The following is a 115,343-nucleotide window of genomic DNA, read 5'->3' as shown; positions in this document are numbered from 1 at the left end:
TCAAGATTGTTTCCGGCAGCGAAGAACTGTTCCAGAACAGACACAATATTTTCCGGCTCTTCCATCCTTCCTTTCCCTTCAAGGTGGCTGGCCAGTTCCCCTTCGGTTGCTTCGATGATCTGCACTCCGTCGCTTCTCAGTTTTTCGATATTGCGTCGGGTGGAAATATGCCTGTACATGTCAAGATCCATTGCCGGCGCCACAAAGACAGGCGCTTTCATGGAAAGATAGGTGGTGATCAGCATATTGTCCGCGACCCCGTTGGCCATCTTACCGATGGTGGCAGCCGTCGCCGGTGCCACAATCATCACGTCTGCCCACAATCCCAGATCCACATGGCTGTGCCATGTACCGTCACCGGAAGCGAAAAATTCACTAATTACCGGCCGTCCCGAAAGTGCGGAGAGCGTCACCGGCGTAATAAATTCCTTGCCGGCCGGAGTGATCACAACCTGTACTTCCGCTCCCTTTTTTATCAACAGCCGGGTGAGAATAGCCGATTTATAGGCTGCGATGCTGCCTGTAATACCTAATACAATATGTTTTCCCTGAAGTGACATAATTTATTCGAATCTGATGATTTGTTGATCTACTGATCCCGACAAGTCGGGACTACTTGTCCCGATTCATCGGGAAGTAGTGATAATTGAAAATTAATTGAATTCAATCAATTATCCATATTCAGTTGTTTTCAGTTTTATTGCCTGGTTGGCTTGATGAAAACAGTGCAAAAGTAACAAGAATCGAACTTGAAATAGCCTCATTTGCATGACATTTACCTTCTTTATTGTTAAATAAATTTAATTATGAGCAAATATTTGGTACTTTGTATTGCATAATACCTTGCTTTGGGTATCTTTGCAATACAAAATGATACAGAGATGAATATTGAAAATACGCAAAGCCAGATGCGAAAAGGAGTACTGGAATATTGTATTCTTTCCATCATCAGAAGGAGCGAGGCCTATCCCGGCGATATTATCGACGAGATGAAGAATGCCGGGTTGCAACTTTTGGAGGGAACCCTTTACCCTCTGCTTAATCGCTTGAAAAATGCGGGCATACTCACTTACCAGTGGGTAGAAAGTACTTCGGGGCCTCCACGAAAATATTTCCGTCTGACGGAAAAAGGAGACGAATTTTATGTTCTCTTGCAGGCTACATGGAATGAGTTGGCGACAGGAGTTGATACCCTCACGCAAAAGGAGGACAGGTCAGATAAAAATCAATCAGAATAGAATCCATATGAAGAAAGTAATCAACATTAATTTTCAGGGTCAGGTGATTGCCATAGAGGAAACTGCTTATGAATTGTTGAAGCAGTATATCGGCAGTCTCAAAACCTATTTTTCGCGGGAAGAGGGTGGCGACGAGATTGTGAACGATATTGAATGTCGTATCGCTGAACTGTTTGGCAATCGGTTGAAGCATGGCATCAATTGTATTACCGATGAAGATGTGAAAGCGGTTATTGACAGCATTGGCAGGCCGCAGGATTTTGATTCCGATTACGAAGAGACAGCAGGTGCCGGACAGGAATCTCAATCATCTCAATCGGAAACGGGAGCTTCGGGTGCGTCCAAAAGTGAGCCATGGCCTTCGGATAGTGAACGCCAGAGTCTGCACAGGAATTCCGGTGACCAGATTATAGGTGGTGTTTGTAGCGGATTGGCACATTATCTTAAAACCGACCCCGTGTGGATAAGGCTTCTCTTTGTGCTGTTCTTCGGGTTTCTTTTTTGGGTATATATTGTATTATGGATCGTGTTGAAGCCGAAAATGCTGGAGTCGAATGTTTCCAAGCGCCTTTACCGCAATCCCAATGACCGTTTTATCGGTGGGGTATGTGGCGGTATCGCAGCCTATTTCCGGATTGACTCCTGGATACCCCGTGTCTTGTTCCTGTTACCGCTCATGCTGAATATGATCGGGATGATCTCCGTTTTCCCGTTGAACAAGATTTTCGATCACGTGGGGTTTAACTGGAATATCAACTCGAGCATGATAGTCATTTATGTTGTCCTTTGGGCGATCATTCCGGTGGCAAAGACCGTAAAGCAGAAGTTGGAAATGATGGGTGAAGAAGACTATATCCGTTCTATCCGCGAAAAGGTGAGTGACAATGTAGCGAGTTCAAGAAGCCGCACCTCCGGTGAAGGAAATTTCCATCCTGCAGGAGAAAGAAAAGAGGCTTACTATGCTGCCGACTCGGCTGTTAAAACGGAAGAGAATGGGATAACCGGTGTGGAGGAGATGCCTCCTGTACCACCTGTTACGGAGCGTCGTACGGAAATGCCATCCCAGCCCCGGCGGTCTGGGTGCCTGAATGCGTTGGTCGTTTTGTTGAAGATCATCTTTTTCTCTTTTGTCGGTATCTTTTTATTGATATTGGTCGGTATTTTTATCGGATTGTTGGTGACCGGCACGCATCTGTTGCCGTTGAAATCATTGTTTATCGACCCCGGTTATGAGACCAATCTGCTCTTTACTTCGCTGGGTCTGATCTTCCTTGTTCCCGTCACGGCGGTTGTTGTATGGATCATACGCCGTGCTATGAAGGCCAAATCGCGACCGGCTATCGGTATTGTCGCCTCTCTGCTTTGGATTACCGGTCTTGCATTGACCGGTATACTGAGTGCACGGATAGCCGACAAGTTCAGCGTGGAAAGTTCCAGTGAAAGGACCGTTTCCATTGCACCGGTCACCTCTGGTAAGATGTATGTGGAGATGCAGCCCTATCCCGAAGATTATGCTGAACTCAGGACGTTCAGGACGTTGTATGGGGTTGATTTCGGAATCAATCACGAATTCGACGAGCTGCCCTATACCACGATCAACGAGGATTCGCTCCTTTTCGATAATATCAACCTGCAGATAGGCAAAAGTAATGATTCGCTGTTTCATGTACGGGTCATATCAGCTATATATGGTAGAGATCTTCGTTCAGCCAAGGCGGATATAGCACAGTTCTCGTATGAAATTGAGCAGAAAGACTCCCTGTTGTTGCTTCCGGAATTTTTTTCAGTGCCGGTGGAGCAGGGCTTCAGGAACCAGAGTATTACCGTAGAGATATCCGTACCCGTAGGGAAAACAGTGGAGATGAGCGAAGCATTGCGGGATTACAAAGATAACAGGCCGCCGGCAGTCGTACGCAAGAGAATCCGGAATTATTCGCGTAATACCAATTATGTACCGGTAGATGTGTCGGAAGAGGGTGGTGTTTACATGACACTTACTACAGATTCAATATAAATTTCTTTTTTTATCATACTTGACTTTTCATTGTGAATCGAAAGCCGTTCCCCCGTGGAGCGGTTTTCCTTTGTGTGCCGTGCATGATTACAAACTTGGTGGTGCAAGTCCACTACGGGGGTAGGTAGCGACCAACCGTTAGCTCAAGGCAAGGGTGTCCACTGCGAGGTGGAATCTGAAGGAAGCCGGCGGCAAAGTCCCGATCCGAGGAACACGAACATCATACAAGGCTCAAGCCACAGGACGAGTTTGCAAAGCAAAACGAAATCCAAAAGCTACCCGGATGTGGCAGAGTAAATGGTGCGGATACACGGGATGAAAGTTTGATAGTCTTACCACGGGAGGTCTCACGGACGTGTGGATGTTTTTTCGGAAGCACGGAGTAAAGCTTGCCGTGAGAAGTCAGCCGAAGCCATAGTAGTACGGATACAAGCCCGCCCCGGATTGAAGATGGTACAGCGGGAAGTCTTACGAAGTATGAAGGGCTGAACCTTATGTAAATGAGCAGTAAATGAACGTTACCCGATGAAGGGAAGAATGCAGAAAACATCAACGCAGAGTGATAACTGCCCGCTGAAGGATAGGACGGCATCCGAAAGCTATGCGGGAGTGCAGACTTTCATGGGGATAACCGAAAACAACCTCATTGAAGTACGCTTTGGCGGGGATGACCTTATGGAACGGATCGTTTCCCCCCCGAACCTTGACAGAGCCTATAAACAGGTAATGTCTAACAGGGGGAGTGGAGGAATCGACAGGATGCAGACGGGGGAACTTCTCCCTTGGCTGCACCGCCACAAGGAGTCCCTGTTGAACAGTTTATTGGAGGGGACATACCGTCCCTGCCCGGTTCGCCGTGTTGAAATACCGAAAGGGAATGGACAAACCCGTCCTCTGGGTATCCCGACGGTTGTCGACCGTCTGGTTCAACAGGCTATACCTCAAATCCTTTCACCGCTTTACGAGGCAGAGTTCAGCGAAACCAGTTACGGCTTCCGCCCCGGACGCGGTTGCCATGATGCCCTGCGGAAAGCGCAATTCCACATCAACTCGGGCTACAAGTATGCCGTTGACCTTGACCTTGAGAAATTCTTCGACACGGTCAACCACAGCCGTCTGATAGAGGTACTGTCGCACAAGATACGTGATGGCAGGGTCATTTCCCTTATCCACAAGTATCTTGTTGCAGGCGTACGTATAGGAGAGCGCTTCGAGGAGAGCCATGCCGGCGTACCGCAGGGTGGTCCGTTAAGTCCGCTGTTGGGCAACATTATGCTCGACGGTCTGGACAGGGAGCTGGAAAGGCGCGGACACCCGTTCGTACGCTATGCGGATGATTGCATGATTTTCTGCAGGAGTAGACGGGCGGCTGAAAGGACACGGGACAGCATCATCCGTTTCATAGAAGAAGAGCTTTACTTGCGGGTCAACCGTGAGAAGACGAAAGCCGGCCATATAAGGGGAATGAAGTTCCTCGGATATAGTTTCTATATCCACAGTGGCGAATACCGTCTGTCAGTCCACCCCAAAAGTCTCGACAAGTTTAAGGCTAAACTGAAAGAGCTGACGGGACGGAGCAATGGCATGGGGTACGCGCGGCGCAAGGAATCGCTGCGCCATTATATCATGGGTTGGCTTGAATACTTCAAGTTGGCTGACATGAAAAGCAAACTCCACGAAATGGACAGGTGGTTCCGCCGGCGGTTGCGGATGTGTATCTGGAAGAACTGGAAGAAGACGGTAACCCGGACTCAGGAATCTTGTTAAATGTGGAATAGAGAAGTCGAAAGCATGGGAATGGGCAAATACCCGCAAAGGATACTGGCACATATCCAAAAGCTGGATACTCTCGAGGGCGTTGAGTAATGATAACCTGAGGAAGGCAAATTATCCTTTATTAATGGACTGTTACCGCAAAGTCGTATCGTAAGTAAGGAACCGCCGCCTACGGAACCGTATGGGCTGGTGGTGTGAGAGGCCGGAAAATAAAGTAGGAGGAAACTACTTTATTTTCCTCCTACTCGATTTTGATAACGACATATAAACGGTATCACAATGAATCAAATAAATTTTTAAAATATTCGTTCAGGTATAAAAAAACTATTATCTTTGCATCCGCAATTCGGAAACAGACGGTTCATGTAGCTGGAAACATGAGCTTTCGGATAGCGACAGGCAGAGGCCTGTTTTTCTATTTAAATTAATGATAATGCCCAGATGGCGAAATTGGTAGACGCGCTAGTTTCAGGGACTAGTGTTGGTAACGACGTGCAGGTTCGAGTCCTGTTCTGGGCACTGCAAATGCGCAGGTGGTGAAATTGGTATACACGCTACTTTGAGGGGGTAGTGCCGGTTACGGCGTGTGAGTTCGAGTCTCATCCTGCGCACAACTACTTTTTATATTGTTGATTTTCAGCGACATCCAAGTTCATGTAGCTTAAAAGTGAACAAAAAGGTGAACAAAAGCGCATGAAGTATGAAAATCAATCTTTCCCATATACAATTTTTAGATAATATTTTCCTTCGGGTATATTCCGAATCCAATGGATTTTTCCAATCCTGTTACTTTTCACTCTTTATCAGCCAGTAAAGCCCTTTTACTCCGCTCCGGATATCATCGAGCCGCAAGAGCACGAGTATCTTTTCGGTATAGGCAACAATGCCCCATATAAGTGCCAGATAATAAAACCAGGTATAAAATTCGAAAACGAACAACACAAAAAAGAAAATCCCATGGATATATCCTGCCGAAACCGCTGAATAAAGATGGAGACCGGGAATTTTCCCGAAACGGATAAACGAGACCAGGTAACTGGCGAGAAAAATGGCGAGAAACAGGTATAGTATCCAGGCATGGGGTGCTATATCTGTCCATTTGAACAGGAAAAGCCCCAGTATCGCCATGGAATAGGTGCAGACATCCGCCAGGTTATCGAGTGCTGCCCCGAATTTGGTTTGTAACTTAAAGATACGGGCGATATTACCATCCAGTATATCGCTTACAAGGCTGATACATAGGAAAATGGTATACCATTTCTCCTGTCCGGTCAACGCGAAATAGAGGATGAGCGGAAATGCCAGTAGGCGGTACAGGCTGATTACATTCGGGATATTCAGTATATTTTCCCCTTTCCACAATAACTTTTTCATACTATTCTGAATTAAATTAATATTATCTTACGGGAGTATAGTTCTTCGATAAACTTTCTATAAAGTATTGCAGCATCCGGAACACGGCAGTTTCGTCCGGACCGTTATCCGGCAATGAGACTGTAAACAGGGCATCGAGATTCGTTGTGTCGAACAGGATATTGGTCTGGGAATAGGCACCGGTAAACGACATCCCGATAGACATGATCCGCTCATATACATTCATGGCGGCCGGCTCCAATGTATTGTCGGGGACAAGCCGGATGGGCAACAGCCTGTTCAGGCTTTCAATGATATGACCGTTCTGCACAGTTTTTTTGGAGACCATATTCACGATTGTTGGTAACCCGGCGGTTTCGGTCATACACATGAGATAATCTACAACGGTATTGATCGCGATCAGGTTTTGGGTGGCGTCCGGATCAATCCTGACACGTATGGTCCGGTCGGGATACCGGTGTGAGAGGTTATAAACCCGACGGGCAAAATCGAATATACCGTAACAGGTTTTGGTCACCCCCGTGCGGCTGTCCCCCACTACCTGCGACAATCGGATCACATGTCCCGGTAAATGATCCTTGCTGATATGTTTTGCGATTATATTCTCCGCAAATCTTTTCGACTGTTCGTAGTAATTCCTGAATGCTGCTATATCCTCATTATTCTCATAAAACACTTCCTTGAAGAGTTCGTTGCTTCTCCCGCAGGAATAGGCGGTGCTGACCATGAAAAAACGGGAGCCGGGGACTGCATGGCGACTGAACACCCGGATGGAGTTTTCCACTCCTGAAATATTGGTTACGAATATCTCCTCTTTTGATTTAGCGTCGTATTTCAGGCTGGCAGCAAAGTGAAAATAATCTGTCTCCACACTGAAAATCTCTTTCAACTGCTTCGGCGGGATAGAAAAATTTTCCTCTACCAACGAATAGGCATATATTCTCAGCTTTTCCGACGGACGGTAGCGCCCACCGGATATTTCTGTCAACACTGTGTTCATCCGCTCTTCAGGCGTACATTCGCCATTCCTCCTGATCAGGGCAATTACTTCGTAATTCCTCTCTAATAACTCCAGTATGAAATGGGATGCGACATAACCGTTCGGCCCATTTATAACTATTCTCTTCATTTTGCATATATATTTATAGAAAAAGGAGCAATACCAATACCACACTTAAAGGGACAGTAAGGTTATCGGCTCCCCGCCATGAGACAAGTTCGGCAAATGTACCGGCTGTTGCCACTGTCATGGCAAGCCAAAAAGTTTTCAGGTTCAGTAACTCCAGATGAAGATACAGGGCAATAAGACTGATCATGAAACTTAAAACGAAAAACGTACCCGATCCTACCCATGTTTTCTGGATAGGCTTTCCGAAGATTTTTATCTGCCCGTTCATTTTTTTTATATTTATGCCGAAGATGGCCGCCAGCGGATCACACACCGCCAGGATCAATATGGGCAGTATATAGATGAATTTGTTGCTTGTCAGATCCGATATCAGGAAGGTGAGATAGATGGAAAGGGGTAACAGGTAGCTGCCCCACGACTTCCGCTTAATTGAGTGGATGGAGCCTAATCGCCTGCTGCGCCAGGTGACAAATAAAAATAACCCGAAAATAAGTGCCAGTACGAGCACATACCAGTGGGAAGGAAAAATATAAGGAAAAGGCAGGGTTGCCAATGTTGCGGCGAGATGTGCAAACTTCCGGGTGAGCTCACCTTCCAGATCCAACCGTCGATATATTAGCTCGTTAATAATAAGAAAAATGGAAATGCCTGCCAAATAAAAAAATGCTATTGCGATTATATTTACCATATTTTTTCCTTTAAATATCTGTCAATAGGCTGTACCAGGCAACCCATGCGCCACCGGCGATCAGGCTGTCGAAACGGTCGAGAAAGCCGCCGTGACCCGGTATCAGGTTATTGAAATTCTTCACTCCATACTTCCTTTTATAATAAGAGGCAGCCACATCTCCCAGGAAAGCAAAAAGAATTATCCCTGCGGCGAGGAATAATAAACTCCCGGGAGAGCCGCCAGGCAGTTTACGCAACAGGAACGCGCTGGCCAATGCGACACATGCGCCGCCTACCAGTCCGCCCAGGGTTTTATTCGGACTAATCTCCGGCAAAATTTTCTTTTTGCCCCATAACTGGCCGGTTATCTGGCTGAAGGCGTCAAAGATGGAAAGGACGAGGAACGTAAATAATATTAAATTTTCGTTGAGTGTGGCAAAAAAGCAGAAACTCATGGCCAAGAGTGAAAAAATTGCTGCCGAGGCAGCAAAGAACCTCTTTCGGGTATACCCGGATAGCCGGAACAAACGGACCAGTTCTACCATGCCCACGATAGTGATCACCACGGCCAGATACCGGAAAGCGACAGGCTCTATCGTGATGCTGAAAAACAATCCGTTCACAATGAAAAAGTAAACAATGAACTTGGTATAGCTTTTCCGGGCGACCAGCGGATCTTTTTTACGGTTGATAAGATAAAAACCGATTCCTCCCAGTAGAAAATAAAACAGGATAATCAGGTAAATATTCCAAATCATGTTTTATCTATTTGATGATCATTAAAATACCTATGAAAATCATTACGGCGGCATAGCCATATCTTACTTTACTCTCCGAACTGCCCACATTGGATTTCGACAGTAGCCGCGGACCGGCAATTGCACCCAGTGCCGATCCGGCGGTAAGAAAGTATACCAGTGTCAGGTCGGTTTGTCCGACCAGCACGTGGGCGCCTACCGCAAACACGGTATTGACTAAAATAACCAGAAGGGATGTACCGACCACCCTCTTCAACGGGATGTCCAAGGAGAGCAGGCCGGCCAGCACAGGGGCGGTTCCGCTGGCACCAAAGACGCCGGTAACCAATCCGGCCATCAGCCCGAAAAACCAGCCTTTCGTCGTTTTTGTCCATCCCCGCCGTTGTTGCGCTGTATGATCTTTTTTCTTCCTTTTCCAGGTGTCGTAAAAAATATTACCCGAGATGAGGACAGCATAGATACCGAAAGCGGTTTTTAGTTCTTCACTACTGATCCGGCCGGCAATCGCAGCGCCGGCAAAAGTGCCCGCTACACCTGCAAGTAAAAAAACCGGTGCAATGGTATAAGCGATGTTCCTTTGCTTAACATGTCCCAGTGTACCCAATGCACATATAGGTAAAGTGGCCACCAAAGAGGTCGACACGGCAACAGAAGCAGGAACATGCAGCAGGAGCGTGAGTACCGGCAGGAAAATAAAACCGCCTCCTCCGCCCAGCATCGTTCCAAACAAACCGACTATGAAGCCGATCGCCGGTAAGACAAAATAAAGAGGTGTTATATCCGAATAAAAAAACATGACTTTTAATTTTCTGTCATAAATCCGGGACTAATTGCTGTTTGAAATTCCGGCGAATATAGATTATAATGCGTATGTAAAGTAACATTATAACGGAGTGAATCTGTAAAGGTGCCATACCTAAAGAGCCATTTTGGTTGCTGAAGTATAAAAAAACGATACTGAACTTATTCGATCTTTTCGGGAAAGCAACTATTTTTCCCCCTATTTGTTATTTTTGTATCCTAATCGTATGAATAATGAGGTTAAAGGCAATCTTAACAGTTATCTATAATAAAATACTTTCGGCAAAGACTAAATTGAGGCTGGAGAAATTCATCTTTGTGGCTGCGATGATCGGTTTCTTCCTCCATTTAGGCGTAATATGGCTGGTGCATTTGGGGGTGATCGATGCAGGAGAGTATGCCAGTGGATTCAGTAATCCGGTAAATGCCATTTATACTCCTTTTTCCATTATCCTTTATTATGAAGTGTATTGTCTGATTTATTATCTGCCCAAATCGATGACTGTCTATATTGGAAAGCAGTTTGAAGTGATTGCTCTTATCACTATCCGGGAAATATTTAAAGAGATCCCCAAACTGAAAATTTCGTCCGATTTGGATCAGATGTACAGCAATCCACAGTTTATCTATACCTTGATTACTATTCTTGTGTTGTTTTTCCTGATTTACCTCTATTATGCGCAGAATCAAAAGAGCATCCGGAGTAATAATAGTACCAAGGGAATACCTGACGGAATCCCGAAAAAGAAGAAAAAGTATATCCTGGCCAAGAAGTTTCTGGCATTGGTAATTGGTGTTATATTCGTGATGATGGTTGTGGTTAACCTGGTGGACTGGTTCAGTCACCATTCACTTATCGAATGGTTGCAAAATACCGGCTTATCGTCCAGGGATCTATTCTCCTCTTTCTTTTTGATACTGATCCTTAGCGATGTGATTATACTGCTTTTTTCATTTGCGGTTACTGATGATTTCCCCAAGGTGATGCGAAACTCAGGATTTGTTGTCTCCACGACCCTGATCAGGCTCTCTTTTTCGGTAGAGGGGTTGGCCAGCCATATCATGATCGTGATGGCGGTATTGTTTGGCACGCTGATGGTGGCTGTCTACAAGAGATATAAGAAAATTGAACTTCCGTCAGATTGATCTTTAGAAAATAAATAATAATGAAAATCCTCACATCGGAACAGATCCGCAAGGTAGATGCCGAAACGATTACGCGGGAGGGAATTTCCTCTCTTGAACTAATGAAACGTGCTGCGACTGCTTTTTATCGATTTTTTACGGAGAAATACACGGACAGAAATACATCCGTAATCATCTTTGCCGGTGTGGGAAATAACGGTGGAGATGCGTTGGTAGTGGCTCGTCTTTTGTATAAGGCGGGTTATTCGGTGAAAGCATATATGGTGGAGTTCAGCAATAGATATACCGAAGACTGTGCCCACAATATCCGCCGCGTGAAAGCTGAAAATATCCCCTATAAAAAGATTCTTAACAAAGAGGATATTCCAGATCTATCGCCATTTGATGTGGTGATCGATGGAATATTCGGTACGGGATTGTCGCGGGAGGTGAGCGGGATTGCTGCTGATGTGATTACCCGGATCAATGAGAGTGGAAAAGAGGTGGTCAGTATTGATGTGCCGAGTGGCCTGTTTCCGGACCGGAAGACGGAGTTCGCGGTGAAAGCGACAGAAACGGTGACGTTCCAGATACCTAAACTGGCGTTGTATCTTCCCGAAAATGCCGGATTTACCGGAAATGTCCGTATTGTAAATATAGGCTTAAACCAGGAAGCTATCGCTGAAGCGGAGACCGATATTTACCTGACGGAAAAGAGGGAGATATGCAATCTACTGAAACCTCTATCCAAATTTGCGCATAAAGGGACACAAGGGCATGCGCTTATCATCGGTGGAAGCCTCGGCAAATGCGGGTCCGTTTCCCTGGCATCGAAAGCGGCACTTAAAACAGGTTGTGGGCTGGTTACGGCCTATCTGCCCAAGTGCGGGGTACCTGCTATACAATCTGGTTTTCCCGAAGCGATGGCTCTTGAGGATGAGGGTGAGGAGCATATCCGTTCAATTGACTACGATCTGAAACCCGATGCGATTGGTATTGGCATGGGGATGGGATTGCATGAGGAGACGGCACAGGCGATGTGCCAGTTCCTCCAGCAGAAAAGAACCCCATTGGCGGTGGATGCCGACGGACTGAACATTCTCTCCCGGCACCCGGACTGGCTTGGACTCCTGCCGGCAGGAACCATATTGACTCCCCATCCCAAAGAGCTGCAAAGGATGATAGGTGAGTGGTGCGACGATTATGAAAAAATCGAGAAAACAAAGGCGTTAGCAAATAGATACGGAGTGATCTTAGTGGTAAAGGGTGCTTATTCAATGATTATCGATGGTGAAAAAATATATGTGAACAGCAGTGGTACGCCGGCATTGGCTACAGCCGGAAGCGGGGATGTGCTGACAGGCATGATTACCGGTTTGTTAGCTCAGGGGTACAAACCGTCAGAGGCAGCCAGAATAGGGGTTTTCCTGCATGGAATGACCGCCGACATCGCTGGTGAGTGCATTCACCCCCGCAGTTTCGTCGCTTCGGATATCATTGAAAATATAGGAAATGCATACCGGAGTTTGGAAAAAAAGAACTGATCCGTTTGGGTTTTACGATTTAATTGTGTAATTTTGCACCTCAATTTGCCAATAGGCCCGAAAAGAGGCTGCGGAGAGTGGCCCGCCTCAGGCACGTAACTTCAGGTTATTTTAATATGTACGTCATTGTAGACATTCAGGGTCAACAGTTTAAAGTTGAACAAGACCAAAAATTATTTGTCCACAGGATCAACGCCGATCAAGGTGCTGAGGTGGAATTTGAGAAAGTAATGCTCGTAGATAAGGATGGCGCCGTAACAGTAGGTGCGCCGGTCATCGATGGAGCGAAAGTGGTAGTAGAAGTCCTTTCCCATGTGAAAGGCGACAAAGTTCTTGTTTTCAAAAAGAAAAGAAGAAAAGGATACAGGAAACTGAACGGTCACCGTCAACAGTTCTCCGAAGTGAGAGTAAAAGAGATTATTGCTTAATCAGTTAAAATCAGAAGGAAATGGCACATAAAAAAGGTGTAGGTAGTTCCAAGAACGGCCGCGAATCGGAAAGTAAACGATTGGGCGTAAAAATATTCGGTGGTGAAACGGCAAAAGCCGGTAATATCCTCGTGCGCCAGCGCGGGACTGCTCACCATCCCGGAGAGAATGTGGGTATGGGTAAAGATCATACCTTGTTTGCACTGGTAGACGGCGTAGTGGTTTTCCGTAAAAGGAGAGACAACCGCTCATTCGTATCGGTGCAACCGCAAGTACAGGCAGAAGCCTAACAGCAATTGCCTTTGGTATCCCGGTAAGCGGGAGTTTGAACCATAAAATATAATTTTTTAGTTGATAAAAACAGCCTGCTTTCCAAAGTAAGGTTGTTTTTATTTTTTAGTATATGCCTATGCAACTGACCCCCGAACAAAAGCAGTTTATTCTGGCGCATGAACGCGAAGATATACGTGAAACGGCATTGCGTTTTGTGCGCGATGATATGCCTTTGTTGTTGACGCAGATTGCAGGGCGGCAAATGGCGGAAAAGAAGATTCCTTCGTGGTATGCGGAGACAGGTGTTTTTTATCCGCCACATCTTTCACTGGAACAATCTTCGTCGGAGTTGACCGCCCGCTACAAGGCTTCACTGGTTTCGGAGGAGAATGGGAGATCTTTTACAGTTGTGGTGACAAATCAGCAATCCGTTGAAGGGCGAAATGACACGTTTGCCGATTTGACTTCTTCTGTTGAGACAACAAACCCCGGTTCGGTTGAATGGAAAAACAAAACTTTCGCTGATTTGACCGGAGGAATGGGAGTCGATTTCTCGTTCCTGTCTCCATATTTCCGGAAAGCGTTCTATGTAGAACAGAATAAGGAATTATGTCGGATAGCGGAGCACAATTTCCAAGTGTTGGGACTGGGAAATACGACGATTTATTGTGCCGGAGCGGAGCATTTCCTGAAAGAGACAACACCTCTCGATTTTATCTATCTCGATCCTTCCCGGCGGGATAATTCCGGACGGAAACTGTTCCGTATTGAGGATTGTAGTCCAGATCTGTCGGAAATAAAATCATTGTTGCTCGAAAAATCGGATAGGGTTATGGTAAAATATTCACCGATGCTGGATATTTCCTTAGCGGTAAAAACCCTCCGTTGTGTAAGTGCGGTACATATCGTTTCGGTAGATAACGAGTGTAAGGAGTTGCTTTTCCTGTTATCGAAGACGGCAGTGACTGAACCGCTGTTTGTTGCCGTAAATCTCAAACAATCGGGTAGGGAAGAGCGCTTTTTATTTACCATTACACAGGAACAGGAAACGGTGGTCGGGTTTGCAAGTGATCCGGGTCGTTATTTATACGAACCCAACACGTCGATCCTAAAAGCAGGTGCTTTTAAATCTGTTGCAGAGGCATATTCTCTTCAAAAATTGCATATCAACAGCCATTTATATACATCTGACGAACTTGTCGCGGATTTTCCCGGCCGTGTCTTTGAAGTAGAGACCTCTTTTGCACCAAATAAGAAAAACATAAAAACCTTTTTACAGGATACGATAAAAGCGAATATCGCTGTTCGTAATTTTCCGATGACGGTTGCCGAAATCCGCCGGAAGATCGGGTTAGCAGACGGTGGTAATGTCTATCTGTTCGCCACCACGCTGGCTGACGGGCAAAAGGTGTGGATCATTTGCCGGAAAGGAATAGTTTGAGGTGATGCATAAGAATCTGTGGGGCGAAGTATTTTATTCAAATACTTCATATTTCGCAATTTTTTTCATTATCTTTGTTATTGCTATTTAAAGTATAATCCTTTAATAATGAATGTGTATGAGCGGGATTATATTGGATATGAACAAGGAACTTGCCCAAAAATGGGAGAATTTATCTACTGAAGAGCGGGAAAGTATTACCCGTGAAATAGAACTGTTGTTAAGGTACCGGCTTTTGGAAAACCGGCATAGTTCCGGAGACGTTGTGCAAGTGGCAGACGAACCCGCTGTTCCTTATCACATACCAATTCATGAGCAAACCTACCGGAAACGACGATATAAAAACTCTATTACACCGGATTTTATCAACGACATACTCCGTATTTCAGAGCAGAACCTGCGTGACCGGAATGCCTCTGAAGAACGTCTGCAACAAAATCGCCAATTTTTTGAGCAATGGAAAAATGAACTTGTGTCCCATACGCTGGATACAGAAAAGGATAATCGTGAATTGTTCGAAATGATGAAAAAAGCATCAGCCATAGCTGAAGCTAACGGATTAACCGAAGATATACTGGAACAACTTCTGGCAGAAGATAATGACTAATTTTTTTGTTTTAGATACCAATCTGGTGGTGAGCGCCGTGATCTGGAACAAAAGTATGGGAACCCGTGTTTTAGAGAAAGCCTTAAGAGAAGGAACTATAGTGATAAGTGAGGCTGTTGCAGCAGAATATCTAGAAGTAATTTCCCGTCCGAAAATTGATCGTTTTCTTCCTTTGGAAATTCGTCTGTCTATTATGAAGCAGATTATTCAACAGGCATTGCCTGTAAAGCTTACTGAACGCTTCACCGTTTGCCGTGACCCGAAAGACGATATGTTCTTGGATTTGGCAGTAGCAGCAACTGCTGCCTGCATTGTTACTCGTGATGCTGACTTGTTGACTCTACACCCTTTTAGAGGTATTTCAATCCTTAATGCTGCTGATTTTATTTCGTTGTTTTGATCGAATTGTACCCATTCAATGTGCTTCAAAGATAGTCTAATTTTTATGAACAGTTTTCAGGTTATGACGGTGGAAAGGAATCAGACATGTTTTCTTTTTTTATTACCGGGTTCTTTGTGGAAAAACACCAGATAAACGCCTACCAAAATAAAAGGAATACTTAACCATTGTCCCATATTTAGCATCAATCCTTTCTCAAAATCGACTTGTTCCTTTTTTAGGAATTCTAAACGGGTAGCTTACATATTTAATCCCAAAAGTAGTGAAAATAAAGTATATATAGAATCCAATATGTAAAATAATATAATATTTTTATTGATTGACACGAACGTTATCTTGTTTGGTCTGATAAAACCGGACTCTCTATTTAATATTAGACGCAAAATGTCCGGAAAAATGGCAAAACAAACAATTTTTTTAAAATGGATTACCTGTCTCCGGGATCTTTTTGTATTTTTGTCCTGTATATATTCGTGAATGTTAATTGTTGGCTATCAGGTAATATGTTAATATAGAGTGTTTTAATCAATGTGTATGCCCTTTGTTTGAAAATAAATAGTTTTAATCATATGAAAAGAAATATAAAGCAACAATCATTTTTCAACGAACTAAAGAAATGGGTAATATCGGCAATATTTATCATTCTGGCATTACTCGTTTTGTCGTCTTGTGCTGATCGGGCAAAACCTTTTAATCTTGTCCTGTTACCGGATACGCAAGTGTATTCCCGTTTATATCCTGAAATATTCCGTTCGCAAACCGAATGGATTGTTCAAAATGCTGATAGCATCGCTTTTGTCCTTCAACAGGGGGATATTACCGATCGCAACTCCGAGGAGGAATGGCAGAACGCTGTCGCAGCTTTCTCTGTAATGGACGGTAAAGTACCATATACGTTTGTGCCGGGTAACCATGATCTGGGACCGGGAGGCAGTGCCAGTAACCGGGACGCGGAACTTTTCAATAAATACTTACCCTACGACCGGTATAGTAAAATGGCACATTTCGGCGGGGCCTTTGAACCGGGAAAGATGGAAAATACCTATCATACTTTTCGTGCCGGCGGATTGGATTGGTTGATCCTTTCGCTCGAATTTGGCACACGCGATAAAATATTGCGTTGGGCGGGTGAAGTGATTGAGGCACATCCCAAACATAAGGTTATCATTAACACCCACGACTATATGTATTCGGATGATACCCGCATGAGTATCGATCGCGATCATTCCTGGATACCACAACGATACGGCGTGGGCGAAGACACAGGCGACGAGTCCGTCAATGACGGCGAAATGATGTGGGAGAAGCTGGTGAGCCGGTATCCCAATGTATTATTGGTATTCAGCGGGCATGTGCTCCATAGTGGTACGGGGCAGTTGGTGAGCACCGGAATACACGGCAATGATGTGTACCAGATGCTGGCCAATTACCAGTCGGGAGTAGAAGGTTCTGAAAATGGTGGAAACGGGTTTCTCCGGATCGTTACCATTGATCCTGAAAATAAAACAATATCCGTAAAAACCTACTCTCCGTATATAAACGAGTACAAGACTGAGCCTGACCAACAGTTTGTTTTTGAAAACGTTCAATTACATTAGTCGTTTTTTCGCTGTGGCAGAGTTCAAGCTTGCTTGACTCTGCTCATTTAGCTTAACGAAAACGTTCAATTGTGCCTCTCAACCAATATAGCTTCAATATCTTCCAGTTTCAGTTTTTTAGTCTTTAACAGGATCAGGAAGTGGTAGAGCAGGTCGGCCGCTTCGTTTTTGAACAGGTCGATATTGTCGTCTTTCGCTTCGATCACCAGTTCCACGGCTTCTTCTCCCACTTTCTGCGCCACTTTATTTACCCCGCGGCTGAACAGCTTACTGGTGTATGAACCTTCGGGATTTTCAGTGATCCGTTTCTCGATCACATTCTCCAGTTCGTACAGGAATCCTTTTGATTGTTTGTCCCCGAAACAGGAAACCGAGCCGGTATGGCAGGCCGGCCCCTGTGGATAGGCTTTGATCAAGATGGTATCATTGTCGCAATCCGTCAGGATCTCGTCCACGACCAACCAATTGCCAGAAGTTTCCCCTTTTGTCCAAAGGCGGTTCTTGCTTCTGCTGAAAAAAGTCACTTTTCCTTCTTTCCGTGTTTTTTCTAATGCTTCTTCGTTCATATAGCCTACCATTAATATCTGTAAGCTGAGTGTATCCTGGATAACGGCAGGTACTAATCCTCCCGACTTTGAAAAATCGATATTCATCGTATGGGTATGTTTTGAGTTTTTAAATAATCTTTTAGTGCAGGGATAGGAATTTCCCCGAAATGAAAAATGCTGGCAGCCAGTGCCGCACTCGCTTTTGTTTGCCTGAATACTTCAGCGAAATGCTCTACCGTTCCTGCTCCTCCCGAAGCAATCACCGGAATAGATACAGCTTCGCTGACGGCCGCTGTAATACCAATAGCAAAACCATCCTTCGTGCCGTCATTATTCATAGAAGTAAGTAGTATTTCTCCTGCACCTCGTTGTTCGCCCTCTTTTGCCCAATCTACAGTACGGAGGTTGGTTGGGGTTTTCCCCCCATGGGTATAGACGATCCATTCACTGTTTTCGAAATTAGTGTCGATGGCCAGTACCACACATTGACTACCGAATTGTCCGGCTATTTCGGTGATCAGTTCCGGCCGCTTGACCGCTGCAGAGTTCAGGCTGACTTTATCGGCTCCTGCCTGTATGATCGCACGCGCATCATCTAACGAGTGGATACCTCCTCCCACGGTAAATGGGATATTGATTTCCTGCGCCACACGTGTGACGAGTTCTGTAAGCGTCTTACGCCTTTCGATGGTGGCGGTGATATCCAGAAACACCAATTCATCGGCCCCTTCCTGTACATATCGTTTAGCAAGTTCCACGGCATCGCCTGCGTCGCGGATATCTACGAAGTTGATCCCTTTTACGGTTCTCCCGTCCCTGATATCAAGGCAGGGGATAATTCTTTTTTTCAGCATTTTTTTATTTAAAATTTTAGATTTAGCTATGCTGATTTGCAATTCAGATTCAAAATAATGAATTGCAAATCGACGTAGTCAAATCATCGATTCATTAAATTCTCCACATCCAAATATTAATTTCTTATTTCTAACTCATAACTCATAACTCATAACTCATAACTCATAACTTATAATTCTTCGACGAACTCCCGCAATTCACGAAGAGTAATCTTTCCTTCGTAGAACGCTTTCCCGATGATGGCCCCGTCGCAACCGAGTTCTTTTAAGGCGAATAGATCATCGATGGATGAGACCCCTCCACTGGCGATCAGTTTTACTCCGGTTTTTTCGATGATCTCCCGGTATAATTCGTTGGATGTGCCCTGCAGCATGCCGTCTTTCTGGATATCGGTACAGATAACATATATAATACCTTTTTTTGCATAATCTGCAATAAAATCTACTACATCCAGTTCTGATTGTTGTATCCAACCGTGAGTGGCAATTTTCCGATTGTTACTGTCTGCACCGAGAATTATTTTTTCTGTGCCATAATTGTCGAGCCATTGCTGAAAAGTAACAGGTTCTTGCACAGCTATACTCCCGCCGGTTATTTGTACTGCACCATTCTCGAAGGCAATACGAATATCTTCGTCCGATTTGATACCGCCACCAAAATCTACTTTCAGTGAGGTTTTAGTGGTAATATTGTATAAAATCTTATGATTGACAATATGCTTTGAACGGGCGCCGTCGAGATCCACCACGTGAAGGTGTTGTATGCCATTGGCTTCAAATTCCTTAGCTACTTCGAGCGGATTATCGTTATATATTTTCTGTGTATTATAATCGCCTTTGGCCAGGCGCACGCATTTCCCCTCTATTATATCTATTGCCGGAATAATTCTCATTCTTCTTAATTATTAAATCAATAAATCATCACACCTTCCCATTTTCCCGCTTTTCCTGAACTACAGTTCCAAAAAGTTCTTCAATATGTTTTCACCCACATCTCCTGATTTCTCAGGATGAAATTGTGTGGCATAAAAATTATTTTTCTGTATAGCAGCACTGAATGGCAGAATATAATTGCAGCGGGCAATTGTATCGGAACATATTTCGGCATAATAGCTGTGCACGAAATAAACGGTATCATCCTTTCCGAAACCGCTGAAAAGAGGGGTTTCCTGTATATCCAGATTGTTCCATCCCATATGAGGGACAATATCTGTTACCGGGAATTTTTTCACAGCAGCATCAAAGATACCCAAACATTCTGTATCGCCTTCTTCCGAGTATCGACACATAAGTTGTAAGCCGAGGCAGATACCCAAGGTCGGTTGGGTCAAAGATTGAATGACTTTATCCAACCCTTTATTCTTTAAATAGATCATTGCTGAGCCTGCTTCTCCTACACCGGGAAAAATCACCTTTTCAGCAGATAGAATTTCATCAATATCATCGGTCACCTTACACTCATAACCCAGCCGTTCGACCGCATTTTTGACCGATGTGATATTGCCAGCGTTGTATTTAATAATTGCTATCATCTTCATCATTACATCAACAAATTACCACATCAATTACAGCGTTCCTTTCGTACTGGGTATACCTTCTGTTCCATCTCGCTTTACTGCCATCTTTATTGCCCGGGCAAAGGCTTTAAAGATAGATTCGATCTTGTGATGCTCATTGTCGCCTTCCGCTTTAATATTGAGATTGCAGCGGGCGTTGTCACTGAACGATTTGAAGAAGTGCATGAACATTTCCGTGGGAAGATCGCCCACAAATTCACGATTGAATTCTGCTTCCCATACCAACCACGGACGTCCGCCGAAGTCGATGGCCACTTGTGCCAGACAATCATCCATTGGAAGCAGGAAGCCATACCGTTCTACACCTTTTTTCTTACCCAGCGCCTGTATAAAGGCCTCTCCCAGAGCAATACCAGTATCCTCTACAGTATGATGTTCATCCACCTGCAGGTCACCTTCCACACGGATGGTAAGGTCGATATTGCCATGTCGGGAGATCTGATGAAGCATATGGTCGAAAAATCCCAGCCCGGTAGAGATATCGCTTTTCCCTTTACCGTCAAGGTTCACTTCGACGAAGATATCGGTCTCGGAAGTCTTTCTGTGTACTTTCCCCCGGCGTGGCTCCTCTTTCAGAAACTGGTAGATCTCTCCCCAATCTGTAGTACATAATGTGACTCCCGGATATGAATTATTATTCAGTAAAATAGATTTACAATTCATATTTTCAGCAAGTTGTACATCTGTTATGCGGTCTCCTATTACAAAAGAATGCTCCAGATCGTATCCTCCTCTCATATAATGGGTGAGCATACCGGTACCGGGCTTTCGGGTAGGTAGGTTTTCGTGGGGAAAAGATCGGTCGATCAGTACTTCACTGAAATGTACTCCCTCATTTTCAAAAGCCTTGATGACTTTGTTCTGTACCGGCCAGAAAGTCTCTTCGGGAAATGAGGAAGTACCCAGCCCGTCCTGGTTGGTAACCATCACCAATTCGTATTCCAATTCACCGGCGATACGGGAGAGGTTCCGGAATACCTTCGGGTAAAATTCCAGTTTTTCCAGGCTGTCGATCTGTTCATCCTCAGGTTCTATAATCAACGTCCCGTCACGGTCGATAAATAATACTTTTTTCATATTTTTTTGCACTAAGAAGTTTAGAAGTTAGAAATCACAAGTTTAAGAAGAGGAGAAGTCCAAGAAGTGGAGAAATTTAGAAGTCCACAGTAACGAAAACAACAATTAGTAATTAGTAATTGATAATTCTCCATTCTCCATTATAATTTTTCAATTCGTTTATCAGCATCCGGTTTTCTTCCGGTGTGCCGACTGTGATACGGAGGCAATTCCGGACAACGCTGTTACGGTTCCTGATAATCACCTTTTTATTGACCAGATGTTGGTATATCTTATTGGCATCTGTTACTTCCACCAGCAGAAAATTTGCATCTGACGGATAGACATGATGTACCAGTGACAATTCTTTCAACTCTTTTTCCAACAGAGTACGTTGTTCTAATATGATGGAGAGCTGCCGTTCAAACTCGAGAGGGTTTGAGAGCGCTTTTAACGCTTCTTCCTGATTCAGCGCACTCACATTATAGGGAGGTTTTGTTTTGTCCATCAATGTGATGATGTCAGCGCTTGCATAGGCTACGCCTACACGTGCGCCAGCCAATCCCCATGCTTTACTGAAAGTCTGCATCACAATCAGATTGGGATAATCGGGTAATTTTTCGAGAAAGCTGTTGTCGGCACTGAAGTCGATATAGGCCTCATCGACTACTACGATCCCGCGGAACTTCTGAAGCAATCGTTCTACATTTTGAAGACTGTTCCCTGTTGGATTATTTGGAGAGCAGACGAAGATACATTGTGCCTGAAGGGATAGTATTTTATCGATGTCCAATTCGAATTGATCGGTCAGCGGCACCCGGAGCACCTCCACGTTGTTGATATTGGCCGATACCTCATACATACCGTAAGTAGGGGGACAGATGATTACCCGATCCTGTTGCGGTTCGCAGAAGATGCGGTAGATCAGGTCGATAGCCTCATCGCTTCCGTTTCCGATAAAGATGTTCTCCACTGGGATATGTTTTCTTACAGAGAGGGCTTTTTTTAGCAGGCGCTGATGAGGATCAGGATAACGATTCTTTTGTCCGAATGGATTTTCGTTAGCATCGAGGAAGATACCTTCATCACCCGTGAATTCATCTCGTGCACTGGAGTAGGGGTGTAATGCCCGGATATTGGGGCGTATCAGCGGTTCCAGATCAAAATTCTCCATTTTCGTCATCTTGTTGTTCTGTTTGAGGTAACTCATCTGCATCGTGCCGCTCTGTTTGTGATGATGCTTGAGATTCCCCTTGTTGTATTTGTTGTTCTTGTTCCTGATTTTGTACCTGCTCCTGCGTGTAACCTGTCATCGCTATTTGCCTTGCCTTTACCGCTCCCAGACGGAGCGTCATGGCATTCTTGTGTGCGATAAGTTGTTCCTCTTCGGCCATGATCTCCACTGCATTACCGATACTGATCACTCCCTCCTCGGTAAGTTGTTGGAAGGTGATCTTTTTGACGAAACTGTCGAGTGATACACCACTATAGGCCGCAGCATGTCCACTTGTAGGGAGGGTATGGTTGGTGCCGCTGGCGTAATCGCCCGCACTTTCACAACTATAATGTCCGAGGAAAATGGAACCGGCAGTAGTGACTCTCCGGCTCAACAGTACCGGGTTTTCGGTAGCCAGGATAAGATGTTCCGGAGCGTAGAAATTGCTGAAATCGACGCATTCCTCCAGATCATCGAAAAGAATCGCCTTGCTGTTTTTGAGCGCCTGCGCCGCGATCTCTTTCCGGGGTAGACCTTCCAGTTGGAGGTCCAGTTCTTTATTGACCGCTTTGATCACCTTTTTATTGTCGGAAAGCAGAATTACCTGGCTGTCGGGTCCATGTTCGGCTTGTGACAACAGGTCAGCCGCTACGAATACCGGATTGGAAGTGTCATCAGCAATCACCAGAAGCTCGCTTGGCCCTGCCGGCATGTCGATAGCGGTACCGTAATATTGCGCGGAGCGTTTGGCGGCCATCACATACTGGTTACCCGGGCCGAATATTTTATCAACCTTTGGAATACTTTCCGTACCGAAAGCCATTGCCCCGATGGCCTGGATCCCTCCTACAGCGAATATTTTCGTCACCCCTGTCAGTGCAGCGGCATAGAGGATGGCAGGGTGGATTTTCCCTTCCTCGTTGGGGGGTGTACATAATACAATCTCGCTACATCCGGCAATTTTTGCAGGTACTGCGAGCATCAGTACCGTGGAAAAGAGTGGGGCGGTACCGCCGGGTATGTAGATACCTATCCGTGTGATAGGGCGCGACTCGCGCCAGCAGACTACACCGGGAGCGGTCTCCACTTTACGTATCTCTTCCTGTTGAGAACGATGGAAGGATTCTATATTTTTTCGTGCCAGTTCAATGGCCTGTTTTAACCTTTCGGATACCAATCCTGCTGCCTTTTCAATTGTCTCACGGTCTACTTCCAGCCTCTCCTGTGCCGGCCAGTCGAACTGACGGCTGTAAGTAAGTACCGCTTTATCGCCTTTACGGTGGATGTTATAGAATATTCTTTCCACCGTGGTCATCAGCTTCCGCTGCCTGATCATAGGGCGTTCGGCCAGCTTTTTTTGTTTGCTTTGCGAAGGGTTTGAAATCGTTTTCATATAACTGATATAACTGATTTGTTGATTTAACGATTGAACTTGGAAGAGAAGAAGTCCTGATTCCTGAAATCTTGAATCTTGAATCTTGAATCTGAAATCTTGAATCTGAAATTATTACAGGATCATCTTCTCGATGGGGACTACGAGGATTCCTTCGGCGCCTAAGCGTTTCAATTCGTCGATGATTTCCCAGAAATCGTCGTCATGAATTACTGAGTGAACACTGCTCCATCCTTTGTCGGCCAGCGGAAGGATACTGGGGGAACGCATACCGGGTAATAATCTCACAATGTCGGGGATAATCTCGTTGGGTGCGTTGAGCAATACATATTTTTTTCCCTGTCCGTTTTTATAAGCCTTTATACGGAATAACAATCGCTCCAGCAGTTCGGTTTTGGCTGTCGATAGGTTTTTGTTGCCGATCAGCACTGCCTGGCTTTTGATGATGGCTTCCGCTTCCTTCAATCCGTTCATGATGAGAGTACTTCCGGTACTTACTATATCGAAGATTGCATCAGCCAGACCGATCCCCGTCGCAATTTCCACGCTTCCTCCCAATTCCTCTATCTTCACGTCCCTTCCTTTCTCCCTGAAAAACTTTTTCAGGATTTTTGGATAGCTGGTCGCTATGCGTTTTCCGTTAAAGTAATCCAGTCCCGTGTATATCTCATCTTTCGGAATCGCAAGTGAAAGACGGCAGTTCCCAAACCCCAGTTTTTCTATCTCTACTACATCCTTTTCCTTTTCCCATACCTCGTTTTGCCCCAGGATACCGATGTCGGCCACTCCCTGTTCAACATATTGCGGGATATCATCGTCGCGCAGGAAGAGTATCTCCATGGGAAAGTTATGTGCATCGGTTTTCAGTTTGCGGTTGCCGTTGGAGACATTGATACCGCATTCCGTGAGCAGGTCAAGGGATTTCTCGCTTAGTCGTCCGCTTTTTTGAATAGCGATTTTAATTTTTTCCATTTTTTATCCACTTTATTCAATCGTACCGGATATTCCGGGGATGATATTAAACAAAAAACCCGCCTGAGTTTCTTCAGACGGGTTTGTGCATATATGTTTTCTTCTGTTCGTACATACCAACCTCAACTCGCCTGATTGCAAGTGTGAAAATGATGATGGTGGAACAGGTTTGCTTTCATTTTTGTTATTTTGATGCCGCAAAGATAATGAAATTATTTAAAACAACTCATAAAAGAGATATTTTTTCGGATTCTATTCCCGCCATTGATTTCAGCCTCTTATCAGAGAATGCAAGGTAACAATAATAGCCAGCAGTATTCATATTTTCAGAGGTAGAAATAATTTTCCACTTTTAAAAATTCTCAAAAATGAGAGAAAAGCCGTGCTGGTTATCTGTGTATGGCGATTTTTATGTAGATTTGCATCCGATGAAAGAAAAGCTGTTCATATCTCTTTTGGCATGTGTCCTTTGTGTGGGGACTGCATATCCGCAGGCGCGTATTATCCTGCCCGATTCATCGCAGATCACCACCAATCCCGATTCATTGGATTTACTTCCCAGGCAGATACCCCAGGATATTGAACCCGACAATGATTCTGTATCAGCCGGGAGTAGATCGCATATTGATCACCTGTTGAATGACCATGGTGCGGAAGCCGATTCACTTCGCCGACTGGCACGAATGACCATCTGGAAGTTAGATGCACGTACCGGTAACCGCTTGCCTGCCGTTTCAGATACATTACTCCACAATTATCAACAGACTATCCTTCCCGACGGACAATCGGTCGCGATGGGATTTCTGGCAACACTGGGATCTCCGGCATTCTCTAAAATATTTGTCGACAGGCCGGAGACCGAGCACTTTGTATTCAACAATGCTTATTATCTCTACCTGAAAGATCCGGAAGAGGTATTGTTCGTCAATACACGTGTACCTTATTCCAGGTTAAGTTATAACCGTGCCGTTCCTAAACAGACCAGAGAAGAACGGTTTGAAGCACGATTGACCTCTAATTTCGGGAAAAGCCTGAATGTGGGACTGGACGCCGATTTGATCAATACACGAGGTTATTATAACTCACAAGCTGTAAAACATAATAACTTTTCCCTCTTTGGAAATTACCTTTCCGACAGGATTGAAGCGCATGCTTTCATGAATCTTGGTTCTCTGAAGAATGCAGAGAACGGAGGAATAACAGATGAGCGTTTCATAACCCATCCGGATTCTATCCAACAGAGTTTCACCTCGAGGGATATTCCGGTTAAATTTACTAACACCTGGAATTCATTACGTAATAATCGTTTTTTCTTATCGGGCAGGTATAACCTGGGTTATATGGATGCACCGGGCGATTCGTTGCACAAGGGACAGGGACAGTTTGTCCCTGTGGCAAGCATAGGTTTTGCATCGCAATATACCCAGCAACACCGGCGTTTCCTTTCATATGATACCGCCTATGTGAATGTGGATGGTGTGGACATGCACCGTATAGACCAGTTCTACCCCAACCGGTTCTATGAAGGAGCAGTGGATGACAGTATCCGGTTCATATCAATAAAAAACAGTGTGTCACTCAGTTTGAGGGAAGGATTCAAAGAATGGGTTAAGTTTGGACTGACAGCCTTCTTGGAGCATGAGCTGCGCAACTATTCCTTAAGGGACAGTCTGCGTCCCGGCATGATGCAGCACCGCGAAAGTGCTGTTACCCTGGGAGGTGTATTGAATAAACAGCAGGGAGATAATCTCTTGTTTAATATCCGGGCCGATCTCGGAGTATTTGGAGCAAATCTGGGTGAATTCAGGGCAATCGGTGATGTGGAGACAGGTTTTGATATTGCCGGAAAGCGGACAACCCTTTCGGCGCATGCATACATCAAAAATTTGAAGCCTAAATATCTGGAAGAAAACTATTACTCAAAATATTTCCGATGGGATCATGATTTTGGTGATATCCGCAGGGTCTATGCCGGAGGAAAACTGCATATACCGTTTACAAATACTACGGTGAGCGCAGGAGTGGAGAACCTGCAGAACTTCATTTATTACAACAGTGAGAGACAAATAGCCCAGGAGAGCGGCAACATACAATTATTGACCGTACGTGTAGACCAGAACCTGCGCTTTGGCATATTTAACTGGGATAACCAGGTGGTCTACCAGACTTCGAGCAATCAGGAAGTGATCCCTGTACCTAAGCTCAGTGTTTACTCCAATATGTATCTTAAAACGAAGATTGTGAACGAACTCACCTTACAACTGGGAGTGGATGCACACTATCATACAAACTATTATGTCCCTGGTTATGAGCCGGCTTTGTTGCAGTTTTACAATCAGCGTAAAAAAGAGATCGGAAATTATCCTATCGCTACTGTCTATGCCAATATGCATTTGAAGCAGACCCGTTTTTACGTGATGTACTATAATGTGGCCTCACAATTCATGAACCCGAAAGAATATTTTTCATTGCCGGGTTATCCGGTCAATCCTGCTATCATCAGACTTGGAGTTTCAGTGAATTTACATAATTAAATCTTTCCAGCTTGCAGAACAGAAAACGTTTATATCTCTATCTCCTTTTGCTGATAGTCGCTATAGTGGCAATGATACTGCTCAGGACCAGTATGAAAGGTTCCCGCAACACTTTTATGGCCCCGCGCGATTATAATGAGATAATCTCTTCGGGAGAATTGAACGTAGTGACCGATTACAATAGTATCGGCCTCTATGCTTCGGGTGATTCGCTGCAGGGTTTTCAACGGGAGATGATCCTCGCGCTTGAGAAAGAGTGGGGGATCAAGGTGAATCTCTTTCTTGAGAACAGCCTCGATGAAAACCTGGAGGGTTTGCTGACGATACGATATGATCTGGTTGCCCGTAATATCCCGGTCAATATACAATTGAAAGATACTTTTGCCTTCACCAATCCTATTACGCTGAACAAGCAGGTGCTGGTACAACGGAAGCAAGAATATAACGACAGTGTGGAGCCTATACGGCAGCATCTCGACCTGGCGGGAAAAACCATTCGCGTGGCAAATGATTCCCCTGTGATCCTACGCCTGAACAATCTTTCCCATGAGATAGGGGATACGATTTTTATTGTAGAAGATCCCACCTATGAAACGGAGCAGTTGGTGATGATGGTAGCTTCGGGTGATATAGACTTCACGGTGTGCGATGAGAAAATGGCCATACAACTGGCAAAGGTGTTGCCGGAGATAGATATTGAGACCGATATCAGTTTTACGCAACTGGAATCGTGGTCAGTAAGAAAAGACTCTCCCGTACTGCTGGACAGCCTGAATAGCTGGCTTGACCGGTTTAAGACAACATCGGCATTTAAGCGGATTTACCGGAAATATTACTGATATAGAAAAGCCGCCCCCGTTTTGAGAGGCGGCTTGTCAGTTTTACCCGTAGTTTATTAATTCAAATTTCTAAAAGTCCCGTCTTTAGTTGGAATTACTATTTATTCAACGCGGACTGCGCCTCCCGGCACGATTTGAGCTACGCATCTCTTTTTGGCGGTCGGCCCGATATTGCTTCCACTGTTCCATTTTTTCTTTTCCGATAATTGCTTCCAGTTCGGCATCGTTTTCGGCCACCTCTTTTTCACGTAATGCCTGCATCTCTTCGCGGCGTTTGGCGCGATCCTGCATCTGCTCATCTCTCTTGGCCCTCTGTTCGGCAACCTGCTCAGCCCGTTTGGCATCCTGTTGTTCAAATAAAGCCTGCACTTTCGCTTTCTCGTCAGCAGTCAGTCCCAATTGCTTTTCCATGTTGTCGGCACGTTCTTTTGCACTCCATCGCATTCCGGTGCGGACATCCTGCCTGTTATCCCTTCTACCTCTTGTGTCATCTTGAGCTTCAAGGGTAAAGCTCAAGGTAAATATGGCAAGCAATGCCATGAATACAATCTTCTTCATAATACATACATTTTAAAAAGTGAATAAAAACATGATCTGCACTTATGACCACCGAAGGTAAGCAAAAGTTTAAAGGAAAAATATCTTTTTGTTCTATTTAAATGTCATATATTCAGTGGCGTATAGATGTTCTTGTGGAGTTTGTCCTTATAAAAACCGATTTCGTCGATAAAAAAGTCTTATTAATCTATTCTCCTGTTTTTTTCATTTATTAACCCATTTTTCAGAAATAAGTGTATTTTTGTAGAATATATTTGTAAAGTATTGGGCGCAGAAGCAAACCAATCTATTTTGGATTAGTATCAATTTAACTCAAGGGTTGTGGAAAAAAAATATAAAGCAGACAACGGGCTGGGAAATTTTTTCTGGGGCATTGTTTCGCTCTTCCTGTTAGGTGTAGTCGTTTACCGATTCAGGAATGGCGAGAGGATCTGGATGGATGCTATCTACTTTACTTTTGCCATTGTTTTTATCCTGTCGACCACCATAAAGGAGTATGTCGTTACTGACTTGAATTTTCTGGAAATCCGTTTTGGATTGAAATTGTTCTCGAAGAACAGAAGAATAGCTATAGGTGATATCGTTGGTTTGCAAAAGATAAAGAAAAACCAGCTTCGTATTGATAAGGTACGAGGTTTTGAAGTGCTGAGGGTAAATAAAGCGGATATAGATGTCCTGATGGCAGAATTGAAAGACCGGAACCCAAGGATCAGGATCGCCGGGGAGGAGTAAAACTTGTCTAAAACATTTCTTCCCGCGGATATTTCTCTTCCACTTTACTGAAAAGCCAGGAGGCGATGGTACCTGCTATGAAAAGCAACAAGCTCATAAGCAGCGCTCCCCAAAAAGTTAACCCGGCCGTGGCAAGTTGATCGGCAGAGAATGCGGGAAAGACTACGGTAGGGAAAATAGCCAATGAAGAACCGACTACCATTCCCAGAATGAAATGGTACATGCCGGAGTAATATTTCTTGAAAAGCCAGGCAGCCAGTTTGGCAAAAAGCAGCACGCAGATAATAAACCCGATGATCAGCGGAATAATGACGCCGAAATCGAAATCCTTGATGCCAATAGCCATCTTGTCGTAAAGCCCGAAATAGATCAGGAAGTTGGATGGGCTCATTCCCGGCACGATCAGCCCCAATCCCATCAACAGCCCTGATCCGAGCCATACCATAAGGTTGGGAGTTACTTCGGTAAGTTGTTGCCCGCCGACTAGCATCAGCGCGAAGATGGCGATGGTGGTAACAATAAGAATGCCTATATCCGATGATTTTCTTCCTTCTTTCCCGGCTGTTTTGTAAAGAGAAGGAAAAGTGCCGGCTACAAATCCCACAAAGAGAGAGACAAACAGTGCAGCATATTTACCAAATGCTTTTTCTACTACCACAGCAAAGAGGACAATGCCGATGGCGGCACCGATCGCCACAGGAAGGAAGTAAAGTGCATTTTTCAGGAAATTCCGCCTTATGTTGGCAAGAAAACGGATTAACTGGTCATAGATGCCGAAGATAACAGCCAATACTCCTCCCGATAAGCCCGGAAGAATAAATCCGATCCCGACCAGGGCACCTTTTAAAATGCGGATGATCCAGTCTGTGACGGGGTTGATTTGTTTCTGCTCTTTTGCTGTTCCTCTTTCTTGTTCCTTCATTTCTTGTTGTACTATTGTTTTACTTGCAATGCCTGCATTATTTTGCAGCTGCAAAGATATAATATTTATACGTTTTGAGTAGCGTAAACCACTGTTTTATCCGCTATCGGGGAATATGGTAACAGGCTGGATGTATGCTTATACTGCAAAATAAGATTCCAGTTCTTTCAAGGTGTTTTCACTTGTCGGGATATCTCTCACCACATTCCCTTTCTCAAGTACCACAATACGTTCGCATACCTCGGTCACATGATTGAGATCGTGACTTGAGATCAGCATTGTCATTTTTCTATTGGTTCTCAGCTCATTGAGCATCCGTTTTAACCGGATCTGGGAAGTGGGGTCGAGGGCTGTAAACGGTTCATCGAGGATCAGGACTTGTGGATCGCTGATCAGTGCTGCGGCAATACCCGTTTTCTTCTGATTGCCTTTTGAGAGATCCCTGATCAGTTTTCCGGAACCCAGTATCTCTCCGTTAAAGAACTCTTTCATCGAATCCAGGAACAGGGTTATATCGCCTTCCGATTTGTTATATACTTTAGCTGTGAAGGTGAAATATTCTTCGGGGGTAAGGAAATCTATGAGGAAACTCTCGTCGAGAAAAGACCCCACCTTGGATTTCCATTCGTCGCGACGGGCTACTTTCTCACCATCGACTATCACTTCACCTGAGGAAGCCTCGATCAGGTCGAGGATCAACCGGAAAAAGGTGGTCTTTCCTGCACCGTTGTTACCCACCAGTCCGAAACTTTCTCCGTTACCAATCCTGATAAAAGGGATGTCCAACACCGTAATGCCCTGGTATATCTTCTTCAGGTTTGTGGCTGTGATAATTTCTTTAGTCTCATTTACCGATTGCGGTATGGGAGGAGGCGTGTCGGAGAGCTCCATTGAACTGTTTTCGTGATCTTGCATATATTTTATTGCTTATCGTTTTCTTTTATTATTTGTTGATCCCTTGGAATGGTAGAAAATGGAACAGCTTACTCCTTCTTCCTGAATCCTGCACAAAGCGCATACTTCCTTCTTAGGAATTGATTTTCTATAATCTTCAGGAGTGGTTCGCGGAAAAGGATGCCTGCCAAACCCATCAGGGAGATAATGATCAATGCTATATGTGCTGCCGAGAAGAGATCGAACAGCATAACCAGTGTGATAGGGATTACGAGTAGTGGAATCATCACCAGAAAATTTTTGTAACTAACTCCCTGCATATTCATGGAATTACCCCGGGAGAGTTCCAATCGTTTGGTATTGAAGGTGGCTCCAAAAAGATATACATATATATTGACGCCCACATTATAGATCAGTGCCACCAAATGATAGATAATAATCTTGGTGCCAAAGAAGAGGTAGGGTGTAGTTGCGATAAATGAAGCGATACATAGTGAGAGCATCAGGAAATAATTGGCCCTGATATAGGTTTGAGTGTCTATATCCCTTGTCATCAGAAAATCGAAATGGACCCCATCCCAGTTGATGATCCACTGCCCAAATATCAGCATTCCTGTTCCGGTCACAAAAATGGCCACAAAAAGTAACCATCCGGGGTTGTTACTATATATGGGATTGGGATAAAACAGCAGTCCGTACAGCAGGAAAAAGAGTGCTGTATAGAGTGTTCTCTTTGTCCGCTTATGGCGGAGCACCAATCTTATCTCCAGGGAGATGATTTCTCCTATCTTCCCGAAACGTTCCATGAAAGTGAATTTTCCGGAATCGCTTTCTGTCCTCTTTACTTTTTTGTCGAAATTCTCGGGATAATAATTTTTTGCAAAATAGTGTTTATTGAGTAGAAAAGCCAATAGAACGGGAAGAAGCAGAGAAATCCATACAAGAGGGGTTTTACTCACCAAATCGAAAAGTTGTTGAGACAGTTGGGACAGGGAAAAAATGTTGAAATACTCCAGTCCTGCCAGTACTCCACCAATAGCCAAAAATACGATTGTACCTGACAAGATATTGCTGAATTTGCGTTTCAGGAAAGGAGCGAGTAAAGTATCGAACCAAATCAGGAAAATAACGACGAAGATAAACCTGAAGGCTCCGGCTACCTCGTAAACCGGATATACTCCGGTGATGGCGAAGGGGATAGCAAAACACAGTACTATATAATTCAGCGGGTTGAATAGCGGTTTCAGCAGGAGATAGTTGACCAGTGTTTCCCTTTTGATAGGCAATACCTGGTAATTCTCTATGTTCAGCGTGCTCAACGGTTGCATCAGATAACGGATCATAAGTAAGGCTATTACACCATAGATAATGATGCTGTTGAATGTTGCTGCAGCATCTTGCTGAGGAGCAATCTCTTCCAGTAGCCTGGGAAGCATGAAGCCCATCATCACCAGGATCACTATAAAGTAAAGCGCGGTTAACCCTACAAAAATGTTGACTATCAGATTTTTGTAATATCCGGGTGAACGAAATGTCTTTAACAGGTAATGTTTGAATAGTATTTTATACATAGATGTGGGATAGGGAATTTATTTCTTTCCGAAAAGCGCTCCGAAAATACTGCGGGTGATAGTTCTTCCCAATTCGTTACTGATTTGCCGCTGAGTGCTTTTCCCTACCTGGGTGAGGATATCTCCCAGGAAACCCTGGTCGGCTTTCCGTTGCCGTGCTGCGGCTCGCTTCGCCCTCTCTGCTTCGAGTGCTGCCTTCTGGGCTTCTTTCTGCTGGCGGATACGCTCTTTCTCTTCAGCAGCGAGACGACGTTCTTCTTCGAGCAACTCCTCTTTTTTAGACAATATTTCAAAAGCTGACTCCCGGTCGATCAGTTTTTCGTATACGCCGTAAATCAGCGAACTACGGATCATCTGATCCCGTTCGCCAACCGTTATCGGCCCTATCTGTCCCTGTGGAGGGAGGATATTGGCACGCTCTACCATTTGCGGAGCCCCTTTTTCGTCGAGGAACGAGACGAGTGCCTCCCCGGTATTGAGTTGGGTTATGGCTTCACCGGTATCGAATGCGGGGTTGGCACGGAAAGTGTTGGCTGCTACCCGTACAGCTTTCTGGTCATTCGGCGTGTAGGCCCGTAACGCATGCTGTACACGGTTTCCGAGCTGGCCAAGGATAGTTTGGGGGATATCTGCCGGATTTTGGGTACAGAAATAAATACCCACGCCTTTGGAACGGATCAGGCGGACGATCTGCTCTACTTTTTCGAGTAGTGATGCAGGCATATCATTGAATAGCAGGTGTGCTTCATCGAAGAAAAAGACCAGTTTGGGCTTTTCCAGGTCACCTACCTCGGGAAGTGTTTCGTAGAGGTCGTCGAGTAACCATAGCAGAAAAGTGGTATATACCCGTGGCGACCGCATCAGCTTATCGGCAGCGAGGATATTGATTACCCCTTTGCCCTGCTCTGTCTGGATGAAATCGGTGATCTCCAGGTCGGGTTCACCAAAAAACTTATCGGCTCCTTCGTTCTCGAGCCGGATCAATCCCCGTTGAATAGCACCTATACTTGCCGGAGAGATATTCCCATACTTGGTGGTGAACTGTGTCCGGTTGTCGCCGATATATTGCAATATCTTTTGCAAGTCTTTGAGATCGATCAACAGCAGGCCATTGTCGTCGGCGATACGAAAAGCCATAGTGAGGATAGCTCCCTGAATCTCGTTCAGATCCAGCAAACGCTCCAACAGCAGCGGTCCCATAGAGGTAACGGTAGTCCGTACCGGATGCCCCTGTTCGCCGAATACGTCCCAAAAACGTACCGGAAACGGCTTGTATTCGAATCCTTTTTCGGGCAGGTTATATTGGTCTACGCGCTTTGCGACGCTCTCCTTGTTACCTCCTGTTTTTGCCACACCGGATAGGTCTCCCTTCATATCTGCAGCAAACACGGGCACTCCCATCTCACTGAAGGTCTCAGACAATGTTTGCAGGGTAACTGTCTTTCCGGTACCGGTTGCACCGGTGATAAGGCCGTGACGGTTTGCCATCTTGGGGACAAGACATACTTCCGCATTGTCGTTAATAGCTATAAAGGCGCGTTTGCTGTTATCGAACATATTAAACAATTATTAAATTTGTAATTCAGGCAAAGTTAACGAAATAATTGAGACGAAAAATGAAATTATGATATTGAGTTAAATTTTTTGTGATACAAAAAATATCATATACCTTTATGATATCAATAACACATTAAATGTATTATGCGTATGAACTATAAATCTATCTTGCTTATTTCCCTAATATCGGTCTGTTTTTTGGCAAGTGCACAGATGCGTATAAAAGAGATATACCATTATATATTGCCTGAATTCACAAAGGGGACTGTATTGATGAAAGATGGTACCAGAAATCCGGCTTTGCTCAACTATAACGCTGCTACCGAAGAGATGATCTTTGATCAGAACGGACAGAAATTAGCTTTTGCGGAGATCACATTGAATAACCTGGATACCGTTTTTGTACAAGATCGAAAGTTTGTATTACTTGACAATAAAAAATTTGCAGAGGTCATCAATCAAGAGGGATATAAACTACTTGTCCAGTATAAATGCCGGATAATTCCTCCGGGTAAACCGGCTCCTTTTGGTGGGACTTCGCAAACATCATCCGCCACAACCTATTCGAGTTGGATAGGGGATGGTCAAATTTATCAATTGGAATTGCCCGACGATTTCAAAGTGAATAGTTCTGTGGTTTATTGGTTTGATAATGGAGAAGGATTGAAGAGTTTTTCATCGATGGGGCAATTAAAAAAAATTTACAACAAACAGAAGCCGCTTTATAACAAATATACCAAGGAGAATAAAGTCGATTTTAAAGATATTGAATCGATTGTCGGCCTCATCCACTACATGGAAACAAGCGGGCAATAATTGTGGAAGCCTTTTCGCATTATACTATTCCCCGCATTAGAGATTGATACATACTGTAAACAACAGTGCAAGCAGAAATCCTGATAATGATGTGAATTTCAGATAAGGATCTAACGCCTCTCCTTCTTTCCGACGTACGTCGTCCAGTATCCTGAACAGGAAAAGAAAAACAAGCAGGTAAAGGTGCCGGAACCAGGGAGAGGGTTCATATATGCTGTTATACCCGAAAAAACAAAGGAGTGAGGCGAAGGTCAAACCGGCGTGATACATTTTTGCCCTGCGGATACCGAGTTTAACGGCAAGGGTGATCTTACCCGAAGCCCTGTCGTTCTCTATATCCCTCATGTTGTTAATATTTAATATCATGGCGCTGACCAAACCAATCCCTAAGGCAGGCATGACGGGTTTAAAACTGAGTATGTGCGTATGAAGGAAGTAGGTACCTATCACCGGTACCGGGCCAAAGAATATAAAAGCCAAAAGGTCGCCCCAACCCTTATAGCCGTAGGCATGCTTTCCCAACGTATAAAATAGTGCTGCAAGGATGCTGGCACCACCGATGCCGATCAATATGGCAACAGAAGCATGGGGGATAAATGCTATAATATTGAATATTAAAGAGAGACCGGTAATGACACAGATAGCGGAGAAGACAACGATAGCGCTTTTCATTGCCCGGGGAGAGATCTTGCCACTCTGAAGGGTACGTGCAGGCCCTTGCCTGCGACCGGTAGTATCTGTCCCTTTCTGGAAATCACCCAGGTCGTTTGCCAGGTTGGCCAATATCTGAATGGAGACGGCCAACAGGAGAGTGAGTACAAAAATTATTATACTGAAATTCCCCTCATGCAAGGCCAGTCCACTTCCCAAGACAACAGTCGCCACAGCCAGAAAAAGCGTTCGTAGACGAAAGGCAGAGATCCAGTCTTTTACTGTTGCCATAGAAAGGAAGTGAAAAATTAATAGTTAAAAACTAAGGACTAAAAGGTGCTAATATTCTCTTATTGAGTAAAATAGTTTCAGATTTTAGTACGCCCGTGCAAAGAGTACCCGTTGTGCCGACGGCTTGCCGGTCACCATGCACTTACCGGGTGTCTTATCTCCATCGAGAGGGATACAGCGGATAGTAGCCTTGGTCTCCTCTTTGACGCGTTCTTCCGTTTCGGGTGTACCATCCCAGTGGCAGAGCAGGAATCCGCCTTTCTCGATCTCCACTTTGAATTCTTCATATGAATTCACTTTGCGGATTTGGGAAGCACGGAAATCGGCTGCCTTCTTATAGATATTTTCCTGCATTTCATCCAGCAGAGACTTGATGTGGGTTTCAATATTGTCACACGACAACGTCTCTTTGGTGAGGGTATCGCGGCGGGCTACCTCGATGGTGTTGTTCTCCAGGTCACGCCCACCCATGGCAAGACGCACCGGTACCCCTTTTAGTTCATACTCCGAGAATTTCCATCCCGGTTTCTTGTTATCCGAATTATCATATTTCACGCTGATACCGAAAGCCTTCAATCGTTGTACGATACCTGCCACCTTTTCATCGATCTGTTGCAGTTGCTCACTGTTCTTGTAGATAGGGACGATCACCACCTGATAAGGTGCCAGCTTGGGAGGAAGTACCAATCCGTTATCATCGGAGTGTGACATGATCAGGGCACCCATAAGACGGGTGGAAACACCCCATGAAGTGGCCCATACATAGTCCCGTTTTCCGTTCTGGTCGGTGAATTGTACGTCGAACGCCTTGGCGAAATTCTGTCCCAGGAAGTGGGAAGTCCCTGACTGCAGCGCTTTCCCGTCCTGCATTAATGCTTCGATGGTGTAGGTGTCGATGGCGCCGGCGAACCGTTCGGACTCCGATTTCAACCCTTTCACTACCGGCATGGCCATATATTTCTCTGCAAACTCGGCATAGACATTGATCATCTGCTTTGCCTCTTCTATTGCTTCCTGCTTAGTGGCGTGAGCGGTGTGACCTTCCTGCCAGAGGAATTCGGCCGTACGGAGGAAGAGGCGCGTACGCATCTCCCAGCGCACCACATTGGCCCACTGGTTGATAAGGATAGGCAGGTCGCGATAGGACTGAATCCAGTTCTTGTAGGTGCTCCAGATAATGGTTTCAGAAGTGGGTCGTACTATCAGTTCCTCTTCGAGCTTTGCCTCGGGATCGACCACCACACCGCTGCCGTCGGGAGCATTTTTCAGGCGGTAGTGAGTCACTACGGCGCACTCCTTGGCAAATCCTTCCACATGGTCGGCTTCACGGCTAAGAAATGACTTGGGAATGAACAGCGGGAAGTAGGCATTCACATGTCCTGTTTCCTTGAACATATCGTCCAGTTGACGTTGCATCTTTTCCCATATCGCATAACCATAGGGTTTGATTACCATGCAACCGCGCACGGCGGAGTTCTCTGCCAGCTCAGCCTTGATCACTAAATCGAGGTACCACTGAGAGTAATCTTTACTGCGGGGCGTAAGCTCCTTCAATTCTTTAGCCATCTTGTTACAATTCAATTTTGTTAATCGTTTTGAGTTGCCTTTGTCGTCTTCCTTCGCACCTCACCAAAATCCAAACAAGTTTGTTCTTTGGTTTCGGTTTGTTGTCAGTTGTTCTGCTCTTGTTTAACGAAAATGTTCCATTATTTTGTTTGCGGATGCAAAGATAATAATAATGTAGTAAGGTAGAAAGCAGCAAAGTGGAAACTCGAAAAAATTGTATCTTTGGCGACAGTTTAATTTTGTTGTATCCATCATTTATAAAAAATTAAAAGAATTTGTTACTGAAGAAATGAAAAAGGATTATTATAAAAAGAAAATAGAAGAGAACGCTATAGAGCTGGGTAAAGTAAAATCGCGTTTAAGGATATTTCCTTTCCTGAAACTTTTGTTTTTTCTTGCGGCTGTTTTCCTTGTGATCGCTGCCTTTCAATGGGGTTGGGACAGGTCATTCTGTTTTACATCCGCAGCTTTCTCTCTGATAGTTTTCTCTTTGCTTTACAGGTGGGATGAATATTATCTGCGGAGAAGGGCTTATTATATGGCCTTGCATAGTGTCTATGCCAACGAGATCAGCTTTCTGGAGGGCAGTTATACTCCTTTCGATAACGGGAAGCACTTCATCAATAAAAAACATCCCTATTCTTATGATTTGGATATTTTCGGCGAGAACTCCATTTACCACATGATCAACAGGACGGTGACGCATGAGGCCGGTTCTATTCTGGCTGAAAAACTGAGCTCAATTCCGGACAATGAAGAGGTTATCACAGCAAGGCAGCAATCGCTTTCGGAGCTGGTGGGGAAAGTTGATTTCAGACACCAGTTTATGGCTGTCTGTAAAGGATTTGACGAAGAGAAGAATAACTACAGACTGATCAGTGAACACAAGGGTAACAGTGCACGGTTGACTTCCAGAACAGGATTGGTACTCATTTATGTCTCTATAGCCATCACGTTGGGATCAATGCTGTTGGCCTGGTTGGGAGTCCTGCCCTGGTCGGTATTTATCACCTTGTTTATGATACAGCTTTTTGTCCCGATGACCTTTAACAAGGCGCTGAACAAAGTGGGTGCCGATATCGGCTTTCTGCACAAAAATACCAGGATCCATGCGGACTTGTTGGATATCTTGCATAAGGAAACTTTCGATGCAGCAGAAAACAGGGATTTAAAAGAGGAACTGTTCGGCACCCACAACTCCCGTGAAGCATTGAAAGAGCTTTCTTCCTTACTGAAAAAATTTGACCAGCGTAATAATGCCTATATCCTTGTGTTGCTTAATGGTTTTTTCCTGCGTGATCTGTTTTTGTTGCGGCAGTTCTATCGGTGGAAAGATAATTATCTGGATCATATCCAATTATGGATCAGTGCTTTGTCTGAGATGGAGGCGAGGGTGTCACAGTCTACTTATATGTTCAATCTGCCAGAATTCGTACAACCTGAAATCATGCAGGATGTGGATTTGCTTGTCGATGCTTCCGGATTGGGGCATCCGTTCATACCCAAAGAGAAACGGGTAGACAATGATATCCTGATCAGTAAAAAACAGTTTCTGATCATCACCGGTGCCAATATGGCTGGAAAAAGTACGTTCCTGCGTACACTGGGAGCCAATTATATCCTGGCGGTCAACGGCATGAATGTGTGTGCTGTGAAATTCAGTTTTACCCTTTTCCATCTGTTCAGCAGTATGCGCAATACGGATGACCTTTCATCGGGCACCTCTTATTTCAAAGCTGAACTGGAGAGGATGAGGGAGTTGATCAGATATTGCCGGACACATCGGCACACATTGATCATACTGGATGAGTTGTTAAAGGGAACCAACTCAAAAGATAAACTCGACGGTTCAATATTGTTTCTGAAAAAAATGGCGGAATTGTCGGTAACGGGGATTATTGCTACCCACGATCTGGAACTGGCGAAACTGGAGGATGGGTCGCCCGGTTCATTTCAAAATTATTGTTTCGAGATATCTCTTTCCGAAGAGGAACAGTACAGCTATAAAATACAACGCGGTGTTTCCCGAAACCTTAATGCTACCTATCTTTTACAAAAAATATTATCGGAAGAGTTGTAATAAGTTCCTCAATGGGGTCTTACAAAATATCTATAGGCCTTCGCCTTAGGTGTATACATTTCAAATTTATATGTGAAAGTTGGGCCTCTTATTCTTTTCTTTTCAAATTTCCCCGATTGAATGAGAAGTAGATACCCGGTAAGCCAATCAGGGTGAAAATAATAAATCCCCATCGCATGGCCTGCAGGAAAACAGGATTGGGTACTTCCTCAATAGAACGGCTGCCGAAGAGCAGGGAGAAGATCAGGGTGACAATACTCATGCTGATGATTTGTCCGAATACCCGCATGGAGGAAGCGAGCCCGGAGGCTTGCCCGTATTGCCGTCTCTCTACCGAACTCATAATGGTGTTCATATTGGGAGAGGAGAAGAGGGCAAAGCCGAGCCCCACCCATATCAGGATAGTGACGATGATCCAGATGGCTGTTGCGGGGCCAAGGAAGGCCAGCATACCTAATCCGGTAGTACACATGGCCATACCTGTAGTAGCAAAGTAGCGCGGTTGTATCTTATCGGACAATCTCCCCACGATAGGAGAGAAGAGGGCCATCATAGCCGGTTGCGCTACGATCACCGCTCCCGCATCACGTGGCGAGAGTCCCTGTACCTTTTGCAGGTATAGGCTGAGAAAGAAGACGATGGCAAAGGTAGAGGTATAATTGATGAGAGCCGAGAGGCTGGAATATGTAAAGAGACGATTATGGGAAAAGAGTTTCGTATCAAGCATCGGAGATGTAATCCGGCTTTCATATCTCCAGAAGAGGAGGAGCAGTATCACTGCCCCGCTCATTAAGCCCCAGCCCACAGCGGAGGGGATCAACGAGGAGCCATAGACCAATGCTGCAAGTCCCGTCATAAAAAGGAGGGTTCCTATTTTGTCTCTCCCTTTTGCCGGGACAGATTTATGCTTTTCACTCTTCAAGAAAAGATATGAGATAAGGATAGTGAGCAGACCGAAGAGGGCAGCGATCAGGAAGAGGGAGCGCCAGCCGATATGGAGAGTGATGAATCCTCCGATCAGCGGACCCAAAGCCAATCCGCCATAGACCGAAGCGACAGAGATACCGAGTACCTGCCCCCGTCGTTCCGCAGGGAATGATGATACCAGAATGGCTTGTCCTGTGGTACCGGTAAAAGCAGCGCCTATACCTTGTAAAAAGCGGGCGGCAACTAACCAGTGACCGTCGGGAGCCACATAGCAGATACCTGAAGAGATGGTGAACAGTATCAACCCCAGTTTGAACAACCGGCGGTTGTCACTCCGATCACCCCAACTCCCTGACGGCAACATGAAAAGAGCCATAGCCAGGATAAAAGCAGTGATGATCCAACTCAACTCAATGGCATTGAGGGCCAGATCCTTTTCAATGGTGGGTAGCGCGATATTGACTGCCGACACCAGAAAGGTACCCATAAAGGAGGTTACCGCCACTACCAATAATATTGAAAGATCTTCTCTTTTTCCCATTACGTTTGCTTTCGTATTCAAGATTTAAAATCGTTAAATTATCACATCAATTAATACGTTTCCCTTATATGCTTTACTGTAACAGGTGTTTTATTAGCAGCTTTTAGCTCAGGAGATGTGATGGTGATTGTTCTCTTTTCTCCCGGCAAGAGGTCGATGAAGTTATCGCTGAAGCGGGCACCCTGGATAGGTATCTCCACAAAGACGTCTTTCGCCAGTTTTTTGCTTGAAAGAGTCACCCTGTATTCTCCGTCGCGATATTGTACATTGGTTGTCACTTCTGTTTCCGGTAATTCCAGTTTGTTGGGCCAGTAGAAGAAATGATCTTTGGAAGAGATCACATTCCCTTTACTGTCGCTCAGGAAAGCATGTATCATTGTATGTGTCTTTTCTGCTTCACTTGCCAGTTCGGAGATATTGAATGTTTTGACGATCCGGCTGTCGTTGGCCTTGGCATTGACACGCTCAGTAAATTCTTTCCGTTTTCCGGTTGAGAAATCGATGACCTGTACGGTCAGTTTGAGGTCGTTGTGATCCTGCAGATAATCGGACATAGTATAATAATTCAGTTTACCATCCTTAGACTCAACTCCCAGGGCAAGGGGTGCCAACACATCCCGCATACGGTAGTGTTGTGCCTTCCAGTTGTTGTAGTAGTCGATACTCGACCAGGAAACCACAGGCCAGTCGTCGTTGATTTGCCAGTAAAGTGCACCCATACAATAGGGTCTTCCACGACGCATCGCTTCTACCGACTCTTCCATTCCGTTCCCCTGCATCACCAGTCCGATATAGACGAAATCTTCAAAGTTGGCCGGTTCAGGATAATACATATCCATATATTTTTTGATAAGCGAGTTGCCGGTCGATGCTTTCTGATGTACCGTCATCACCTCACTTTCTAGGCTCCATTGATCCTCGGGAGCAAAGGAACGGATAACTTTCATTTCGGGGAACGACTGAAAGCCGAATTCACTGGCAAAACGGGGCAACCGGTCTGCCATCCCTTCAAATGGTAGGTGTCCGTACCACAATCCCCAGTCGTGTGCGTCACTGGCAGCGAATTTCTCGGGATTACCCCAGTTGGAGTTATAAGGTGATCCGTGGATATAACTGCGTGTACCGTCAAGTTCATTTACTAATCCGGGAATCAGTTCACGGAATGTTTTGTCGTATCCTTTGAACCAGGCATCCATCACTTCGGCCGGATATTCTTTTTGCCAACCCCAGTGGTTAAGACCCTCTTCGATCTCATTGTTACCGCACCAGAAGGCGAGCGAAGCGTGGTTACGGAGGCGTTTGATATTATAGATCACTTCCTTCTGCACGTTCGCCAGGAAAATATCATCGGAAGGATAGGGTACACAGCCGAAGATAAAGTCCTGCCATACTAAAATACCTCTCTCGTCGGCCTGACGGTAGAACTCTTCGTTTTCATAGATACCGCCTCCCCATACACGTACAAAATTCATATTGGCTGCGGTGATGTTGTCAAACAGCCTTTCGTAAAAACCTGTATCCTGTTGTGAAGTGAAGATTTCACCCGGAATATAGTTGGAACCCTTCGCAAAGATGGGGATACCATTTACTTCGAAATAGAAGGACTTGCCATGCTCATCCGGTTCCTGTACCAGGCGGACCGAGCGTAAACCTGTCCGGACTGTTTTTTCGGCAATTTCCCGGTTGTCAGATACAACTTTCACCGTAAAATCGTAGAGATGTTGTTCTCCCCAATACACAGGCATCCATCTTTTAGGTTGGTTGATATCTAAAGGTATGGATATCTTGTTTTTGCCGGGATGTAAAGTGGTATTTTTCGATACCGGATTGCCTGTACTTCCCTGCAAACCGTATTCGACGGTGATGACAGCTTCTATAGGTTTATTGGCAACGGAATAGATCTCTATCTGATTGTCGATTTTGGCTGATTGCTCCGTTACAGAAGTCTGTTTTACATAAAAATCGTCGATATATGCCTTATTATAGAAACTGAGTGTGACAGGTTTCCATATACCCATCTGTACGATCCTTATACCCCAGTCCCATCCGAAATGGTAGGGTGCCTTACGATTATAGATACTCAGTTTCTCTTTCCGGTGGTCGTTTCCCGCCGGATAATCGTAACCGAAGGTTTCCCTTGCCGGCATCATCAGTTGTACCGGGGAGTAAAAACGGATATAAAGATGGTTTTCCCCCTCTTTGAGTAATTGCTTCACAGGTACCTTGTAACCCATGAACATATTTTCAGAACGTAGAATGCGTGAGCCGTTCAGGAATACGTCTGCATGGGTGTCCAACCCCTCGAAAAAGAGCTGTGCATCATCGTATTTCAGCTGGTTGGCTGTTACGGTGAAAGTTTTCCTGAAATCCCAGTTTTCATCTTCTACCCACTGCACCTTCTCTTCGTTGGTGCCATAAAAAGGATCGGGCAAGACATTATGCCGGATCAGATCACGTTGTACCGATCCGGGTATTTCTGCACTATGCCATTGGTTTTTATTCATTTGTGAGAATTCCCAACCATCATTCAAAGAGAGTGTCTCAACTTGTTGTGCAGATAAAATAAAGGGCATGGCAAGAAGAAATAGAAGAGATATAAATTTACGCATAAGAACAGGGGTAATTTTATGTTAAATATTTTGTAAATATAATGAAAGCCACGGGGTAAGCCAAGCTTGCTTAAGCTTATCCGAGGCGCATCTTATTATTCTGCAAATATACATGATAAAAATGAATTATTACACAGATACATAAAAATGGAGCGGTGGTGTATATTCGTTACTTATTGACCGTCAAAAAAGAAAGTCGAGTCCTTTTTTCATATCTTGTAGCTTATTAACTCCAATAAAAAGCAATATGAAAACATATAGTGAAAGCCGAGAGAAAAACCAAGCTCGCTTAAGTTTTTCCGAGGCGCATCCTATATTCTCTAAATATAACAATTTGTTCCTGAACTTTTATTAGACACTTCTATGATATTGGAAGAAAATTGTAAATTTGTAAGAGAAAAAGCGACTAAACAGAGAAGATGAGCGAGAACACCTTTATAACCCGCAGTGAATTCTTCCGGCTTTATGCCAGACTCTATTCCTTTCTCAGACAGGAATGGGATGTCAGGAAAGTGTCCGGGTTGAAAGAGTTGTTGTTGCACTCTTTCAAAAAGGTAGAAGGGCAACCCGACAGCGAGGCGTTATATCACCTTGTGTTGGCTATGCGTACGGCTGTCATTATTATTGACGAGATAGGATTGAAGCAGCCGGCAGTATGTGCAGTCTTACTTTTTCATACTGTAGTGGAGGGAGGACATTCTCCGGATAATATTGATCATTTAATTGATATTGAGGTTGATAGTATTCTTAAGGGATTGAAGAAAGTAAATCAATTCAGTGATAAGAAGAGCGCCGTAGAGTCGGAAAACTATATTAAATTGCTACTTTCTATCGCCGAAGATATCCGGGTGGTATTTATTATGATAGCGCAACAACTGCAGCGTATGCGTGATGCAAAGGAGAGGGAACCCTCACATAGGTTAGATCTTTCAGTGGAGTCTACCTATCTTTATGCTCCCCTTGCTCACCGGCTTGGTCTCTATGCTATAAAGTCGGAACTCGAAGACCTCTCCCTGAAATATACCGACCGGGAGCAATATGACTTCATTGCGCGTAAGCTGAATGAGACGAAACGTTCGCGTGACCGGTATATCAGCGAGTTTATCGGGCCGGTAAAGGAACGCCTGGATAAGACGGGATTGAAATACGATATCAAAGGACGTACCAAATCGATCCATTCCATACAGAACAAACTCAAAAAACAGAAGATCGAATTCGAAAATATTTACGATCTGTTCGCCATCCGCGTTATCCTTGATGCTCCGCCCGAACAGGAAAAAGCCCAGTGCTGGCAGGTATATTCTATCATTACCGATATGTACCAGCCTAATCCCAAGCGGTTGAAAGATTGGCTTTCCATCCCTAAGAGCAATGGGTACGAATCGCTTCATATTACTGTGATGGGACCCGACGGAAGGTGGGTAGAAGTGCAGATCCGGTCGAAACGGATGGATGAAATCGCCGAACGCGGATTGGCAGCCCATTGGAAATATAAAGGAGTGAAGGGTGAGACGGCGCTCGATAACTGGTTGAGTTCGCTGCGGGAGTCGCTGGAAGACAGTGATGCCAACCTGAGCCAGAAGCTGACCGATTTCAAACTGGATCTGTATGACGAGGAGATATTTGTATTTACTCCGAAGGGAGATCTGTTTAAACTCCCTAAAGGGGCGACAGTCCTCGATTTTGCTTTCGCCATCCATTCTAACCTGGGTGCTGCCTGCGTATCGGGAAGGGTGAACGGGAAAAACGTACCCATCAGGCATGTCCTGAAAAGTGGCGACCAGGTAGCCGTTAACACTTCGTCGCACCAAACACCCAAGCAGGACTGGCTAAGCTTTGCAGTAACTTCGAAAGCACGGGCCAAAATACGCCAGTTACTGAAGGAAGAGGCCGGCAAGCAGGTGGATATCGCGAAGGAGACACTTTCCCGGCGGATGAGGAATCGGAAGATCGAGGTGGACGAACCGCGACTGATGCAATTGATAAAAAAACTCAGGTACAAGACCGTTACCGAGTTTTATGTGGACATTGCTTCTGAGAAGATTGATGTAAACTGGGTGATAGACCGCTATTTGGAATTGGAAAATAAAGAATCTGAAAACCGGGAAAGTCATGCAACGGTGAGCGCCGGAGAGTTCACGCTAAAGACTCCTTCGCCCGAAATAAGCGGTTCCGATGAGTTGATTATCGACCAGAATCTGACCGGTGTGGATTATAAATTGGCTAAATGTTGTAATCCTATTTTTGGAGATGATATCTTCGGGTTTGTCTCTTCGCAGGGTATCAAGATCCATCGTGTAAACTGTCCGAATGCACACGACCTCTTCTCCCGGTTCGGTTACCGCATATTGAAAGCCCGTTGGTCGGGTAAGACTAGCTCTTCCAGCTATACTATTGTATTGAGGGTGATAGGGAATGACCAGCTTAATATAGTGGCCAACCTCATGTCCATCATTTCGAAAGAGGAGGGTGTGCAGATGCGTTCTATCACCATTGATTCCAACGACGGCCTTTTTCAGGGAAATATCGCCGTGATGCTGGGAGATACTTCGATGCTCGACCAATTAATTAAAAAACTTAGGGCAGTGAAAGGGGTGAAATCCGTTTCCAGATTGAATTGAACCTACATATCCCGTAAAGATAAAAGAAATATCCCTTTTACGTTGTGGGACGGGGATTACCCCTGTGGATATGCTTAATCCTCTTCCTTTTCTGTGATTTCAGGATTTATTATGGTGTCAGGTTCGACCGTGCCTGGATTCGTAGCCTCAAGATTCGGCAGGGTAGGCAATAACTGTTGCACGTAATCCCGCTCATAGTCCTGTGGACGAAGGATACGGCCGTCATATTGAATGAGATCAATATCAATGATCATTCTACCTAAGTACTTATCTCTGGGAGTTCGTCCTACAGCCCGTTCCGTTTGTTTGATCTTGTCAATAACTTCTTCCGGTGACATCTCAGTATCGGCTTTTGCAAGGACATTCCGAAAAAGGTACGCATACTTGTCGTCTTCCGGTTCAGTCAGGATGGGCTCACTGAAAACAATATCAGGAAAAAGAAATGCAAGCATCCTTTTAGCTTTGTCGATATTGGTTTTGGCGAACGTATTTGATCCTATGCTTAGTAAAATTGTGCTCATACTGATAAATTGAAGTACAAATATAGACATTTTAAATTAAAATGAATAGTGAATCGCAAAATCTATTATCTTTGTTGTATTAAACCTTGTGAAAAATGAGAAAATTTCAAATCATATTGTTCCTGCTTCTTCTGATCCTTTCTTTTGATCTTTCGGCTCAGGATGCCAAGCCCATGATATACCGGATCAATATAAAGGAAAATATAGGCAGTAATACATGGATATATCTCCAAAACGGACTTCATGAGGCAACCGGAAAAGATGCCGCCGCAGTGCTTTTACATATGAATACTTATGGAGGGAGCGTACTGGAGGCCGATTCTATGCGTACGGCCATTCTCAATGCTCCCCTCCCTGTATATGTTTTTATTGACAATAACGCCGCTTCTGCCGGTGCGCTTATCTCTATTGCCTGTGACAGTATTTTCATGCGCAGCAGCGGCTCTATCGGCGCTGCAACAGTGGTGGAAGGAGGGAGCGGTGAAAGGGCATCCGATAAGCATCAGTCCTATATGCGGGGAATCATGCGTGCCACGGCCGAGAGTCACGGCAAGACAGTGACTGTCCATGAGGGAGATACCGTCACAAAATGGAGACGCGATCCAAAAGTTGCGGAAGCGATGGTGGATGAAAGGGTTGTAATACCCGGTTTTGCCGACTCTACACAGATACTTACCCTTACAGCCAGTCAGGCTACGGAATTAGGCTATTGCGACGGTATTGCGGAAAGTGTGCATGAAGTGATCGTGACCCATCTGGGGTACAGCGACTACACTTTAGAGACCTATAATCCCTCTTTTTATGATAAGGTCAGAGGTTTTCTTACTAACGGGATTGTACAGGCATTCCTCATCATGTTTATTATAGGAGGTATCTATTTTGAATTGCAGTCGCCCGGTGTAGGCTTCCCCACAGCTGCAGCCATTACGGCCGCAATCCTCTATTTCACGCCCCTTTATCTGACGGGGTATGCCCAGAACTGGGAAGTGTTGCTGTTTGTCCTGGGGCTAATCTTTATTGTCTTTGAAATATTTGTTGTTCCCGGTTTTGGAATAACGGGCATTCTTGGAATACTCTTTGTCTTTTCGGCATTGGTGCTGGCACTCATAGGCAATATACGGTTTAATTTTGAAGGATTACCCGCCATGGAAATGTTCAGGGCGCTGATGGTTGTCCTGGGTGGTACCGGTATGGGGCTTGTGCTTATTATCTACCTCTCCGGCCGGATCGGTAAACCCGGATTCCTGCAATTTGCGGCACTCCATGCCGATCAGGAAGGATATATATCTGTCTCTATGGAACCGGTATCCCTGGTGGGTAAAACCGGTGTGGCGGCAACCGATCTTCGTCCTTCGGGCATGGTGAATGTGGATGGGGATTTTTATGATGCCATCTCACTGAAAGGTTTCATTGATAAAGGAGATGAAGTGGTGGTGAAACGGTATGAGAATTTTCAGTTGTATGTGGTCGGGAAATAGGGGGTAAATTATCAATTTGAATAATAGCATCGTTTTTTTTCGATTAGTCCGGTAGTGTTTGGGTTATCCTTTGACGAAAAATAGTAAATAAATTAATTTTTTTGATTTTTACGGGTTGTATTTCCTCCTGTACTCTTTGGGTGTCAAACGGGTCTCTTTCTTGAATGCTTTGGAAAAATGGAAAGGATCATAGTACCCGAGCCGGAAAGCTATTTCTTTGATCTTTAAGTCTGAAAACTGTAAGTAAGAGCATGCACGCTGTATCTTCAGTTGATTATAATATCCCATAGGTGAATAGGACGTTTTCTTCTGGAATAAATTTCCGAAATGGGAAGGCGAATAACCTATGTGTTGGGCAATATCTTCGAGATCGATGTTTTGTTCCAGGTTGTTTTTCATGAAAATGATACTTTTTTGAATGACATCCATCTCTTTTGCATTCTTGATTTCCCTGAATTGTGTCAAATACTTAATGGATGCGAGGAAGTAAGAGAGGCAATAACTGGCATATTCCAGGTTTTCCGGATTATATCCCATTTCCAGGTTTTGATATATTTCCTCAAAAAGGGCAAGCCTGTCTTCTATACGGCCACTATGTGATTCGCCGGTATCGGTTTTTTTGCCGATAAGTGAAGAAAACCGGTCCGTATCTTCCCCTTTGAAATGAATCCAGTAAATACTCCATGGATCATGTGCATCCGCTCCGTATGCATGCGCTTCGTTCTCGGGTAAGATGAATACCTGATTCCTGTCTAAATATATTTTTTCGCCCTTATATATTATCCATCCTTTACCGCTTTCACAGTAAATGAGTATATTTTGGCCCGCACCGTTTTTTCTTTCCCTGAAATGGTATTTTGCCTCAGGATAGTACCCGATATGTGTCACGTGCAAATGCCTGGTGACATGATTGATCTTCAGGTAATCACGGACATTATAAGGAAGTATGATCGCTTTCTCATTTTTGAATCCGTCTGCTATTTTTTCTGTCATGATATTTTACATTTATATATTGATATTTTACATGATTGATGCTATCTGCTTGATATGTTGTTAAATTATCATCAAAAATAGTGATTTCTTACATTTAATGCAAAAAATAATACATTTTAATCATTTTTTATCCAATTAATTTTGTAAAAATAAAAAACAGGCCATGTACAGTGAAAAAAACAATGTGAATAGTCGATACCTGATTCTTATTTCGTTGATTGCCGGAATGGGTGGATATCTCTTTGGTTATGATTGGGTAGTGATAGGCGGCGCTAAAGCGTTTTACGAAGTCTATTTTTCAATAGCGGACATTCCGTGGCTTCAGGGATGGGTAATGAGCAGTGCGCTTCTGGGATGCCTGATAGGGGTGGTTGTCTCCGGCGGATTATCCGACAAATACGGCAGAAAGTTCATGATGATTCTGGCCGCCGTCATCTTTGCCTTGTCGGCATTCGGTACGGGGGCTGCCCAAACGATCGACCAGTTTATCCTGTTCAGGATAATTAGTGGTGTAGGTATCGGTATTGCGTCGAATATTTCTCCGATGTACCTATCAGAAATATCACCTCCCGCGGTAAGAGGAAAGTTTGTGGCCATATATCAGTTAGCCATTGTCTTAGGAATATTATCCGCTCAAATTGTAAATTGGCTGATCGCAAGACCGGTAATACCCGGTGAGGATATCCTTAATTCGTGGAATGGGCAGGTCGGTTGGAGATGGATGTTCTGGGCTCCCGTTTTCCCGGCGATTTTATATCTCGTCCTTACCTTTATTGTTCCTGAAAGTCCCCGGTGGCTGATCGCGAAAACAAAATATGACAAAGCTACTGATATTTTCTCTAAAATAGTCAACAGGAAATATGCAGTGCAACTGGTGGAAGAAGTACAAAGAACAACGCAGGAAACCGCTGAAAAAGTAAAGTTATCAGCTCTTTTCAGGGGAAAAGCATTCCGGATCGCGATGATCGGCATTGTGATAGCTATCTTGCAGCAATGGTGCGGTATCAATGTGGTATTCAACTATGCACAGGAAATTTTTGAGGCTGCGGGATACGGTGTGTCCGACATGCTGTTCAATATTGTGGTGACAGGAGTGGTGAATGTAATCTTCACATTTGTCGGGATGTATACCGTCGACCGATTGGGAAGGCGTTCGCTGATGCTTGTGGGGACAGTCGGGTTGTCGGCAATTTATATTGTGTTGGGAGCCGGTTATTATTTCCGGCTTGAAGGGATAATGATGTTGATACTTGTCGTTTTGGGGATTGCCTGTTATGCCATGACACTTGCCCCGGTTACATGGATTGTCATTTCCGAGATTTTCCCCACACGGATAAGGGCCAAAGGGATGGCTGTCTCAACCTTTGCCCTTTGGAGCGCCAGTTTTGTCCTCACCTATACTTTTCCCCTGTTGAACAATTCATTGGGCGCCTCCGGGACATTCTGGCTATACGGATTGATTTGCGTAGCGGGATTCTTATTCATCAAGGTGAATCTTCCCGAAACAAAAGGAAAAACATTGGAAGAAATCGAGGAGATAATTACAGGAAAATGAACTAACAGAATTAAATACAAAACATGAAATAGTTTTAATTAGTTTGAATATCAATATTTTTTAATGCCAATAGGTTGAATATCAATTACGATAAGTAAGATGAATAATATACACTAAAGAGAGTTTCAACCTTGTATTTAAAACAGTAGCAATTTTTTGAAATGGAAGAAGTGACGAATTATTTGATTCAATCGACAGTCGACGACCCTCAGGTTGTAAAAGCATGGATGGAAAATATCTCTCTTCCCACTTACGAAGTGGGAGAAGAAGAAAGAAATCCGGTTTTTTTAGAAAAAAGAGTTTACCAGGGAAGTTCGGGTGTGGTATACCCCTATCCGGTAATTGAAAAAATCAGGGACAAAAAAACGAATAAAGTATATAAAGCGCTCTTTATTGAAAATATATATATTAAGGTAATGATCCTGCCTGAGTTGGGAGGGCGTATCCAGATGGCTTACGACAAGATAAGGAATGCGCATATTTTCTATTACAACCAGGTGATCAAACCGGCCTTAGTGGGCTTAACCGGCCCGTGGATATCCGGAGGTATAGAATTTAACTGGCCGCAGCATCATCGTCCCAGTACCTTTTATCCTGCCGAATTTATGATAGAGGAATATCCCGACGGAAGTAAGACGGTATGGTGCAATGAAGTGGAACGTATGTTCCGGTTAAAAGGAATGCATGGCATTACACTCTACCCCGACAAGGCATATATCGAGATTAAAGCGAAGGTGTACAACAGAACACCGTTTCCCCAGACCTTTCTTTGGTGGGCCAACCCTGCAGTGGCTGCCGATGATGCCTACAAATCGGTTTTTCCACCCGATGTAAATGCTGTCTTTGACCATGGGAAGAGGGATGTATCCTCGTTTCCTATAGCTACCGGAATGTATTATAAGCATGACTATTCGGAGGGTGTTGATATTTCGAGATATGCCAATATTCCGGTTCCGACATCTTATATGGCGATACAATCGAATTACGATTTCGTGGGCGGATATAATGAAGAATCGAATATGGGATTGCTGCATATCGCCAATCATCATATCTCCCCGGGGAAAAAACAGTGGACCTGGGGTAATGGTGATTTCGGAAAGGCATGGGAACGTAACCTGACGGATGAAGACGGGCCGTATATCGAGTTAATGACGGGTGTGTACACCGATAATCAACCTGATTTCAGCTGGTTGCAGCCTTATGAAGAGAAATCCTGGACGCAGTATTTTATGCCTTATGCGGAGGTTGGCAGCGTAAAAAATGCAACGAAAGATGTGATTGCCGGTCTTGAAGTGGATGGGAAAACAGCTTCCGTTACTGTATATGGCACGTCAAAGAAGGGAGTGACAATCTCATTGAAAAATGGAACCGGCAGCCTCTTATTGAATGAAAAAACAGAACTCTCTCCTGAAACACCCTTTAAAAAAACGGTCGGACTGAATAATGGAAACAGGGAGAATATTGTGTTGACAATTTCAACGGACAATGGAAGTGAGCTATTGAAATACACTACCGGAAAAGAAACGGATAGTTCAGTGCCTCCGGCTGCCGAAGCGGCCGATGATCCGAAAGATATACCTCTGATCGAGCAGCTTTATCTTACCGGTCTTCATCTGGAACAATACCGGCATGCCACGTTCAATCCCGTTGATTATTATGAAGAGGCGCTTTCGCGTGATCCGGGGGATGTGCGTTGTAACAACGCTCTCGGACTCCTTTTAATGAGAAGGGGACAATTCAAAAAGGCCGAATCCTATTTCGAAAAAGCAATCGAGACGCTTACCAAAAGAAATCCTAATCCATACGATGGCGAGCCTCATTACAATTTAGGGTGCTGCCTGAAATTACAATCGAAATTGGATGAAGCTTACAACGCCTTTTTTAAATCGGCGTGGAATGCGGCATGGAAAGATCCCGCTTATTTTTCAATTACACAGATAGATTGTACACGTAGAAATTGGGATGTAGCGCTGGAACATATTGAACAGAGCCTGCTCTGCAACTGGCACAATCACAAAGCACGCCAGTTGAAGGCTTCCATACTGCGTAAAAAGGGAAAATCGGATACTGCCTTACAATGGACGGAGGCATCGTTGGAGATCGACCGGTTTAATGTGGGATGCCTTTTCGAGCAATATCTCTTTACGGGAAAAGAGGAATTGAAAAGGAAAATTGTGGAGCTTTTGCAGGGTAATCCGCACAGCTATCTCGAATATGCGTTGGACTTTGCAGCAGCCGGATTATACGATGAAGCGATTGAATTGTTGGAATGGGCTATAGGGACAGATGCCGGTTCCTATCCCATGATCCGGTATGCATTGGGATTTTTCCTGTCGCACGCTGGCAAAGAAAATGAAGTAAAGGATACCTATAATAAGGCATTCGGGGTATCGCCCGATAAATGTTTTCCTAACCGGTTGGAAGAAGTTGTCATCCTTCAACATGTGCTTACAGTGAATCCGAAAGATTTCAAAGCATTGTATTATTTGGGGAATTTCTGGTATGCAAAGCGGCAATATAAGGAAGCGATCGAATGTTGGGAAAAGGCAATCGGGATCAATGACGAATTTCCTACCGTATTACGAAACCTGGCACTGGCATACTATAATAAAGCAGATAAGAAAGAACAAGCCCTGCAATTACTTGAAAAAGCATTCTTTCTGGATAATAAAGATCCCCGCATACTGATGGAGTTGGATCAGCTATATAAGAAACTGAATTATGCCCCTGCAGAACGCCTCAAAGTACTGGAAGAGCATATGGATCTGGTGGAGCAACGTGACGACCTGTTTATAGAACGGATCGCATTATACAATCAATTGGGTGAATATGAAACGGCTAAAACATTGTGTGCTGCCCGGAATTTCCATCCGTGGGAAGGAGGGGAAGGAAAAATCACCTTCCAGTATACCTATTGCCGGATCCAGTTGGCCAAACAAGCCATCGAAGAAAAAAACTACAGTCTGGCATTGGATTTATTGAAGGAAACCGATGTCTATCCGCATAATCTGGGAGAAGGGAAATTAAGTACGGTGAATGAGAACGATGTGGAATATTACAAGGGTATTTGTTATAGGGGCTTAAAAGATGAGAAAAAGGCAATTGAATGGTTTACAAAGGCAACCAAAGGCCCCGATGAACCTAAACAGGCATTCTATTACAATGATGAGAATCCCGATAAGATCTATTTTCAGGGACTGGCCTGGCGAGCGCTGGGTAATGAAGAAAAAGCACAGGAACGTTTTAAAAAATTAATTGAACATGGAGAAAAGCACATGAATGACAATTGCAAAATCGAATATTTTGCGGTATCGCTTCCCGATCTGGCGATCTGGGAAGAAGATCTGAATAAACGTAACCGCATACATTGCTATAATGTAATGGCATTGGGATGGTTAGGCTTAGGTGAAAAGGAAAAAGCCTGTCTGTCTATGGAAAAAGTGTTGGAATTGGATGTGAATTACCAGGGAACAATGAGTGTTATTTCAATCAATCAATTAAATTAATTGTATTTCACGATGAAAAAAGGAATTTTATTATTGATCTCTCTTCCGTTTTTGATTTTATCCTGTCAAAAACATAAGATTGAAAAAATTGACCTATCAGGTGAATGGCAGTTTCAGATGGATCCGGAGGATCGTGGAATAAATGAAAGATGGTTCGAAAAGAATTTACCTGAAACGATAGTTCTACCTGGTTCAATGGTTGAGAACGGCAAGGGAAACGATATAACGCTTCAAACTAAATGGACCGGAGGAATTAAGAATCCGGAGTGGTATAAAGACCCGAATTATGCTCCTTATGTTGATTCAGCGAATGTCCGGTTCCCATTCTGGCTTCAACCGGAAAAAGAATATACCGGTGCCGCATGGTACCGGAAGGAGATATCCATACCGGCTGATTGGGAGGAAAAAACTGTTTTGTTGACTTTGGAACGCCCTCATTGGGAATCTACCGTTTGGGTTAATGATATGCGAATCGGTATGCAGAACAGTCTGGCGGTACCACATATATTCGATATTTCTCCATTCTTGGAAACAGGTAGCAACATCATCACCATCCGTGTTGATAATCGGACAAAAGATATTGACGTCGGGGAAAATTCGCATAGTATATCCGATCATACCCAATCGAACTGGAATGGTATTGTAGGGGAAATATCACTGGGAACTGCAGGAAAGATATTATTTGATAATATAGAGGTCTTCCCGGATGTAGAGGATAAGACTGTGAAAGTAAAGGCAACAGTGAATAATTCCCTTTCGGAAACACACACTGTAAAGTTTTCTGTTAGTGCCCGTCTTAAGAAAAATGGTAAAAAAGTAAAGGGACAATCGTGGAAGTTTGAGATCTCTCCCGGTAAGAATGATGTGGAGATGATGTATAACATGGGAGAAGACGCCCTGCTATGGGATGAATTCAATCCGAATGTGTACAAACTCCTTCTTACGATGAATTCGGGTCATGAAACGGATATATATTCAGTTGATTTCGGGTTACGTGAATTTAAGGCAGAGGGTTCCCGTTTTGCCATTAACGGCCGGCCTGTCTTCCTGCGTGGAACGCTGGAATGTGCTATTTTCCCTCTAACGGGTTATCCGCCTACCGACATTGCATATTGGAAGAAAATATACACGGCTATACAAGCCCATGGTTTGAATCACATTCGGTTTCATTCATGGTGTCCGCCGGAAGTTGCTTTTGAAGCAGCAGACGAAATGGGTGTTTACCTTCAGATTGAATGTTCTTCCTGGGCCAACCAAAGTACACAATTGGGAAGCGGATTGCCTGTAGACCAGTATATTTGGGATGAAAGCGAGCGAATCGTCAAAAACTATGGCAACCATCCGTCCTTTGTGATGATGGCTTACGGGAATGAACCCGGGGGGCCGAAGTCCAACGAGTTTCTTGCGGAGTTTGTAAGTTACTGGAAAGAAAAGGATGATCGTCGTGTGTATACCAGTGGCGCAGGTTGGCCTGTATTAAAGGTAAATGATTACCATAATATTCCTGAGCCGCGTATACAGAGGTGGGGAGAGGGATTGAACAGTATCATTAACTCACAACCTCCACACACTGATTACGACTGGTCACAAAAAGTGCCTAAAGACGGAATTCCTGTAGTAAGCCATGAAATTGGCCAATGGTGCGTGTATCCTAATTTTAAGGAAATGGAGAAATACACCGGGGTATTGAAACCCAAGAATTTTGAAATTTTCCAGGAAAGCTTGCGGGCACATAAGATGGGGCACTTGGCCGATAGTTTTTTACTGGCTTCCGGAAAACTACAATCATTATGTTACAAGGCTGATATTGAAGCTGCACTTCGTACTCCTGGTTTTGCCGGCTTTCAGTTACTTGACCTGCATGACTTTCCGGGCCAGGGCACTGCGTTGGTGGGTGTTCTCGATCCTTTCTGGGAAGAGAAAGGTTATATTTCCCCTGAAGAATACAGCCGGTTTTGTAATACTACGGTTCCATTGGCACGACTCGAAAAACATATTTTTACCGAAGGTGAAACAATGACTGCAAAAATAGAGGTGGCACACTTCGGAGAAAAACCTTTACAATCCATCAGCCCGAAATGGCAACTTGTAGAGGATGATGAAATTATTTCAGAAGGGATGTTGGATCAGCAGGATATTCCTATAGGAAATGCCATTCAATTGGGAGAGGTGGTCTATAGCTTCCGGAATAAAAATGAATCCCGGAAATTGAGTCTCAAAATAAATATAGAAAAGTTTGAGAACTCATGGGATATTTGGGTTTATCCTGAAAACCAAAATATTGAATCAGCGGATATTAAAGTTGTTGAGGATATTGATAGATCCACTTTGGAATATTTACAGAATGGCGGAAAGATATTGCTCAGTCTGGGTAAAGGTAAGGTGTCTCCGGAAATAGGCGGAAACGTAGGGGTAGGTTTCTCGAGTATATTCTGGAATACGGCCTGGACTGGAAACCAGAAACCTCACACTCTTGGAATTCTGTGTGATCCTTCACATCCCGCTCTTAAAGATTTTCCTACCGAATACCATTCGAATTGGCAATGGTGGGATGCGATGGGGCATGCAGATGCTATAATATTAGATTCTTTGGCTATGGATTTGAAGCCAATAGTCCGTATTATTGATGACTGGGTAAGCAACAGAAGCCTGGCTTTAGTATTTGAGGCAAAAATAGGTAAAGGAAGAATAGTGGTAAGCGGGACAGATCTTGTCAATAATTTAGCATCACGGCCTGAAGCGCGTCAATTAAGAGCCAGTTTAATTCAGTATATGAACAGTGATGCTTTTGAGCCGGGTGTAGGTATAAACCCTGACGATCTGGTGAAAGTAATCAAATAGTACCGATAACGGATATAACTTATCTAAGATTTACTTCAATACCAATACTTCTTTATTTATATAATATAATTATACCATGCTGATTAATAGATTCAGTATAAAGATATGATTTCATTCATTTTGAATAGGACAAGTGAAATTCTGATAAACTGTTAACAAAAACAATTATATATGTATGAAAAAAATGATTCAACAGGTAGATAATTACCTACAAAGGGAGTCAATTAAACATTTTTTATTGACTGTGAGAATAACTTCCCTTTTATTATTTTCCATTGTTTTTTACTCAATGGCAGATAAAGGTTATGAAGATCACGTCAGCCAGCAGCAAAGGAAAGTGATAACCGGCACAGTTGTTGACGAAAAAGGAATACCTATCATAGGGGCAAATATAATTGAAATAGGAACTACAAATGGTACGGTTACCGATGTCGACGGGAACTTTTCACTTCGGGTGAATAATGATGCAAAGATTCGGGTAACTTATATAGGCTATTTCGGACAGGACATTAATACCGGAGACAAGACGACTTTTGACATCACACTACAAGAAGACACGCAGGCTTTGGATGAGGTTGTAGTGATAGGTTACGGTACACAGCGTAAGATAACGACTACCGGCGCTATCACATCTGTCTCGAACGAAGACTTGATAAAAGCGCCGGTAGCTGGGGTAAGTAATGCATTGACAGGCCTCACATCCGGTTTGCAATCCGTACAGGTATCGGGGGAGTTTGGTAATGACAGAGCGAATATCCGTATTCGAGGTATCGGTACTTTGTATACCGGAGGTGCTTCTCCGTTGATATTGGTTGATGGTGTGGAAAGGACTACCTATAACGATATTGATCCTAATGAAATTGAGACACTGAACGTATTGAAGGACGCTTCGGCAACAGCTGTTTTCGGAGTCCGAGGCGCTAACGGAGTCATTTTGATAACAACCCGTTCGGGGAAAGAAGGTAAACCGAAAGTCAGTGCCACGATGAATGCAGCGGCACTGCAACCATCGATATTGCCGGAGATGCTTCGCTCGTATGATTATGCCATATTAAGGAACGAAGCAGAGCGCAATATGGGTCGTACTCCTACTTTTTCGGAGGAAGACTTACGTATCTATCAAAGCGGGGAAGATCCGATCTTTCATCCTGATAAAAACTGGATTAAAGAGTTGATAAGACCTTTGTCGTTTCAGCAGTCATACAATATGAACTTAAGCGGTGGTAGCGAAAGTATGCGCTATTTTGCCTCTTTGGGCTATTTCAATCAGTTCGGTGGATACAACAAACCGGAACAGGATTTCGGTTTCTCGCCCGAACACAACTACGACCGTTATAATCTGCGTATGAATTTTGATTTTGACGTTACGAAAGACCTGTTGTTGTCCGTAAAGTTAGGGAATCAGGTCACCGAGAACATTTTTCCTACCGGCGGTGCATGGGCGGCATTTGACAAGGCGACAAGTACGGCGCCTATGTCGAGTCCCGGTTTTGTAGACGGTAAGGTTATTACGGAAGTATCCGGTTTTCCACAGGGAGTATTGGAGTTTAATCCATGGGTCGAGACAGGTCCTACCAGTGGAGGTAGTTACGGTTTACAGGAAAAGAACTACTCCAATACGATCAATACGAATATATCGTTGCGATACAAACTTGATAAATTTTTAAAAGGTTTGTCAGTCAGGGCTATGGGCGCATATGACTCGTATTACAACAAGTACAGCAGACGTCAGCGTTATTTCGATACATATACTGTTGTGAAAGACCCGGAGACCGGACGCCCTGTTATTTTCAGGAACGACGAAAGCGGTCCGTATTATGGTTTGAGCGAAAATATTTCCGATGCCAATAAATGGAGAAAAATGTATGGTGAAGCTGCTATTGAATATGAGGCTGCCATAGCGAAGGATCACAAGGTAGCCGGACTTCTGCTGGGTACCATGCAAAAGGCCTATTATCCCAGTATGCAATACAAACTACCGACTGCGTATCTCGGTTTAGTAGGCCGTGTTACCTACGATTACAAAAGTAGATACCTGGCAGAAATAAATGCGGGTTATAATGGTTCGGAAAATTTCCCCGAAGGGAAGCGGTTTGGATTCTTCCCCGCATTTTCACTTGGATGGATCGTTACCGAAGAATCTTTCGTTCCTGAAAACAAAGTGCTTACTTTCCTGAAGCTGCGTGGCTCGTACGGAGAAGTCGGGAATGACAAGATAGGTGGCAACAGATATCTCTATCTTCAGGGGCCCTATACATTGACCAATGACGGGAATGCGCGTACCACCTTCGGTATTCCGGGCGTTAATCAGGCCACCTATTCACAATACAAAGAGGGACTTCCGGGCAATCCGAACGTCACATGGGAGCGTGCAAGAAAATGGAATGCAGGTTTTGATATGAAATTGCTGAACGACAAAATGAGTATCACGGTTGATTACTTTGAGGAAAAACGCGATAATATCTTATGGAATTTGTCTACTATCCCGGAATTGGTAGCGATCCAACTCTCCCCTGCAAATATAGGTAAAGTCGACAATTATGGTTATGAACTGGAGGTTGGATACAGGGATAAAATTGAAGCTGTCAATTATTGGGTGAAGGGTCTTTATTCATTTGCCCGCAATACCATCGTTTTCCAGGACGAGCCAAACCGTAGATACGAATGGATGCGTCGGACGGGGCAGTCGGTAGGACAACATTTTGGATTGGTATTCGACGGATTTTACAATACGCAAGAGGAAATAGACGACCCGGAACGTCCCATCTCGCAATGGGAAGGAGCCGGTTTGAAGCCGGGTGATATGAAATATCGTGACTTGAACGGTGACAAGCGTATTACGGAAGAGGATATGCGCCCGATAGGATACAATGATTTTCCGGAAATCAATTACAGTGGTTCGTTTGGCCTTTCGTATAAGGGTTTTGACTTGACTGCATTGGTTCAAGGTGCGGCAAATGTCTCTGTCTATTTTGCAAAACATGCCGGAGCATATCCTTTCGACAGCGATTGGGGGGCGGCCTACACATGGCAGTTGGAACGATGGGAGCAGGGAAGATACGAAAGAGGTGAAAAAATATCCTATCCCCGGGTAGAGCTTTCGCCTACGCTTGGGTTGCACAACTATCAGAAGTCCAGTTTCTGGGTACAGGATGCATCATATGTGAGGCTTAAGAACGTAGAGATAGGTTACCGGCTTCCCTCCTCTTTTCTGAAGAGGATCAAATTGCAAACCCTGCGCTTTTATTTGAGTGGCAACAACCTTATCACGTGGACCGGAATCCGTTATTCCATGGATCCGGATGCAAGAGAATCATACGGACGTGTAATGCCGCCGATGCGGGTATTCAATGCCGGAGTAAATATTCAGTTTTAATATATACATTACTATGAAGAAATATATAATATTTATCAGTTGTTTGATCTTCTCGACAGTGTTTTTTTCCTGCGAAGATTTTTTGGAAAAACCTATCAGTAGCGATATTACTGTAGATAGCGTTTTCAATTCGACCATACGGACAGAGCAATTTTTGTGGAATGTGTATAGTACTGCTTCCATCTATGAATTCAATCATTTCTGGAGCAGTACCGATCCCCGTTTTTATCACTATGGGGCGAGCGGTTCCCTTGTTTCGGTAGCAACAGACGAACTTGAAGTAGAGGGAACTTATCCCGCCATACCACGCTATTTTCATACGGGGACCTGGAATGCGGCGACGATCGACCCCGGCAGTTGGGGATTGGAATTTATGTCGCATATAACCTACCAGGGTATCCGGAATGCAAATATTTTTATTGAAAATGTGGATAAATCGCCTTTTCCTGAAAGCGAAAAGAACAGTATGAAAGCGGAAGCGCGGTTTCTCAGGGCTTTAATGCACTTCGACCTTATGCAGCGTCTCGGCGGTATATCAATAGTAGACCGCGTTTTGTCGGTCAGTTCTATCAATGATGTGGAAGGCGTAAAAATACCTCGTTCGACATATGCCCAAACCGTAGATTTTATTGTTTCCGAATGTGAAGAAGCGGCCAAGTTCCTGCCCAATGTGTATGAGGATACAAAGTATCTCGGACGTATTGTCAAAGGTGCCGCACTGGCTTTGAAAGCCCGGGTATTGCTATATGCAGCGAGCCCTCTCTTCAACGATCCGGAAGGCAAAACATACGTGCCTGTAAGCGATCCTGTTCTCCGTGAATTGATAGGCTATCCGTCGTATGATCAGAACAGATGGCAACTGGCTGTGCAAGCCAATAAAGCCGTGCTTGACTGGGCTTCCGGCGAGAGTGGATGGTGCCGGCTGTACGACGGTTTTGACAATCCGGTGGATCGATATGAAGAAATATTTATCAATCATACTTGTCCTGAAGTGATATTGAGCGCCGGGTTAATGCAGAATGCGGGTGGTTATTTTTGTCTGTTCATGTTGCCGGGGCAGATAATCCCGCAGGGTCAGAACAACCCGTCAAACCATGCCATAACGTTTAATTTCACCAAATTTTATCAGAAAAAAGACGGAACGGACCAGGTATGGGATGAAGTAGAGGGGGTTGCATACCCGTACTCACAGTACCAAAAGAAACTCGGTGAACTGGAGCCGCGTTTTCAGGCTTCTGTTTTCCAGTCCGGTACCGAGTGGTCGAGAGGTTCCGGTACGGTATATCACTTTTATGAAACGAATACGCTACAATTAAAGGATATACGTGGAGTGGGTTTCATGCGTAAGTTCGTAAAAGGAGTAACTCAGAACAGCCCGGCTCCGCGGTGGATAACGTTCCGGTTGGCTGAGTTTTATCTTAATTACGCAGAGGCCCTCAATGAGATAAACGGTAGTCCGACCGAGATAGAATGGGCTGTAAACCAAGTACGGCGCAGGGTGGATATGCCTGATGTAAGATATACAAATCAAGAGGATATGAGAAAAATCATCCGTCGGGAACGAGCCGTTGAATTTGCATTTGAGCAGCACCGCTATTTCGACCTGCGCCGCTGGAAGACGGCGAGCGAGGAGGGGGTGATGAAAGGCAGGATTTATACCCTCAAATTGTATGACACCAAACCGGAGCCGACCTATAAGTTGGAACAGATCTCGAGCCGCGTCTGGGATGATAAAATGTATCTCTATCCGTTCAGGCAGCAAGAAGTCGATCTGGGATATATAACACAAAATCCCGGATGGTAAGATTTAATAATCCACTAATAATATAGTAATAATCGTATGAAAGAAAATAATATTAACCGACTGGCTGCTTTCATTATTTTTCTGATAATTAATACAGGGCTGTATGCCGAGCATCCCGACAGTACATTGCTGAACATTAGTTTCGGACAGCAGGACAGGGTACGGGCTACTTCGTCATTATCGGAAGTAAGTGGTGGAGATTTGCGCAAATCACATGTTGCGACTTTGAGTAATGCGTTTTTCGGGCGATTCAGCGGTATGACAACTATTCAGACCGATGGCGAGCCGGGTTATGACGAGGCTACGCTTTATCTGCGCGGTCCCCATTCAATGCGCAGTAATTCGTTTATTATACTTGTCGATGGATTTGAGACTGACGGCTTTAATCAACTTACCGCTGAAGAAATAGAGTCCGTAACATATCTCAAAGATGCTGCTGCTTTGGCGGTACATGGTATCAGCGGCGCTAACGGGGCTTTGCTCATTACGACCAAAAGAGGCAGTAAGACTGACAGAAAATTGAAAATATCCTTTAAGGCAAGATATGGCCTGCAAACACCCACATATCTGCCTCAATTCGAGAACTCTTACAACTATGCAAGACTTTATAATGAGGCATTGCAGAATGATGGCATGTCGCCTCTTTATACCGAGAAAGACCTGGAGGGGTACCAGAGCGGTGCCGACCCGTATTATTACCCCGATGTGAACTGGTATAATGAAGTGTTGTCTAAAACATCTGATTTGCAGGATTATACGCTATCATTTTCAGGAGGTAATAATTTTTCACGTTATTATGTCATGGCGGGATATATGGGAAGCAACGGCCTGTATGCGCATACCGACGGAAAGAATAATTCCAACATCAGCTTTCAGAGGATCAATTTCCGTGCAAACGTAGATATAGATGTATCTTCCAATCTCTCTTTTGCGCTTAACCTCGGTGGCCGCATCGAAGACCGTATGTTTCCTAACACCGGAACCGCTACTTTCTGGCAACATATGGCTACTTATGCGCCTAATCTTTATCCTGTACGTACCCCCGGCGGACAAATTACCGGAACCGCCAATTATCCCGATAACCCTATAGGTAGTTTGCTCGAAGAGGGTTATGGCTCTCGGCATTCGCGGAATGTGCAAGGAATTGTTACGGCAAAATATAAACTGCCTTTTACCGATGGATTGGGTGTTTTTGGAGGTATTGCATTGAGCAGTAATTATCAAAGCGGTTATAATAAGACCAAGAGCTATGCTTATTATGAGCCGGTAAGAACAGTTTCACAAACAGGAGAAGACTCTCTCTATTACGTCAGGAGGGGTACGGATACGGATTTGGTGGTGTCCACCGGTAACGACGGGGAAACAAACAGGATGGGAATACATGCCGGTGTTGAATACGAGAAAAATTTTGATCGTCATGACCTTAACCTGTTGGTGATGCATAAACAGGATTCTTATTCGACATTTGGCGAACAATCTGTCTATGCCAAGCAAAACCTGCTGGGACGGTTTAGCTATGCCTTCGACCGCAAGTATCTTGCCGAGTTATCATTCTCTTACAGCGGTACGGACAACTACAAGAAAGGCCATAGGTTCGGACTTTTTCCTGCTCTGTCGCTTGGATGGGTTTTATCGAACGAAGACTTTATGCCCGAAACAGACCACATCAATTTCCTTAAAATAAGGGGATCGGCAGGGCTTCTTGGTAACGATAAAGGAGCAGAACGCTTCGCCTATAACCAGTATTGGGGAACAGCCTCAAGCCAGGGTTATTACTTCGGTACAGGTGTAACTTACTATGGCGCATTGGTACAATTGGCACTTGCTGATCCGCGGTTTACATGGGAGAAAGCCATGGTGTATAACGCAGGCATCGACGCCGTTTTTCTCAATAACCGTCTCTCGCTGGCAGCTGATTTCTATCTTGAAAACAGGTATGATATTCTCGTGAATGTTACCAACACTATGCCAAGTTTTTCGGGGGTCAATTTTTCCACTATGCAAAACAAAGGTAAGACCCGTAATCAAGGCGTTGAAGTATCTGTACGATATACCGACAAAATCGGTGAAGTAGGCTATTTTGCCGGTTTGGGTGGTTCAATGTCACGTACTAAAATTATTGCAAGTTATGAGACGCCCCATAAGGAACAGGCGAGATATACGCAGGGACGCCCCCTGGGTCAGCGATTTGGCCTTGAGGCAATAGGCTTTTTCCGCGATAATACGGATATTGAAAACAGTCCGCTACAGACTTTTTCCAACGTTCGCCCCGGTGATCTCAAATACAAAGACCAGAATGACGACGGCATCATTGATATAAACGACGAAGTGGCCATAGGCCATCCGAGCGTGCCTGAGATCTCTTATTCCGCCAATCTTGGCGCTTCTTGGAAAGGTTTTGATGTGGAATTTCTGTTCGATGGTAATACAAATCGCAGTGTCTATCTCAGTGGTTATATGTTCTGGCCTTTTATCAATGATTATAATATATCTAAATGGACAACTGAGCGGCGATGGACGCCCGAAACGGCAGACCGTGCGGCTGCTCCGAGACTTGGTGTACAAGCCAATGCCAACAATTATCGCTCGTCCGATTTCTGGGTGCGTAATATTTCCCTGTTGAGACTACGAAATGCTGAAATAGGATGGACTTATGCAGGAAAAGCTTTGCAAAGGGCCAGGATAGAGAAATTCCGGGTATATCTCAGCACCCTGAACCTCTTCACATTGGATAATTTAGACGCCGACGTGGATCCTGAAACATTGAGTGTCGGATATCCTACATTGAAGACCTTTTCGCTTGGCGTAACTTTAGATTTTTAAGCAACAATCAAAATTATTATTCTATGAAGATATTACAATATTCAATACTCCTGTTTTCCCTTTGTCTGCTGGCGGGATGCAGCGATTTTATGGAAACTGCTATTGAGACAAAATACCAGGAAGAAGATGTCTTTGTCAATTATTCACGGATGAGCAATGCAGGCTATGGCGTGTATGCTACTTTGTTCAATTTCGGTTTCAACAGGATCAGTTCGGCCATGCTTGCCTCCGCATGCGATGAAGCCGACCATGCCGACGTCAATTCCTCTGTCCAGCATTTCAACGCCGGAACGTGGAGTTCCTCTTTGAACCCTGATGATTGCTGGAGTACGTTCTATACGGCCATCCGTCGCGCCAATCTTTTTCTTGAAGGATCGACCGGCTATAAGACGATTCTTTTCCGCGACACGACTATCACTGCCAATGCCGAAAATTACAGATACCAGGTCAGGGATATAGAATGGTTAAGAGCAGAAACCCGCTTTTTGAGAGCTTTGTATCATTTTGAATTGGCAAAACGCTATGGGGACATACCTATCATGAAGCAGGTGATCGACGATGAAGCGACGCTTCTCAAAATAACAAGGGATGATTTTGATGATTGTATCGATTTTATAGTTACGGAGTGCGACGAAATAATGCCTCTCCTGAGAGATACATGGGTAGATTTCGATGGTAATAAATGGCGGGGACGGGCTACCAAAGCGGCAGCACAGGCTCTTAAAGCCCAGGCGCTGCTGTATGCGGCAAGTCCTCTTCATAATCCTTCGAATGATCTGGAACGATGGAGTAGGGCCGCCGAAGCTGCGCATGCTATCATCGCATCGGGGAAGTTCTCCCTGCATAATAACTATCGCGGTCTGTTCAATCTCGGGAATGGTTCGGATAGTAATCCCGAAGTGTTGTTTGCCGTGCAACGATGGAACGAAAATACTTTCGAGAAATATAACTATCCCATAGGATACGACCAGGGTGGGCAGGCTACTACATCGCCTTCACAGAATCTCGTCGATGCCTATGAGATGCGAAGTACAGGCAAGTATATCGAACAGCCCGGTTCGGGTTATGATCCTCAAAGACCCTATGAGGGAAGGGATCCCAGACTTACCATGTCGATAATAGTCAATAACTCCTCGTTCAAAGGACGCAACGTCGAATGCTGGATCGGGGGTATCGATGGAACAGACAAATTGAAAGCTTCCACCACTGGTTATTACCTCAAGAAATATGTCAACGAAAACCTGAACCTGACGCAAAATCAGGCAAGCGTCCACTCATGGATTATTTTCAGGTATGCCGAAGTGTTGCTCAACTTTGCTGAAGCGATGAACGAAGCTTACGGACCGGAAGAGAAGCGCGGTATGTCAATGAATGCCAAGTCGGCTGTGGATGCGGTCAGACAGCGCGCCGGAGTAAATATGCCAATATTGCCTCCCGGATTGACACAAGCCGAAATGCGTGAGCGTATCCGCAACGAACGGCGTGTAGAACTCGCTTTCGAGGAACGGCGTTTCTTCGATGTACGCCGTTGGAAGATAGCAGAACAGACCGAAAATCTCCCTCTGATGGCAATGCAGATAACAAAAAGACAAGATAACACTTTTGATTATCTCGTTATAAAAAAAGAAGACCGCATCTTTAAGGCACATATGTATCTCTATCCCATTCCCGAAGCCGAGACCCTGAAAGGTTCCATTACACAGAATCCGGGATGGTGAACGTCTATTAATTAATTAGTTAAAAATTAATCTGTAATGGTTATGCAAAGAATATTATTCATATTTATAACTGTTTTTGTCCTTGGTTGGGGCGCTTGCACCGATAAGATTATTTTTGTTGCTGACGAAGCGCCGGATATCCCGGTACTTGAAAACTATTCGGCTGAATACCTGTGGATAGGGCCGGAGTACAAACTTGCAATTGATGCTGTTATCAAAGACAAAGAAGCATTGGAATCGCTGCAAATGTCTGTTAGCGAGTGGAATATTGATAAATCGGTAAACCTTTCGGGAAAAGAATTTATCCTTCAGGACACGTTTTTAGTGACCAAAGATGCAAACCGGACTAAACATGAAGTAGAGATAGTAGTCAGGAATGCGGCAAAAGGTATCTTGCGTGTGAAAATTCCTGTCACCGACCTGTCGGCAACGAATCAGATCGAAGGTTATTCTCCGGATCTCCTGCCGCCTGTTATCACTGTCCAGGCGCCGACTGTCAATCACTTCTACGGCCTTGCAGATGTACCCATACCGTTAAGTGTGGATGCATTGATAACGGAAGATGTGGAAATGGCGGATATATACTTCAAGGTATGGGGTGAAAACGTCAAAGGCCAGTATTTTGAAGTGGAAGATACCTGGAATCCCACTACTGAAGAGGAAAAATTTTCATACAATTATGCTAAAGATCTCGAAATACCGGGCGGCACGGTGGGTGAATACCAATTTATGATACGCGCTACCGATAAAGCCGGAAACCAGGCGGTTACCGGTGGTAATCTGACAGTAGGCATGATGGATAGATTGTATCTTTCGGATGCAAAAAACGACGGTGAAGTGAGCGGGCAGGGTTTTGACGCCTATGCTTCGGCTGACGCATGGGGTGTAGGTACGCTTGTGCCTATGCAGAAGATAGGAAATAACCTCTTTCAGTTGAATTACTATTATCGTAATGATAACGATGAGAACATTCGCTTCATTGCGTTCATGGGTGCCGACAGACCGTTCAATCAATCTCCGAGGGGTATCAAATATACGTTGGACGGTACGAATGTCGTGGCTCTTGCCGCAGGATCACAGGAAGACCTGACGGCCAACCTTCAGGCTGCCGAGTTCAAACTGCCTGTTTCGCAAAAAGGCTATTATACGATTACGGTGGATATGTCTGCCAAAACGGTTAAAGCAACTCCTCTGGCCGCAACGAATCCCGATTTTGCCAATCCTGCCCTGTTCCCCGGTTTCTCTGCATCCAATCCATACCCCTATCTGGCTATTATCTCCGGTGGCGCTGTCGTAGGGACTTCCGGATGGGCTGAAATAGAGAACAATACCAGCTTATATAAAGAAGCCGATCATAATTTTATCTATAGCGGCCATTTTCGTACGGCAGGGGGTGTAAATATCAATTTCCAGGCGCCCAAAGCCTCGCTGGTGGGTAATACGGGATGGTTTCGGCTACCGGCTGCGCGTGCCAATATGAGAGATACATACGGCGATCTGGTATCCATGATCAAACCGGTAGGTGCATCCAATAACGGTGCTAACTATGGTATTACGCTTACCGGTAATACCGACTGGTACGCTACCTACGATTTGATTACCTACAGGCTTAGGATTGTAAAGAAGCAATGAATTGTAGAATGATACTGTCAGGCCGGTAATACCGGTAATAATTGTAAAACAGGGGGCAAGGTTCCCACCGTTTGCTCCCTGTTTTTATGTACAGCGAAGCTGTAGGATGTAAGAAATTTATGGTAGGTTGTATAGAATAATAACAGACTGACCTTTCCCATACGCTCCCAGTGAAGTCAATCATACAATATGCGAGAGTTGAATAACAAATATTTTTTGTAGAATAGGTGTAGTTAGTACTTTATAATATGTTCTCCAGATTTTTGATTTTCTTATCAATACTTTTCTTTAAAAATCCAGCTATTTATGCCCAAAAAGATAGCAAACCCAATATTTTGTGGCTTGTGATCGAAGATACTTCTCCTCAATATATTGGTTGTTATGGGAATTCAGCGGTAAATACACCGAATATTGATCAATTGGCTTCCGGCGGAGTACGGTTTTCCAATGCATACAGTACCGGTACAGTGAGTTCGCCCAGCCGTAGCACTATTATTACCGGAGTCAAAGCTTATAAAATGGGAACAGGGAATCATCGGAGTAGTTTTCCTATTCCCGATTTTATTAAAGGGTTCCCTTATTATTTAAAACAAGCAGGATATTATACCTCCAATAATTCCAAAACCGATTATAATACTTCTGATGCAAAAAGGATTATAACCGATTCATGGAATGAAAGTTCAGCAACCGCAGGATGGTGGAACAAAAAGCCGGGTCAACCCTTTTTTTCCGTGTTCAATTTTGCGGATTCTCATCAGTCAAGAACGATGACCAATCCGTATCATATGTATGAAAAACAGGTATTGGATTTACTACCTGATTCGCTTGCAGTGGATGACAATGATTTTCAGATGCCTCCATTTTATAAGGATACGCCGGAGATGCGAAAGCAACTGGCACGCGTGTATAACGGTGTTTCTCTTGCTGACTATAAAATCGGACAAATACTGGACCGCATTCGGAAAGATGGGCTGATGGATAACACCATTATCTTCTTTTATGCCGACCATGGCGAAGGAATGCCACGGGGAAAATCAAATGGAATAGGGCAGGGATACAAAGTCCCTTTTGTCGTTTGGTTTCCGGAAACTTATAAACACTTGTCGCCATGGGGTACAGAAGGAATTGTTACCGATGAACAAATAGATTTTGCAGATCTGGCTCCTACCATATTAAGTCTGGCTGACGTTGATATTCCTGAATATTTCGACGGCAGGGCCTTTTTGGGGAGTCAACGGGAAGAAGCCAAAGAATATCTTTTCATTTCTAATGACGGATGTGAGAATTCATTCAATCTGGATCGTACGGTTATTAAAAACAATCTTTTGTACACCAGGCATTTTACACCGTATTCACCACAGCTCAGATGGATCCATTATTTCATATATGGGTCAATCAGCCAGCTTATTGTAAATGATTATAACTCAGGAAAACTATCTGATAAAGAAGCCATCGTAATGGAGCCAAGAAAGGCCGAGTACCTCTATGATTTATCAGCCGACCCGTGGGAAATGCATGATCTGAGCAATGACCCGGCTTATAGAGAAGAACTGGATCAAATGAGACGTGCCCTTGAAAAGAACATTGTTGATAGTAAGGATGTGTTATTCAATACGGAATATGAACTTAAAAAACTGGGTGACAACTTTACACCTTATGAGTACCGACTCCTTGATGACTATGATTTTAATAGTATCTGGGAAGCTGCTAAATATGCCGGGTTCAGAGATGCAAAAAGTAAAAATGAGCAGATTAGGCTTCTGAATAGTCCTGATAAGGTCGCGAGGCTTTGGGCAGCTATAGGTTTAAAAAGCCAGCCCTCTTTTGATGAAATAGAAATAATACAGATTTTACACCATCTGTTTGATCCTTACCCTCCGGTGCAGATATTTCTGGCATCAACACTATATGATATGAATAAAAGTCCGGAAGCCCGGGAGGTATTGGAAAAATATCTTTCAGGTTCCGACCCTGATTTAGTATTGATGGTCCTACATAATTTGCATTATATGCAGAGAAAAGGAGATTTTATTGAGCAACTGGTGCAACTGGAAGAAAAGATGGGAACAGAAAGCAGAAATATGGAATCGGCCAAGCATAGTTTGGAAGTATTATTATACAGGCTTATTGATCAGCCACTTAAAATGGAGTTTTTTTGGTAGAATGTAGTAAGAATAGAAAAATCAATAACTTAAGTTTCCCATGTAAGTTTGAAATGTAAGCAACTCAATGCTTTAATTGCAATCATACGGCTTACGAAACTTAAATCAATAATTTTTAATCATATGAAAATGAGGTGTATAGGTAATATTGTGGTAGGGTTGGCCGTTCCTTTTCTGGCTTGTGGATCAAAGGTGGATATCCCTTCCCCTTCTGTTCCCTCCGAAACGCGCATAATGAAAATTGATCCGGAGCAGGAGTTACAAACTATCGACGGTTTTGGCGCTTCCGATGCATGGCGCTGCCAGATGGTAGGCAAATACTGGCCCGAGGAGAAGAAAAACAGGATTGCAGATTTATTGTTCAGTAAGGAAACCGACGAGAAGGGAAACCCAAAAGGGATCGGATTGTCTATCTGGCGGTTCTATCTTGGAGCCGGAAGTATGGAACAAGGTTCCGAAAGCGATATATCTGATGAATGGCGTAGGGGCGAATGTTTCCAGTCTCCGGACGGGACCTACAATTGGAATAAACAGGAAGGACAGCGCTGGTTCTTACAGGCCGCCCGTGAGCGGGGAGTGGAAAAATACCTGGCTTTTACCATCAGTCCGCCCGTACACATGACAATTAACGGTAAAGCTTTCTCACCCCAAAAGCAGAAAATGAATATCAAAGAAGGTATGATGCCGGATTATGCTGAATTTCTGGTGGATTGTATTGAAAACCTGCAAGAGAAAGAAGGAGTGACGTTTAATTACCTGAGTCCGGTAAATGAACCGCAATGGGAATGGATGGCGGGCAATAATGGCAAATCCAGTCAGGAAGGGACGCCTGCTACTAACCGTGAATTATTTGAACTCACTTCCCTTTTATCCGAAAGGTTAAAAGAACGTGGTTTATCCACTACTATTGCATTGGGAGAAGCAGGTGCGATTAATTACCTGTATGGAATGGTAAATAATGAAATGCGCGACAATCAGATTGAAGAATTCTGGAGTCCTGCCTCTACACTGAGTATTGCGTCATTACCCAATGTTGAAAAAGTGATAACCGGTCATAGTTATTTCTCAGTATGGCCGGTTGCCAGCCAGGTGGAACATCGTCAGAAGCTGGATGCCCGGATTAAGCAATACCCGGGACTGAAATACTGGCAAACAGAATATTGTATCCTGGAACAACCCGGAGAGAGTGAGATACCGGGCGGTACGGGTAATCAGCGTGATCTGGGGATGAAAACCGCCCTGTTCGTAGCGCGTATTATTCATAATGACCTGGTGGTGGCCAATGCATCGTCCTGGCAATGGTGGACTGCCCTTACCAGAGCCAATTACAAGGATGGACTTATTTATCTGGACGACGGGGCAAGTAATGGAAGCATGTCGCCGGAATATTGTAAACAGGATGGGTTTGTCCGCGATTCCAAACTATTATGGGCTTTTGGAAATTACTCTTTCTTTATTCGTCCCGGCATGAAAAGGATCCATGTTGATGGACAAAATCCGGTACAGGCATCCAACGATGTGATGATAAGCGCCTATAAAGATACCGATACCAGGAAACTGGTTGTTGTTGCCATTAATACAAGCAATACGGAACGTACATATAAACTTGAGTTGAATGGAAAATTAAAGAACGGGAAACTTATTCCATATACTACTTCGGAGAACTCGAATCTTGAAAAAGGGGCGGAAGTTACTCCGGATGAAATTGTCATTGCTCCAAAAACAGTGGTCACATTTATAGGTGATATACAGTAAGTTACCACAGATTTTATAATTCATAAATACAAACCGAAATGTCCAGATATCTTTTACTCATACTGTTTATAACCGGTAGCTGTCTCATAAAAGCACAGCCGGTACAAAACGCAAAACGAACCGAAGCACCTATTTCCGTAGCAGGTATATGGAACTTCAAGCTCGACCCGATGAACGTCAGTATTCCTGTCAAGGGCAGTAATTTTGTGAGTAAGTTCCCCGAAACAATAGTATTGCCCGGTTCAACAGACCAGGCCGGCAAAGGTTACAAGACACAGGATATGACTTCCATCCGGCTGACCCGTCTCTTTGAATATAGCGGGGCAGCATGGTATGAAAAAGACAATATCTTTATTCCCGAGGGATGGAAAGACAAGCAAATGTTTCTCTTTCTTGAACGGGCTCATTGGGAAACACAGGTCTGGATAAACGGCCATAAGGTAGGGCGGGAGGAAAGCCTCTCTGCTCCCCATACATACGATATTACGCCTTATATAAAGGCCGGGGCAAAAAACAGCGTACGTATCCGTGTGGACAACAGTCTGATTTATGATATAGCTTATACCCATGCCATAAGCGCCGAAACCCAGACTAACTGGAACGGGATCATCGGACGTATGGAAATTCAGGCGTTCGATAAAGTGCATATTACCGACTTACAGGTTTACCCGCAACGCAAAGACAATAAACTGGATATTACAGCCGGGATATCGAACCGTACCGGCCAACCGGTGAAAGGGGAGGTACACATCATCTGCCATTCCGTCAATACACCCGTCAAACAATCGTTTCCGGAGGTTATTGTTCCGTTCGAAGGAAATGATTCGGTGATCACGCTTACCCACCGGTATGATCCCGGTGTACAATGGTACACATGGGATGAGTTCGATCCATACCTTTATAAACTGGAATATGCCGTTACAATACCCGATAAAGGCTATTATGATGAGAAAACAGTAAGGTTTGGTGTCCGCGATCTTGCTACGCAGGGAACCCAGTTTATCGTCAATGATATTCCCGCTTTTATGCGTGGGGCGGTGAATTCCTGCGAGTTTCCCCTTACCGGTTATCCTCCTATGGATTATTCCGAATGGAAACGAGTGCTTACTGTTTATAAGGAGTATGGACTTAATTGCATACGTTTTCATTCATGGTGTCCTCCGGAAGCCGCTTTCATTGCGGCCGACGAGTTAGGTCTCTACCTGCAGGTGGAAAATCCGGACTGGCGCTTTACCGTAGGAGAGGACGAAGCTACTAACCAGTTTTATTTTGCCGAAGCTCGCAGGATATTTAAAGCGTATGGGAATCATCCTTCCTTTGCTTTCTTCTGTGAGGGAAATGAACTTGTAGGCAAAGGATGCGTGCCTTTCCTTCAGGAGATGCTGAAACAATGGAAAACCGATCCGAGGCATCTTTATGTGGCGGCGTCGGGATATCCCACTGTGGAAGGAAGTGACTTTTACGAATTCTACGGGGCCCGTCCCCAACGCTGGCAGGAAGGGTTGAAAGGCCGGTTCAACGCGCAACCGTTAAATACTTTGTATGATTATTCCGATTATGTAAGCAAATTCACTATCCCGATGATCACCCATGAGATCGGGCAATGGTGCGCTTATCCGGATTTTGAGCAGGTTAGCAAATATGTAGGGGTATTAAAACCGTACAATTACGAACTCTTCCGTGAAGACCTCAGGAATAAGAATATGCTCGACCAGGCATACGATTTCCATGTCGCCTCCGGTAAATTTCAGGTAATACAGAAAAAAGAGGAGTTTGAATCTTATTTTCGTACACCCGGTTTTGGAGGTTATCACCTGTTACAGTTGAACGATTTTCCCGGACAAGGCACTTCACCGGTAGGTGTTGTGGATGTTTTCTATGACCCTAAACCATATGTGACTGCCAAGGAATTCAGCGATATCCAGAATCCTTGTTTGCTCCTTCTTCGTGTTGAAAAGCTCACATGGACCAATGCGGAAACTTTTACGGCGAAAGCTCAGGTAACCAATTTCCTGAAAAAAGACTTCAAAGATGCGACAGTCACATGGACGCTCCGGTACCCCGATGGACGGATGTATAACCAGGGAAGTTTCACCGGTATCCACATACCCATAGGCCCTGTTACCGATATAGGGGAGATATCCATCCCGTTTGCAGATATCAGGGAAGCGACTGATTTGATAGTGATAATAAAAATCGATGGTACAGATATATCCAATAAATGGAAGATATGGGTATATCCTCAGACACTTCCCGATGTAACCCCGAAAAATGTATTGGTGATCCGGCAATGGGATAAAAAAGCAAAAGCGCATCTTGACAAAGGAGGCAATGTATTGTTGCTGGCCGACACGGCAAAAGTAAATTCCAACGTGTCGCCCGGTTTCTCAGGCATATCGTGGAATGCGGTCTGGTCGGGTACCCCGCCCAATCTGCTGGGTATATTATGTGATCCGCAGCATGCCTTATTCAGGCACTTTCCTACCGAATTCCATTCCAACTGGCAATGGTTCGATCTGGTAAGGAATTCAAAGCCGGTCGTACTGGATCATACGCCTTATGCATTCAGACCGTTGGTACAAATTATTCCTGATTGGAACAATAACCGGAAAATAGGCCTTATATTTGAAGCAAAAGTGGGAAAAGGGAAACTTTTGGCAACTACCATTGCATTCAACGACATGATGGATAAAAGCCCGGTTGCGCGCCAGATGTATTACAGTATGGTTCATTATATGAATTCCGGGGAATTCTCACCTGAAGAGGTGCTGACATTTGAAATGATTGATAGACTGTTTATTCAGCCATGAAGTATTATCTCAATAAATTGTTATTATTATCGCTTTTCGCTGTTTTATCGGCATACGGCTTGTATGCCCAGCAAAAATATTGGAACGAGCATACCAAGTTAACTCCATGGAGGTTCCCTTTGGTAACGGATAAAGCAGCCATTACCTACGAAGACCTCACAGGTGATGGTACGCCGGATATTATCCGTACATTTATATTGGATAGTATTCCGGTAATGTGGATCGATGATGATGGTGACATGCGATATGGCGATACGGAGGGTGATACGGATAATGATTGTTTACTGATAGACTTGAATAGAGACGGGATTTTTGGTGGACCGGAGGATTTGTCCATTGACTGGGTGGATACTGACGATGACGGTATTGCCGATATGCAAATTGTTATTTATAACGGGAAAGAAGATATCCGTTACAGTCCCGATTATAAATCCGACTTTATTATCGTAATAGATATAGAGAAAGACGATATCAAGACCTTTATTGATTGGAACAAACTTCTTCCCCTTTGTTGGGAACGGAACGGGCATGCTAACTTTTATCAGGACTATCATGGAAATACTTTGCTGCTAAAGGGACATAACTCCAGTTTCAGAGTGGCAGACCCCCGTTTCAATTGCGAAAATCCGTTTATTTTTTATGATTATGACGGAGATAATCTGACTGAAATGGCTCTCCGGTTGATGGATGTTCCTTATGTCAGACCCCGACCGGACAAACCGGAAGATAAAAAATTCGAAGAGATCGATCCGGCACATGATATTCTGTACAGCCAACGAATCACATGGGCAAGCATTGCATGGGATATGGATAATGACAATGGACAAGGAAACGAGTTTGATCTCGATATGACGATTCATTTTGCCGGAAAGGGTTTTGAGTATGCCGACCAGGTACATGCTTTTAAAAATCTGAGAGGATTGCCCGAAGCCGATAAATATATGTATGACCCACGTTGGAGACAAATGGAAGAACTCATTTATCCGGATGAAAAGGTGGCGTATGATATGACCTTTAAAGAGGGTGAATGGGATTACTGTTGGTTTGTTTTTGATGAAGATGATGATTGTAACCGCTGGGAACGGGTGGAACTCTATTATCCTTATGACCTGTTCAAGGTGGGTGCAGCCAAAGGTGGACTCGATAGCCATAAACAGTCGGACGCCATTGGAGACAGGGGTGAATTTGATGAGGATAATTCCGGGAAAGGAAAATTATACCTGTCGCCTATAGATGGGCGTATTCACCTGTATGGCGCCGAATGGGGTGCATGGCGGATAGACCAGAATGCTTCCTATTTTCAGGGATACGGCGGGTTATACGACTCACGTCACGTGGAGCAACGTCTCTATCCCGACCCTGAATCATGGGCGACAGTCAGGTACTCAGATACTGATGATAACGGTTTCTTTGATCTTGTTGAATATGACCTTGATGGTGACGGCAAGTTCGAAGAATGCATCTCTCTCATTGAACTGGGTATTGATGACAGGGGAGTAATTTATGATACTGCAAATATGAAATACGAGGATATGCGTGCCTTATTCGATACCTGTACCGATGATATATGGCAACGTGCCCAACAGGCAATAGAAGTAGCGGGGAAATACCGGCTTAATACCTCATGGTATGCCTTCTGGAAACAACCGCGTACTCAGTTTGAAAGATACAGTTATGGATTCTGGCTCAATTTTTATATTTATAAGGATTTGAGTCATCTTGCACAACTCCGTGGAGACAATGAGATGAAAATACAACTGGATAAAGCATATTATTCGGGTAACTGGAAAAAGATGTTGAAATGAAGAATATTCTGTTATCGATTGGTTTTATAGGGTGGATGGTTTCCTGCTCACAACCGGAAACCCGGATAGACCTATCCGGCGAATGGACTGTAAGGATTGACTCGGTGCATTATAAAGTCATTCTTCCGGGCTCTCTTGCTGAAAATAACGTAGGTTATGAACCAACAGATTCTGCTACCAATATGCTGAGTGAAACATATGGTTACCAGGGAGCTGCCTGGTATGAAAAAGAAGTGATGATACCTTCATCATGGGAGAATCGTCCGGTAGAACTGTATATGGAACGCACGAAAGTATCGGAGGTGTACATTAACGGGAAACCGGTGGGTAGTCAGAATAGTGTTTCCACACCCCATGTTTACAGGATCGACTCATTATTCAGAGCGGGTAAAAATCAAATTGCCATAAAGATAGATAATACCAAAAGCCTGCTGCCGCTTGGGGGCTCACATGCCTATTCAGCACATACGCAAACCAATTGGAACGGTATCTTGGGTGATTTCTATCTGAGAGTATTGCCTGATATATCTATCCGGCAACTACGGATTGATACTTCAGTCGATGGACACAGTACGGTTCGGATCTCCCTCGTCAATCATACCAAAACTCCTTTGGAGAACGAGGAAATCAGGATCACAGTTAAAGATGAGAAGGATAAAATCGTTTCACAAAAAGAAATGTTACTCAATGTGATCCCGGGTGACTCGGAATACCCAATGGAGATAAACATTCCTGATCCTGCCTTGTGGGATGAATATACGCCCACTCTCTATACGTTTCAGATAGAGATCCGGGGAAATGATTCAAAGACCGTTCGTAGCGGGATCAGGAATTTTACAACGCGGGGAACACAATTCGTGAACAATGGCAGGACAGTTTTCCTGCGGGGTAAAAACGAATGTGGGATTTTTCCGCTTACCGGATATGCAAGTATGGAGATAGATGACTGGAGAAGATATTTTTCCACCATTCGCTCTTATGGCCTTAATCATGTGCGGTATCATTCATGGACGCCACCTAAGGCCGCTTTTATCGCCGCCGATGAAGCAGGTGTGTTCCTGCAACCGGAGTTACCCTTATGGGGGACTTACCGTGAGACGGATACCGTCCTTATATCCTATATGAAGCAGGAAGGGCGCCGCATTATAGAGGAATATGGTAACCATCCTTCCTTCGTTATGTTTAGTCTGGGAAATGAACTGGAGGGAGATACCGCGATAATGGCAAGTGTCATAAGAGAGTTAAAAGAGGCGGATCAGCGCCGTCTTTATGCGCTGGGAACAAACAATCATTACTGGAATCCTCAAACACATCCATTGGAAGATTTCTTTGTGGCCATGCGGCATGGTAAAGCCGCTCCGGATAATAGTACTGACTTGCGGGGTTCTTTCTCCTTTGCCGATTCCGACAAGGGCGGGATAATTAATTGTCTTGTCCCGAATGCATTGCGTGATTTTTCCTCTGCCAATCAAAAGTTGGGTAAGCCTGCCATCGGGCATGAAACAGGGCAATACCAGATATTTCCCAATTTTGAGGAAACCAGTAAATATACAGGCGTCCTGCGCCCTTTGAATTTCATGGTATTCAAAAACCGGTTGGAACAGACAGGAATGGGCGGACAGGCAAGCGCTTTCTTAAAAGCTTCCGGTGCACTGGCCGCCTTGTGTTACAAGGAAGAGATAGAAATGGCATTGCGTACACCCTGTTTTGGTGGTTTCCAGCTACTCGATTTACAGGATTACCCCGGTCAGGGAACTGCCCTTGTGGGTATCCTTGATGCTTTCATGGAATCCAAAGGTGTTATTTCACAGGAAAAATGGACTGAGTCCTGTACGGATGTCGTACCGTTGGCACGCTTCCCGAAATACTGCTGGAACAGGGATGAAGTATTTACTGCAGAGATACAGATCGCCCATTACGGACAGGCTGATATAACGGGTAAGACAGTTTCCTGTACCTTATCCACCGAGTCCGGTGAAGCTGTTTACAGTAAAGATATCTTCTGCCCGGTTATTTCTCAGGGACAGTTACACTCTCTGGTAACTTTGGATATTCCGTTAAACAATATCCGGGAACCGGGAAAAATGAAACTTCAGGTGGCTTTGAAAGAAACGGATTATCAGAACTTATGGGATATCTGGGTATATCCAGACTATAATGCAACGACAATAGCCGAAGCCAATTTTAATGGGGTAACTGTTACCCGTGATAAAAAACTTTTTGAAAAATTATATAAAGCGGATAGCCCGGTTTTATATATCCCTATGGAAAAAGATATCCGTGAGCGATCAGTAGGCGGTTTATTTATCAGCGATTTCTGGAATTTCAAAGTATTTAAAGGCGTAGCCGAAAGTCTGGGTATTGAACCTTCGCCCGGTACTTTAGGATTATTGGTTGAAAATCCCGGACATAGGATATTCAACTCTTTCCCTACCGATTCGCATACGAATTGGCAATGGTGGCATATCGTGAAAAATTCACGGCCAATAATACTTGACGATATGCCGGCTGATTATTTCCCTATTGTACAGGTAATTGATAATTTCGACCGTAACCATAAACTTGGACTGATTTATCAACTTCCCGGAAGCAAAGCACTGGTCTGTTCATCCGACTTATTCGCTTGCAGTAACGAACCGGAGGTGAAAGCATTATTTCATAGCTTATTGGAATACTTGAAGGAATAGAGTGGGTGGAATTGCTGTTTTGTAAACATGGCGTGACGTTATGATAATTGATATTAACTTGATTAGATGAGTAGTTATGAATAGTAAAGCAGTGTTTTCAATACTGTCGGGAGCAGCCCTGTTGCCGCTTTCATTATATGGCGTAACCGGGAAAAAACAACCAAATGTGTTAATCATTCTGGCCGATGACCTGGGATGGAAAGACTTGCACTGTACGGGAAGCGACTATTACGAAACTCCCAACATAGATGGTATTGCAGCAAAAGGAGCAGTGTTTACTAATGCTTACGCGGCTTGCCAGGTTTCAAGCCCTTCACGGGCCAGTATCCTTACTGGTAAAACTCCTGCACGACATGGGATCACCACATGGATAGGCGAAGCATCGGGCGAAGAATGGAGAAAAATGAACAGGCATACCAAAATGCTTCCGCCGGATTATAATTGGCGGCTTTCAGCGGATGAACTGACTTTACCGGAGAAATTGAAAGAAGCAAACTACACGACTTTTATGGCGGGCAAATGGCATCTGGGTGATGAACAATCGACGCCGGAGATACACGGATTTGATATCAATATTGGAGGATGGGATTCCGGCAGTCCGCATGGCGGATACTTTTCTCCATATGATAATCCTAAATTAACCGATGGGCCAGCCGGGGAGAATCTCTCTATGCGGCTGGCAAAAGAAACAAGTGATTTCATCAAGAATCATACGGAAACAGAGAGGGAAAAACCATTTTTCGCTTATCTGTCTTTTTATGCCGTGCATAGCCCCATACAGACAACAAAAGAACGATGGAGCTATTTCAGGGACAAGGCTGAAAAAAATGGTATATCGGCAGAGGGTTTTGCCATTGACCGGACTCTTCCGGTAAGGCAGCATCAGGATAATCCTGTCTATGCAGGGCTTATCCGGCAGATGGACGATGCAGTGGGGGTTGTATTGCAGCAACTCAAGGATTCAGGGATTGACGACAATACGATCATCATTTTCACCAGCGACAATGGCGGTGTGTCCTCGGGAGATAATTATTCTACCTCCAACCTGCCACTGCGGGGAGGGAAGGGCAGACAATGGGAAGGAGGCCTGCGGGTACCTTTTATCATCCGGTACTCACCGGAGATAGCCGCCGGTATTTCCTGTGATAAACCGGTAATCGGAATGGATATTTACCCTACGATCCTCGATTATGCGGGTATTAAATCCGTTCCGAAACAACATATGGATGGTATAAGTATCCGTCGGGTTATTGAAAACAATCGACCGGAAAAGGTCGAAAGGGAATTATACTGGCATTTTCCCCACTATGCAAACCAGGGAGGCGAGCCTTCATCCGTAATCAGAAAAGGAGATTGGAAACTGATTTACTATCATGAAGATGAAAGGTGTGAATTATACAATCTGCAACTGGACGAAAGCGAAAACGAGTTCCTGAACCCATATTACCCGCAGAAGGTGAAAGAATTGAAAAAGAATCTATTTCGCTGGATGAAAAAAGTGGATGCCAAACTGCCTGTAGTTGATCCTCTTTATGATCCCCGTAAAGAAACGGCATTCAGGAAACAGCAACAGGAGCAAACCCTGAAGAGACAGAGTGAGATACGGGAAAAACAATTATCCCCGGATTGGGAACCCAATGCTACATGGTGGGGAAGTATCATCGATTGATCTATAAAATATAATAATGAAACATATTCTTTTATTCATATCTGTTTTGTTTTCCTTGGGTATAACGGCGAAAACGGCACAGCCACAGGATTATCTGGAAGATATTCGACAGGAGATGCAAAAAAAATGGCCCCACAACAAAACCATAAATCTGGTATTTCACGGACACAGCGTTCCATCCGGTTATTTCAATACACCCTATGTAAGGACAATGCAGGCCTATCCGCAACAGGTACTGGAAGCGGTAAAGGAGATCTATCCCTATGCGGTGGTCAATTCAATAACCACAGCTATTGGAGGAGAGAATGCTGAACAGGGAGCAAAACGGTTCAAACAGGATGTACTTTGCCATAACCCTGATGTCTTATTTATTGATTATGCATTGAATGACAGAGGAATTGGTCTGGAAAGATCCCGCCAGGCCTGGGAAGAAATGATAAAAGAGGCGCAAAGACAAGGCATTAAAGTAATCCTGATGACTCCCACTCCGGATTTAACGGAAAATATGCTGGATGACAATTCTCCGTTGGAGCAATACAGTAAACAGATTCGTGATCTCTCGGTAAAATACGGGACGGGATTGGTAGATAGTTATGCCGCCTTCAAACAAAAGAAGAAGGATGGTGAAGAGTTGAATGCATTTATGAGCCAAAGCAACCATCCGAATGCCAAGGGACATGCTGTGGTGAAAGAACTCATCCTTGATTATTTCTTTGACAATCATCAATGGAAGGGATATAATAGCATTTCAACCCTGAAAATAATCAGGAAAGTAGCCGACTGGCAGTTAATAAATTTTGAGAGCCAGGTACAAAAGGGATCACGATGGCCCAATTCCCATGCATACTGGGCTTGGACAAACGCTACCATGTACGTGGGGCTAGCGGAGTGTGCCAAACTAACGGGTGATCAAAAGTACTGGGATTTCTTGCACACCGTAGCCAATAAAAATAGCTGGAAGGTCGGTCCTAGTCCCTATTTCGCCGATGACCTGTGCATCATACAACCCTATACCATGTTGTACGAGAAGTTCAAAGATCCCTGGATGATTAGCGAGTCGACTCGGGTATTGGCCTCTCTCATCGAGTATCCTTCGACGGCGAGCCTTGACTATTATGCCGAAGGTTCCCATTCCCGCTGGTGTTGGTGTGACGCGCTGTTTATGGCACCCACCTCTTTCGCGCGTGTTGGGAAAATAACCGGAGATAACAAGTATTTTGATTTTATGGACAAAGAATTCCGGGTTACCTATGACAGCCTTTATTCCAAGTCCGACAGGCTCTTCTTCCGGGATACCCGCTACATAAACATGCGTGAAGAGAACGGGGAGAAAGTCTTTTGGGGACGTGGAAACGGGTGGGTGACCGGAGGGTTGGCTATTATTATTGACCATCTTCCCGAAGATTATCCTTCCCGCGATTTCTATATAACTTTATTCCGGGAGATGATGGAGAAGATTGCTCTGTTACAGGACAAACAAGGATTCTGGCATCCCTCTTTATTAGATACTGTTGCCTATCCCATGCCTGAATCAAGTGCGTCGGGATTCTTTACCTATAGCCTTTTTTGGGGAATAAACCGGGGATATCTGGATAAGGAGAAATACTTGCCGATAGCGATAAAAGGATGGAAGGCTTTACAGTCCATCGTACATGAAGATGGTAAGGTAGGATTTGTACAGGCGATAGGCGCCGACCCGAAGAAGGTGGGGTTTGATGATACGGAGGTGTATGGCACGGGGGCTTTTCTATTGGCTGCCACGGAATACATGCATTATTTAAATAGTGAATTATGACGAGATGGATATGGTCCCTTATCCCGGGTATGTCGTTAAGCTTGGGGGATGCATCGGCGCTGAATAATTTTAAGCAACCGTTGCCGAACGTTATTTTTGTGATGGCCGATGATATTGGCTACGGGGATTTAGGGTGCTACGGGGCCACCCGGATTAAAACACCGGCAATCGATGAGGTGGCCAAACAGGGCGTGCGTTTTAATCAAGCCTATGCGCCCGCGGCTACCAGCAGCCCGTCGCGCTATGCGCTGCTAACCGGTACGTATGCTTGGCGCGAAGGGGTTAGCATATTGCCCGCCAACGCCCACCTCTCTATCGATGAAAATGCGTATACATTGCCTAAGATGTTTAAAGACGCGGGGTATACAACGGGATTAGTGGGCAAATGGCACTTGGGGCTGGGTAGTAAAGGCAATGAAGTGGATTTTAATGCACCCATTGAACATGGTCCATTATCCATCGGCTTCGATTATGCTTATTACTTCCCCGCGACCAACGATCGCGTACCCTGTATATATATCGAAAATAATCAGGTCGTGAACCTGCGAGCAGATCAGCCTATCCGGATATCCTACAGCCAGAATATCAGCGAGGACCCTACCGGAAAGGAGCATCCCGAATTATTGATAATGAATGAGCTGACCGGATACCATAATGGCACTATTATAAATGGAGTAAGCCGGATAGGATACATGAGTGGTGGGGAGGATGCCCGATGGGATGATGAAAAGATGGCGGAGCATCTACTTGCAAGAACAATTGATTTTATAGAGAAAAACAGAGACAACCCCTTCTTTTTATACTACGCGCCGCATAATGCCCACGAACCCCGGATACCCTCCAAACGGTTCAGGGGGAAATCAGAAGCAGGCATTTATGGTGATGTAATTGAAGAGTTCGACGATTGCATCGATCAACTGGTGAAGGCGCTTAAAGATAAAGGATTATACGAAAATACAATTTTAATAATAACCAGCGATAACGGCCCGATGGTGAAAGAGGGATACGACGACGGTGCCCTCGAAAATCTAAACGGACATGATCCGTATAATCAACTCAGGGGTGCGAAATACTCACTCTACGAAGGGGGAACAAGAGTCCCGTTTATCTGCTCCTGGCCGGCTCGTGTGAAAAAAGGATTTACGCAAGAGCAACCCTTTACTTATTTGGATATGCTTGCTACATTCGCACGGATGCTTGAAATTCATTTATCCTCTAAAAACAGGAAGGATAGTCGAGATGCATCGGAATTATTTTTCCATGAGACCGCCGGGCCATACAAAGAATATATCCTTACTCAAAACAATAATGGAGAGATTGCCATCCGGTATGGAGACTGGAAGTTTATTCCAGCTCACGAGAACAAGCAAGATGAGCTTTACAATCTCAAGCACGACCGTTCAGAGCTACACGATATGAGAACAGCCTGCCCGGGGATCGTGAAAAAAATGGAAGGAATACTCGACAAGTATGTAATCGAAATAGAATGAAACGAGCATGAGAATCATTCTCACACAAGTACATGATTAAAGCGAGTTCCATACACCATAACGTAAAAAATAATCAAATCGTATAAAAATGATAAAAAAACTCGTTGCTCTTTTATTATTTATTCCCTATGTCGTGCTGGCACAGGAAAGTAACTACTACTTCTTCTCTAAGGAAGATATCGAGAGTATCCGTTCTTCCTCTCAAACTGAATGGGGAGGGGCTATCATGGAAAAACTGAAGAAAACAGTGGATGACCGAAGGGAGCATTCTTTGCGCGTTCCACTTCTGGAGGGGGGGCATGGACATGACTATTTTTGTCCTATCCACAATCAAGTGTTTCGTTTTGATTGGGACAAGCCTCACGCCCATTATTGTAGCCTATGTGATAAATATTGGGAAGATAACAATAAATTCGACTGGGCGTGGATTAATCATGTACACCTGCAAAACCGGATATATCTCACTGCCTGCATGTATTTGTATATTGTTACGGGTGAGAAACAGTACGCGGAATACATTCGGGATATGATGCTGGACTATGCCTCCAAATACCTGACATACCTGCATCATGATACCGCAAGGAAAACAGGCCCCTGGGGCGGAAAGATGTTCGGGCAAAGCCTCGATGAGGCAGTATGGGCAAGCGATGCCTGTCCGGCTTACATAATTGCCAAGCCGATAATGACACCCGAAGAGATCAGAAAAATTGAAGAGGGATATCTTACTCCTTGTGCTGACCTGCTTTTGGGTAGACGGGGTAGCGCCAACTGGCAGGTTTGGCATAACAGCGGCCTGATAGCGCTGGGTGTAGCCTTGCAGAACGACAGTATCATCCATGTAGCCGTCCATGATCCTGAATGCGGATATTATGCACAGATGGACAGGCATGTGCTCGACGATGGTTGGTGGAGCGAAGGTTCTCCTGTTTATCACTATTATCCGTTGCATGCGATGCTGTTGTCGGCAGATGCTGTACGTTGCCGCAATATTAACCTGTATGATGAAAAATTGTATAAGATGCTTGCTGCTCCTGCCTCAGCTGTTTATGCCGATCTTTTCTTTCCTTCGCACAACGATGGATGGTATGGAGAATCCCTTGTGGCACAGGCGCATTTATATGAAATAGCCTATAAGCGGTATAAAGATCCTTTCTTTCTGGATGTATTGAGCCAGTGTTACCGTTATACCGAAAGAAATTCAGTGGAAGCCTTGCTGAACAATACTGACGTTAAAATCGCTACAGCCCCGGCTTCCTGGCCTTCGGTATATTTTGAGGATACCGGGTATGCAGTATTGCGTTCAGGCAATAAAACCGTAGTGTTGAAGTATGGTCCCCACGGTGGCGGACACGGGCATCCTGATAAGTTATCCATCTCCATACACAACGGAGATAAGGAGCTTGTATCCGATATGGGTACGTCGGCATACGGGGTACCTGCATTTACCCAATGGTACCGGAAGACTTTATCGCATAGCACCCTTACCGTCGATGGTAAAGACCAACGCGCAACTACCGGTGAACTTGTTTCTTTTGAAGCTACCAAACACGGTGGACAGGTAAAAGCCCGGGTGGCTGACGCATATCCGGGGGTGGAAATGGAAAGGCAGCTTACCCTGCACAAGGATAAATTGACAGATCAGTTCACGGCAACCTCATCCGAAGAACATTTGTATGACTATGTGCTTATATTGACAGAGAAACCTGTTTTTTCAGAAGAAGGAGAAGCCATTGTATTGGATGATTCGCCGGTTTATAGTTACATCACAAATGCGACAAAAAGAAGGGCGTCGGCATCCGTCAGATGTAAAGTGGGTAACGCTACATTGAATATTAGCCTGCCGGATGCCGGGCAATTTGAAATAATCACCGGTGAAGCACCGGGAATACCGCCGGGCAATGACAGGGTAAATGAGAAATATCCCTCACATCTTTGCTATCCGGTCATTATCCGTTTACAACATAAAGAATTGAAAGTAGAAACCGAATGGAAATTTTAATCATGAGAATCTGTAAGTTATTAACCGTTTTGGGTCTGGTTGCCCTGTTTTCAACCTCGTGCAAGCAATCCGTGAAGGAGATAAACCTTGCCGGCGAATGGGAAGTAATCCTTGACAGCCTGGACCAGGGTATTGCCGGCGAATGGTATAGCCGGACGTTTATTGATAAAATAACCCTTCCGGGGACATTGTGTGATGCAGCTTACGGTACACCTTGTATATTGGAACCTGTTATGGAAAAAGAGATATTCCTTAACCTGAAGGCTAAATACGAATATATTGGTCCGGCATGGTATAGAAAAGAGGTCACTATTCCCCGGGATTGGGAAGACAAAAATATCCTGCTTACATTGGAACGGGTAATATGGAATTCGCAGGTGTGGATTAACGGTAAAAAGGTGGAAGGCTATAATGAGAGTCTGAGTACCCCGCATTATTTCGAACTGGGTAATTATCTGGTAGCCGGTCAGAAAAACAGTATTGCCATCCGCATAGATAACAGGAAACAACATGACATATCGGTCAGAAACCTTGCCCATGCTTATACCAATGACACACAAACCATATGGAACGGTATCCTGGGCCGTATGTCATTAACCGCAAAGGACAAAATCAGTATCGAAGAATTACGTTTAACTCCGAATGTGGATAACAAGAAAGTGAACGTGGCAGTAAGGACCTCTTCTCCGATATCCGGGAAAATCGTGATGGCGGTTAATGACCCTGCGGGAAAGGTGTTACCTGATATGGAGGTGCCGATTGAAGGTAGCGAAGTGGTTTTTGATTATTTGATGGATGACCCGTTACTGTGGGATGAATTTAATCCCAATATCTATAGCGTAACGGCGACTTTACAGTCGGATGAATTTATCGATACCAAAAATGAAATTTTCGGTATGAGAAAGTTAACCAATAAAGATGCCCTCTTGCAGATAAACGATAGGAGACTATTCCTTCGCGGAACACTGGAATGTGCTATTTTCCCTTTGAAAGGATATCCCCCTACAGACAAAGCCGGATGGAAGAAAGTATTTAGCACTGCACGTGATTACGGTTTGAATCATATCCGTTTTCATTCATGGTGTCCACCGAAAGCAGCCTTTGAAGTAGCCGATGAAATGGGATTTTATTTACAGGTAGAATTGCCGTTATGGGTACTGAATGTGGGTGAAGACAAAGCCACCGTCGACTTCCTCTATGATGAAGCGGACCGGATTATGAAGGAATACGGCAATCACCCCTCATTCTGTTTCTGGAGTCTGGGGAATGAATTGCAGGGTGATTTCGGGGTGATGGATAAACTCCTCACCAGTATAAAGGAACGTGATCATCGTCATTTATATATGACAACATCGTTTACTTTTGAACAAGGGCACGGAAGCTGGCCGGAACCGAATGATGATTTCTGGGTTACCCAATGGACTAAAAACGGTTGGGTACGGGGTCAGGGTATATTTGACAGTCAGCCTGTAAGTTTTAATAATGATTATTCCTCTGCCGTAGAAGGGCTTCCGGTACCGCTTATTACCCACGAAATAGGCCAATACAGTGTTTTCCCGAACCTGAAAGAGATGGACAAATATACCGGTAATCTGATGCCGTTAAACTTCAAAGCGGTAGCCGAAGACCTTGAAAAGAAAGAACGGTTACATCTGGCGGATGATTACCTGATGGCAAGCGGAAAGTTAGCCGTTATTCTATATAAAGAAGAGATAGAGCGGGCACTTAAAACACCTGGATTCAGTGGTTTTCAATTATTGGACTTACATGACTTCCCCGGACAGGGTACGGCCTTGGTTGGGATCATCGATGCTTTCTGGGAGAGTAAAGGATTGATTACCCCGGAAGAATTTCGCAGGTTTTGCTCGCCTGTAGTCCCGTTGGCCCGGTTTGAAAAAGCAACCTATCTGAATAGTGAAACGCTCAATGTACAGTTTGAAACAGCCAATTTTAGCGATAGGATCCTGAAAGATATTCAACCTCTGTGGTCATTAAGCCGGACGGATGGAACCATCGTTGCCCAAGGCGAATTAAACAGGCAGGATATATCTGTGGGGAATGGGCTGGTCCTGGGAAATATATCTGTGCCGCTTACTCCGGTATCTGAAGCCGGTAAGTTAGTGTTAACCATCCGGTTTAAAGATACGGAGTACCGGAACTCATGGGATATATGGGTATATCCGGAAGCGATCCCTGAAATAGAGAATGATATTTTCTACACCCGGAACTTTACTGAAGCCCAAAAAGCATTGGAGCAAGGGAAAAAAGTATTGCTTAATCCGGCAAAAGAAGAAATCAACGGACTGGAAGGAAAATTTGTCCAGGTATTCTGGAGCCCGGTCCATTTCCCAAATCAGCCGGGAACCATGGGGATATTGTGCGACCCGGCACATCCGGCGCTTGCCCATTTCCCGACGGAGATGCATAGTAATTGGCAATGGTGGGATATCTGTAAAAATGCCAAAACGATCGAACTGGACAATTTAAAAGGCAATTTGCAACCAATCGTGAGAATGGTTGATAATTTCTATAAAAACAGAAACCTCGGATTGGTATTTGAAGCGAAGGTGGAAAACGGAAAGCTGTTGTTTTGCAGTTCTGACCTTGCGGATAACCTGGACTCCCGTCCCGTGGCGCGGCAATTGTATTATAGCTTGATAAAATATATGGAATCGTCCCAATTTAGTCCTTCGGAAGAGGTCTCATTTGAACGGATTAAGACAATTAGGACGAATACGGAAGTTTATAATTCATTCCAGGTTCTTGAAAGATAAACGAAAATAATGGATAAAATTGTCGATGGGTTCAATATTTGGCACATCAGTAACCTGACGGGTAAGCCAGCGTGCAGATGCACTATTTATCTTTACATAGACAATTGTTGGGATTATTCTGAAATTGCTTGAAAAAATTATTGCAGAATTATGGAAGCAGATCCATGCTACACGGAAATCTCGATGTGATTTTGATGAACTTTTAAATCAGAACTCCGCATGTTATCATTCAATATAATGATAAAGATCATGATGCCGGTCGGGCTGTTGTTTTCCTTTATCAGTTAGGCAATGAATTAAAAGGAAGTTCTGCTTATCCATACCAAAATAGATATATTAAATTGAAAGGTTTACATCCTGAGTCATCATATAGACTAAATGATGAGGATACATATATTACAAGTGTAAACTTAATAAATATTGATATCGTATATCCCTTGCCTAAGTCTTATACGAGTAAAATTTGGTTGATTGAAAACAGCCATTGGTTACTCATAAGAACTGAGTACTGTCCATCGGAATATCTTTAGGCTTACACGCATGCACATTAAACAACACACCCCGAGGTTCTTCCCCCGGGGTGTGTATTTTTTTATCGTAACCTTTATATTCTGTGGTGAAACAGATGTTTTTTTCAGTTATAAGCAGCTATTTCTTCTTCGGAATAAGCCATTCTCTTTGAAATGAAGAAGATGGCATAGGGGACTATCAACAATATAATTGCCCAGATAATATTACTCACCATACTGCCTTTTTTCATGTTATTTACATAGATATGTCCCAGTAATCCTTCAACTACCAATATCAGTCCGATGATTAAATTGGTGTTATTGGTTGCACCCGTCAAAAAGGGAATCACCAAAATAGCAACGCCAATGAGCATTACCCATACCCCGATGTTTCTCGCTAATTCTTTCATGTGTGTATAATAATTTATGTTTCTGATTTCGTAACGCAAATAAACACAAAATTCAACAAACAAGGAAATAAATTGAGATAAAAATTTTATATTCAGCGAAAAAATGAACTTCGGAGATAAAAAATTGACTTTTTATCGCTTTGCAATGCTCAAATTGTATATTTTTGTGAAAAAGTTTCCGTTGATGTTGACGAGAGACAGGGAGGTTGGTAATGATTTAGAAGAGTGATCACACTAAAACTGAATGGTGGTGAAAAATATACTTGTTTTTTTGTATCAATGGCTCATATTTGTGCCGATCTTTATTGTGCTTACCCTTATTACGGCATTGACGGTAATGGTTATGGCTCCCCTCTTCGGAAGTAAGTTCTGGGGTTATTATCCGCCCAAATGGTGGTCGAGGCTGACCTGTTGGTTCGCTCTTTGTCGTGTGAAGACCAGAGGGCATGAAAACCTGGATAGGGGACAATCATATGTGTTTGTTGCCAATCACCAGAGTGCATTTGATATTTTCCTGGTGTACGGTTTCCTGAATCAGAATATCAAATGGATGCAAAAACAGAGTTTACGGAAGATCCCGTTCGTAGGATTTGCCTCAGAAAAGGCCGGCCATGTGTTTGTGGACAACACCAATCCTAAAGCACGGGCAGCTTCTATTAAAAAGGCGAAAGAACAGATAGTGGATGGCGTCTCTATGGTGATATTTCCGGAGGGAGCACGCACTCGGAGTGGAAAAATGGGTCGTTTTAAACGGGGTGCCTATTATCTGGCCCACGATATGGACCTGCCTGTGGTGCCTCTGACTATAAACGGTGCTTATAATGTTCTGAAGAGGGATGGTTTTCGTCTCAGGCCGGGAAAAATGGAACTTGTGATCCATAGCCCAATACCCACCGCATCACTTACCGAGGCAGAGACACCTGGATTGATCGATAAAACGAGGGATACCATCTATTCCGCATTATGGGAGCAATACAAATAAAAGGAACGGATCTTTAAAACTGGCAGAATTGTTTGGGACTATATATAAAAAGAAATGGTTGTCTCACGACAACCAATCTTCATTGTTAACCTTAAATCTAATACCATGAAAAACACGTTGCAAAAATAAGGCGCTCCTTTCTTTTTTCCAAACAATAGAGTAGAAAAAATTAGTCTTTTAATTTTATTTAGTACTTTCAACTCACCTCTTCCAGACAAAGGGATATTGATTGATTTTTGTTTACATATTTTCGGGAATAGTTTGGATTTTAGTCATAGACCGAGAGGTAATGATGTGTACGTATTTGTAACCCTGCCTATTCTTTATAGTATCTTGAATCTTACCCTTAACAATACTTCTGCCGGGCGTAAGCCGTAGACCGAATAATAGCTGCTGATATCATTGTAGGAATAGGTCACGAATTGCCGGGTGTTGAAAATATTTGTCCAGTCGAGTATCCAGTCCGTGTTCTTCATCCTGTACCGTACTCCCAGGTTTCCGAACCAAGATGAACGGTCCGAAGATTCAATCATGTTATTATAGTAATGGTTGATTGAAACGGTCAGGGTAAACCCTTTTGCGGGGATCAACGATAAGGCGATGTCCTGTGTGAAATAATTTACCGGTGCCATTTCGTTGTCCCTGATTTTGGTCCGGCTATGCCGGTAGGAGGCACCGTATTTTATAATCATCCATCGCCCGATATCAGTTGTAATACGCGGTGAGAGGAAATAGCCGGTTGAACTGTAACCGGAGACTATCCCCTGGTGCAGGGTTGCCGATTGATTGCGGTCATAACCGGTACTGAATCTCACTTCGGAGTTGATCGCATCGATGCTCTTACCGATGGAGTAACCTGCACCCCAATCATGTGAGGTGTGGGGATGGAGAACGCCTACACTGCTACTCAGGATACCGTTGTATCCAACATCGTAAAGCATATTACGCCATGTGTTGTTGTAGAACAAACGCAGTGATGTAAAGAGGGTGGTGAACGGGTTCTTATAATTGAAGCTTACGTTTGCCGATGTGCGGCTGTTTTTCGACAACAGCCCGTCGCTGCGGTTCATACTGCGGTAGGTATTCAGTATGTATCCCCTGTAATCCTCATTCACCGAACCGATATGGTTGGAAAAGGAAATATTGGAAAAGATAGCCAGTCTGGTACTGAATGGATATTGGATCCACAAGTAGGGTGAAACGAGCAGATGTCCTCTCTTTTGCCTTGTCTGTCTTATCACGTCTTCCCTGTTTAGGAACAGGTAGTCCAGAGGAAAGGAAAAGTTCAATTGGAGACCTGATGGAGGCCTGTACCCGAACGACGGAGAGAAATTGAGTTTTGCTTCCGTACGGCTGGTATTGTTTTGCAAGGTATCTGCAGCAACCGGCGTATGGGTAGTGCCCGAAAGCAAACCCGACTCCATCCTGTAATGCAGGAAGGAGGCTCCGGTAGTGTACCCGAAGCTAAACCGTTGCAGGTCCTTATGTCCGGATACGCTGGCCGAGGCATTGAACCGGTCGAAAGAAATATCCTGCCGGATACGCGGGTCGGGATTCTTCAACTCTTCGAACAATACGGGTGAAACATCCAGCGAATGGTGCCGGGTGGTATATGCTACGTTTGCCCTTATCCGGTTTCGCCGGGAGTCATTCCGCCGCAGGTAGTCGAAGTCGTTTTCAATATGGAAGGAGGGGAGTTGCAGGAACTGTGCCACCGGTTCACTACCCGCAATATTGCCTGTATGGGCATTCCATGAAGAGCGGACATTGAGTTTGTTGTTCAGGAAATAGTTGTCGGTATTGCTTTCGAGGGTGACCGAACCTTCCAGTTCCCGTTTCAACAGGCGGGCATCCATATCCTCCGCTATCTGTAGGGTATCGGAAGGAGTCAGGTAGATATCCTGCCGTGAGAAGCTGCTGCTTTTCTGTTTGTCGTGCAGGAAGTTTATGTTGGTGGTGAGTATAAGGTCTTTCTTGATTCCTCTCAAATCGTTCAGCGATACCAGGTGGGCATCGTTGAAAAGATAGTGCTGTTCCCTGATGGAAGGCGGGGCAGGGGCAATTACCGATAAGAGGTTGGAGGGTCTGCTTCCGAAATGGTCGTAATAGGAAGTCAGCTCTTTGCTGATATCCCTTCCGGTATTGTCGCCCTTATATACCAGCATATTCTGTTGCGAGCGGGTGAAGCGCATGCCTACTGCTTCGTTGCTGAGCAGGATGGGCGGGAGGCCTGTTCCCAGTTGTGCCGTGGCAAAGAAAGCACCCATGGCCGACTGTTTCAGTTTCAGATTGATGGCGGCATTTTCAGGAATTTCCATCCCCTTAAGCGCCTTGATGGGCTGGTGGTTCTCGAGTATCTGCACCGAAGCCACTTTGGACGCATCTACGTTTTGGGTAGCCAGGCCGTATTTGCCCTGAAGCAAGTCGAGTCCCTCGATATAGAATTTGCTGATCTCCTTGTTCTGGTAAAGTATCTGTCCCGAGGAGAGCACCTGCACACCGGGTAGTTTTTCCAACACGTCGCCGATACTGCGGTCGGTCTCATCCATCATTCACTCAATTCCAAATCATTATATTCCACAGGGTTTCTTTTCCGCAATATAGTCATCGTGCCATTATCCATATAACTGAGCGATATGTCTTTCAGTTTCGACCTTCTGTAATCGTTAACCTGTTTCAGGGTTTTGGCTTCTTCAAAGTCTCTGTCGGACGGAAACCGGATAGGAACGTCTTTTATCTGCTCTATTCCAATCGCCTGAAAGCGAAATAATCCATCCTCCGTTTTTGCATCCAGGATCGCTCCGGGCAGACCGTATAACTTCCATGGCCCCTCGTTGACCGGTATTTCCGGTGAAAACCATGCCGTATAATCACGTCCCCGGAATGGGACTGTGGCTTTGTAACAAAGGTAACCCATTATGGAAATAGTATCTTCCGATATTTGCCAATCCATTGGAGGTATTGGTTCTTTTAATCGGAGATATATACCTTTACCCGCTCCGGTAAGTGGACCTTTGTCTATGGTAATAGTTGTGTTGTCAGATCGGTTCTTAAATATCCGTGCATCTTCACCTTTCCGGTCATTCATAATTTCGGGTTTTCGGTTCATGGCTTCAAAACGTTCAAAAATTTCATTATCGGGATCTTTCAATACATTTACCGATTTAAGTGTTTGTATTAATTTCTGATCTTTTACTTTAGCGACAGAGTCTCTCCGCTCTTTGTTCCAATCATAGTACACCGACCAGTTTTGTGCAATATCCAATGCCATCGTATCGGTTACTGAAATTTTTTCCTTCTCTTTTGTTGTCTGCTGATCGAACACATAAATAATACGGAGAAAAGCCTTATCCAATTCTTCCTGCTGCGGAGGATCAACATGATTATTTTTTGCCGGTTGCATAGCGTTAAGATTTCCGGTTGTCAAAAGAAAGAAAGATATTATACATCCGGTAACTACTGTTTTGTGTCGCATAATTTGGTCTGTTTTGAAGTTTATACCGGCAAATTAACTAAATATTTTCGTTATAAAACTAATGTTGTTAGTTAAAAGATGGTGCTTTTCTGAATCTCACGTTTCAATACCGTGTCACGGCAAACGAATTTGATCTTAATAAATTGAAAGTAAATACAATATAAACTGTTTGTATTTATTCGTTATTATTTTTGTAAAGTAAGATTTACTTACACTCTATAGCAGACAGATAAATTATTTTTTTAAATTCTATTATTTTTCTGAGATATATAATTAAGATTGAAAAAAATATTTTAGATTTGCAGCGCTTCATATGAATTATTTTTATATGATCCGACATCATGAGAAATATTCTTATTTCGAAGATACTTTCCCTTGAGGATGCGAAATAGTAACACTTTAGCAAAACGAAAGAAATACACACTTTACTTTAATTATTATCATTTTTATGAAACAAATCTATTTTATTGCATTTGCAGCCGCTGTTATGTGCATGCTGGCTGTATTGCCTGCTATTGCCCAGCAGGAAACTTCGTATGAAGTGGAATATGTATCTCCGCAGATTTACAAGGATTTCCGATTTTCGATTGGAGGTGGTTACGCTTTTCGTCTGGGAGAAGTAGAGAAAACGGGCGACCCTAAGCTTGATGACCTAAACAAGCAGTTGCAACACGGATTTACTGTTGATGCGGATGCGCAATACTTTTTTAAGGAGGGTTGGGGATTGGGACTTAATGCGAATTATTGTTCATCACCCACATCCGGGAACAATGTTACTATTCCCGATGTGGGAAATGTTAACCGTTACAAGGAGTCTCAAAATGCATTATTTGTAGGTCCGTCATTCGCAGGTCGCATTGAGTCTTCAAAGTTCCTGCTGGTATCTTCAATTGCCCTTGGCCCCTTGTTCTATATGGACAGGATGAATCTCGACGGCACAAAGATCAATGCCAGTCAGACCACTTTCGGAATTAATGCCGGGGTTGCCGGGGAGTATAAGTTGAATGCCAAAACCGGGCTTGGGTTGAAACTTTCCTATACTCTTGGAAACATCAGTTCGGTCAATATAGCAGGACAAAACGTAAAATATGATGAGCCGGTAAGTATTTCTAACATAATGATTACTGCTTTCCTGAGTTTCAGGACATGGTAAGCAGTGTCTAAATTATTGGCATGACACTTGTCGATTTGGATCTGTATTAATAAACCTTTATAACAAACAATTTATCACTTTATGAAAACAAATGAATTTATTTTTCTGGCAATTCTTCTTACCGGTATAATTCTTTTGCCGGGTTGTGGTAGTACCAAAGGGTATCAGGGAACGAAAATGGAGTCTACAGACCTTGCCCGTATACGTCAGGGCGATCATAAATTGAGGATCAAGGGGAAGAAGACTTCCGAGTCGGCCCTTCTTGTGAAAGTGGATACGGTTTCGGTAGGCAGTTATATGAAAGGCTTTCCGAAACATACCGATGTGTTACCGGGTGAGCGAACGGTGGAGATACGCCACTTCCAGCAGTGGAAAGACAAAGCTGCCATGTCGGGGGCAATGTTCGGATTAATCGGTGCATCCATTGCGGAATCGAATAATCCACATACGCATTACAAACTCGTATTCACGGCGGAAAAGGGGAAAGAGTACACTATCTTACCCATGACGGATGAGACTACCGAAAAGCCGCTGTTTTACGTAATTGATGCCACAGCCAATGACACCATCCATCCACGCGTTATCCAAATAGAGAAGAAGAAAAAGTGAAGTGGTGGATTAAGGGTATTTTGTGATTGATAATTTATCGGTCGGTGGTCAGGCTTCATTTTCGATTACCGATGGCGATTATCAAAGTAAAACGTCTTCCAGCTTTTGCTGAGTTTTGAAAAACAGGTTCTCCTCCCGTTTTAAATCAAATTATTTACCCTATTATTTTCCGTATTAGAATTTAGAAACTGTTTAAATTTTTTCATCGGTTGTTTTTAGAGATTTTGAAAGATCTATTGTCCCCATGATGATCCGTTTTATGGTTGTATAATAAATGCTGCAGCGATAATAAATTTCCGGGAGAAAGTTCAATATCTGAGCTTATAATACTCAGGTGCATTCTCATAAATTTATGAGGATGATATGGTGTTGCACCGGAGAAGGTACGGACTTGGTACCGACGATGACATAGTGAAAATTTGGAGTATCTAATTAAATCTTAGTAAGATCCCAAATTGTGCATTGCCTACACCAAAAGAATTCCATGGGGAATAATTATTGCTAAAATCGAGATTGATATCATTATCTTTTAATTCGATTTTCTTCTTTGAGAATAACCCTCCTTTTTCTTCTTTTACCCGGAATTTATACCATTCAGCATTATTCCAATGTGACTGCAGGAGCCAAATAGCAATCGAGAGACCGGCGTATGGAGGCAGGTGTTCAAGTACAGGATATTTTCAAGACTAGCAGCGTGACCTTGAAAACGAATTGGCAAAACCAGAATCTGAGGATACATGATTATGCCGATACGCCATTCTTCCGGGTTACATTCTCCTATCGTTTCGGAAACTATTCGAAAAAGGAACGAAAAGAGATTGATAAGTCAAGGTTTGATCGATGAGCGGGATTAGCAGTGATAAGAAAAATTGAAATAGCCTGTCACTGGTTGCAAGATGAAGAAAGTTATTCTTTTACTTTTAGGATGAAAGAAAGAAAATAGTGAAAAAGATAAAGAAAGATGTAACCAAACAAGAGTTAATTACGTCTAATAAGAAAGCAAAGGAAATTTTGTGTCTATAAAAAAATATATACTAAACACTATTAACAATGAAGACATTATTCACTATTATCCTTGCCACTGTGGCATTCGTCAGCGCTCCGGCGCAAAACAGAATCATAAAACAGAACCGTCAGGTAGCGTCATTTTCCGCTATCAATGCTTCGGGAGGATGGGATGTTATTGTTCGCCAGGGCGACCGCCAGTCGGTTTCTATAGAAGTAAGCGAAGAGGTATTGGACAGGGCCGTCGTGGAAGTCAAAAACGGCACGCTGCATATCTATAATAAGGGAAACAACCGTACATTCTCCCTTCGCGACTTAGGTAACACACGAAACACAATCCAAAAGGCATACGTTACTGTTACGGATTTAGGAAAGATAGAAGCATCGGGTGGTGTGGATATCAGTTTTGAAATACCCCTAAAAGCCGGCGATTTCGAGCTTGCACTGAGTGGTGGCACCGATCTGGAAAATTTAAGGCTGGACTGTAGGCAATTTAAAGGACAGTTTTCGGGCGGATGTGATGCGGAGATCAGGTTTATTTCCGCACAGGCCGTAAGAGCCGATGTGAGCGGTGGTAGTGATGTGGAACTGTATGATATATCCGCACAAACGACCCGGATTTCCGCCAGCGGCGGTTGTGACATTGAACTGACGGGGAAGACCGACGAGCTTACCCTGACCGCGAGCGGCGGATGTGATGTTTCTGCTTCTAAACTCAACGCACGTAATTGTAATGCCGATTTTTCAGGTGCTGCCGACGGGAGTATCCGTGTTACAGGCCGCCTCGATATCACTGTGTCAGGTTCAGCCGACGTAACCTGTTTCGGTAATCCGGGCGATGTAAACAAAAGAGTAAATAAGAGCAGTTCATTGAAATTCAGCTGATAATGAGATATTTGCCTGCGACCTTAATGATTGGTTGATAGGCAATATAGAAATACTGAAGCCACTTTTCAATATGTTCAACAGGAAAGTGGCTTCTGTATAATATTTCAATCGTAGATCCGGTTGGCAAAGAAGTTGAGTAACCCCCAGTTGAACCGGTACCAGCGTCTCGTGGCCCGCTGTTTACCACCAAACTGAAGCAGGAACCGTGAGCGGCCGGCATTTTTATTCAGAAAACTTACATCCATAAAATCGAAATAATGAAAATCTTTGTTTTCCGATATCTGCATCGCTTGGTAAATAGTGAAAATCGTGGGGTAGAGTAATTTGTATCGTTTCGATTTGCCCCAATAATAGAGGCAATATACCGTCTCTTTTTTCTCGAATCCCAGAATGGCACCCCCGATAATTTTACCCTGATAGCGGGCAAGCAATATTTTTCCTTTGTCTTGCCTTATTATATAGTGACAGAAGAAATTCTCGAAATATTGGTAGGGTGGGAACCGGCGTGATATCTTTTTGTTGTTTGTATTACGGATCAGCTTGTATATTTCCGGTAACTTATCTTCAGAGGTGAATTCTTCTATTACGATCCCTTTTTTTAACGCCTTGTTAACCTGATTCTTTCTCGTTTTCGAGAGCTGATCCCATATTTTTCTTTTACACTGGAGCGAATTCCGGATATTGATCCACTTTACCGAATAGAATCCATTCTCGCGAAATCCCTTATAGCCAAAAATGGCATTGCCCAGGTTTTCATAACGGATGAGAAAAACCCGGTTACGTACCTCTTTGACCAGATGGGCAATAAGGGCATCGAATATCTCTATCTGGGGTAGTTTTTTTCTGAAGAAAGCCGGTTGTTGGGAGATAAAGCATCTTTTAAATAGTTTACCTCTCAGGAAACGATTGATCCGCACAATGACAGCGAACATGGCGGCTACCGGCACCTCATTCTCGAAAACAACAAGCATTAAAGGGGTGTAGGCGGGACTGTTGGCGTACCAATCGAACGATGAAGGGCTGTGAAAAAAATTGATTTCCTCCATCGGAGGAAGATCCTCTTTACGATAATATGCTTTTACACTGTATCCCATATCTGTTTGAGTGTGCAACACGGATCAATATTAAACAAAAATACTAAAAAAAACTAATATCACAATGTGATTGTCTCTTTTCGATAATCAGAGCCTGTTTGACACTATTATGGTTTTAGATTTTATAATTTTTATGTAATTTTGCAAATTAACGGTGCGTAAACGGTATGATACCGTCTGACCGCCATGATCTAATAAATATTTCAATGAGAAAAATCCTGTTTTCTTCCTTGCTTTTACTGGCTGCTTTTTGGCTACATGCCCAGGAAGTTCCTCTCTGGCTCCGTAATAGTGTGATCTCTCCGGACGGTGCCACCGTGGCGTTTACCTACAAAGGAGATATATTTACCGTGCCGGTTTCCGGCGGAAAAGCGACACAAGTGACTTCACATGCATCTTACGATACCCGCCCGGTCTGGTCGCCAAAGGGTGATAAACTGGCGTTTGCGTCCAACCGTGAAGGAAATTTCGATGTATATGTGGTTACACTCCAAACCGGACAGACCAAACGCATCACTTCCCATTCCAATAACGAATATCCCGAAGGGTTTCAAAACGACACAACCGTACTGTTCAGCGCCTTTATCCAGCCGGCGCAGGAAAGCCAGCAATTCCCGATCGGATTGTTCAACCAGATTTATACTGTGTCATTGAATGGGGATCGGCCACAGATGATTTCTCCGACTCATATGGAGGATATTGCCCGGCACGGGGATTTATGGCTTTATACTGACAGGAAAGGTTATGAAGATGCATGGAGGAAGCACCATACCTCGTCCATCACCCGTGATGTGTGGTTGTATGACAGCAAAAAGAAAACGCACCGGAAACTGACCGGTTTTAAAGGTGAAAACCGCAATGGTGTCTGGTCGTCCGACGGGAATAGTTTCTATTACCTGAGCGAGCAGGAAGGAACGTTCAACGTATACCGTGCCGGCCTTGAAGGAGGCGCACCGGTTCAGTTGACACACTTCAAGGATCATCCCGTACGTTTTTTATCAGCCGATAAAAGTGACAATCTCTGCTTTTCTTTTAACGGGGAGTTGTACTATATGAAAAAGGGTGAAAAACCCCGTAAAATAGATGTCCGTATCGTTTCCGACAATTTTGAAAGGGACATGGTTCCCCAGACCCTTACCACCGGCGCAAGAAGTATCGCCGTCTCACCCAACGGAAAGGAGATCGCCTTTATTGCCCGGGGTGATGTGTTTGTCACTTCCATCGAGTTCAATACCACGAAACGTATTACCGATACCCCTGAACAGGAGCGTGATGTGGACTTTAGTCCCGATGGACGTTCACTCGTTTACTCAGCCGAACGTGGCAATACCTGGAATATCTATCGTACCGAATTGGTACGGAAAGAAGACAAATATTTCTGTTATGCCCGCGAACTGAAAGAGACAAAGCTGACCGACACCGACGCTCCTTCGTTCCAGCCGCTGTTCTCTCCCGACGGGAAAGAGATAGCTTATCTGGAAGACCGTTCCGCGATTTATGTGCTCAATCTGGAAAGCAAGAAGTCGCGAAAGGTAATGGATGCCAAATACAATTACTCCTACAGCGATGGTGACCAGTGGTTTCAATGGTCGCCCGACAGTAAATGGATACTCTCGGATTATATTGATACTGGTGGTTGGAATAACAAGGATGTAGCATTGATAAAAGCTGATGGAAGCGGAGAGACGACCAACCTCACGCTCAGCGGTTATACCGACGTACGAGCCAAATGGGTGCTGGAAGGTAAGGCAATTCTGTTCTTCTCCGACCGGGCCGGATATCGCAGCCACGGCAGTTGGGGAGCACATCGCGATGCCTATCTGATGTTCCTTACTCCTGATGCTTACGATGATTTCCGGATGGACAAAGAGGAGCGGGCGCTGAAAAAAGAGATGGAGAAGGAGGCGAAGGATAAAGATAAGAAATCTGAAAGCAAGGAGAAAAAAGGAGACAAGAATACAAAAGAGGAATCGAATGCAGATAAGGATTCAACCAAAACTGTGGAACCGCTCGTTTTCGATCTTGATAACCGTCGTCACAGGGTGGTACGCCTGACGCGCCACTCTTCCAATTTGTCCGATGCATACCTGAACAAGGATGGATCCAAACTCTACTATCTTGCCAGTTTTGAGAAAGGAGTCGACCTGTGGGAGCAGGATTTCCTTGAAAATACGACCAAGCTGTTAAGCAAAGATGTAGGCTATGGTTTATTGCTTCCGGACAAGGAGGAAAAGAACCTGTACCTGGTATCGCAGGGAAAGATAAAGAAGATAGAGAATGGGAAAGTGACCGAAGTATCGTTTTCCGCACCCTTTAACTACCGCGGTGCGGCGGAAAGAGCCTACATTTTCGATCATGCGTGGAAACAGGTAAAGGATAAATTCTACGATAAGGAATTACACGGTGTGGATTGGAAGATGTATGGAGAAACATACCGCAGATTTTTGCCCCATATCGATAATAATTTCGATTTTGCGGAAATGCTGTCCGAGATGCTCGGTGAACTGAATGCATCGCATACCGGTGCACGTTATTCACCTCCCCGTAGTAGCTGGCAGACAGCTACCCTGGGTGTATTCTGGGATGATACCTATAAAGGAGACGGTTTGAAGATCAAAGAGATCATGAAAGGAAGCCCTCTCATCAAGGCAAATACGAAATTGAAGACAGGTGTGATCATAGAGAAGATCGACGGGGAACCGGTGGAAGCGGGAAAGACCTGGTGGCATTTGCTTGACGGAAAGGCAGGTAAACATGTCATCATCACCGCTTATACACCCGGCGAAGGAGATCGGTTCGAAGAGATTGTGAAACCTATTACTTACGGAGAGGAGAACGAATTATTGTATAACCGCTGGGTGGAACAACGGGAAGAATTGACTGAAAAATATTCCGGTGGACGCATTGGCTATATCCATATCCGCGGGATGAACAGCAGCAGTTTCAGGGATGTTTATCAGAATCTGCTTGGAAAATACCGTAATAAGGAGGCTGTAGTGGTAGATACCCGCTTCAATGGAGGAGGGTGGCTACATGACGATCTGGCGACTCTCCTGAGCGGGAAGGAGTACCAACGATTTACACCCCGTGGAGAGTATATCGGCAGTGATCCTTTCAACAAGTGGAACAAGCCTTCCATTGTGCTGATGGGAGAGAGCAATTATTCTAACGCACACGGATTCCCCTGGGTCTATAAAGAATTGGGAATCGGAAAACTGGTGGGTGCCCCCGTGCCGGGAACCATGACCGCCGTATGGTGGGAGACGCAGATCGATCCATCGCTGGTATTCGGTATTCCGCAGGTAACTGTGGTGGATACGAAAGGCACCGTGATGGAAAACAATCAACTGGAACCTGATGTGAAGGTCTATAATTCTCCGGAATCACTGCTGAGTGACGATGACCTGCAACTGAAACGGGCAGTGGAGGAACTATTGAAAAGTGAAGAATTAATAGTTAAAAGTGAAAAATGAAAATGCCTGGGAGTCGAGATCGGAAGACTGGGAGACTGGGAGATAAGGAGATTGGGAGAATGAGGAGGTATGGAAGATCGATAATTAGTAATTAGTAATTGGTAATTTGTAATTGATAATTAGTAATTTGATAAAATATTATGGCAAAAAAAATTCTTGTAACAGGAGGAACCGGATACATCGGTTCTCATACCGTGGTCGAACTGCAACAGGCCGGGTACGAAGTGGTGATTATAGATAATCTGTCCAATTCCAATGCGGATGTATTGGAAGGTATCACCCGCATTACCGGGAAACGCCCTGTTTTCGATAAACTCGATTGTACCGACTTTGAGGCGATGAAGGCATTGTTCCGGAAATATACCTTCGACGGTATCATCCATTTTGCAGCCAGCAAGGCGGTAGGAGAATCGGTGGAAAAACCGTTGATGTACTACCGCAATAATTTAGTGTCATTGGTTAACCTGCTGGAACTGATGCCGCGGCATAACGTGAAAGGGATCGTGTTCTCTTCTTCATGCACCGTTTACGGAGAGCCTGATACGAATCCGATTGATGAGAATGCCCCTGTCAAACCGGCCACATCACCCTACGGAAATACCAAGCAGATCAACGAAGAGATCATCCGCGACTTTGTACATTCGGGCGCTCCCATCAAGAGTATCATTCTTCGTTACTTTAATCCTATCGGCGCCCACCCGTCGGCCGAGATCGGGGAATTACCTTTAGGCGTACCGCAGAACTTAGTGCCTTATATCACGCAGACAGGGATCGGCATACGCCAGCAACTAAGCGTATTCGGTGATGATTACAACACACCTGACGGTTCCTGCATCCGTGACTTTATCAACGTGGTAGACCTGGCTAAAGCGCATGTGATTGCCATTGAACGGATGCTCGAAGACAAGTCGGATGAGAAGGTGGAGATATTTAACCTGGGGACCGGAACCGGCCTTTCCGTACTGGAATTGATCAAGGTGTTCGAAAAAGTATCCGGGAAGCCTTTGAACTATAAGATTGTAGGACGGAGGGAAGGTGATATTGAACAGATCTGGGCACAACCCGATAAAGCCAATAACGTGCTGGGTTGGAAAGCCGTGGAAACCATCGAAGATACCATGGCTTCCGCCTGGAAATGGCAAATGCGTCTCCGGGAAAAAGGGATGATGTGATAGTTTGGGATCATCCCTTTGTTCTTATTCGAAGAAGTGAAATAGTTTAAAGAGAATGGAACAGGATCAGGTAGAGATAAACGGCCGGGACAGTCACCAGGAGACTGTCGATCCGGTCGAGTATTCCGCCGTGTCCGGGAATGAGGTTTCCGGCATCTTTTACGTTGCATGTCCGCTTGATAAGTGATTCGAACAAATCACCTAGTGTACCGAACAGGGCGACCACCACGGCCAATCCCATCCAGAAAGCGGTAGAGAAATCGGGATGGAACCGGTTGAAGATCAGGGAGGCGAGCACAGTGAACAGGATGCCGGCAATAAAGCCTTCTATTGATTTTTTGGGAGAGATATGCTCTATCAGCTTGTGCCTGCCGATCAGAGATCCTATGAAATAGGCAGCCGTATCATTCACCCAAAGGAACACAAAGAGTGCCAGTACCGGAACCCAATTGTATTCGCTGCCTGCCATATCGGGCGAATAGGAGATAAACATGAGCAGGCTCAACGGCATGGTAATATAGACCTGCCCGAACACCGAATAGATGATACCATGAAGGATATCATGCCTGCGCAGGAAAATGGCTGAGGCAATCAGTATTAAGAGATAAGTGAGTATAAAGACAGGTAGGAGATAGGTATAGATACCTTCCAGATAGAGAAAGACCGATATAAAGATGATAACTCCCATCAGGATATTGAATATCTTGCTGATGGCATGGGAGGTGTCTTTCTCAACCATACGGTAAAATTCAAACAGCCCGGAACCCAATATGGCTCCAAAAACTGCAAGGAATGAAAACCGGCCTCCCAGCAGACCTAAAAGGATGACCAGGATGTAAATGATGCCGGCTCCCGCACGGGTAATGATATCTTTTATGTTCATTATAAGATAAGGAATAGTGGAAAATTATTCTTTCCCTTCCCCGGTTTCAGGTTCGTCAGAAGGATTTACCCCTGTTTTGTCCGCTTCTTTCAGGTCGATATTGTGCTCTGTCAAAATATTATACCAGGAAATTAATTTTTTTACATCACCCGCATAGACGCTGTCCCGGCTGTAATCGGGCAATACCTCCGCCAGATAGGCAAATAATTCTTTGCCGGACGCTTTGGATCCCAGGGATACCTGTTTGCCTCCCTCTTTTTCTTTTATTTTTTTAAATACCTCCCGCAACGGAGTATCCCCACTTTGGGTATATATGGATACGTCACTCAGGGCTACCACCTTTTCCTGTGCGTATATGGGAACACGTTTTCCATCGGCAAGCGATTCAACTATATTCATATTTTTATTGGTGGAGATGAGTTTATATAAGCCTGGACGGCCGGTGATGGATAATATTTCGGACAACATAATTAATTTCTGTTTAGCAACCGGGTTTAATTTTTAACGGTGCAAAAATACGGAGTCCGCGCCACATTCGCAAACTTTTTCCCAAAAAGAGAATTTGTTTCGGAAAAATAAGTTACTTTCGTGAAATGCGCTTCGAGCGTAGTGTGCTTTGCACGATAGTGCCTTAGGCGATAGTACTTGCTTTACTTGTGATAACGTCTTCAATAATAATAGTGTGCTTCGTGCGATGATATATGTTTTTGACCGATAAATGTAAGAAAGATGATTAAAAAAATAGTAATGGCAGTAATGACAGCAGCTTTGTTAGTTTCATGCACAGGAAACCGTTCCGGAAAAACAGGCGACAGGAATGCATCGGAGGAGACGCTTCCGGCGATAGAGACTATGGGTGGAGACCTCTTTTTATTGGCAGGAACCTACACTTCCAAAGAGGGCAGCAAAGGGATATATTTATACCGTTTCAATATAGATACCGGGAATTCCGACTCGATCAGCATGGTGGAAGTCGATAACCCATCATACCTGACCTTGAGTCCGGACGAGCGGTTTATTTACACGGTAAGTGAAAATAACGAGTCAGGTAGTGCCGTACACGCTTTTTCGCTCGATAAACGGAGCGGGAAGATGGAACTGCTGAACTCCCACCCTGTGAACAGTAGCGGCCCCTGTTATATCACTATCGACAGTAAAGGGCGGAATGTGCATACCGCAAATTATGGAGGGGGAACCATTACTTCGTTTCAGGTAAAAGAGGATGGCACACTTACTCCAGCCGTCTCGATGATTGCTTTCAAAGGATCCGGTCCTGATCCCATTCGACAGGAGAGGCCTCATTTGCACAGTGTAAGATATTCTCCCGACGGGCAATACTTGTTTGCTGCCGATCTGGGTAGTGATAGACTCTACCGGCTCTCTGTGAACGATACTCCCTTTGAAGGACAACCCGGTTTATTGGAGAATAGCCTGAAAGAATTTGTAACACCTGCAGGTACCGGACCCCGTCATTTCGATTTCCATCCCGACGGAGGCAGATATTTTTACCTGTTAGGTGAGTTATCGGGAGAAGTGATTGTTTTTGATTATGCTTTCGGTGAGTTGACCCAAAAACAGATAATTGCAGCTGATTCGACGGGTGCCAGAGGTAGTGCCGATATCCATGTCTCACCCGACGGGCGTTTTCTATATGCCTCGAACCGGTTGCAGGCCGATGGGATCGCCATCTTTTCCATTGATCCGGACGAGGGGACACTCACTAAAACGGGTTATCAATTGACAGCAAAGCATCCACGTAATTTTGTGATCACTCCTAATGGGAAGTTCCTCCTGGTAGCCGGCAGGGATGATAATAAGATACAGGTGTTCCGCATCGATACCGAGACAGGACTACTGACCAATACCCATCAGGATATCCCCGTCAGTAAGCCGGTCTGCCTGAAGTTTGCAGGAACAGCCCGGAACGACTGACTTTTTCGCCTTCATAATTTTTTCAATTCACATTGAGGTTCAATATCGTTTCAGTATTGGTTTTTCACATTTCAAGCCTCTGATTTTTCGGTTGGATACTTTTTTTGTATCTGGCATGATACTCGTGTACTACTTTTGTATCGTCAGGCTTGAAAAAGATGAACAGCCAAAATTTGTCTAAAATTAAATATTGAAACAATGAAGAAAAAAACAATTTTAGTAAGTTTAGTTGCCCTTATAACCATAGGGATAACAAGTGTAAATGCACAAACACCCATCTACTGGGGCGTGAAAGGTGAAATGAATCTGTCGAACTTTTTACTAAGCGACTTCGATCTGCTTTCGAGTAAAATGAAGGCGGGCCCTAATTTAGGCGGGTTCATGAGAGTCGAATTGCACGAGAATTTCGCACTTCAACCGGAACTGTCGTTTTTCTATAGAAATGCTAAAATGGAAGCTCTCTCGGAAGATGACACATTCAAGCAGTGGGGGATGCAGCTCCCGGTATATGCTTTAGGTCAATACAGAACCTATAATGGATTATTCTATGGAGGTATTGGACCGTTCGTAGGATTGGGTTTTGATGCAAGCCTCGATGATCTTGACATAGACCTGTATAAAGAAGTAGCGGGGAAAACGCCTATGAACCGTTGGGATTTTGGTCTCGGGCTCTTGCTGGGATATGAGTTCAACAGTGGGTTGCAAGTGAACGCGGGGTATCAGGTCGGACTGGTTAATCAGGCGGACGAGTTGACCGCTTTGAAAAATGTGATCAGCGGTTCTGATGATGCTAAAATGCGGACACAAACTGTGAACGTAGGCATAGGATATCGTTTCTGACAAAAGCAGAACGCTGAACCCAAAGAGATTGTCTCAAGATCCGGCCATAGAGGCCGGAAATGGAACCTCATTCGATGCCCAACATGAAGAAAAGTGTGTGACGACATGGAGATGGGCCGGGTTTTGATACGGGTGTCTAATTGAGACAATCTCCTCGAACAGACACTTTTTTTGATCCCGATGAACATTTGCCTGACAACGGATGTTTATCGGGTCTTTTCTCTCTTGTTTTCCGTACATTTGTGAGTCTGTTATAATAGAAATGGCAATTGAAAAAATGAAATTACGAAAAGAACGATTTTTTATTCTCAGTTACAATAGAAAGACGGCGCTTATCGCGTCGGTCATCATCAGTTTTATCCTGGCGTTTGTCATGCTCTCGTCGTCGATGTATTACTCCATATCGTTAGATAAAAACAGCGGGGTACGGCTGGTTGATATTATTACTCCGGAGTCTGTTGTGACGCTGTTAGCCAATACGTTGTTTTTCTATTTTGTTTTTCAGCTGCAATTTTGGGCGGTAACGCACTTCCTGAACCGGCCGTATAAAATGTGGCTGTTCTTATTGGGGTTGTTCGTGGTGATCATCTTGTTGAGCCCCCTTTTTTCACAGATGCAGTGGTGGTGGTTTCGTGATGAAGTATCGCCCGGAGCCTATTCCACACTGCACTATGTGAAAGACCTGATCATCTTTATTATCTCTTTTCTCTTTACGATATTGATCTATTTTATCAATCAGAATCAAAAGAGGGTGATCGAAAACCAACACCTTGTTTTCGAGAGTCTGCAAAATCGGTATAATGCACTCAAGAACCAGACCGATCCGCATTTTCTGTTCAATTCGCTGAATACGTTGAACGGATTGATCGGATATGATGATCAACGTGCCAAAAATTATGTGGAACAACTTTCCCATGTGTTCCGTTATACGATGCAGAGTAGGGAGGTGGCCAGATTGGTTGATGAGTTGGAGTTCGCAGAGTCATATATCTATCTGATGAAGATCCGGTATAACGACGGGTTGGATGTGCAAATACGTATCGACGATGAAAAAAAGGGATATTATATGATCCCGTCAGGACTGCAAATACTCATTGAGAACGCCATCAAGCATAATGTCGTCAGTCGGAAAAAACCTCTTCGTATCGTGATCGAAACCCTGCCGGATGACAAAGTGCGTGTGGAGAATAACCTGCAGATAAAAACCGGGGAGAGGGAGAGTAGCGGGTTGGGGCTGTCGAATCTGAACGAACAATACAGATTGATGTTCGGAAAAGAGATCATTGTCTGTTCTGCCCACGGGCTATTTTCCGTTGAGATCCCGCTCATAAAAGATATGGATATTTATAAGGGTAAGTAAAGGCACCTTCGATGAAACCGGCATGGTTAAAATAATCGTTGAACATGCAAAGGAACTATTTCGTTAAGCGAATACAGAGGCAAAACTTGTTTTGACTATGTTGAGCGTATAAATAGTCTAATGTAATTGAATGATTATTTTAATCATCAATGGTTCCATCTGGCGATAGTGTGAAAAAATAAGAAATAAAAACAAACAGATGAAAATAGTAATTGTAGAAGATGAATTTGTTGCCGCACAAAACCTGGAGCGGATGATACAAGAAGTGGATGGAAGTACGGAAATTCTGGCCGTGCTGCAAAGTGTGGAAGAGTCTGTAGAGTGGTTTTCGATAAACGCTTCCCCCGATGTGGTTTTTATGGATATTCATTTGGCCGATGGTGATGTTTTCTCGGTTTTCGAGGAAGTTGAAATCCTTAGTCCCATTATCTTTACTACCGCCTACGATGAATATGCGTTAAAAGCATTCGAGGTAAACAGCATCGACTATCTGCTGAAACCGATCATCAGGCAGGATCTTGAGAGGGCGATGAACAAGCTCACTTCATTAACCTCCCAACAAAATAACAGAGAGCTTGTCTCGCAAATCATGCAATCGATGCATGAATCGAAGATACCCTATAAGAGGCATTTCCTCATTCCGAATAAAGACAAGCTTACCCCGCTGCCGGTGGATGAAATTGCCTATATCTATACCGAATTTAAAATAGCAAAAATTATCTGTTTCAATCAAAAGACATTCTCTCTGGACAATTCCCTCGATGAGTTAATGAGCCAGTTGAATCCGGCCCAATTCTTTCGTGCCAACCGGCAATATATTGTATCACATCGCGCCATAGAGGATATGTCAATTTGGTTCGGAGGTAAGCTGGCGGTAAATCTTTCGATGGAAACGCCCGAACGAATCATTGTAAGCCGGGCGCGCAATCGTGACTTTAAAAACTGGTACATGGATAATATCCTATAGACTTTCTCTCACCTCCTTATCTTTCTTGTTGTAAATACCGCTCGATTCCTCTTGCCGGAAGGGCTTGCTATTCCCTTTGGTTATTCCCGACCGGAAATGTTGATTATTCCCCCCCCTGTCACGCTACCCTGTAATCGCTTTAAAGTACGTTATCGTCGTTTAAAGATTCAATTTTTCCAACTCGGTATTTTTTTCAAAACAGGGTCAGCTGTTGTTTCATAATTTTGCAGCCGTAAATGTAGAATGAAAACAGATGAAAATGAGAATTATGAATCCAGACAAACAGCAATTTACCTGTTTATTGACACTGATCACACTCTTTGTTTTCCCTCTCTCTGCCCAGCAAAAACTCACGCTCGATGTGTGCCGTACGTTGGCGCTTGAACAGAACAGGGAAATTCGTATCGCGCAAAATGAGATGCAGGCAGCCACCCATGCCAGAAAATCCGCGCAAACACAATATCTTCCCAAAGTAAGTTTCGGAGGGGCATGGTTACGTACAGGCAAGGCTATTCAACCGCTGGAGAATGACCTGTTCCTTCCGGTAGTGCCGTTCAACACCATTGATCCCGCAACGGGGAGGTTTAATCCGGAAGCGTTGAAAGATCCCGAGACGGCTGTGAACACGCTTGTCTTCAATCCTGAAACAGGGGCGCCCATGGTCGATCAGGCGGGGAATCCCATCTTTAAGAACTACGCGATGCTGCCGGCCGATAAACTTGTTTTTGACCATAAGAACAGTTATTATGCCCGTTTTACCGTTACCCAACCGATCTTTACGGGTTTTAAAATCACGGAAGCCAACCACATTGCCAGGCGAGCTGAAAATATTGCCAAAGAGAAGGAGGTGCTGACCCGGGCGGAGGTCGTGGCCAAGACCGACGAAGCTTTTTGGCGTGTGGTGTCGCTACAGGAAAAATTGAAGCTGGCAAATGCTTATGAAGCGTTGCTCGACAGGCTGGTCACCGACCTCGAGAATATGTATGCCGAGGGTATCATTACGCGGAATGATGTGTTGAAAGCCCAGGTAAAACAAAACGAAGCAAAACTGAAAACATTGCAGGCCGAAAACGGATGCGCGCTCTCAAAAATGGCGCTGGCACAGATTATCGGGATGGAAGAGAGCGAGATAGAGGTCGATACGGATACTATGGAAAAGCCTCCGCTTTCCATGCCGGCTTCTTTCTACCAGGAAATCTCTCCCGATAACCGGGCAGAGATAACCATGTTGAAGGAGAAGGCAGCCATCATGGAGTCGAAAAGAAATATCGAACGTTCCAGATTTATGCCCGATGTGGCGCTTACCGGGGGGTATGGATGGATGAATCCTAATCCCTACAATGGATTGAGAAGTGAGTTCGGGGGAAATTGGAGTGTGGGAGTAATGGTCTCGATACCTATTTTTACTTGGGGTGAACGCCGACATGATCTCCATGCCGCGAAGCTGAAGACGAAGAATGTACAGCTTGAACTCAACGAAGCCCGCGAAATGATTGACCTGCAAATTCGCCAGAATCGCTATCGATACAGTGAGGCATTGAAAAAAGCGGAGATGACCGGGCTTTCCAGAAAGCAGGCTGAAGAAAATATGCGCATGGCAAAAGAGAACCTGATGGAAGGCCGGAGCCGCCTGACTGAATTGCTTGAAGCCCAACTGCAATGGGAGAATGCCTCCTCGGAACATATCGACGCGCTGGTGGAGATGAGGACAACACTTCTGGAACTGGATAAATCGACAGGCGAGATTTACAATCACCTTTATTGAGGCTTACTTACATTTTAAACAAAAAATATACATTACAACACAATGATGCAACTGACAAATAAAATAGCTTACACAACCTGTTTGCTCGCCATTTTTGCGGGCGGATGCAGTACAAAAACGACAGAGAACAGCGGTCATTCCGCAACAAGTCCGGCAACTGCGACAAAAGTCACTGTGCAGGTTGCGAAAGAGATGGCGTATATTCCCGTGTTGAATTTTACAGGTACGGCCGAAGCAAACAGGGAAGCTGCTCTCGGAGCTTCTATCCCGGGACGGGTGGAGAAGATTCACTTCTCCAAGGGCAGTTATGTCCCGGAAGGAGCCGTGATAGCCGAGATGTCGGACGAAATGCTGATTCAGGCACAAATTGAATTGGAAACGATTCGCAAGGATTTTGAACGGATAAGCCGCCTGAAAGAAAAAGAGAGCGTGAGCGTGATGGACTACGACCATATGAAGGCCAAGTTCGACGCGTCGCAAACCAAAGTAAATATGCTGAAGAAGAATACCTCTATTACCGCTCCTTTCGGGGGAGTATTAACCGATATAACGGTGCAGGAGGGAGAGAATTATACGTTTGTCCCTTCGGTAAGCTCCGACCTGAAAATGCAGAGCGGTATACTTACCATACGCCAGCTCAATCCGCTGAAAATAACTGTAGAAGTGAACGAAAAAGAGATTAACTCCATCAGCCGGGGACAACATGCGGATGTGGTGTTTGATGCTTATCCGGATGAACCCGTTTCAGGGAAAGTGAGCTATATTTCACCTGTCCTGTCGTCGGTGACCCGTACCGCCACGGTAGAGGTTACCATTCCCAACAGGGAAATGAAATTGAAACCGGGTATGTTCGGCAGGGTTTCGATCTCGATGCCGCAGACAACCGGCGTGTTTGTTCCCGTAAATGCCCTGTACAGGCAACAGGGAACGGGCGAAGACTACCTCTTTATGGTCGTCGACCAGAACCGGGTCACCCGTCGGAAAGTCACGCGTGGCGAATCAAAAGGGAACCTTGTCCGGATCCCCGAAATCCGTGCCGATGAGTATGTGGTTGTCGATGGGAAAAATAAATTGGACGACGGTTCGCTTATTGAAATGGTGAATAAATAACAGGGAGTTTATCCTGCTTTTGATCATCTTATAAACAATATACAAATGAAATTACCCGAAATAGGTGTGAAAAGACCTGTGGCAACCGCCATGCTGTTCATAGCAATTATCCTGCTGGGAATCGTATCGCTCAAGATGTTGCCGCTTGACCTGATGCCGGAAATGGAGTTCCCTTCCGTGACGGTGATCACCGTATATCCCGGAGCCTCGGCCAACGAGGTGGAAGAACAGGTCACCAAGCCATTGGAAACCGTGCTCTCTGCCGCAGAGCGTTTGACGGAAATCAAATCGACATCGAAAGAGAACGTCTCATTCATTCAACTCAGTTATGAATGGGGAGGTGATGTGACCTCCGCGGCAAACAATGCGCGCGACCTGATCGAGTTGGGAAAGAATCGACTGCCGGCAGCAGCACAACAACCCATTATCTACAAGATCAACTCCTCGATGATGCCGGTTCTGGCGTATGCCATCAATGCCGATGCCCATTACAACGGTATCGAGCATATTGTGGAGGAAGATATCGCCTCTGCCCTGCGCAAGGTGGAAGGGGTGGGGACAGTGCTCTATTTGGGACAACCCGAACGTGAGATAAAAGTAAATATCAATCCGCAACAGATGAAGGCATACGGACTGTCAACGTCGCAGATATCCACGATGCTTAAAGCCAATAACATCAATATCCCCGCGGGAAACATCAATCTGGGTGTGTACGATTTCTCTGTGCGTGTGCCCGGGAAATTCGAATCGGTGGATGAAATAGGTAATACGGTGTTGAAAGCGTTCAACGGTCAGGTTGTACGGTTGAGAGATGTGGCCGACATCGAGGATACGTTCAAGGAAAAAGAATCGTTTGCCCGTAATCACATCGGCGAAGGAGTGGCTTTGATGGTACAGAAACAGTCGGGAGCCAATACCGTGGAGGTGGTGGATGCCGTCCGTGCGAAGATGGCAGAGCTTGAGCAACAACTACCTGCAGATATCCGGGTGAACGAGGTGCTCAGCTCGGAAGAGATCATTACCGGTTCCATCAGGAACCTCACCTCTTCTATATGGTACGCCCTTGTCTTTGTAACGTTGGTTGTCCTTATGTTCCTGCGTGAGTGGAAATCGAGCTTCATTGTCTTCATCACCATGCCGGTATCTCTTATTTCCGCATTCATAGCGATGTATATCATGGACTATACCATCAACATATTTTCGTTGATGTCGCTCGTGATTGCCATAGGAATGGTGGTGGATAATGCGATCGTGGTGCTCGAAAATATCACGCAGCATATCGAAAAGGGAGCCGATCCCAAACAGGCGGCTATCTTTGGAACTTCGGAGATGGGCATGGCTATTATTGCATCAACGGCGACAACATTGGTGGTATTTCTCCCGCTCCTTTTTATGGGGGGGATTGTAGGAATCATGTTTAAACAGCTTGCCATTCTTACGGTCGTCTGCATGACCATGTCGCTCTTCGCGGCGCTTACACTCACTCCTATGCTTTCGTCGAAGCTGCTGAAGAGGACTCCTCGCGATAAGGAAGAACAGCGCCGTTCTAAACTCTATACTGCCAGTGAAAAGATATTCAACCGGATCGAAGACGGGTACAAACGGGTACTGGGATGGGCGGTTTTTCATAAAGGCGTGACGTTGGTCGTGGCACTGCTTGTTTTTGTGTTAACGATGTGGTTAGGCAAACGAATAGGTACCGACTATATTCCCGATTTTGACGCGGGAACGGTATCCGTAGTGTTCGAAACCGAAGTAGGAACGGCGGCAAATCAAACAGACAGCGTCGGGCAGCAGATATTAAAAATTATGCTCGACGAAATACCTGAAATAGCCGACGGCGCCATCGCGTCGATCTCGGGGCAGACACGTGACGGGGCGCTTACAACCGTAGGTTTCAAAGAGGGGAAAAACGTAGGGACGGTACTTTGTCACCTTGTGCCGGTTGAGCAACGGAGTCGCTCTGCCGCCGAAGTGGCCGAATCTATCCGTCAGCGGGTGGAAGCGATCCCGCAAATAGAGG

Annotated in this window: 81 protein-coding genes, 2 tRNA genes and 2 pseudogenes (2 of these 85 only partly in view); 53 read left to right on the top strand and 32 right to left on the bottom strand. The window is 44.4% G+C overall.

Annotated elements, in window-relative coordinates; translation table 11 throughout:
* Positions 1 to 560 carry the start of a bifunctional phosphopantothenoylcysteine decarboxylase/phosphopantothenate--cysteine ligase CoaBC gene (coaBC, locus tag PSM36_RS10445; protein ID WP_076930848.1) on the bottom strand. It extends 655 nt beyond the left edge of the window, so the window shows 560 of its 1,215 coding nt (coding positions 1-560); it begins with the start codon at positions 558 to 560; its stop codon lies off the left edge, out of view.
* Positions 561 to 881: 321 nt separating this feature from the next.
* Here coaBC and PSM36_RS10440 point away from each other — a divergent pair, with 321 nt between their 5' ends.
* The 5 genes and pseudogenes from PSM36_RS10440 (at position 882) to PSM36_RS10420 (ending at position 5,639) form a co-directional block, all read left to right on the top strand.
* Complete coding sequence (locus PSM36_RS10440; RefSeq protein WP_076932190.1) at positions 882 to 1,238, top strand: PadR family transcriptional regulator; 357 nt, start codon at positions 882 to 884, stop codon at positions 1,236 to 1,238.
* A 7-nt stretch (positions 1,239 to 1,245) separates the two neighbouring features.
* Positions 1,246 to 3,252, top strand: coding sequence for a PspC domain-containing protein (locus PSM36_RS10435; protein ID WP_076930847.1), 2,007 nt, complete (start codon positions 1,246 to 1,248; stop codon positions 3,250 to 3,252).
* 525 nt (positions 3,253 to 3,777) lie between these two features.
* Positions 3,778 to 5,182 (top strand): annotated as a pseudogene (gene ltrA, locus PSM36_RS10430) (group II intron reverse transcriptase/maturase).
* Positions 5,183 to 5,463: 281 nt separating this feature from the next.
* A tRNA-Leu gene (locus tag PSM36_RS10425) sits at positions 5,464 to 5,547 on the top strand.
* Positions 5,548 to 5,555: 8 nt separating this feature from the next.
* Positions 5,556 to 5,639, top strand: a tRNA-Leu gene (locus tag PSM36_RS10420).
* Between the two features lie 175 nt (positions 5,640 to 5,814).
* Here the strand turns inward: PSM36_RS10420 and PSM36_RS10415 are convergent.
* The 5 genes from PSM36_RS10415 to PSM36_RS10395 are packed head-to-tail and all read right to left on the bottom strand — an operon-like array spanning position 5,815 to position 9,754.
* Positions 5,815 to 6,402, bottom strand: a complete 588-nt coding sequence (locus PSM36_RS10415) for a CDP-alcohol phosphatidyltransferase family protein (protein ID WP_076930846.1) — start codon at positions 6,400 to 6,402, stop codon at positions 5,815 to 5,817.
* Between the two features lie 22 nt (positions 6,403 to 6,424).
* Positions 6,425 to 7,531 (bottom strand): SDR family oxidoreductase, encoded by a 1,107-nt coding sequence (locus PSM36_RS10410; RefSeq protein ID WP_076930845.1) that lies wholly within the window; start codon positions 7,529 to 7,531, stop codon positions 6,425 to 6,427.
* A gap of 13 nt (positions 7,532 to 7,544) precedes the next feature.
* Positions 7,545 to 8,219, bottom strand: a complete 675-nt coding sequence (locus PSM36_RS10405) for a phosphatidate cytidylyltransferase (RefSeq protein ID WP_076930844.1) — start codon at positions 8,217 to 8,219, stop codon at positions 7,545 to 7,547.
* A 10-nt stretch (positions 8,220 to 8,229) separates the two neighbouring features.
* Complete coding sequence (locus PSM36_RS10400) at positions 8,230 to 8,958, bottom strand: phosphatidate cytidylyltransferase (RefSeq protein ID WP_076930843.1); 729 nt, start codon at positions 8,956 to 8,958, stop codon at positions 8,230 to 8,232.
* Between the two features lie 7 nt (positions 8,959 to 8,965).
* Positions 8,966 to 9,754 carry a sulfite exporter TauE/SafE family protein gene (locus PSM36_RS10395; protein ID WP_076930842.1) on the bottom strand — a complete coding sequence of 263 codons (789 nt, stop codon included), beginning with the start codon at positions 9,752 to 9,754 and terminating at the stop codon, positions 8,966 to 8,968.
* A gap of 239 nt (positions 9,755 to 9,993) precedes the next feature.
* Between PSM36_RS10395 and PSM36_RS10390 the strand changes: the two genes are divergently transcribed.
* The 7 genes from PSM36_RS10390 (at position 9,994) to PSM36_RS10360 (ending at position 15,577) form a co-directional block, all read left to right on the top strand.
* Entirely contained in the window at positions 9,994 to 10,905 is a 912-nt protein-coding gene (locus PSM36_RS10390) for a hypothetical protein (RefSeq protein WP_083711012.1), read from the top strand.
* Positions 10,906 to 10,925: 20 nt separating this feature from the next.
* On the top strand, positions 10,926 to 12,428 hold the full coding sequence (locus PSM36_RS10385) for a bifunctional ADP-dependent NAD(P)H-hydrate dehydratase/NAD(P)H-hydrate epimerase (RefSeq protein WP_076930840.1): 1,503 nt from the start codon (positions 10,926 to 10,928) through the stop codon (positions 12,426 to 12,428).
* A gap of 116 nt (positions 12,429 to 12,544) precedes the next feature.
* A complete protein-coding gene (rplU, locus tag PSM36_RS10380; protein WP_076932189.1) occupies positions 12,545 to 12,856 on the top strand; it encodes a 50S ribosomal protein L21 in 312 nt (103 codons plus the stop codon).
* Positions 12,857 to 12,876: 20 nt separating this feature from the next.
* Complete coding sequence (gene rpmA, locus PSM36_RS10375; protein WP_076930839.1) at positions 12,877 to 13,146, top strand: 50S ribosomal protein L27; 270 nt, start codon at positions 12,877 to 12,879, stop codon at positions 13,144 to 13,146.
* A 119-nt stretch (positions 13,147 to 13,265) separates the two neighbouring features.
* A complete protein-coding gene (locus PSM36_RS10370) occupies positions 13,266 to 14,570 on the top strand; it encodes a class I SAM-dependent methyltransferase (protein WP_232001414.1) in 1,305 nt (434 codons plus the stop codon).
* 118 nt (positions 14,571 to 14,688) lie between these two features.
* Complete coding sequence (locus PSM36_RS10365; RefSeq protein WP_076930837.1) at positions 14,689 to 15,177, top strand: hypothetical protein; 489 nt, start codon at positions 14,689 to 14,691, stop codon at positions 15,175 to 15,177.
* Positions 15,170 to 15,577 (top strand): putative toxin-antitoxin system toxin component, PIN family, encoded by a 408-nt coding sequence (locus PSM36_RS10360; RefSeq protein ID WP_076930836.1) that lies wholly within the window; start codon positions 15,170 to 15,172, stop codon positions 15,575 to 15,577. The genes PSM36_RS10365 and PSM36_RS10360 overlap by 8 nt, the downstream gene beginning before the upstream one ends.
* An 80-nt stretch (positions 15,578 to 15,657) precedes the next feature.
* Here the strand turns inward: PSM36_RS10360 and PSM36_RS17900 are convergent.
* Positions 15,658 to 15,807 (bottom strand): annotated as a pseudogene (locus PSM36_RS17900) (prolipoprotein diacylglyceryl transferase); the annotation flags it as partial.
* 339 nt (positions 15,808 to 16,146) lie between these two features.
* Here PSM36_RS17900 and PSM36_RS10355 point away from each other — a divergent pair.
* Positions 16,147 to 17,175, top strand: a complete 1,029-nt coding sequence (locus tag PSM36_RS10355; RefSeq protein WP_076930835.1) for a metallophosphoesterase — start codon at positions 16,147 to 16,149, stop codon at positions 17,173 to 17,175.
* Between the two features lie 65 nt (positions 17,176 to 17,240).
* Here PSM36_RS10355 and hisIE read toward each other — a convergent pair whose 3' ends face one another.
* The 8 genes from hisIE to hisG form a co-directional block, all read right to left on the bottom strand.
* Entirely contained in the window at positions 17,241 to 17,828 is a 588-nt protein-coding gene (gene hisIE, locus PSM36_RS10350) for a bifunctional phosphoribosyl-AMP cyclohydrolase/phosphoribosyl-ATP diphosphatase HisIE (protein ID WP_076930834.1), read from the bottom strand.
* On the bottom strand, positions 17,825 to 18,577 hold the full coding sequence (hisF, locus tag PSM36_RS10345; protein ID WP_076930833.1) for an imidazole glycerol phosphate synthase subunit HisF: 753 nt from the start codon (positions 18,575 to 18,577) through the stop codon (positions 17,825 to 17,827). The genes hisIE and hisF overlap by 4 nt, the downstream gene beginning before the upstream one ends.
* Before the next feature lie 170 nt (positions 18,578 to 18,747).
* On the bottom strand, positions 18,748 to 19,470 hold the full coding sequence (hisA, locus tag PSM36_RS10340) for a 1-(5-phosphoribosyl)-5-[(5-phosphoribosylamino)methylideneamino]imidazole-4-carboxamide isomerase (protein WP_076930832.1): 723 nt from the start codon (positions 19,468 to 19,470) through the stop codon (positions 18,748 to 18,750).
* Positions 19,471 to 19,530: 60 nt separating this feature from the next.
* Positions 19,531 to 20,109, bottom strand: a complete 579-nt coding sequence (hisH, locus tag PSM36_RS10335; RefSeq protein ID WP_076932188.1) for an imidazole glycerol phosphate synthase subunit HisH — start codon at positions 20,107 to 20,109, stop codon at positions 19,531 to 19,533.
* A gap of 33 nt (positions 20,110 to 20,142) precedes the next feature.
* A complete protein-coding gene (gene hisB / locus PSM36_RS10330) occupies positions 20,143 to 21,231 on the bottom strand; it encodes a bifunctional histidinol-phosphatase/imidazoleglycerol-phosphate dehydratase HisB (protein WP_076930831.1) in 1,089 nt (362 codons plus the stop codon).
* A 112-nt stretch (positions 21,232 to 21,343) separates the two neighbouring features.
* Positions 21,344 to 22,384: a histidinol-phosphate transaminase gene (gene hisC, locus PSM36_RS10325; protein WP_076932187.1), complete on the bottom strand. Its 1,041-nt coding sequence runs from the start codon at positions 22,382 to 22,384 to the stop codon at positions 21,344 to 21,346.
* A complete protein-coding gene (gene hisD, locus PSM36_RS10320) occupies positions 22,371 to 23,819 on the bottom strand; it encodes a histidinol dehydrogenase (RefSeq protein ID WP_076930830.1) in 1,449 nt (482 codons plus the stop codon). Before hisD ends, hisC begins: the two co-directional genes overlap by 14 nt.
* 114 nt (positions 23,820 to 23,933) lie before the next feature.
* On the bottom strand, positions 23,934 to 24,791 hold the full coding sequence (gene hisG, locus PSM36_RS10315) for an ATP phosphoribosyltransferase (RefSeq protein WP_076930829.1): 858 nt from the start codon (positions 24,789 to 24,791) through the stop codon (positions 23,934 to 23,936).
* A gap of 368 nt (positions 24,792 to 25,159) precedes the next feature.
* Here hisG and PSM36_RS10310 point away from each other — a divergent pair, with 368 nt between their 5' ends.
* Both PSM36_RS10310 and PSM36_RS10305 read left to right on the top strand, forming a co-directional pair.
* A complete protein-coding gene (locus PSM36_RS10310; RefSeq protein WP_076930828.1) occupies positions 25,160 to 27,325 on the top strand; it encodes a putative porin in 2,166 nt (721 codons plus the stop codon).
* Between the two features lie 11 nt (positions 27,326 to 27,336).
* Positions 27,337 to 28,164 (top strand): transporter substrate-binding domain-containing protein, encoded by an 828-nt coding sequence (locus PSM36_RS10305; RefSeq protein ID WP_076930827.1) that lies wholly within the window; start codon positions 27,337 to 27,339, stop codon positions 28,162 to 28,164.
* Positions 28,165 to 28,269: 105 nt separating this feature from the next.
* On the opposite strand, the gene PSM36_RS10300 is transcribed toward PSM36_RS10305, so the two are convergent.
* Positions 28,270 to 28,722: a hypothetical protein gene (locus PSM36_RS10300; RefSeq protein ID WP_076930826.1), complete on the bottom strand. Its 453-nt coding sequence runs from the start codon at positions 28,720 to 28,722 to the stop codon at positions 28,270 to 28,272.
* A gap of 321 nt (positions 28,723 to 29,043) precedes the next feature.
* Here PSM36_RS10300 and PSM36_RS10295 point away from each other — a divergent pair, with 321 nt between their 5' ends.
* Positions 29,044 to 29,454 carry a hypothetical protein gene (locus PSM36_RS10295; RefSeq protein WP_076930825.1) on the top strand — a complete coding sequence of 137 codons (411 nt, stop codon included), beginning with the start codon at positions 29,044 to 29,046 and terminating at the stop codon, positions 29,452 to 29,454.
* Positions 29,455 to 29,461: 7 nt separating this feature from the next.
* Here the strand turns inward: PSM36_RS10295 and PSM36_RS10290 are convergent, their stop codons facing one another.
* The 4 genes from PSM36_RS10290 to PSM36_RS10275 form a co-directional block, all read right to left on the bottom strand.
* Positions 29,462 to 30,376, bottom strand: coding sequence for a DUF368 domain-containing protein (locus PSM36_RS10290; protein ID WP_076932186.1), 915 nt, complete (start codon positions 30,374 to 30,376; stop codon positions 29,462 to 29,464).
* A gap of 138 nt (positions 30,377 to 30,514) precedes the next feature.
* Positions 30,515 to 31,210, bottom strand: coding sequence for an ABC transporter ATP-binding protein (locus tag PSM36_RS10285; RefSeq protein ID WP_076932185.1), 696 nt, complete (start codon positions 31,208 to 31,210; stop codon positions 30,515 to 30,517).
* Positions 31,211 to 31,359: 149 nt separating this feature from the next.
* Positions 31,360 to 32,841, bottom strand: coding sequence for a DUF5687 family protein (locus PSM36_RS10280; protein WP_076930824.1), 1,482 nt, complete (start codon positions 32,839 to 32,841; stop codon positions 31,360 to 31,362).
* An 18-nt stretch (positions 32,842 to 32,859) separates the two neighbouring features.
* The gene (locus tag PSM36_RS10275; protein ID WP_076930823.1) at positions 32,860 to 34,398 is read right to left on the bottom strand and encodes a helicase HerA-like domain-containing protein; all 1,539 of its coding nucleotides are present in this window, start codon (positions 34,396 to 34,398) and stop codon (positions 32,860 to 32,862) included.
* A gap of 150 nt (positions 34,399 to 34,548) precedes the next feature.
* Between PSM36_RS10275 and PSM36_RS10270 the strand changes: the two genes are divergently transcribed.
* On the top strand, positions 34,549 to 35,214 hold the full coding sequence (locus PSM36_RS10270; protein ID WP_139298042.1) for a hypothetical protein: 666 nt from the start codon (positions 34,549 to 34,551) through the stop codon (positions 35,212 to 35,214).
* Positions 35,215 to 35,250: 36 nt separating this feature from the next.
* Here the strand turns inward: PSM36_RS10270 and menA are convergent, their stop codons facing one another.
* Both menA and proS read right to left on the bottom strand, forming a co-directional pair.
* Positions 35,251 to 36,156 (bottom strand): 1,4-dihydroxy-2-naphthoate octaprenyltransferase, encoded by a 906-nt coding sequence (gene menA / locus PSM36_RS10265; protein ID WP_076930821.1) that lies wholly within the window; start codon positions 36,154 to 36,156, stop codon positions 35,251 to 35,253.
* A gap of 84 nt (positions 36,157 to 36,240) precedes the next feature.
* Positions 36,241 to 37,722 carry a proline--tRNA ligase gene (gene proS, locus PSM36_RS10260; protein WP_076930820.1) on the bottom strand — a complete coding sequence of 494 codons (1,482 nt, stop codon included), beginning with the start codon at positions 37,720 to 37,722 and terminating at the stop codon, positions 36,241 to 36,243.
* Positions 37,723 to 38,011: 289 nt separating this feature from the next.
* Between proS and PSM36_RS10255 the strand changes: the two genes are divergently transcribed.
* Positions 38,012 to 39,802: a MutS-related protein gene (locus tag PSM36_RS10255; protein WP_076932184.1), complete on the top strand. Its 1,791-nt coding sequence runs from the start codon at positions 38,012 to 38,014 to the stop codon at positions 39,800 to 39,802.
* A gap of 88 nt (positions 39,803 to 39,890) precedes the next feature.
* On the opposite strand, the gene PSM36_RS10250 is transcribed toward PSM36_RS10255, so the two are convergent.
* Both PSM36_RS10250 and PSM36_RS10245 read right to left on the bottom strand, forming a co-directional pair.
* Positions 39,891 to 41,270 carry an MFS transporter gene (locus PSM36_RS10250; protein WP_076930819.1) on the bottom strand — a complete coding sequence of 460 codons (1,380 nt, stop codon included), beginning with the start codon at positions 41,268 to 41,270 and terminating at the stop codon, positions 39,891 to 39,893.
* A gap of 50 nt (positions 41,271 to 41,320) precedes the next feature.
* Complete coding sequence (locus PSM36_RS10245) at positions 41,321 to 43,879, bottom strand: beta-mannosidase (RefSeq protein WP_232001413.1); 2,559 nt, start codon at positions 43,877 to 43,879, stop codon at positions 41,321 to 41,323.
* Between the two features lie 419 nt (positions 43,880 to 44,298).
* Between PSM36_RS10245 and PSM36_RS10240 the strand changes: the two genes are divergently transcribed.
* The gene (locus tag PSM36_RS10240; RefSeq protein WP_076930818.1) at positions 44,299 to 46,500 is read left to right on the top strand and encodes a RelA/SpoT family protein; all 2,202 of its coding nucleotides are present in this window, start codon (positions 44,299 to 44,301) and stop codon (positions 46,498 to 46,500) included.
* A gap of 74 nt (positions 46,501 to 46,574) precedes the next feature.
* On the opposite strand, the gene PSM36_RS10235 is transcribed toward PSM36_RS10240, so the two are convergent.
* Entirely contained in the window at positions 46,575 to 47,021 is a 447-nt protein-coding gene (locus tag PSM36_RS10235; protein ID WP_161947566.1) for a 2-amino-4-hydroxy-6-hydroxymethyldihydropteridine diphosphokinase, read from the bottom strand.
* A 95-nt stretch (positions 47,022 to 47,116) separates the two neighbouring features.
* Here PSM36_RS10235 and PSM36_RS10230 point away from each other — a divergent pair, with 95 nt between their 5' ends.
* The gene (locus PSM36_RS10230) at positions 47,117 to 48,499 is read left to right on the top strand and encodes an NfeD family protein (RefSeq protein ID WP_076930816.1); all 1,383 of its coding nucleotides are present in this window, start codon (positions 47,117 to 47,119) and stop codon (positions 48,497 to 48,499) included.
* A gap of 108 nt (positions 48,500 to 48,607) precedes the next feature.
* Here PSM36_RS10230 and PSM36_RS10225 read toward each other — a convergent pair whose 3' ends face one another.
* Positions 48,608 to 49,492, bottom strand: a complete 885-nt coding sequence (locus PSM36_RS10225) for an AraC family transcriptional regulator (protein WP_076930815.1) — start codon at positions 49,490 to 49,492, stop codon at positions 48,608 to 48,610.
* A gap of 163 nt (positions 49,493 to 49,655) precedes the next feature.
* Here PSM36_RS10225 and PSM36_RS10220 point away from each other — a divergent pair, with 163 nt between their 5' ends.
* The 19 genes from PSM36_RS10220 to PSM36_RS17895 all read left to right on the top strand — a co-directional run bounded on the left by PSM36_RS10220 (position 49,656) and on the right by PSM36_RS17895 (position 90,223).
* Positions 49,656 to 51,047, top strand: coding sequence for a sugar porter family MFS transporter (locus PSM36_RS10220; protein WP_076930814.1), 1,392 nt, complete (start codon positions 49,656 to 49,658; stop codon positions 51,045 to 51,047).
* Positions 51,048 to 51,208: 161 nt separating this feature from the next.
* Positions 51,209 to 54,553, top strand: coding sequence for a DUF5107 domain-containing protein (locus PSM36_RS10215; protein ID WP_076930813.1), 3,345 nt, complete (start codon positions 51,209 to 51,211; stop codon positions 54,551 to 54,553).
* A 12-nt stretch (positions 54,554 to 54,565) separates the two neighbouring features.
* Positions 54,566 to 57,394, top strand: coding sequence for a sugar-binding domain-containing protein (locus PSM36_RS10210; protein WP_076932182.1), 2,829 nt, complete (start codon positions 54,566 to 54,568; stop codon positions 57,392 to 57,394).
* A gap of 289 nt (positions 57,395 to 57,683) precedes the next feature.
* Positions 57,684 to 60,770 carry a SusC/RagA family TonB-linked outer membrane protein gene (locus PSM36_RS10205; protein ID WP_076932181.1) on the top strand — a complete coding sequence of 1,029 codons (3,087 nt, stop codon included), beginning with the start codon at positions 57,684 to 57,686 and terminating at the stop codon, positions 60,768 to 60,770.
* 13 nt (positions 60,771 to 60,783) lie between these two features.
* Positions 60,784 to 62,574: a RagB/SusD family nutrient uptake outer membrane protein gene (locus tag PSM36_RS10200; protein WP_076930812.1), complete on the top strand. Its 1,791-nt coding sequence runs from the start codon at positions 60,784 to 60,786 to the stop codon at positions 62,572 to 62,574.
* A gap of 36 nt (positions 62,575 to 62,610) precedes the next feature.
* On the top strand, positions 62,611 to 65,397 hold the full coding sequence (locus PSM36_RS10195) for a SusC/RagA family TonB-linked outer membrane protein (RefSeq protein ID WP_076930811.1): 2,787 nt from the start codon (positions 62,611 to 62,613) through the stop codon (positions 65,395 to 65,397).
* Between the two features lie 23 nt (positions 65,398 to 65,420).
* Entirely contained in the window at positions 65,421 to 67,115 is a 1,695-nt protein-coding gene (locus PSM36_RS10190) for a RagB/SusD family nutrient uptake outer membrane protein (protein ID WP_076930810.1), read from the top strand.
* A 42-nt stretch (positions 67,116 to 67,157) separates the two neighbouring features.
* Positions 67,158 to 68,747, top strand: a complete 1,590-nt coding sequence (locus tag PSM36_RS10185) for a hypothetical protein (protein WP_154671008.1) — start codon at positions 67,158 to 67,160, stop codon at positions 68,745 to 68,747.
* 344 nt (positions 68,748 to 69,091) lie between these two features.
* Positions 69,092 to 70,909, top strand: coding sequence for a sulfatase family protein (locus PSM36_RS10180; RefSeq protein WP_161947565.1), 1,818 nt, complete (start codon positions 69,092 to 69,094; stop codon positions 70,907 to 70,909).
* Between the two features lie 123 nt (positions 70,910 to 71,032).
* Positions 71,033 to 72,664 (top strand): glycoside hydrolase, encoded by a 1,632-nt coding sequence (locus PSM36_RS10175; RefSeq protein WP_232001412.1) that lies wholly within the window; start codon positions 71,033 to 71,035, stop codon positions 72,662 to 72,664.
* Positions 72,665 to 72,702: 38 nt separating this feature from the next.
* On the top strand, positions 72,703 to 75,474 hold the full coding sequence (locus tag PSM36_RS10170) for a sugar-binding domain-containing protein (protein ID WP_083711010.1): 2,772 nt from the start codon (positions 72,703 to 72,705) through the stop codon (positions 75,472 to 75,474).
* Positions 75,471 to 77,279, top strand: a complete 1,809-nt coding sequence (locus PSM36_RS10165; RefSeq protein ID WP_076930807.1) for a hypothetical protein — start codon at positions 75,471 to 75,473, stop codon at positions 77,277 to 77,279. Before PSM36_RS10170 ends, PSM36_RS10165 begins: the two co-directional genes overlap by 4 nt.
* The gene (locus PSM36_RS10160; RefSeq protein ID WP_076930806.1) at positions 77,276 to 79,966 is read left to right on the top strand and encodes a glycoside hydrolase family 2; all 2,691 of its coding nucleotides are present in this window, start codon (positions 77,276 to 77,278) and stop codon (positions 79,964 to 79,966) included. The genes PSM36_RS10165 and PSM36_RS10160 overlap by 4 nt, the downstream gene beginning before the upstream one ends.
* 76 nt (positions 79,967 to 80,042) lie before the next feature.
* Positions 80,043 to 81,635 (top strand): sulfatase, encoded by a 1,593-nt coding sequence (locus PSM36_RS10155; protein WP_076930805.1) that lies wholly within the window; start codon positions 80,043 to 80,045, stop codon positions 81,633 to 81,635.
* 16 nt (positions 81,636 to 81,651) lie between these two features.
* The gene (locus tag PSM36_RS10150) at positions 81,652 to 83,430 is read left to right on the top strand and encodes a glycoside hydrolase family 88 protein (RefSeq protein WP_076930804.1); all 1,779 of its coding nucleotides are present in this window, start codon (positions 81,652 to 81,654) and stop codon (positions 83,428 to 83,430) included.
* Positions 83,427 to 84,920 (top strand): sulfatase-like hydrolase/transferase, encoded by a 1,494-nt coding sequence (locus PSM36_RS10145; protein ID WP_076930803.1) that lies wholly within the window; start codon positions 83,427 to 83,429, stop codon positions 84,918 to 84,920. The genes PSM36_RS10150 and PSM36_RS10145 overlap by 4 nt, the downstream gene beginning before the upstream one ends.
* Before the next feature lie 88 nt (positions 84,921 to 85,008).
* The gene (locus PSM36_RS10140; RefSeq protein ID WP_076930802.1) at positions 85,009 to 86,919 is read left to right on the top strand and encodes a heparinase II/III domain-containing protein; all 1,911 of its coding nucleotides are present in this window, start codon (positions 85,009 to 85,011) and stop codon (positions 86,917 to 86,919) included.
* Positions 86,920 to 86,921: 2 nt separating this feature from the next.
* Positions 86,922 to 89,693: a sugar-binding domain-containing protein gene (locus PSM36_RS10135; protein ID WP_076932178.1), complete on the top strand. Its 2,772-nt coding sequence runs from the start codon at positions 86,922 to 86,924 to the stop codon at positions 89,691 to 89,693.
* Between the two features lie 206 nt (positions 89,694 to 89,899).
* The gene (locus tag PSM36_RS17895) at positions 89,900 to 90,223 is read left to right on the top strand and encodes a GH36 C-terminal domain-containing protein (RefSeq protein WP_154671084.1); all 324 of its coding nucleotides are present in this window, start codon (positions 89,900 to 89,902) and stop codon (positions 90,221 to 90,223) included.
* Positions 90,224 to 90,327: 104 nt separating this feature from the next.
* Here the strand turns inward: PSM36_RS17895 and PSM36_RS17505 are convergent, their stop codons facing one another.
* The gene (locus tag PSM36_RS17505; protein ID WP_076930800.1) at positions 90,328 to 90,612 is read right to left on the bottom strand and encodes a hypothetical protein; all 285 of its coding nucleotides are present in this window, start codon (positions 90,610 to 90,612) and stop codon (positions 90,328 to 90,330) included.
* 250 nt (positions 90,613 to 90,862) lie between these two features.
* On the opposite strand from PSM36_RS17505, the gene PSM36_RS10120 reads away from it, so the two are divergent.
* Positions 90,863 to 91,594, top strand: a complete 732-nt coding sequence (locus tag PSM36_RS10120; protein ID WP_173823185.1) for a lysophospholipid acyltransferase family protein — start codon at positions 90,863 to 90,865, stop codon at positions 91,592 to 91,594.
* A 323-nt stretch (positions 91,595 to 91,917) separates the two neighbouring features.
* On the opposite strand, the gene PSM36_RS10115 is transcribed toward PSM36_RS10120, so the two are convergent.
* Both PSM36_RS10115 and PSM36_RS10110 read right to left on the bottom strand, forming a co-directional pair.
* Entirely contained in the window at positions 91,918 to 94,146 is a 2,229-nt protein-coding gene (locus tag PSM36_RS10115; RefSeq protein WP_076930798.1) for a TonB-dependent receptor, read from the bottom strand.
* Positions 94,143 to 95,069, bottom strand: coding sequence for a GLPGLI family protein (locus PSM36_RS10110; RefSeq protein WP_076930797.1), 927 nt, complete (start codon positions 95,067 to 95,069; stop codon positions 94,143 to 94,145). Before PSM36_RS10110 ends, PSM36_RS10115 begins: the two co-directional genes overlap by 4 nt.
* Positions 95,070 to 95,517: 448 nt before the next feature.
* On the opposite strand from PSM36_RS10110, the gene PSM36_RS10105 reads away from it, so the two are divergent.
* The 4 genes from PSM36_RS10105 (at position 95,518) to PSM36_RS10090 (ending at position 98,721) form a co-directional block, all read left to right on the top strand.
* Positions 95,518 to 96,222 (top strand): outer membrane beta-barrel protein, encoded by a 705-nt coding sequence (locus PSM36_RS10105; RefSeq protein WP_076930796.1) that lies wholly within the window; start codon positions 95,518 to 95,520, stop codon positions 96,220 to 96,222.
* 81 nt (positions 96,223 to 96,303) lie between these two features.
* Entirely contained in the window at positions 96,304 to 96,831 is a 528-nt protein-coding gene (locus tag PSM36_RS10100; RefSeq protein WP_076930795.1) for a hypothetical protein, read from the top strand.
* Between the two features lie 649 nt (positions 96,832 to 97,480).
* Positions 97,481 to 97,675: a hypothetical protein gene (locus PSM36_RS10095; protein ID WP_076930794.1), complete on the top strand. Its 195-nt coding sequence runs from the start codon at positions 97,481 to 97,483 to the stop codon at positions 97,673 to 97,675.
* Between the two features lie 206 nt (positions 97,676 to 97,881).
* Entirely contained in the window at positions 97,882 to 98,721 is an 840-nt protein-coding gene (locus PSM36_RS10090) for a head GIN domain-containing protein (RefSeq protein WP_076930793.1), read from the top strand.
* Positions 98,722 to 98,828: 107 nt separating this feature from the next.
* Here PSM36_RS10090 and PSM36_RS10085 read toward each other — a convergent pair whose 3' ends face one another.
* Positions 98,829 to 99,818 (bottom strand): peptidoglycan bridge formation glycyltransferase FemA/FemB family protein, encoded by a 990-nt coding sequence (locus PSM36_RS10085; protein ID WP_076930792.1) that lies wholly within the window; start codon positions 99,816 to 99,818, stop codon positions 98,829 to 98,831.
* A gap of 206 nt (positions 99,819 to 100,024) precedes the next feature.
* Between PSM36_RS10085 and PSM36_RS10080 the strand changes: the two genes are divergently transcribed.
* Together PSM36_RS10080 and galE are read left to right on the top strand one after the other, a co-directional pair.
* Positions 100,025 to 103,291: a S41 family peptidase gene (locus PSM36_RS10080; protein ID WP_076930791.1), complete on the top strand. Its 3,267-nt coding sequence runs from the start codon at positions 100,025 to 100,027 to the stop codon at positions 103,289 to 103,291.
* A gap of 140 nt (positions 103,292 to 103,431) precedes the next feature.
* Entirely contained in the window at positions 103,432 to 104,463 is a 1,032-nt protein-coding gene (galE, locus tag PSM36_RS10075; protein ID WP_076930790.1) for a UDP-glucose 4-epimerase GalE, read from the top strand.
* Between the two features lie 46 nt (positions 104,464 to 104,509).
* Here the strand turns inward: galE and PSM36_RS10070 are convergent, their stop codons facing one another.
* Positions 104,510 to 105,346 carry a phosphatidate cytidylyltransferase gene (locus tag PSM36_RS10070; protein WP_076930789.1) on the bottom strand — a complete coding sequence of 279 codons (837 nt, stop codon included), beginning with the start codon at positions 105,344 to 105,346 and terminating at the stop codon, positions 104,510 to 104,512.
* Positions 105,347 to 105,370: 24 nt separating this feature from the next.
* Positions 105,371 to 105,814 (bottom strand): DUF5606 family protein, encoded by a 444-nt coding sequence (locus tag PSM36_RS10065; protein ID WP_076930788.1) that lies wholly within the window; start codon positions 105,812 to 105,814, stop codon positions 105,371 to 105,373.
* A gap of 261 nt (positions 105,815 to 106,075) precedes the next feature.
* On the opposite strand from PSM36_RS10065, the gene PSM36_RS10060 reads away from it, so the two are divergent.
* The 7 genes from PSM36_RS10060 to PSM36_RS10030 form a co-directional block, all read left to right on the top strand.
* Positions 106,076 to 107,278 carry a lactonase family protein gene (locus PSM36_RS10060; protein WP_076930787.1) on the top strand — a complete coding sequence of 401 codons (1,203 nt, stop codon included), beginning with the start codon at positions 106,076 to 106,078 and terminating at the stop codon, positions 107,276 to 107,278.
* 198 nt (positions 107,279 to 107,476) lie between these two features.
* Positions 107,477 to 108,118, top strand: a complete 642-nt coding sequence (locus PSM36_RS10055) for a porin family protein (protein ID WP_076930786.1) — start codon at positions 107,477 to 107,479, stop codon at positions 108,116 to 108,118.
* 277 nt (positions 108,119 to 108,395) lie between these two features.
* Positions 108,396 to 109,478, top strand: coding sequence for a sensor histidine kinase (locus PSM36_RS10050; protein WP_232001411.1), 1,083 nt, complete (start codon positions 108,396 to 108,398; stop codon positions 109,476 to 109,478).
* A 199-nt stretch (positions 109,479 to 109,677) separates the two neighbouring features.
* A complete protein-coding gene (locus PSM36_RS10045) occupies positions 109,678 to 110,445 on the top strand; it encodes a LytR/AlgR family response regulator transcription factor (protein WP_076930784.1) in 768 nt (255 codons plus the stop codon).
* A gap of 253 nt (positions 110,446 to 110,698) precedes the next feature.
* Entirely contained in the window at positions 110,699 to 112,210 is a 1,512-nt protein-coding gene (locus PSM36_RS10040) for a TolC family protein (protein ID WP_083711009.1), read from the top strand.
* Positions 112,211 to 112,252: 42 nt separating this feature from the next.
* Positions 112,253 to 113,320, top strand: coding sequence for an efflux RND transporter periplasmic adaptor subunit (locus PSM36_RS10035; RefSeq protein WP_076930782.1), 1,068 nt, complete (start codon positions 112,253 to 112,255; stop codon positions 113,318 to 113,320).
* A 45-nt stretch (positions 113,321 to 113,365) separates the two neighbouring features.
* Positions 113,366 to 115,343, top strand: partial view of an efflux RND transporter permease subunit gene (locus PSM36_RS10030; RefSeq protein WP_076930781.1) — the 5' portion only. Its footprint extends 1,181 nt past the window's final position; 1,978 of the gene's 3,159 nt are visible here — the first part of the coding sequence; its start codon is at positions 113,366 to 113,368; its stop codon lies beyond the right edge, outside the window.

Source organism: Proteiniphilum saccharofermentans (genome assembly GCF_900095135.1).
GTDB lineage: Bacteria > Bacteroidota > Bacteroidia > Bacteroidales > Dysgonomonadaceae > Proteiniphilum > Proteiniphilum saccharofermentans.
The sequence above is the reverse complement of the archived record's forward strand: the minus strand, read 5'-3'. Positions and strand labels throughout refer to the sequence as shown.

What these genes read in the sequence shown, in the direction of transcription:
- PSM36_RS10105 (WP_076930796.1), top strand. Translation starts at nt 95,518, where the DNA reads ATGAAACAAATCTATTTTATTGCATTTGCAGCCGCTGTTATGTGCATG.
- PSM36_RS10400 (WP_076930843.1), bottom strand. Translation starts at nt 8,958, where the DNA reads ATGATTTGGAATATTTACCTGATTATCCTGTTTTATTTTCTACTGGGA.
- PSM36_RS10085 (WP_076930792.1), bottom strand. Translation starts at nt 99,818, where the DNA reads ATGGGATACAGTGTAAAAGCATATTATCGTAAAGAGGATCTTCCTCCG.
- PSM36_RS10050 (WP_232001411.1), top strand. Translation starts at nt 108,396, where the DNA reads ATGAAATTACGAAAAGAACGATTTTTTATTCTCAGTTACAATAGAAAG.
- hisH (WP_076932188.1), bottom strand. Translation starts at nt 20,109, where the DNA reads ATGATAGCAATTATTAAATACAACGCTGGCAATATCACATCGGTCAAA.
- PSM36_RS10300 (WP_076930826.1), bottom strand. Translation starts at nt 28,722, where the DNA reads ATGAAGAAGATTGTATTCATGGCATTGCTTGCCATATTTACCTTGAGC.
- hisG (WP_076930829.1), bottom strand. Translation starts at nt 24,791, where the DNA reads ATGGAAAAAATTAAAATCGCTATTCAAAAAAGCGGACGACTAAGCGAG.
- galE (WP_076930790.1), top strand. Translation starts at nt 103,432, where the DNA reads ATGGCAAAAAAAATTCTTGTAACAGGAGGAACCGGATACATCGGTTCT.
- PSM36_RS10310 (WP_076930828.1), top strand. Translation starts at nt 25,160, where the DNA reads ATGAGAGAAAAGCCGTGCTGGTTATCTGTGTATGGCGATTTTTATGTA.
- PSM36_RS10275 (WP_076930823.1), bottom strand. Translation starts at nt 34,398, where the DNA reads ATGTTCGATAACAGCAAACGCGCCTTTATAGCTATTAACGACAATGCG.
- PSM36_RS10175 (WP_232001412.1), top strand. Translation starts at nt 71,033, where the DNA reads ATGAAAATGAGGTGTATAGGTAATATTGTGGTAGGGTTGGCCGTTCCT.
- PSM36_RS10040 (WP_083711009.1), top strand. Translation starts at nt 110,699, where the DNA reads ATGAAAATGAGAATTATGAATCCAGACAAACAGCAATTTACCTGTTTA.
- menA (WP_076930821.1), bottom strand. Translation starts at nt 36,156, where the DNA reads ATGGCAACAGTAAAAGACTGGATCTCTGCCTTTCGTCTACGAACGCTT.
- PSM36_RS10415 (WP_076930846.1), bottom strand. Translation starts at nt 6,402, where the DNA reads ATGAAAAAGTTATTGTGGAAAGGGGAAAATATACTGAATATCCCGAAT.
- PSM36_RS10360 (WP_076930836.1), top strand. Translation starts at nt 15,170, where the DNA reads ATGACTAATTTTTTTGTTTTAGATACCAATCTGGTGGTGAGCGCCGTG.
- hisA (WP_076930832.1), bottom strand. Translation starts at nt 19,470, where the DNA reads ATGAGAATTATTCCGGCAATAGATATAATAGAGGGGAAATGCGTGCGC.
- PSM36_RS10245 (WP_232001413.1), bottom strand. Translation starts at nt 43,879, where the DNA reads ATGCGTAAATTTATATCTCTTCTATTTCTTCTTGCCATGCCCTTTATT.
- PSM36_RS10195 (WP_076930811.1), top strand. Translation starts at nt 62,611, where the DNA reads ATGAAAGAAAATAATATTAACCGACTGGCTGCTTTCATTATTTTTCTG.
- PSM36_RS10355 (WP_076930835.1), top strand. Translation starts at nt 16,147, where the DNA reads ATGAAAAGAAATATAAAGCAACAATCATTTTTCAACGAACTAAAGAAA.
- PSM36_RS10110 (WP_076930797.1), bottom strand. Translation starts at nt 95,069, where the DNA reads ATGCGACACAAAACAGTAGTTACCGGATGTATAATATCTTTCTTTCTT.
- PSM36_RS10235 (WP_161947566.1), bottom strand. Translation starts at nt 47,021, where the DNA reads ATGAGCACAATTTTACTAAGCATAGGATCAAATACGTTCGCCAAAACC.
- PSM36_RS10135 (WP_076932178.1), top strand. Translation starts at nt 86,922, where the DNA reads ATGAGAATCTGTAAGTTATTAACCGTTTTGGGTCTGGTTGCCCTGTTT.
- PSM36_RS10065 (WP_076930788.1), bottom strand. Translation starts at nt 105,814, where the DNA reads ATGTTGTCCGAAATATTATCCATCACCGGCCGTCCAGGCTTATATAAA.
- PSM36_RS10150 (WP_076930804.1), top strand. Translation starts at nt 81,652, where the DNA reads ATGAAACATATTCTTTTATTCATATCTGTTTTGTTTTCCTTGGGTATA.
- PSM36_RS10100 (WP_076930795.1), top strand. Translation starts at nt 96,304, where the DNA reads ATGAAAACAAATGAATTTATTTTTCTGGCAATTCTTCTTACCGGTATA.
- PSM36_RS10220 (WP_076930814.1), top strand. Translation starts at nt 49,656, where the DNA reads ATGTACAGTGAAAAAAACAATGTGAATAGTCGATACCTGATTCTTATT.
- hisC (WP_076932187.1), bottom strand. Translation starts at nt 22,384, where the DNA reads ATGGAGAATTTTGATCTGGAACCGCTGATACGCCCCAATATCCGGGCA.
- PSM36_RS10370 (WP_232001414.1), top strand. Translation starts at nt 13,266, where the DNA reads ATGCAACTGACCCCCGAACAAAAGCAGTTTATTCTGGCGCATGAACGC.
- PSM36_RS10155 (WP_076930805.1), top strand. Translation starts at nt 80,043, where the DNA reads ATGAATAGTAAAGCAGTGTTTTCAATACTGTCGGGAGCAGCCCTGTTG.
- PSM36_RS10230 (WP_076930816.1), top strand. Translation starts at nt 47,117, where the DNA reads ATGAGAAAATTTCAAATCATATTGTTCCTGCTTCTTCTGATCCTTTCT.
- PSM36_RS10385 (WP_076930840.1), top strand. Translation starts at nt 10,926, where the DNA reads ATGAAAATCCTCACATCGGAACAGATCCGCAAGGTAGATGCCGAAACG.
- PSM36_RS10070 (WP_076930789.1), bottom strand. Translation starts at nt 105,346, where the DNA reads ATGAACATAAAAGATATCATTACCCGTGCGGGAGCCGGCATCATTTAC.
- PSM36_RS10205 (WP_076932181.1), top strand. Translation starts at nt 57,684, where the DNA reads ATGGCAGATAAAGGTTATGAAGATCACGTCAGCCAGCAGCAAAGGAAA.
- PSM36_RS10095 (WP_076930794.1), top strand. Translation starts at nt 97,481, where the DNA reads ATGGAGGCAGGTGTTCAAGTACAGGATATTTTCAAGACTAGCAGCGTG.
- PSM36_RS10210 (WP_076932182.1), top strand. Translation starts at nt 54,566, where the DNA reads ATGAAAAAAGGAATTTTATTATTGATCTCTCTTCCGTTTTTGATTTTA.
- hisB (WP_076930831.1), bottom strand. Translation starts at nt 21,231, where the DNA reads ATGAAAAAAGTATTATTTATCGACCGTGACGGGACGTTGATTATAGAA.
- PSM36_RS17505 (WP_076930800.1), bottom strand. Translation starts at nt 90,612, where the DNA reads ATGAAAGAATTAGCGAGAAACATCGGGGTATGGGTAATGCTCATTGGC.
- PSM36_RS10250 (WP_076930819.1), bottom strand. Translation starts at nt 41,270, where the DNA reads ATGGGAAAAAGAGAAGATCTTTCAATATTATTGGTAGTGGCGGTAACC.
- PSM36_RS10080 (WP_076930791.1), top strand. Translation starts at nt 100,025, where the DNA reads ATGAGAAAAATCCTGTTTTCTTCCTTGCTTTTACTGGCTGCTTTTTGG.
- PSM36_RS10185 (WP_154671008.1), top strand. Translation starts at nt 67,158, where the DNA reads ATGCAAAGAATATTATTCATATTTATAACTGTTTTTGTCCTTGGTTGG.
- PSM36_RS10165 (WP_076930807.1), top strand. Translation starts at nt 75,471, where the DNA reads ATGAAGTATTATCTCAATAAATTGTTATTATTATCGCTTTTCGCTGTT.
- PSM36_RS10190 (WP_076930810.1), top strand. Translation starts at nt 65,421, where the DNA reads ATGAAGATATTACAATATTCAATACTCCTGTTTTCCCTTTGTCTGCTG.
- PSM36_RS10290 (WP_076932186.1), bottom strand. Translation starts at nt 30,376, where the DNA reads ATGAAGGAACAAGAAAGAGGAACAGCAAAAGAGCAGAAACAAATCAAC.
- PSM36_RS10225 (WP_076930815.1), bottom strand. Translation starts at nt 49,492, where the DNA reads ATGACAGAAAAAATAGCAGACGGATTCAAAAATGAGAAAGCGATCATA.
- PSM36_RS10145 (WP_076930803.1), top strand. Translation starts at nt 83,427, where the DNA reads ATGACGAGATGGATATGGTCCCTTATCCCGGGTATGTCGTTAAGCTTG.
- PSM36_RS10055 (WP_076930786.1), top strand. Translation starts at nt 107,477, where the DNA reads ATGAAGAAAAAAACAATTTTAGTAAGTTTAGTTGCCCTTATAACCATA.
- rpmA (WP_076930839.1), top strand. Translation starts at nt 12,877, where the DNA reads ATGGCACATAAAAAAGGTGTAGGTAGTTCCAAGAACGGCCGCGAATCG.
- PSM36_RS10160 (WP_076930806.1), top strand. Translation starts at nt 77,276, where the DNA reads ATGAAGAATATTCTGTTATCGATTGGTTTTATAGGGTGGATGGTTTCC.
- PSM36_RS10140 (WP_076930802.1), top strand. Translation starts at nt 85,009, where the DNA reads ATGATAAAAAAACTCGTTGCTCTTTTATTATTTATTCCCTATGTCGTG.
- PSM36_RS10255 (WP_076932184.1), top strand. Translation starts at nt 38,012, where the DNA reads ATGAAAAAGGATTATTATAAAAAGAAAATAGAAGAGAACGCTATAGAG.
- PSM36_RS10060 (WP_076930787.1), top strand. Translation starts at nt 106,076, where the DNA reads ATGATTAAAAAAATAGTAATGGCAGTAATGACAGCAGCTTTGTTAGTT.
- PSM36_RS10410 (WP_076930845.1), bottom strand. Translation starts at nt 7,531, where the DNA reads ATGAAGAGAATAGTTATAAATGGGCCGAACGGTTATGTCGCATCCCAT.
- PSM36_RS10390 (WP_083711012.1), top strand. Translation starts at nt 9,994, where the DNA reads ATGAGGTTAAAGGCAATCTTAACAGTTATCTATAATAAAATACTTTCG.
- PSM36_RS10365 (WP_076930837.1), top strand. Translation starts at nt 14,689, where the DNA reads ATGAGCGGGATTATATTGGATATGAACAAGGAACTTGCCCAAAAATGG.
- hisD (WP_076930830.1), bottom strand. Translation starts at nt 23,819, where the DNA reads ATGAAAACGATTTCAAACCCTTCGCAAAGCAAACAAAAAAAGCTGGCC.
- PSM36_RS10045 (WP_076930784.1), top strand. Translation starts at nt 109,678, where the DNA reads ATGAAAATAGTAATTGTAGAAGATGAATTTGTTGCCGCACAAAACCTG.
- rplU (WP_076932189.1), top strand. Translation starts at nt 12,545, where the DNA reads ATGTACGTCATTGTAGACATTCAGGGTCAACAGTTTAAAGTTGAACAA.
- PSM36_RS10435 (WP_076930847.1), top strand. Translation starts at nt 1,246, where the DNA reads ATGAAGAAAGTAATCAACATTAATTTTCAGGGTCAGGTGATTGCCATA.
- hisF (WP_076930833.1), bottom strand. Translation starts at nt 18,577, where the DNA reads ATGCTGAAAAAAAGAATTATCCCCTGCCTTGATATCAGGGACGGGAGA.
- PSM36_RS10215 (WP_076930813.1), top strand. Translation starts at nt 51,209, where the DNA reads ATGGAAGAAGTGACGAATTATTTGATTCAATCGACAGTCGACGACCCT.
- PSM36_RS10200 (WP_076930812.1), top strand. Translation starts at nt 60,784, where the DNA reads ATGAAGAAATATATAATATTTATCAGTTGTTTGATCTTCTCGACAGTG.
- PSM36_RS10395 (WP_076930842.1), bottom strand. Translation starts at nt 9,754, where the DNA reads ATGTTTTTTTATTCGGATATAACACCTCTTTATTTTGTCTTACCGGCG.
- PSM36_RS10280 (WP_076930824.1), bottom strand. Translation starts at nt 32,841, where the DNA reads ATGTATAAAATACTATTCAAACATTACCTGTTAAAGACATTTCGTTCA.
- PSM36_RS10035 (WP_076930782.1), top strand. Translation starts at nt 112,253, where the DNA reads ATGATGCAACTGACAAATAAAATAGCTTACACAACCTGTTTGCTCGCC.
- PSM36_RS10270 (WP_139298042.1), top strand. Translation starts at nt 34,549, where the DNA reads ATGAACTATAAATCTATCTTGCTTATTTCCCTAATATCGGTCTGTTTT.
- PSM36_RS10405 (WP_076930844.1), bottom strand. Translation starts at nt 8,219, where the DNA reads ATGGTAAATATAATCGCAATAGCATTTTTTTATTTGGCAGGCATTTCC.
- hisIE (WP_076930834.1), bottom strand. Translation starts at nt 17,828, where the DNA reads ATGAATATCGATTTTTCAAAGTCGGGAGGATTAGTACCTGCCGTTATC.
- PSM36_RS10170 (WP_083711010.1), top strand. Translation starts at nt 72,703, where the DNA reads ATGTCCAGATATCTTTTACTCATACTGTTTATAACCGGTAGCTGTCTC.
- PSM36_RS10090 (WP_076930793.1), top strand. Translation starts at nt 97,882, where the DNA reads ATGAAGACATTATTCACTATTATCCTTGCCACTGTGGCATTCGTCAGC.
- PSM36_RS10115 (WP_076930798.1), bottom strand. Translation starts at nt 94,146, where the DNA reads ATGATGGATGAGACCGACCGCAGTATCGGCGACGTGTTGGAAAAACTA.
- PSM36_RS10240 (WP_076930818.1), top strand. Translation starts at nt 44,299, where the DNA reads ATGAGCGAGAACACCTTTATAACCCGCAGTGAATTCTTCCGGCTTTAT.
- PSM36_RS10440 (WP_076932190.1), top strand. Translation starts at nt 882, where the DNA reads ATGAATATTGAAAATACGCAAAGCCAGATGCGAAAAGGAGTACTGGAA.
- proS (WP_076930820.1), bottom strand. Translation starts at nt 37,722, where the DNA reads ATGGCTAAAGAATTGAAGGAGCTTACGCCCCGCAGTAAAGATTACTCT.